Source organism: Sphingomonas sp. CCH15-F11, assembly GCF_001557005.1.
GTDB lineage: Bacteria > Pseudomonadota > Alphaproteobacteria > Sphingomonadales > Sphingomonadaceae > Sphingomonas.
Genome location: NZ_LSKG01000106.1, coordinates 1 through 102,556, shown reverse-complemented (window position 1 = coordinate 102,556; position 102,556 = coordinate 1). Strand labels below are relative to the sequence as shown.

Here is a 102,556-nt window from a genome sequence, read left to right as displayed (position 1 = left end):
CCCCGCCGTCGCTGCTGCGCGCCTATGCCGAGGCGCTGGCGCTGCGCGGCATCGACACCGATTTCCGCATCCTGCCCGGCAAGGGCCACGACCTGGCGGGCGACCCCGCGCTGGTCGACGCCGCCGTGCAGCTCGCCACCGGACAGGAACCGCCACGATGACCCCGCCCGCCCCGATCCGGATCGCCGTCCAGCGGCTCGCGCATGGCGCCGGCCTGCCGATGCCCGTCTATGCGACGTCGGGCGCCGCCGGGATGGATGTCGTCGCCGCCGAAAGCCTGACGCTCGCCCCCGGCGCGCGCCACGCGGTGGCGACCGGTTTCGCCTTCGCCATCCCGGAGGGCTATGAGGTCCAGGTGCGCCCGCGCTCGGGGCTGGCGCTCAAGCACGGCATTACCTGCCTCAACACCCCCGGCACGATTGACAGCGATTATCGCGGCGAGGTGAAGGTGATCCTCGCCAATCTGGGCGATGCGCCGTTCGAGGTGGTGCGCGGCGAGCGGATCGCCCAGCTCGTCCCCGCCCCCGTGCAGCGCGCCACCCTGGACGAAGTCGCCACGCTGGACGAAACCGCCCGCGGCAGCGGCGGTTTCGGCTCCACGGGCAGATGACGATCGTCCCCTCGGCGGGTCCCCTGCTCGCACTCATGCTTGCGATGCAGGGCGGCCAGGGCGATAGGCCCGCCGGGCGCATCCAGTGGGATGCGCTGCCCCAGCTCGACTTTCGCGTGCCGCTGACCATCGCGCCCGAAATGACCGCCTATGTCGCCGGGGAAAGCCGGTCGGGTCGATGCCCGCCACCCGCGATCGAAGGCGGGCGCAGCGTGGTGCGCGCCGATGTCGCGGTGCTGGTTCAGGACGGCATGGTCCGCGCCACCATCCCGCACGCGATCGACTGCGTGACGGTCGAGCAATATGCCGCCGGGATCGTCGTCAGCTATGCCCGCAACAACCTGACCCAGCGCATGGCGCGCACGACCGGCTGGTATCGCGCGACGCTCGTCTTCGAATGGTAGCGGCGATGGCGGCACCCTCACCCGGCCCCGAGCTCGCCGATGCCGAACTTGATCGCTATGCCCGTCACCTCATCCTTCGCGAAATCGGCGGCGTCGGGCAACGGCGCATCCGCGGCGCGACGGTGCTGGTGATCGGCGTCGGCGGCATCGGCACCCCGGCGATCCAGTATCTCGCCGCCGCGGGGATCGGACGGCTGCGTATCGTCGACGACGACCGCGTCGACCTGTCCAACCTGCAGCGCCAGATCCTGTTCGGCGACGCAGCGGTCGGCGCGCGCAAGGTCGATGCCGCCGCCGCCGCGATCGCGCGGCTCAACCCCGGCGTGGCGGTCGACGCCCACGCGATCCGGGCGGACGCGGCCACCCTGCCCGCACTGCTCGGCGGCGTCGACGCGGTCATCGACGGCAGCGACAATTTCGCCACCCGGCTGGCGGTCGCCGACGCCGCCCACGCCGCGCGCGTGCCGCTGGTCAGCGCGGCAATCGGCGGGTTCGAGGGGCAGGTCGCGCTCTATCGCGGCTGGGAAACGGGCCGCCCCTGCTATCGCTGCGTCGTCGGCAACGATCCCGCGCGCGCGGACACCAGTTGCGCGGATCAGGGCGTGCTGGGCGCCACGGCGGGCGTCGTCGGCACGCTCGCCGCGGTCGAGGCGTTGCGCGCGATCCACCCCTTCGGGGAGGACAGCGTGGGCAAACTGCTGCTCGTCGACCTGCTCGGCTGGCGCTTCCGCACACTCAGCGTGCCTGCGGATCCGGCATGCCCGACGTGCGCGGGCTGACCGTTATCGTCGCGGGCGCCGACCCGGCGCGCGCGCATGCCGCGATCACGCTGGCGAGCGCGGCGGCGGCGCTGGGCGGCCGGACCTGCCTCTACCTGCACGACGCGGCGGTAAAGGTGCTCGCCGATCCCGCGCTGCGCGAACTCCGCATCGCCGCGCACGAACTGGGCGTCCGGACGATCGCGTGCCAGTCCGGGCTGGCGGCGGCGGGCATCGACCTTCGCGGCGTCGTGCCGTCGGCCGAAGCGGGCGGCATGGTCGGGCTGCTTGCAACGCTTGGCGACGACCGGCTCGTCTTCGCCTGAACGCGTGCTATTTCGCCCGGGTATAGGGCGTGAAGCTGTCGAAGCGGCAATCCCCCGACGGGATGCCTACGCCCCGGTCGACCGTGCGGAAACGGTCGTTGCGACACAGCTGCGATCCGAACCGGTCGATCACCAGGATGACGTCGGGGCGTAGGCCGGGACAAGCGCCCACCGGCCCGGTGCGCCACAGCCGCGCGCCGTCGCGATAGATGATCGTGTCGTCACCATAAATGGTGCCCCCCGACGACGCGGTCGGAAAGATGCAGTTGACCGGTTCCCCCGCGACCCGACCGGCGAGCAGGCGCGCCAGCCGCGCCTTGTCGCGGGTGTAGCGCGCCTCGGGCGCGGCTTCGGTGCATGCGCCCGCCGTCAACGCGGCGAGCGGGATCAGCATCATCAACGGGCGCATCGGCATTTCTCCGCCTGGGGTCGCGCGCCGGCCGCGCCGGCCACCGCCCTATCCCCTGAAATTGTCCTTGCCCGCGCGGCGTTCCGCCAGCTCCGCAACACTGCCGGCACGCAGGAACGGGTTGGTCGCTCGCTCCAGCCCGATCGTCGTCGGCACCGTCGCCTGACCCGCCGCCCGCGCCGCGTCGACGTCGGCCATCCGCGCGACCAGCGCCGCGTTATCGCCGTCGATCGACAGCGCGAACCGGCCGTTCGACTGGGTGTACTCATGCGCGCAATAGACGGTCGTGTCGTCGGGCAACTCGGCCAGGCGCTGCATGTTGGCGAACATCTGCGCCGCCGTACCCTCGAACAGCCGGCCGCAGCCCATCGCGAACAGCGTGTCGCCGACGAAGATCGCGGCGTCCTCCGCGAAGTGATAGGCGATGTGCCCGGCGGTGTGCGCGGGCACTTCCCACACCGTGGCGACATGATCGCCCAGCCGCACCGTATCGCCCTCCGCGACCAACCGGTCGGCGGACGGGATGCGCGCGGCCTCGGCGGCAGGCGCGGTGACGATCGCGCCGGTCGCGTCCTTGATCCCGGCATTGCCGCCGATATGGTCAGGGTGCCAGTGGGTGTTCCAGATCGCCCCGATCCGCCAGCCGCGCGCCTGCGCCGCCGCCAGCACGGGTTCGGCGACCGCGGGGTCGATCACCACGGTGCCGTCCGACGCCGCGTCATGCACCAGCCAGACATAATTGTCGTTCAGCACCGGCACGCGGACGATCTCGAGCGCGGCTTCGGGCATCACCACGTCCCCGTGTTGGGCATCGATGCCCAGGGCTCGGCAGGCTCAAGCCGCCCCGCCTGAAGCAGTTCGATCGAAATGCCGTCGGGCGACTTCACGAACGCCATGTGCCCGTCGCGCGGCGGGCGGTTGATCGTGACGCCCGCATCCATCAGCCGCTGGCACGTCGCGTAGATATTGTCGACGCGATAGGCGAGGTGGCCGAAATTGCGGCCGCCGCCATAGCTTTCGGGCGCGCTGCCGTCGGCGGGTGGCCAGTTGTAGGTCAGCTCGACCTCCGCCACGCCTTCCTGACCGGGCGCGGCCATGAAGATCAGCGTGAACCGGCCGGCTTCGTTCTCCATCCGCCGCACTTCCTCCAGCCCCAGCAGCTTGAAGAACGTCACCGTCGCATCGGGATCGGCGACGCGGATCATGCTGTGGAGAAATTTCATGCACACCCTTTCAACTCGTCGACGATCATGCACGGTTCATCTATGATGCCGTAGCGCGGACTCCGCCAAGATAGGTGGCGGAACGACGGAAGGGAAGGACGGGACATGGCCGAGGGGTCTGGGTTTTCAGGGCGGATGATGGTGCTGGCGGCGGCGATCGTCGCGCTCGGACTGGTCGCGGGCGGCTTCCTGCTCGGCGACGGATTGCGTCGCGCGCGCAGCGCCGACCGGTCGGTGACGGTGCGCGGGCTGGCCGAACGCGATGTGACCGCCGATCTCGCCACCTGGGCGATCAGCTATTCGGCGACCGGCACCGACCTGGCCGCGGTCCAGGCCGATGTCGATGCCGATACGCGCGAGCTGGAGGCCTATTTCCGCCGGCTCGGTTTTCCCGCAAGCGCGATCACGCCGACCGGGGCGGGGGTGAACCAGTATTTCAGCAATGGCGTGCTGACGATCACGATCAACCAGCGGATGCTGTTGCGCACCAACGACATTCGCCGCGCGCGGGCTGCGGTTGCCCGCCAGTTCGAGCTGGTACGGCGCGGCGTCACGCTGCAGGAAGGCAGCGGCATGCGCTACAGCTTCACCCGGCTCAACGACGTGAAGCCCGCCATGGTTGCCGACGCGACGCGCGACGCGCGCAAGGCCGCCGAACAGTTCGCCCGCGACAGCGGCACCGGCGTCGGCGGCATCAAGAGCGCGACCCAGGGCTATTTCACCATCGACGAGCGCGACGGCGGCGGCGAAGGCGGCGACAGCCCGTTCAAGAAGGTGCGCGTGGTGACAACGGTCGACTTCTACCTGAACTGACCGCGGCCGGGCGCGCGTCGTGATCGATCCGCGCGGTTCAGCCCATCCACGCATGTTCGATGTGGCGCGGCACGCGACCCGGCACGATCAGGATGACGTCGATCCTCACATCCTCGCCATTGACCGCATAGCGCGGCAGCAGCAGCTCGGCTGCCGCCGCAACGCGCGCCAGTCGCCGCTCGTCGATCGCCAGGTCGAGCTCGGCATCGCTCGCGCGCGTCTTCACCTCGACGAACGCGATCAGCCCGCCGCGACGGGCGATCAGGTCGACCTCGCCCACCCGCGTCCGCACCCGCTGGTCGAGGATGCGCCAGCCCTTCAGGCGAAGATACCAGGCCGCGATCGTCTCGCCCCGCCGCCCCCGCGCCTCGGCCGCGTGGCGGTCCCTCACGCGCGCGGCTTCATCACCATCGCGCGAGCATAGAGCGCGCGGCGGTCTACGCCCAGTTTCCGGGCGACCTCGCTCGCCGCCTGGCCGGGCGACAGGCGGGTCATCGCCTCGGCGAGCGCGGCGTCGGCATCCTCGGCCGTCGCGGGCGGCGCATCGCCGGGCGGGGCGACGACGATCACGATCTCGCCCCTGGGCGGCGCATCGGCATAGCGCGCGGCAAGCCCGCTCAGCGTGCCGGTCACGCACTCCTCGAACTTCTTGGTGATCTCGCGCGCCACCCCTGCCTCGCGGTCGCCGAGTCCCTCGGCCAGCGCGGCCAGCGTCGCCGCCAGCCGCGGTCCCGATTCGTAGAAGACCAACGTCGCACGCACTCCCGCCACCTCGTCGATGGTTTCACTCCGCGCCCCGGCCTTGGCGGGCAGGAAGCCCATGAACAGGAAGCGATCGGTCGGCAGCCCTGCGAGCGTCAGTGCCGCGATCGCCGCGCACGGCCCCGGAATCGTCACCACGGCATGCCCCGCCGCACGCGCGTCGCGCACAAGTTTGTAGCCGGGATCGGAGATCAGCGGTGTGCCCGCATCCGACACCAGCGCCACGACCTCGCTGCCCATCCGCGCGATCAGCCCCGGCCGCACGGCTTCGGCATTGTGATCGTGATAGGGGGTCATCCGCGCCTTCGCGCCGATATGGCGCAGCAGGCCGGCGGTGACCCGGCTGTCCTCCACCGCGATCACGTCGGCACCGCACAGCACCTCGGCCGCGCGCGGGCTCAGATCACCGAGATTGCCGATCGGCGTCGCCACGATATAGAGGCCGGGAGTGAGAGGGGCGTTCATCCGGGAGTTGTCATGGCAGAGGGTATGGTGAAACCGCAACGTCGGATCGGGATCCTGCGCATCATCGCGGTCGCGGGCGCGATCATCCTGTCGGGCTGTCAGACGCTGGTGCCGCGCGGCGTGCCCGACCAGCCGCCGCCCCAGCCGACGCGCCCGACCGATCCGCGCCCAGTCGGCCCCGGCATCCCGGAGGATAGCCAGCGCCACCGCGTCGCGCTGCTCGTGCCACTGACCGGCACCAACGCGCGCGTCGGCCAGTCGATCGCCAACGCGACCCAGCTCGCCCTGCTCGACACCCGCAGCGAGATTGTGCGCATCACCAGCTATGACACCGCGGCCGCCGGCGGCGCGGTGGCGGCGGCGAACCGCGCGATCGCGGACGGCAACCGCCTGATCCTCGGGCCGCTCCTGTCCGAAGACGCGCGCGCGATCGCGCCGATCGCGAGGCGCGCCAACGTGCCGGTGCTCAGCTATTCCAACGACACCGGGGTGGCCGGCGATGGTACCTACATCATGGGCTATTCGCCCGCCCAGTCGATCGAGCGCGTCGTCGATTATGCGCGCGGCACCGGCATCACCAGCTTTGCCGGGCTGATGCCCAGCGGTCTCTATGGCGAACGCGCGTCGACCACCTTCCTGCGCGCGGTCGAGGATGCCGGCGGCCAGGTCGTCTCGCTCCAGACCTATGACCGCAGCCAGGGATCGATCACCGCCGCGGTCACCCGCCTGTCGCGGGCATCGCCCTATCAGGCGGTGCTGATCGCGGACGCAGCCGGCACTGCGGCGCTGGCGGTCCCCGCGATCCGCAAGTCGGGCAGCGCCAACGCCCGCGTCCTCGGCACCGAATTGTGGAACACCGACACCGGCATCGGCGGGCGCACCGCGCTCAACGGGTCGTGGTTCGCCAGCGTGTCCGACACGCTCTATCGCCAGTTCGCGACCAAATATCGCGCGCGCTTCAACGCCGCGCCCTATCGCCTCGCGAGCCTGGGCTATGATTCGGTCCTGCTGACCGTGCGGATCGCGCGCGACTGGCGCGTCGGCACGCCCTTCCCCGAAGCGCGGCTGCGCGAGGCGGACGGATTTGCCGGCCTCGACGGGGCGTTCCGCTTCGGCCGCGACGGCGTCGCCGAACGCGCGCTGGAGGTTCAGGAAGTGCGCGGCGGATCGATCGTGACCGTGTCGCCCGCGCCGAAGAGTTTCGGGAAGTAACGACGCGGCCATCGCCCTCGTCGCGTCACCCCGGCCTCGTGCCGGGGTCCACGGTGCCGCCAGCGCCGCGCCAATGGTCAAGCCGCACGGCCTCGCCGCCCGGTGGACCCCGGCACAAGGCCGGGGTGACGGCAGACCGCGACAGCAAGGCGTGCCGAGAAAGGTTGAAGACAGCCGGTGGCGATTGGGCAGGTAACGGCCGAGGTTGCGGCCGGCCGCTCTACCCCCGCACCACCTCGCGCAGGATCGCGTCGAGCACCGGCATTCCCGCTGGCGTGACGGCCAGCCGCTCGCTGTCGCGCGTGACCAGGCCCTGCGTCGCCAGCCGCGCCGCGGCGTCATCATCGACCCAATCCCGGCCGATGCGCGCGACATCGACGCCTTCGGCCAGCCTTAGGCCCATGACCAACGCTTCGGTCGCCTGCTCGCGCGGGGTCAGTGCCTGTTCGACCTCGATGCCATGGCCGTTGCGATCGACCGCATCCAGCCAGTTCTCCGGCTTCCGCCGCCGCGCCGTCGCAACCCCGCGGCGGCGCCCATGCGCGCCGGGACCGACGCCGGCATAGTCGCCATAGCGCCAATAGGTCAGGTTGTGGCGGCTCTGCGCACCCCGCCGCGCATGGTTCGACACCTCATAGGCGGGCAGGCCGGCAGCGCCGGTCAGGTCGCGGGTCAGCTCGAACAGGTCGGCGGCGGCCTCACCATCGGGAATCGTCAATTCCCCTTTGGCCGCCAGCGTCGCAAAGCGCGTACCCGGCTCGATCGTCAGCTGATAGAGCGAGAGATGCTCGGTCCCGAACGAGATCGCGCGGGCCAGTTCGGCGTGCCACGCATCGGGCGTCTGGCCCGGCCGGGCATAGATCAGGTCGAAGCTCACCCGCGCAAATGCCTGTTGCGCGGTCGCCAGCGCCGCCAGCCCCTCCGCCACATCATGCGCGCGGCCCAGGAAGCCGAGCGCCGCATCGTCCAGCGCCTGCAACCCCAGCGACACGCGATTGACCCCTGCTTGTGCCAGATCGGTGAAGCGCGCGGCCTCGACCGACGATGGATTGGCTTCCAGCGTGATCTCGATATCGGGCTCGGCTGGCCAGTGCACGGTCGCCGCGTCAATGAGCGCGGCGACGGTCGCCGGCGGCATCAGCGAGGGCGTGCCGCCACCGAAGAAGATCGAGCCCAGCCGCCGCCCCGGCAACAGCGCGGCCTCATGCGCCAGATCGGCGAGCAGCGCAGCGCGCCAGCGATCCTGGTCGACCTGGTCGCGGACATGGCTGTTGAAATCGCAATAGGGGCATTTGGAGACGCAGAACGGCCAGTGGATATAGAGCGCCAGCGGCGGGACAGGGGAAACGGAAGTCACCGGCGCGATATGGCGAGAGACGACGGCAAGGGAAAGGGACTCTCCCCTCCTGCCTGCGCGAGGGGCCGTAAACATTCAGCACCCGTTTCTCGTCACCCCGCCTTTGCCGGGGTCCACCGCGCAACCTGTACAGGATCATCATCGGCGTGCGTCCCTCGCCCCACGCACTGGCTCGGCTTCGACTGGCGTGCGACGGCGCTTTGCAGCACCGCGGACCCCGGCACCGGGCCCGGGGTGACGGGAAAATTCAGGCGTCGCGGCGATCAGATGCTTATTCCGAGATCGGGCGCTGGGGAGACAATCCGCTTCATCATTTTCTACCCCAAGCCCCTCCCGACATCGCGAAGGACATTGCTGTCCTACACGAACCAGATGGGCTAAATACCGCCGCCCGAACCGGAGGCACCCCTATGGACATCGACCAGCTCATCGACGACGTGATTTCGCGCGAGGGCGGCTATTCGGACCACCCCGACGATCGCGGCGGCGCGACCAAATTCGGAATCACCCAACGGGTGGCCCGCGAGCATGGCTATCACGGCGCGATGCGCGACATGCCGCGCACGGTGGCCGAACGGATCTACCGCGCCATCTACTGGCAGGCGCCGCGATTCGACGACGTCGCGACGCGCGCACCGGGCGTCGCCGCCGAACTTTTCGACACCGGCGTGAACATGGGGCCCGCGACCGCGACGATGTTCCTGCAACGCGCGCTCAACGTGCTCAACCGCGCGCGCCGCGACTATCCCGACATCGCGCGTGACGGGCGGATCGGCCCCGCGACGCTCGGCGCGCTCGACCGCTTCCTCGACCTGCGCGGCCCGGCGGGCGAAACCGTGCTGCTGCGCGCGCTCAACGCGCTGCAGGGTGCGCGCTACATCGAACTCGCCGAGCGTCGGCCGGCGAATGAGAGTTTCCTTTACGGCTGGCTCGCCAACCGTATCGGTTAATCAGCGCCTGTTCCGAACCCGTCGACAGAAGGAAAGACCATGGCCGTTCTCGACGCATTGCTCGGCCCGATCACCGGGCTGATCGACAAATTGATTCCCGATCCGAAGGCGCGCCAGGCGGCCAAGCTGGAGCTGATCCGGCTTCAGGGCACGCAAGAGCTCGAGCAGCTGAAGGCGCAATTGTCGGCGATCGTCGCCGAGGCGGGCTCGAACGACCCGTGGACCAGCCGCGCCCGCCCCAGCTTTCTCTACGTCATGTATGTGCTGCTGCTCTGGTCGATCCCGATGGGGCTGATCGGCGCAGTCCAGCCACGGCTCGCCGACGGCATCGTGCGTGCGATGAACGCCTATCTCTCGGGTATTCCCGAGCCCCTCTATGTCCTCTTCGGCACCGGCTATCTCGGCTACACCGCCGCGCGGCAATGGGGCAAGGCGAAGGGCGTGGACCGGTAGCGGCAACCAAGCGGGCGCGGTGATTGTTTTTTCATGGCCAAACGTTATCTTGGCGCGTGCAAGGAGACCGGTGACGATGCAGGTAAATTCGGAAACTGCGCTTCGCAACGGACGCCGATTGCTGGCGGAACACGATAACAGCTGGCTGAAGGTTCTGGAAAACACCCGTCGTGCGCGTAAGGACGGGCCGCACGCACCTGAAGCTGACATCCGCGAAGCCGCAGCGTCTTGACTGATGGCGCGCTGTCGGCCGCGATGGCGGCCCCTGCGCGCCCGGTAAGAAGGTAACAAGGCGAGGCCGGGGGGCGCGTGATCGATTTCCGACTGGGCGCTGTCCTGCTCCTGCTGCTGCCCGGCCTCGCTTCCTATTGTGCATTCTACGGGATTTTTGGCCGGTTCGGACATTTTGGTGTCGGGGATCGCGGCCGGGCGCAACGACGCGTCTTCGCACCGATCCCGCCAGCGCCGGGGTCGGTCCAGTCACTGACCGTCATCGTGGCGAGTTCGGTGGTCGCACATGTGCTCCTGATGATCGCTTCGATCGTGGTTTTTCCGCAGAAACTGGATCGGTTGCAGGTCGGGGGCTGGCCACGCGGTGCACACGACCTTGCCTTGTTCGCCGGGATCGAGCTGGCGCTCGCGCTGGCGATCTTCATCGCGATAACCGCGTATCTGCGCCGCCTGTCCTTTACCAACGCCCTGCCGCGCTGGCTGTACGGGTGGGCAACCGATCTGGCCAACAAGCTGGACGACGACAGCAAGATCGCGGTGGCGGTGGTGCTGACCCGATACGACCTTACGGACAAGAGCGCGTGGGCGCCCAATCTCTCGGTCACCTATATCGGTGCGATCCAGGATCTTTCGCTGGCCATCGATGGCTCGATCCGGCGCATCAACCTCGCCGATGCGCAGCGTTTTTTGATCGATCTGCGTCGGTCGATCGCGCAGCAGGATCAGCTGCCGCTGGCCACCTTCGACCTGTTGTCGATCGAGGCGGACCAAATCCGAAATGTCAGCTTCGAGATCGTGGATCGGCCGGTCGATCCAGTGCCGGACCTTCTGGCCAATGGCTTGCGCCGGATTTACGCCGGGCGCTGATCGTCGAACAACGCGCCCTATTGTTCATCCCTGATCGCGTGACCATTTGAAGCGCCATGAACGACAAATCCATGGTGTGGCACGGCACCACGATCCTTTCCGTGCGCAAATCCGGCAAGGTGGTGATCGCGGGCGACGGCCAGGTTTCGGCCGGCCAGACCGTGATGAAGCCCAATGCGCGCAAGGTCCGTCCGCTGGGGGATGGCAAGGTGATTGCCGGGTTCGCCGGCGCGACCGCCGACGCCTTCACCCTGTTCGAGCGGCTGGAGGCCAAGCTGGAGCGGCACCAGGGCCAGCTGCTGCGCGCCGCGGTCGAGCTCGCCAAGGACTGGCGGACCGACAAATATCTGCGCAACCTGGAGGCGATGCTGATCGTCGCCGACAAGGACGTGACGCTGGTCGTCACCGGCAATGGCGACGTGCTGGAGCCCGAAGGCGGCATCGCCGCGATCGGATCGGGCGGCAATTTCGCGCTCGCCGCAGCGCGCGCCCTGGCGGAATATGAGCCCGATGCCGAGGTGCTGGCGCGCAAGGCGATGGCGATCGCTGCCGAGCTTTGCGTCTACACCAACGATCGCCTGACCGTGGAGACGATGGACAGCGCCACCTGACGCTCGAACCTTTGTTCCCGTTCGTGTCGAGCGAAGTCGAGACACGCGACACCGGGACCAACGTTTCTCGACTTCGCTCGAAACGAACGGATTTCATCTGGAATGACCGACACCCTCACCCCCAAAGCCATCGTCCGCGCGCTCGACGCGCACATCATCGGCCAGGCCGACGCCAAGCGCGCGGTCGCGGTCGCGCTGCGCAATCGCTGGCGCCGGCAGCAGCTCGGCCCTGACCTGCGCGACGAGGTCAGCCCCAAGAACATCCTGATGATCGGCCCGACCGGCTGCGGCAAGACCGAGATCAGCAGGCGGCTGGCCAAGCTGGCCGACGCGCCCTTCGTCAAGGTCGAAGCGACCAAGTTCACCGAAGTCGGCTATGTCGGCCGCGATGTCGAACAGATCGCCCGCGACCTGGTCGAGGAAGCGATCCGGCTGGAAAAGGAGCGCCGCCGCGTCGCGGTGAAGGACAAGGCGGAGGAAGCGGCGATGACTCGCCTGCTCGACGCGCTGACCGGCAAGGATTCGAGCCAGGCGACGCGCGAGGCATTCCGCCAGCGCTTCCGCGACGGCCATCTCGACGACAAGGAAGTCGAGATCGAGGTCGATGCGGCCCCGACGATGCCGTTCGAAATCCCCGGTGCGCCCCAGATGGGCATGATCAACCTGAGCGAGATGATGGGCAAGGCGTTCGGCGGCGGCCAGCTGAAGCGCCGCAAGCTGCCGGTCCCCGCCGCCTGGGCCAAGCTGGTCGAGGAGGAAGCCGACAAGCGGCTGGACCAGGACGAGGTGAGCCGTGCCGCGCTGGCCGATGCGGAGGCCAACGGGATCGTTTTCCTGGACGAGATCGACAAGATCGCGGTCAGCGATGTTCGTGGCGGATCGGTCAGCCGCGAGGGCGTGCAGCGCGACCTGCTGCCGCTGATCGAGGGGACGACGGTGGCGACCAAATACGGGCCGATGAAGACCGACCATGTGCTGTTCATCGCATCCGGCGCATTCCACGTCGCCAAGCCGAGCGACCTGCTGCCCGAGCTTCAGGGCCGCCTGCCGATCCGCGTCGAGCTGAAGGGGCTGACCGAGGAGGATTTCGTCGCGATCCTGTCCGACACCAAGGCGAGCCTGCCCGAACAGTATAAGGCGCTGATCGGCACGGAGGATGTGACGATCGACTTCACCCCCGACGGCATTCGCGCGGTCGCGCGCATTGCCGCCGAAGTGAATGGCGAGGTCGAGAATATCGGCGCGCGCCGGCTTCAGACCGTGATGGAAAAGCTGCTCGAGGAAGTCAGCTTCGATGCAGAGGATCGTCGCGGCGAAACGCTGGTGATCGACGCGGCTTATGTCGATCGCCAGCTGGCCAGCATCGCCCGCAACACCGACCTCAGCCGTTACGTGCTGTAGCCGCTAGCGCGCGGCCAGGAACGCCTCGACCTGCGGGGCGAGCTCGGGACGGGCCAGCGCCAGCGCGATGTTGGCGCAGATGAAGCCCGCTTTGTCGCCGCAATCATAGCGGTCGCCGTCGAAGGTATAACCGTGGAAGGGCTGGACGCCGATCAGCTTGGCCATGGCATCAGTCAGCTGGATTTCGCCGCCCGCGCCGGTGACGGGATTGTCGAGGATCTTCATCACCTCGGGCTGCAGGATGTAGCGGCCCGGGATCATCAGGTTGGATGGCGCGGTGCCCGCCTTGGGCTTTTCGACCAGCGCGGTCACTTCGGTCAGTTTGCCGTCGCGTGTACCCGGCGTGATGATGCCGTACTTGTCGGTTTCGCTGTCCGGCACCTCCAGCGCGCCGATCACGTTGCCGCCGACTTGTTCATAGGCCGCGACCATCTGGGCGAGGAAATTGGGGGTGCCGACCATCAGCTCGTCGGGCAGCAGCACCGCAAAGGGTTCGTCGCCGACGATCTCGCGCGCGCACCACACCGCGTGGCCGAGCCCCAGCGGTTCCTGCTGGCGCACATAAACGGGCGATCCGGGGGTCATCCGCGTGCCCTCGATCAGCGCCATCGACTTGCCGCGTGCACGCATCGTCGTCTCGAGCTCGAACGCGATGTCGAAATGGTCCTCCAGCGCGCCCTTGCCGCGACCGGTGACGAAGATGATCTGCTCGATACCCGCCTCCAGCGCCTCTTCGACCGCATATTGAATCAGCGGCTTGTCGACGACGGTCAGCATCTCCTTCGGCATCGCCTTGGTGGCGGGCAGGAAGCGCGTGCCGAGACCGGCGACGGGAAAAACGGCCTTGCGGACGGGCTTGATCATCTTGGCAGAACCTCCGGTGACGCCGCTGTCGGATAGTGGGCCGTCCGGGGCAAGGCAAATCCTTTCGCGGGTGCAGCATGAAATGTGCCCGCGAACCGTCTCGTTTTAGCGACGAGTTAAGCCGCCACGGCTATGGGTCACGTCATGACCGCCGCCGCCGCTCAGAAAACCGTGCTCTTCGTCTTCGGCACCCGGCCGGAGGCGATCAAGCTGTTCCCCGTCATCCGCGCGCTGCGCGAAACACCCGGCCTGCGGGTCCGCACCTGCGTCACGGCGCAGCACCGCGGGCTGCTCGATCAGGTGCTGGCGATTGCCGGAATCTCGCCCGACATCGACCTGGACCTGATGGAGCCAGGCCAGACGCTCGACCGGCTGACCGCGCGGCTGCTGACCGGGCTCGGCGAAGTGATGGACGCCGAGCGCCCCGGCCGGGTGATCGTGCAGGGCGATACCGCCACCGCAATGGTCGGCGCACTGGCGGCCTATTATCGCCGCGTGCCCGTCGCGCATGTCGAGGCGGGGCTGCGTTCGGGCGACATCTGGCAACCCTGGCCCGAGGAAGTGAACCGGCGCATCGTCGCGCCCATCGCCGACCAGCATTTCGCGCCGACCGAGACCGCGGCCAATGCGCTGAGGGCCGAGAATATCGACCCGGCGACGATCCACGTCACCGGCAACACGGTGATCGACGCGCTGCTGGCGACGCGGGCAGCGATTACCGACGATCCGGCGATGGCGGCGGGGCTGGACGACATTGTCCGGCGCTTCGCCGGCAAGCGCATCGTGCTGGTCACGACGCATCGCCGCGAAAATTTCGGCGACGGCATGGAATCGATCGCGCGGGCGATTGGCCGCATTGCCGAGCGCCCCGACGTCGCGGTGCTGTTTCCCATGCACCCCAACCCCAATGTCGTCGCCGTCATGGACCGGCATCTGGGCACCCGCGACAATGTCGCGCGGATCGACCCGCTCGATTACCCGCACTTCATCCGCGCGCTCGACCTCGCCCACCTCGTCCTGTCCGATTCGGGCGGGGTGCAGGAGGAAGCCCCGGCGCTGGGCAAGCCGGTGTTGGTGATGCGCGAGACGACCGAGCGGCCCGAGGGCGTCGCGGCGGGCACCGCACGGCTGGTCGGCACCGATACCGACCGCATCGTTTCCGGAATCTTCACCCTCCTCGACGATAGCCATGCCTATTCGGCCATGGCGCGCGCCCACAATCCGTTCGGCGACGGCCATGCGTCCCAAAGGATCGCAAGGATCGTCGCTGATGGTTTCGGATGCTGAACTGAACGTCGTCATGATGGGGCTGGGCTATATCGGCCTGCCCACCGCCGCCGTCATCGCGCGCAGCGGCGCCCGCGTGCTGGGGATCGACGTCAACGCCCAAGTCGTCGAAACCGTCAATTCGGGCCGCGTCCATATCGAGGAAATCGATCTGGACGGGCTGGTTTCCGGCGTGGTCGCGCGCGGGATGCTGCGCGCTGCAACGCTGATCGAACCCGCCGACGTCTTCGTCATCGCCGTGCCGACGCCGTTCGATGCCGATCACGCGCCCAATATCGGTTATGTCCTGCAGGCCGCGACCAACATCGCCGCGGTGCTGAAGGCCGGGGACACGGTCATCCTCGAATCGACCTCGCCCGTCGGCACGACCGACAAGGTGGCGGAACTGCTCGCCCGGCTGCGCCCCGACCTGAAGGTGCCCGGCCATTGCACCGGCACCGCCGACATCGCGGTCGCCTATTGCCCCGAACGCGTGCTGCCCGGCCGCATCCTCGTCGAGTTGATCGACAATGACCGGGTGATCGGTGGCGTGACGCCGCGTTGCGCGCGCAAGGCGCTGCAATTCTATCGGCGGTTCGTGCGCGGCGCCTGCGTCACCACCAGCGCGCGCGCGGCGGAGATGACCAAGCTGACCGAAAACGCCTTCCGCGACGTCAACATCGCCTTCGCCAATGAATTGTCGGTGCTGGCCGACGGCATGGGCATCGATGTGTGGGAGGTGATCCGCCTGGCCAACCGCCACCCGCGCGTCAACATCCTCGCCCCCGGCCCCGGGGTCGGCGGGCATTGCATCGCGGTCGACCCCTGGTTCCTGGTGCATGGCGACCCCGCCAACAGCCGCCTGATTCGCACCGCGCGCACCGTCAACGACGACAAGATCGCCTATACGATCGGCCGTGCCGAGGGGCTGATCGACAGCCTGCCCGGCGCGCCCGTCGCCTGCCTGGGCCTGGCGTTCAAGGCGAATATCGACGATTTCCGCGAGAGCCCGGCGCTCAAGGTCGCCGCGCATCTGGCCCAGCGTTATGGCAGCCGGGTGCGGATCGTCGAACCCCATGCCGCCGAACTGCCCGGCGATTTCGCGGGCACGGCAGCGACGCTGATCGACATCGACGAAGCGATCGAAACGTGCCCGATCTTCATCGTCCTGGTCGACCACGACGTGTTCAAGTCCGTGCCGCTCGACGAGCGCGCGGGCAAGCTCGTCTACGACACGCGCGGAATCTGGCCCGACCAGCCGCGTGCGACGCTTGCAGTGGAGTTACGCAAAGCAGGGTGAGCGGGCGGGAAGATCGCCTCCAAAACCCTCTTAACCCGCACACCCTGGACACCCTTACCGTCGCCCCGGCCTTGTGCCGGGGTCCACCGTGCCGCCTGGCATGTCGCGTGGCAGTGTCGCTGAACCCTTAGTGATGGCCCAGCGTCGCGGAATGTCGGGGGTCAGCGCCTGTGGCGCGGTGGACCCCGGCACAAGGCCGGGGTGACGAAAATGAAGTCGTGCGACAAGGAAAGAATCCGGGGGTACGCTGACAGGCGGGCGGCCCCGCCCGTCACGCTTTGGCGAAATCCGCCATCAACTGTTCCAGCCGCTCGCGCTCGACCGGCTGCTTGGTCGCGATCAACCACAGGTCGAACGCCTTGGGCCGCCGCCGCACGCCGAGCGACGGGAAATGTACCTTGGCTGCCTCGGTCAGCGTCTTGGCGGTGAAGCCGGTCTTGTGCGCCATATAGGTCTGGCCCCGCGCGATCGCGTCCGAATGGCCATAGAAGATGTCGAGCGGCGTGATCGGCCCGGCGGGCGACTGATAGAGCGGATCGCCCAGCCGGTCGGCGACGATATGCTCGGCAACGCTCAACAGGTCGGGACAGGTGACGACGATGAAGCCGTCGGGCTTCAGCACGCGGCGAAACTCGGCGAGCACCGATGCGACCTCGTGCGCGAAGACATGCTCGATATTGTGCGAGGAGAAGACCGCATCGACGCTGTCGCTTTCGACATTGGTCATGTCGGTGATCGTGCCCACGATGTCCGGGCGTGCGCCGGGATCGATGTCGAAGCGGATCTCGCGCCAGCTGCCGTCCTGGAACCCCGCAGTCATGTTCTCCAGCGATGCCCAGCCACAGCCGACGTGAAGGACGGTTTTGGTCATTTGCCTCGACTCACTCCAATGCACCCCGTGTCCGAACGGGCGTGCCGGTTGCTCAAGCACATCGACGGCGATCGGCCAAGGCGCGCGCCGCCTGGCGCCGTTTACCCCTCACCATCGATGATCGCGATCAGCCGCCGGTTGATCTCACGCACGTCGAAGCGCGCTTCCGCCATCGCCCGGCTCGCCGCGCCCATCGCCGGGATCAGGCCGGGCTGGTCGACGAAGCGCATCATCGCCGCCGCCAGCGCCTCTGCATCGCGCGGCGGCACCATGAAGCCGTTGACGCCCTCCTCCACGGTTTCACGGCATCCGACCGCGCTGGTCGTGACGACGGGCCGCGCCATCGCCATCGCCTCCTGCGTGCTACGCGGCACCCCCTCGCGATAGGAGGGCAGGACGAAAACGCTCGCGTCGCGGATCCAGTCGGCGACGTTGTCGACATGACCATGCCATTCGACGATCCCGTCAGCGACCATCGCGTCGATCTCGTCCGCGCTCAGCCCGCCGGGATTGAGATCGCGGCCGCCGAGCAGGATGAACCGCGCGCCCGGCGCCTGCGCGCGGACACGGGCGGCGGCGCGGACATATTCACGCACCCCCTTTTCGCGCAGCAGTCGTGCGACCATGAGGAACACCGGCGGTCCCGCCGCTGGCGGCGGCGCGCTGAACCGATCGAGGTCGACGCCGATCCCGCCGAGCACCGTGACCTTGGCCGCGTCGACCATGCCGGCATCGATGAATTGCCGGGCGTCGTCGCGGTTGAGCATGACGACGCGGTGGGCGGCCCCCAGCCCGAGGCGATAGAGCGTCGTCGCGGCCGTCCGCAGCGCACGACGCCTCACCGTCATCGCCCCCTCGCCCTCGGTGAAGACGAAGCCGAGCCCCTCGATCATCGCGATCCGCCGCCGCACGCCAGCCGCGCGCGCCGCCAGCATCCCGTAGATCACCGGCTTCACGAAATAGCCGAACACGATGTCGGGCTTCAGCGCGTCGAGCTGTCGCCACAGCCGCGCGGTATCCCGCAGGTCGCGCAGCGGCCGCAGCCCGACGCGGTCGAGCGAGAAGTCGACCGGTTCCGCGCCGCAGGCCCGGGCAACCGCGCGCTGCGGCTCATCCCAATCGGGTGCAAGGGCGAGCACATGGTCGCCGCGCGCGGCAAGCTCGCGGATCAGGTCCCCGCGGAAATTGCCGACGGTCGAGCCGTTGTTGGTAATGAACGCGATCGTCTTCATGCCGGGCGTGCCGCGGCGATCGCATCGGCCAATGTCGCGACGACCGTCGGCGCGATGGCATCCACCGAATAATGCCGTTCGACGCGGGCCCGCGCGGCATTGCCCATGGCGAGCCGGCGCGCGCGGTCGGTGGCCAGTTCGGCGATCGCCGCGCTCCATTCCTCGACGGTGTCGGCGAGCAGCCCGACCGCGGGGTCGACGATCGTCGCGTTGACGCCGACGGGCGAGGCGATGACGGGGCGCGCGGCGGCCATATACTGGATGAGCTTGTAGCCGCACTTGCCGCGTTCCCACGGGCTGTCGCGCAGCGGCATCACGCCGATGTCGATCCCGGTCAGCAATTCGGCTTCCGTCGCTTCGGTCCACGGATGGCAATGCTGGGTGAACGGCAGGTCGGGGATCGGGTCGGCGCCGATCGTGACCAGTTCGAGCGGAACGGTTCCCGCCAGTTGCGCCATCGCCGCGATGACGGGGTCCAGATAGCGCGCATTGGCCGGCGTCCCGATCCAGCCGATCCGCACCGCGCCGGTTTCCGCAGGTGCCGTGACCGGATAGCGGCCCGGATCGACCACGGTCGGCACCTCGACCACCCGCCGTGCGCCATGACGCACGGCATAATCGGCGAGATAGGGGTTGCCCGCAGTGATCGCCGCCGCCCCCCGGATCAGCGGCGTCAGCTTCTCCGCCAGCACCCGGCGGACGAGTGCCGACCCGCTCAGATCGTAATTGTGGAAGATCGCGTCGTCATAGTCGACGACATAGGGAATGCCCCGCGCCGTCAACGCCCGCTCGGTCGCGCCGGGCAAATAGGGAAACAGCTCCTTCTCGATCCATACGACATCCGGGGCGGGACCCGCGAGACGCGCCGCGCGGCGGGCGATTGCGCGAACGGTTTCCACCTTGCTCTTCGCGCCATCGTTGAAATAGCCGTTCAGATAACGGTCACTGAAGAAGGGCGATACCTCCACCGATGCGCCTGCTTCGCGGAGCGCCGGGATGAACTGGCTCAGGCGCAGCCGGCTGCTCGGGCCCAGATCGGTATAGCGGGGCATCATCAGGATGGTGCGACCCTGAAGGGATGAAACGACGCGATGGATGATCGAAACTCCGGCTTTTGCGGCGCTGCCCCTAGCATCGCCGGCGTGTCGCCGCCAGTGCGCCGCCGGCCATGAAGGCGACACGTCGCGCAATCGTCGGCGGACTGGCCGGCGCCGGGATTGCGGCCGCGATCGCCCGCGCAACCGGCGCGGATGCGGTGCGCGTGACCGATTTTCGCCGCGCGGACGACGTCGACGACAGCGACGCCTTTCGCCGCGCCCTTGAGACCGGACGCCCCGTCCACGCCCCGGCGGCCGGCGGGTCAGGACCGGAAGGGCGCTATCTGGTCGCGACCGCTGAACCGAACCTGCCAACGGGCGCCATGCTGTTCGGCGACGGGCCGGGGCGCACGATCATCGCGCGGTCCTATGCGCGCCCGGCACCGTTCCTGTTCCATGCCGACAGCAAGTCACCCGACCCGGCCCGAAACCTTCAGGGCATCGCCTTTCGCGACCTCTCGCTCGAGGACGATGTGGTGCGCCGCGGGTTCAGCGAGTTCGACTATCTGGTCATGCTGAACGGCGTCACCGGCGCGCGCTTCGAGCGCGTGAACTTCACCGGCTTTCGCGGCGACGGGCTGCATCTCGGCTCGTCGACAATCTCCGCGGTGGAGCGCCACAATCGCGATGTCGTGGTCCGCGACTGTCGGTTCGACGGCATCAACGCCAATAATCGCAACGCCATTTCGGTCATCGACTGCGACGGGCTGCTGATCGAGGACAGCGTGTTCCTGAACTGCACCCGGCCGGGCGACGGGACGCCGCTTCGCGGCGATCCGATGAATCCGCGGACCGGGCTGGCGCAGCCGGGCGCCATCGACTGCGAGCCCAATGGCGACCGTTTCGCGATCATTCGCAACGTCGTCATCCGCCGCAACCTGTTCCAGGGGGGCGGCGGCAACGCGGTCGCCCTCAACCTGCGGCCCAACGACGCGGTCGACATCGCGCAACAGGGCTTTACCATCACCGAAAATCGCATCGTCGATCGTGCCGGCGGCTTCGCGATCTTCGGCTATGGCCCGGGCAAGTCGCTCACCGGAACCCCGCGCTACGAGCTGATGGTCGCGGAAAACGAGATACGCGGCTGCGCGACCCCGTTCATCGTCGATGGCGTCCGTGGCGTGCGGATCACGCGCAACCGGATCATCGAATGTTCAAAGATGGCGGAGATCGGCTATCGCGGCATGGTGGCCGAGGTCGAGGTCGACGAAAACCGCTTCGAGCGCGCCGGCAATCAAGCCCCCGGCCACGCGCTGTGGATACGGTCATCCGACCGGCTGGCGTTGACCGGCAACATGTTCGTCGACTGCGGCGCGGCAGGGGCACGCAACGGCGTTGCCATCGCCTTTGTCGACGGCGTCAACCGCAACCTGACGCTGTCCGGCAACCGCTTTGCGAGCCCCGATGGTCGAACCGCGCAGGCGATGACCGTGTTCGCGGCGGCAAGGATCGACGCGGGAAGCGCGCGGGTCAGCGCCAACCGGGTCGAATTCCGCGCAACCCCGGTTGAGGCAGTGCTCGGCCTGGGCCGCTGAGATCGGCTCAGGTGGCCGCCACGTTCGCTGCTGCCGCCCCGCCCGGATCGACGTTGCGACGGATGCCCAGGCTGAGCACCGGCAGGAAATACATCCACTGGAAGATGAAGGATTCGATGTACGGGTTGGTGAACATCGCCATCGCGCTCGCAGTGAAGCCGCCGGCCATGTAGATGTCCTCCGGCCGCAACAGCTTCTCGGCGACCCGGCGGAACAGCAAAGCCCCGTACACGACGAACACGCTGGCATAGACCAGCGTCCCGATGAAGCCGACGCGAAGCAGCGAGGCGAGCGGAATGACCTCGTAGCGCCAGGGGAACAGGTCGCTGCGCAGATAGCGAACGCCGATGCCGTGGCCGACGCCCAGTCCCCAGCTTTCCTCGACGCCGTCCCATAGCGCGACCACCTGTTCGGTGCGGAGCGCGCCCCCGCCAGACTGGAGCTCGTCGATGAATTCCCCGATGACGACCTGGAGGTCGACGGTGTCCAGGGCGACGTCGATCAGGACCACCGCCAGCAGCGACAGGACGCCCAGCAGGACGGTCGGCCAGAACACGGACTCGCTGTTGCCGTCCTCGTCCGTCAGGCCGACGCGCGCGCGCAGCACCACGCCTGTCACGAAGCCGACCGGCACCGCGAGGATCAGCGCGGAGCGACCCGAGGTCAGCGCGCAGACGACCAGCGCAAGCGGCAGCAGCATCCGCAGGAAGCGATTTCGCACCAGCGTCGGCTGCGCGAAAAATGCCCCCGACAGGAAAATGAGCGAGCCATAGACGAGGATGTTGGCACCCGAATATCCGCGCGCGACGTTGACGTTCACGTCCTCCGACAGGAACTGCACCGATTCCTTGCCGAAGGTCAGAAACGCATAGAAGAAGGCCGCCACCGAGAGCACTGCGACCCAGGTGAGGAGCACGAGCAGCCGGACAGGCCGGGTCGTTCCCATTTGCTGGAACATCGCGGTTCCGATCAGCAGCCAGATCAGCGGTGCGAGGATGTAGACGATCAGCGTCTGGTTGACCGCCTCACGCGGCGCGCCAGAGGAATAGCCGATCCATATGTAAAAGGCGGTCACGACGACGCCGCAGAAATACAGCATCAGCATGGTGTCGAGATATGCCGCCTTGCGAACGATCAGCAGCGACGCGATCGCCGTCAACAGCAGCAGCGCCGCGGTCGCCTCCTGAAAGGAGTGGGGTACGACCACACAAATGGCGAGCGTCGCGAAGATCAGCCAGCGGGTGATCCCGGACAGCAGGATCTCTCCGGCGGAACGGCCCATCACCGGCGGCTGGTACATCCCCGGGGTCAGTGCAGACGGCATGACGATCGCCTTATCGCCCGCGCGTCGGACGACAGCGCCGCGTGTCCGGTCCGCAGATCATCGCACAGCTTCACGCGCCGCCCTTCCCTTGTTCCGCGTCGATCCGGATCGCGGTGCGGTTCCGGTCAAGCGCGCTCGCAAGCGTGCGCGCCAGACGCGGGGTCGCGCCATATAGCATGGCAAAACCGTGCCAGGTGAAGCCCAATTCTTCCGGCGAGCGCCGCAGCACCGCGCGCGCGGAACGGGCCAGCGGTTCGGCGACATAGGTCGCCAGCGCGACCGCGAACGCGCCGGCCCGCGAGAAATGCTTGAAGGCGTAAATCAGATTGGCCTGGAGCGCATAGGACAGGCGGTGCGCCTTGACCTGTTCGGAGGTGCCGCCACGCTTGTGATAAACCTCGGGCTCGGCGAAATAATGGATGCGATGGCCCCGTGCGCGGATCCGTCGCGACAGATCGAGGTCTTCGAGGTACACGAAAAAGCGTTCGTCGAACCCGCCGATCGCGCGATAGATGTCCCGCCGGACCAGGTAGAACGCGCCGATGACATGGTCGACATCGCGGCTGCTGAGGTGATCGAAGTCGGCCATGATGATTGGCGGGAACCACCGTCGCGCCAGCGCCGAGACATGGCTGAGACCCAGGCTGGCGCCGACGAAACTTCGCCAGGTCGGAAAGCGGCCGCAATGGCGCTGGACCGCCCCGGCTTCGTCGACCAGACGCACGCCAAGCACGCCGATCTGCCCGCCATCGGCCTGTTCAAGACGGGCGACGCATTGATCGAGCGCACCCGGGTGAAGCTCCGTATCGGGGTTGAGCAACAGGATAAGGGGCGCGCTGCCGCGATCCGCCGCCAGGTTGCATGCCCGGCCGAAACCCAGATTGGCGCCCGCACGAATGACGACGAGGGGCAGGCCGGGCACGTCGACATCCGCCGATCCGTCGGTCGATCCGTTGTCGACGACATAGACGCAGCCGACACGGTCGCCGCCATGCGTGGCGATCGACGACAGGCAACGCCCCAGCAACGGCCCGGCGTTCCAGTTGACGATGACGATGTCGATGCACGCCCGCTCAGCCATGATCGAGCCCGGCATAGCCATATCGGGCCGCCATCGCGGCAACCCGGGCGCGGTCCTGAAGATGCGCGTTCCGGCCGAGCAGCGATTGCTTCAGGAACGGAAAGCCCATGTCGACCAGCGCGGTGGCCGAGGTCAGCGACGGATCGTTGACCGGCCCGCTGATCACCGGCGTGCCCGTTATCTTCCGCCACAGTCCCGTCGCCAGCCCCGGAACATCGGACCGCGAATCCGGATCGTACCACAGCGCCCCCACCGCCAGCGCCCGCGACGCGACCCGCGCCAGCCGCGTTTCCTGCAGCGTCACGACATCCTGCCAGCGGTCATAGGCGTGCGTCATGTCGATCACGGGCCGCAGTGCCGCGATCAGGTCGGGCGTCACCTGACGGAAGAACAGGGCATAGGACTGCACATGGTTTTCGGCATTCGCGCTGGCGAGAAAGCCGGTCAGCCGCCACGATGTCGTCGCGATCAACGCATCGACATCGCCCAACGGGCCGAGGACGGAATCGTTCTGAAGGTAAAGATGTGCACCCGGCGCGCCGTTCGCGACCGCGTGCAGCGCAATCGAATAGGCGGAGAAATCGAAGCCGCCGAGCGCCTTCCAGTAAAGCGCGTCGCACGTTTCGACGAGGCCATCGGGAATCTGGCCGGGATCGGGCGTCGCCACGACGACCATCAGCCTGCCCGACAGGCCCCGTACGAGGGCGAGCGTATGGCGCTGCGTCGCGCTGAGCGTGCCGTCGGGGGCGAACAGGAACAGGCAGTTCCAGCGATCCGCCGGACGCACGGGGACGACCGCGTGCCATTGCGGAAAGGCGCGCCGGCCGGCGAGCCGCCGTTTCAGCCTGGACAACCGCACCAGCAGCGACGGCGCGGAGGGCACGAAATCCCAGTTGTGGATCATCGACGCCATGCGGGTCAGCGTGATCCGAAGCCCGTTATCATCGTGCGGATCGTGCGCGCCACGATCAACAGGTCGATCCAGGGCGAGTAGTTCTTGATATAGTAGAAGTCGTAATGGAGCTTGGCCCGGACCTCGTCGACCTCGGCGACATGGCCCTGGCACACCTGTGCCCAGCCCGCGATTCCGGGGCGGACGACGTGGCGATAGCGGTAGAAGGGGATTTCGCGCTCGTACCAGCGCGACAGCACCTCCGCTTCGGGGCGCGGCCCGATCCAGCTCATTTCACCGCGAAGGACATTGATGATCTGCGGCAGCTCGTCGATGCGGCTGTGGCGCAGGAAGCGCCCCACCGGCGTGACCCGGTCGTCGCCTTCGCGCGTGATCGCGGCCTCGAGCGTCGAGGGCTGGGTCTCCAGCACCCGCATCGTGCGGAATTTGTAGACGGTGAACGGCTCGCCCCGGTAGCCGATCCGCGTCTGGCGAAACAGCGCGGGCCCCGATGAGGTCAGCCGGATGATCAGCGCGACCAGCAGCAGCGGCACCAGCAGCACCACCCCGGCGATCAGCGCCATGATCCAGTCGACCGCGTGCTTGATCGACATGTAGGCCGACAGCGGCACCAGCGAACCGAAACTGTTTTCCGACAGATGCTCGAGCTCGACGCGCCCCGTCAGCGATTCCAGCAGGTGCTTGACGTGATAGACGGGTACGCCCGCGAGCGCGAAGTCGGCCAGCCGCCGGTCCCATTCGGTCGGCAGATCGACCCGCAGATCGGTGGCCACGGCATCCAGCTGACCGAAATCCGCATCCGGCGACGATAGCGGGACCCATGTGACGCCGGTCACATGGTTGATCAGCTTGACGTCGTCGAACGGCAGATAGCCGATCCGAAGCATCCGGAACCGTTCGGTATGCACCTGGAAAAACAGGAACCAGCCGACACTGACCGCGAAGGCGGAGATCAGCATGATGCGGTTATAGTCGAGCCGCCCGAGCAGGTAGATCATCGTCAGCGTGAAGAACGAGATCGTGAACGCCGGAAGGATATAGACGCTCTTCTCGACGCCCGGAAAAATCGTCACGTTTCGCAGGAGCCACGCGCCCGCGACAATCGCCAGCGTCGCCCCGATCAACGTCTGGTTGAGGATTTCGATCGTGTCGACTTCAAGGGTAAGGGCACGGATGACATAGGGCAGCAGCACCGCAGCGCACAGGCAGCCGATGACCTGAACGTCGAAACGGATCCACAGGGATCTTTTGGGCTGAACGGAGACCATCACACTCTCAAATTCGGCGCCGGGCCGGGTCGGAAGGCGCAACGCTGCGGGGATCGGCCCGCCACGGCGCGGCGTTAGGGCGAAATGGGGTCGCTGGGCAAGCCGCTGAATGCGCCGCGTCGCCCGTCCGCGTCGCTATTTCGGTCCGTTGGGGCTCGGCAGGGTGGCGGTGCGCCTCACGCTCAGCGTACCCTCGGTCGCGCGCGTCGAGGGCAGGTCGCTCGGCCCGATGCGGTTCTGGACGCGGCTTTCGATCCGCCCCAGCACCCGCTGGTTCAATCGCTCGCCCGCCTGTCGATACTGGCGGCGCGCCACGCGCTGCTGCGGATCGCTGACCCGCTGGCCCAGTCGCGGCGTAGGACGCACGCTCGGATCCGGGGCGGATACACGATCCAGATCCGCGACATTCTCATCGGTGATCAGGAGGGGACGTTCGGACCGCTCGACGGGTTTGGCCACACGCTCGCCGGGCTTGCGCAGTCGCTTTGCCTCGCCGGCGACGCCGGGCGACGGAAAAAGCGCGATCAGGGCCCACGCCAATGCCAGGGCCGACAACTTGTTCATGGCGACCCTCTGCCACGATTGTGTGCAGAAGCGAAGAGCCTATATGGACGTCCGATTAGTACAGGCCCCCGAAGAATGTTCCAGTTCCTGCTTGGCAAGCGCAAAGGCGTTCCTGACGCACGCGTTCCCGACGAAAGACGCTTCTACGCGATCGGCGACATCCACGGTCGTCACGACTGTCTGGTCACGTTGCTTGCGGCGATCGACGACGATGCCGCGCGCGCGAGCCAGCCCTATCAACTGATCTTTCTGGGCGATCTGATCGATCGCGGCCCGGACAGCGCGCGCGTGGTCGAACACCTGATGTCGATCGCGGAGGCCCGCCCCGACACCATCCTGTTGATGGGAAACCACGAGGAGGTCCTGCTGCTCGCCGCCTCGGGCAATCGCAACGCGCTGTCGTTGTTCAACCGGATCGGCGGGCGCGAGACGCTGCTCAGCTACGGGGTCAGCCAGGCCGAATATGACGAGGCCGATCTGTCCGAGCTTCAAAAGCTGATCATCCGCAATGTCCCGGAAGCGCACCTGACGTTCATGGCGCAATTCGCGCAGTCAGTGACGATCGGCGACTATCACTTCGTCCATGCCGGCGTTCGCCCCGGCATCCCGCTGGACGAACAGCGCGACAGCGACCGGCGGTGGATCCGCGAGGAGTTTACCCGCTTCACCGGCGATCACGGCGCGGTGATCGTGCATGGCCACACCGTCACGAGCGAGGTCGAGATGCTACCCAACCGGATCGGCATCGATACCGGCGCCTATCAGAGCGGACGGCTCACCGCGCTGGGCCTGACGGGCAGCGAGCGGTGGATATTGCAAAGCTGATCGGTATCGCGACCGGCGGCGGCGGTCAGCGGCTCAGGCTGACATTGTCGATATAGCCTGCCGCCCCCCCGAGCGAGTCAGCGGCCTGCGCAACGACCTCGATCCACTGCGCCGGGCAATCGCGCGGAACGACCGCATCGAGCTTGAACGGCTGACCCTCGGGCCCGGCACTCGGGAACGCCTGTCGGCCGAGTTCGCGGCGGCCATCGGCGCAGGCGAGCCTCAGATACGGCAGATTGTCGCCGAGCCCCGCCGTATCGCTGGCCATCCCGCGGATCGAAACCGCACCCGGCGACAGCAGAAGCAGCTGACGCGCGGCGACGCCCCCTACGCCCATCGGCGTCTCGAAATACAGCGCTGGACCGTCAAAGGCGGGCCGTTGCTCGACGACGATTTCGCTTTCCGGTCCGCGCGACCAGTCAAAGGGGGTCGCGTCGGCCAGCGGCTGATCGAAGCTGCCGTTGCGCAGACCGCGACGGTCCGCACCGGGGCGATAGCTCTGGAACAGTGTCCACGCGCCGGCGACCTGGCCGCGTTCGACCATCCGCGTCGTCACGGTCGCCAGCGTCAGGTCGCTGACCGGCGCGCCGCGTTGCCGGAGCGCGCGATAGAGCTGGTTGATGCTGTCGAACGCGGTGCCGCTCTGGGCCAGTTGCTGGACGAACTGGGTCGACCAGGAGGGGCGACGCGCGAGGATGTCGGCAAGCGGTGCCCGGATCGCGGGATCATCGATCGCGCCGATCAGGATTGGGAACAGGATGCCCAGCGCATCGCGCGACGTGCGCATCGCGGTGTCATAACGGCGCAGCGCGCCCGGGATGTCATCGCGTGCGACCGCATCCTCGATCAGCCAGAGCTGAACCACGAGCTCGCGGCGCGAAAGCTGTTCGGAAAAGGCGATCTGCCGGCGGGCCAGCGCGGTCTGACCGCGCCGATCGTTTGCCAGGCCCAGCGCACCCGCCGCCACCGCTGACAGGGGCTCGCTTCGCAATGCCGACTGGGCCAGCCGGCGCGCGCGCGCAATGTCGCTGGCGGTCGCGGCCGCGGTCATGCTGCGAAGTGCAACCAGCCCCGCGGCCTCCGCATGTCCCGGCGCGATGCGCAGCGCCAGTTCGGGGTTTCGCTTCGCGACGACTGAGGCCAGGCTGTGCTGGCCCGCCAGAACCAGCAGGCCGAGCAGCAGGAGGACAAAAAGGATCGCGCGCCCGGTCGGCAGCTGGATGGCGCGTGACGGCATCAGCCGTTGCCGCCCCGGCCCTGCTCCGATCGGCCGTAACCATAGCCATAGTCATAGCCATAGCCGAAATGCGCCTTTTTCGGCTCGAATTTGGTCACGACCACGCCGATGATGCGCGCATTTGCGCTGGCGAGGCGGCTCAGTGCGGTGCGAACGATGCTGGCACGGATGCCGTGCGATTCGACGGCGTAGACGATGCCCTCCACGCGGCTGCCGATCAGCGGCGCATCGGCCAGGCCCATCACCGGGGGGGAATCGATCACGATATGGTCGAAATGCTTCGACAGTTCCTCGATCAGCGAGGCCAGCCGGTTGCCGGTCAGCAGTTCGGCGGCATTGGGCGGGATCGGCCCGGCGGTCATCGCGACGAAGCCGAAATCGTTCACCGGCACGAGCAGGCTGTCGATCACCGCGCCGCCCGACAGGTAATTGCTCAGCCCGCGATCGTTCTGGGCACCGATCAGGTGGTGAACCGAGGGCGACCGCATGTCGCCGTCGATCAGCACCACCTTGCGATCGGCGCGCGCCAGCATCGTCGCCAGCGCGAACGACGTCGTCGACTTGCCTTCGGCCGGCCGTGAGCTGGTGACTGCAAGCGATTGCGGCACGCCGTGATCGGTCGAGAACTGCAGGTTCGTCTGGACCGCAAGATAGGCGTCGACGATCGAGGACTTGCGATCGCGCAGCGCATCGATCGGCGAGTCCGACGACTTGGGCACGCTGCCGAGCAGCGGCAGGCCGAGCATGCGCTCGACCGCCCCCGGATCGGCGATCGCCTCGTCGCTCTGCTCAAGGATGAAGGCCGCGATGGCACCCAGCGACATGCCGACGAACAGCGCGAGAACCAGGTTGAGCACCAGGCGGGGGCTCGACGGTCGCGACGGCAGTTGTGCTTCGTCCACGACGGCGACGTTGTTGACGCCGACCCCGCCGGCGATGCCGATTTCCTTGTACCGCTGGAGCAGCGCATCATAAAGCTGACGATTGGTGTCAACTTCGCGCTGGAAGATGTTGTACTGGATGCTGCGACGACGCTGGTCGAGGAAGCTTTCCTTCAACGCGTCGACGCGTTCGCGCAACGATTCCTCGCGGTTCACCGCGGCCTGATATTCGGCGGCAAGGCTGCTGCCGATGCGCTGCTCTTCGCGCGCGATGCTCCGGTCGAGCTGCCGGATTTCGCCCGCCGCCGCGCGCAGCGGCGGATAATCGGGCTCAAACTGGACGAGCAGCTTCTCATATTCGGCGGCGCGCTCCGCCCGGCGTGCCCGCAGCGAATTGAGCGCGTTGTTGTCGAGCGCCTCCTCGACGTCACCCGACCGGCCGCGCGACGCCTTGTACTTGCCCTCGACCGCCAGCCGGTCCGCGGTGGCGGCGGACAGTACGCCGTTCAGCGCGACAAGGTCATACGCAATCGTCGACTGTTCGGAGCCTTCCTTGCCCTGCGGCAGCGTGATGATCCGCTCGTTCGAGGCGTAATTCTGCAGCGACCGCTCCGACGCATCGAGGCGCGTGCGCAGCTGCGCCAGCCGGCTTTCCAGGAAGCGCCGGGCGTAGGAGGTCGCCTCGTAGCGCCGCTCCAGCGTCGCGCTGATGAAATTTTCCGACCAGGCATTGGCGACGCGCTGCGACAGGGCCGGATCGGGGCTGGTAAAGCTGATCTCGACCAGGCGCGACTGGCGCGCCGGCGTGATGCGGATGTTGTCGAGCAGGATTTCGCCCGCCTTCTTCACGCGCTTCGACCGGCTGACCGCCGACAGCCGCCGGTCGCTGCTGTCGGTGAACAACCCTTCGCTGTCGGCCTCGCCGAACATCTCGAAAAAGGCGACGTCGTCGACCAGACGCAGACGCGTCGCGACCTGCTCGGCCAGCGAGCGCGCACGCAACAGGCCATATTGCGTCTGATAGAATTCCTGGTCGGCGTCGGTCGCTTCCTGCTCGACACCCTGAATGTTCACGATCTTGCCCGATTCACGCGAAATCTCGATCGTGTTGGTCGCGGTATATTGCGGCGTCATCAGCAGCGTGATGATCAGCCCCAGGACGAGGCACACGCCGATGATGCCCAGGATCACGCGACGCCAGCGCCACACGATCCGCCAATATTGGCGCAGCAACGGCGTCTGGGCCTCCGCCGTCATTTCGACCGGGACCAAGCCGACACTTCCCGAGCCAAGCCTGCGAACATTATTTGCTTTGTTCATGAACAGTGCTCGACTTCGTTATTGCAGCAGGACGATGAGGGGTGCCGAGATGATCGGCGATAGCGCGACGAGATCGCGGAACAGCCGGCGCTCCGGCGAATCCCCCACGATGATCACGTCATTGGCGAAGATCGGCGGGTCCTTGTAAACCCCGCGGCGGATCGCCGCGATGTTGTACAGCCCGGCCATGCGCTGGTTGTCGACCGTGCGCAGCACCACCACGTCCTCGAGCTTGCCGAATTCCGACACGCCCTTGGCCGACGCGATCGCGCGCATCAAGGTCATCTGGTTGGTCACGGGATACAGCCCCGGCTCCGTCACCGACCCGTCGACCGTGACGACCTGGCTGACCGAATTGAGGATGTTGACGGTGACGACCGGATCCTTGACGTAGCGGCGCAGCGCATTCTCGATATCGCGCGCAACCTCATATGCCGCCTTGCCCCGCACATCGATCGTGCCGGCCAGCGGCATCGAGATCCGCCCGCTCGCATCGATCTGGACCTCCAGGCTCAGGTCGGAAATGCCGTAGACGTCGATGCCGATCGTATCGAGCGGCCCCACCAGCGCCGGGCGGTCGGCGGCAACCAGGTCGCCGCGCGTCGGCTCCGGCAGCGCCTCGGTTTCGACCACCGTCAGCCCGGGGCGCGAAACCAGACGCTCCCTCGAGCAGCCCGAAACGAGCAGCGCGACCGCAAGAACAGATAAAATTAACCGCATATCGTCAAGTAATCCGCCAAAAATCCCGCGAGCTATAGTCAGCCGGCATGGACAGGTAAAGCATTGTCGGTCCGCGTCCGCCGTGCCGTCACAGCGGTCACGCCAGGAACCGGCAGCAGCATCCAGATCGCACCGATCGCGGTCACCACCATGATGATCGGTGTCCGTGCCGGATAATCGACCGCGCTGGCCAGCAGCACCATCAGCAGTATCGCCGATCCCGCGCGCGCCGGGCGGATGAACGCGGTGTCGGGCGCCATGCGCCAGACCCGGATCGAGCGGATCAGCCACCAGGCGATGAACGCCACGATCATCGCCACCCCCGGCACGCCGGCCTCGATCAGGACCTGAAGATAGTCATTGTGCGCTTCGTTCAGATAGCTCGTCGAAAGCAGGTCGAAAGGCTCATAATGCCGATAGAGCGGCTCGAAAGCGCCCAGCCCCGCCCCGAACGGCGCATAGTCCCGGGCGATTTCAAGCAACGTCGGCCAGGCGCGCAGGCGCAGGTCGTCGTCGACCGACAATGCAAACAGCCGCTGCACCGATGCCGCGCGACCGATGGTCAATGCGAGCGCGACGATCGCCACCGCGCCGAGCGCCACCCCGCCGGCAACTAGGCGCCGGGTGCGCCTGCGCATCCCGCGAAGAAGCGTCCCGAGGCGCGGCAGCACCAGCACGATCGCGGCCAGGAGGCCGATCGTGCTGACGACCAGCCCCGCGCGCGACCCGGTCACGGGCACCATGACGATCAGAAATGCCGCCGCACCCGCACCCAGCAGCGCGCGCAGCCGCGTGCGATCCGCCGCCATGCCGCGCGGCGTCGCCCACAGCGCCACCAGCGGCAGGCCGCAGCCGAGCAGCAGCGCCTGATGATTGCGGTTCGCGAGCAGGCCGACCGCAGCCTCGCGATTCGTCACGGCATACCAGCGCAGCGGCGAATCTTCGCCGCTCGACACCTGCGCCAGCCCGAGCACCGCGCTGGCAAGCACCAGGAACATGACCGGGGTGACGAGGTTGGCGATCCGCTGGCGTGACAGGAACTGCAGGCCGATCAGCGTCGCCGCCGCCGGCAGCAGCGCGAACAAGGCGTTGGCCGCGCGGTCGGGCGACAGGGCGAAGGGGCGCCAGGGCTGATCGAACTGCGCGACCGTCGCCGCCTGCTCGGCGAGGTCGCGACCCGGTAGCGCGGTCCAGATCATTGGCGGAAGCGGCACGAGCTGCGCGACGATCAGCGCGGCAATCAGCGCCAGGAAAATCGCGGGCAGGCGGGGCAAGCCGGGGCGCGCCGGCGGGATCAGCAGCACGAACAGGCCGATGACGACCACGCTGACGCAACGCACCACGGGCTGGGCGAGCGAATCCGCCCGCGATGCGCCGCCCAGCAGCGCTATGACCAGCAGGAAGCTCCAGAAAAGCCAGGTTTCGGTGCCGATCCGCCCCCCGCGAACGGCGTTTTCGTCAATCTCCGCCAGCTCTACCGTCAACACCCTGATCCAGTCTTCTGCCGTGCGCGCCGGCACCCTGTCACGTGCCATATCCGCGTCCGGGCGGGGGACTCAAATGAAAATCGCGCGGCGAGCGATGCGATGCCATCCAGTGCGCGGACCGCGAAACCGGGCCGCGCGATCGCGGCGCGCGCACAAATAAAAAGGGCGCTCCTTCCAGCGAAGGAGCGCCCTTTTCTATTCCGAGAGCCGAGGCTTACGGGCTGGTCGCTTCATCATCGTCGGCGATGATGATGATGCCGGCGATCACGGCAGCCGCCGCGACGACGCCGATGATGATCCCGCTGCTGCCTTCAGCCTTTTCCTTCTCAGCAACCACCTTGCCGGCGCGAACCGACGGCGCAAGCGACAGCTTGCTGGCGTCAGCGGCCGAGGCGATCGCCGGAACGCTGACCAGCGACATCGCTACCGCGGTAGCCATCGCCTTCTTCAACATGTTCATTTCCGACACTCCCTTCGCAATATACTCGTACTCGTGCGGTGCTATTGCACGAGGCTTACACGCATTCAACCCGTTTCCGTTCCCGATCGGCGGGCGCGGAACCAATCTCACGCGGGATGCAGCAAAAATGCAACGCAGTCGCCGCATTTTCCCGGGCCGTCGCCGCGCCTCGCAAGAGACCCGGCCCCAACCCGGACTGCTTCCCGTCCTTCGCTAACTTACAGTCATTAATCAAGTGTCACCTGTCGAACGCTTTCATTTTGGCGTCGAGCTGGCGCCTGCGGTCAACGAGTTGAGCGCGTAAGTCGTCCGGCGGCATGGCATCTTCGCGATTGGCGGCGATCGCGGCCGAAATCGCGTCGGCATCGCGCGCGCGCCTCCGCCAGCCGGGATGTGTACCGTCGCCGATCAATGGCGCCGCCGCCCTTCCGGCCCGGCGCCAGAATGCTGCAGCCGCGAACACATCATAGCCGGCCCGTGCGCTGAGGACGATGCCGAGCCGGTCGGCATCCGCCTCGGCGGCGCGAAGGATCGCGCCGTTTCGTCCAAATCCGGCGAACAGGCCTTTATCCACGCGCGCACGCGCGAAGCGCTCGCGGTGGCCCAGCATGATATGCGCCAGCTCGTGCCCGATCAGAAAGGCCAGTTCGTCGTCATTGGCGACCCGGTCGAGCAGTCCGGTCGAAACGCTGATCGTCCGCGCATCCGCCGACGCTTCCGATCGGGGATCGGGCAGCAGCTGGACGAACGCCGCGCAGACCGGCCGGGGGTCGAGCGCGATGTCGACCTCGCCGGCGCCGCGCACGACCCTTAGCTTGACCGGACGTGCACGCGCGGCTGCCTCGCCCGACGCGCGGTCGAGCAGCGCCAGGGCAGCTTCCACGCCGTCAAAGGTTGCCTGCGCAGCCGGCAGCTTGCGCGGCAGCGGTTCGCCGTCGATCGCGACGATCCCGTCGCCGGGCCGCAGCCCGGCCCGGTCGCCCGGCCCGTCAGGCACCACCACGCTCACCGCGACCGGCGCCGCCAGCCCGAACAGGTCACCGGCCACCGACCGCACCTCGGGCGCGAATTGCGCGGCATCATAGAGCATGATGCCAAGCTCGGGCCGGGTTTCGGGGCACAGGGCGACGTTGGCCGCCTTCAGCTGCCACCCGATCCGCGCCACGCGCGCGTCGGCCGCCTGAAGCAGGCGCAGCTGGGCCGCAAGCCCGTCGTCCGTGGCCGCGCGGGCCCGAGGATGTCCCGGCGACAGGATCGCGACAACGGCCAATGCCGCCGCGATCGAGAGGGTCGGGCCACCCCCGCGGCGGCGGCCGCGCCGACGGCGTTGACCGCGCTCGCGGGAAAAACCCCGGAACGGATTGAATACGGTCGTCGCAACGATGCTGCGGACCGTCTTGGCGTTAACCAGATATTTACCTGCGATCACCATCGCTTGGCCCCAAGTCCGATCCCATTGTTGCACCCGCGACAACACGGCAGAAAAATAGGGCTAGTCGCTTGCCATCGATTCCACGCTCGGTTAAGTCGTGCACGATTTGTGATCAAACGGGGGGGCACGCCGAGCATTTGCGGGACTATCCAACCGTTCGTCGGTCCGCAAGGCGCGGACGGTGCGGCGAACTGTTTTCACGTTTTTGAATTTTGGTTTCGCGCGGCCCCGCCGCGACAAGCATCCTGAAGGGAGTAGTTAAATGGCGACGTTTATCGGAACGGCAGGCGACGACAATATTGTCGGCACCGCCGAGAATAACACGATCATCGGCAATGCGGGCAACGACACGCTCGACGGTGCGGCGGGTGATGACAGCATCGACGGTGGTGCAGGCACCGACACGCTCATCGGCGGAACCGGCAACGACACCCTGAACGGTGGCGCGGACAACGACACGTACACGGTTGCCGACGCCGGCGACGTGATCGTGGAAAGCTCGACGGGCGGCGCGAACGACGTGGTCAACGCCAGCGTGTCGTATGTGCTGAACTCGGGTGCGTGGGTCGAAACGCTGAACCTGACCGGCACCGGCAACAACTTCGTCATCGGCAACCAGTTCGCGCAGACGCTGAATGGCAACGCGGGCAACAACGTGCTCGACGGCGGCCGCAACACCGCGCAGCCGACGCTCGGCGACACGCTGGTGGGCGGTGCTGGCGACGACGTCTACGCCATCCGCAACCCGGGTGACGTGGTGACCGAACTTGCGGGTGGCGGCACCGACATCGTGTACATCGACGCCGACGCGCTGCAGGCGGCGGGCCAGGCGATCGCGACCTACGCGCTCACCGCAGGCACTGCGGTCGAGACGCTCTCGGCTGCCAATCAGTCGGGCACGCAGGCGCTCGTCCTGACCGGCAACGCGCTCGACCAGACGGTCGTCGGCAACTTCGGTGCCAACACGCTCAGCGGCGGCGGCGGCAACGACACCCTGATCGGCCTCGGCGGCAACGACACCTATGTCCTGGGCGCGGGCACGATCACCTTTGTCGAGGCGGCTGACGGCGGCACCGACACGATCACCTTCGCGGCGGGTGCGGCGGCGACGTTCACCCTGAATGCGGATGCCTCGATCGAAGTCATCACCGCCAGCAACGGCGTGAACGTGATCACCGGCAACAACCTGTCGCAGCGCATCAACGGTGCCGCGGGTGCGGTCGGCGTCGCCGAAACGCTGAGCGGCGGTACGGCGGGCGCGGACACGCTGGCGGGTGCCGGCGGTGGCGACACCTACCTGGTCAACTCGACCGATGACGTGATCATCGAAACCGGCTTCGAGGCCGACGGTGTCACCGCGACGGCCGATGTCGTCCAGTTCACCGCGACCACGGGCGGTTACGCTCTGGCCGAAGGCGTCAATGTCGACAGCCTGACCGCGACCGCGGCGACCGGCAACGTCGTTCTGGTCGGCAACGCGCTGACCCAGACGCTCACCGGCAACGCCGGCAACAACGTCCTGAACGGCGGCACGTCGGCGACGGGTACCGGGGACACGCTGGTCGGCGGCGCGGGCAACGACACCTATCGCGTCTACACCGCGCTCGACGTCGTCACCGAAGCAGTCGGTGAAGGCACGGACTCGGTGTTCACCAGCGCGTCCTACACGCTGAGCGCCAATGTCGAGAACCTCTCGGCGGCGGACCAGAGTGCGACCACCGGTGAATATGTCCTGACCGGCAACGACCTCGCCAACCAGATTGTCGGCAACTTCGCCAACAACACGCTGGTCGGTGGCCTCGGCGTCGACACCCTGACCGGCCTGGGCGGCAACGACGCCTATGTCGTGAACGGCGCTGACGTGATCAGCGAAGCCGTCGGCGGCGGCACGGACTCGATCACCTTCGCGACCGAAGCCGGCTTCGTGGCCTACACCCTCACCGCGGGTGCGGAAGTCGAAACCATCACCCTCGGCGGCAACGTCGTCTCGGTGACCGGCAATGCGCTGGCGCAGCGCATCAACGGCGCGACCGGCAACGTCGCCGAGACGCTGATCGGTGGCGGCGGTGCCGACACGCTGGCGGGTGGCGCGGGCAATGACGCCTACACCGTCGACAGCACCGACGATGTCATCATCGAAACCGGCCTGGCCGCTGACGGTGTGACGGCGACGACCGACACGGTCACCTTCACGGCGACCACCGGCGGTTATGCGCTCGCGGACGGCGTGGCCATCGACTCGCTGACCGCCACGGGCACCGGCAACGTGTTCCTGGTCGGTAACAGCGGTGCGCAGACGCTCACCGGCAACTCGGGGAACAACATCCTCAACGGTGCCGGCGTGGCTGGCGGCGGCGGCGACACCCTCGTCGGTGGCGCGGGCGACGACATCTACCGCGTCTTCTCGTCGTCGGACGTCGTGACCGAACTGGCGAACGAAGGTAACGACACCGTGTTCGCGAGCGTCAACTACACGCTCGGTACCAATGTCGAGAGCCTGGTTGCGGCAGACGCCACCGCGGTCGACAACCTGGTGCTCCAGGGCAACGCGGCCAACAACACGATCGCGGGCAACTTTGGCCGCAACGTGCTGTCGGGTGGTGACGGTATCGACAACCTGTTCGGCCTGAGCGGTGCGGATACCTTCCACTTCGCCAACACCGGTGTGGGCAATGCCGACAACGTGCTCGACTTCAGCTCGGCGGAAGGCGATCGCATCTCGCTCGACCAGGGTGTGTTCGCCTTTGGCGGCCCGACCCTGACCGCGGCGCAGTTCGTGATCGGTGTCAGCGCCACGGCGGCTTCGGCGCAGATCCTGTACGATCAGGCGACCGGTCGCCTGTTCTACGACGCGGACGGCACCGGTGCCGGCGCGGCGGTGATCTTCGCCACGCTGGTTCCCGGCACGGCGCTGACCAACAACGACATCGTGATCACGGCGGCCGCGACCATCCCGACCCCGTAATCGCAATATCGCGAACCAAGGATCAGGGGGTCTCCACCACGGTGGAGGCCCCCTTTTCTTTTGGATGGAGCGGGAAAGTGCGGGCGGCGGGTCGTGCGCGCGTGTGCGGCGGAGAAGTGAATGGCTCTGGATCGAGCACCGGCCAGCGTTTCTGTAGACGCGACGCCTCAAATCACTTAACGCGCCACCGATGTTTCGATAGGCCAGCGGGTCGAGGACAGCGTTCCTTGCAAGGTTTCCAAACGTAAAGAATGACGTACGCTTCCAAGTCTGTTGCCGTGCCATCGCGTGCGCCGTTGATCGGCGCGCTTGTGTTGGCCGCGTCGCTGGCGATGCCTGGCGCCGCCGCCGCGCAATCGCTGACGCTGCCGGGGGCGAGCCCCCGCCCCCTCGTTGTCGACACCGCCGCCGACCCGATCCTGAAACTGGGTCAGGACGGTGCGGGCGATCCGCGTTTCCGCGAAACGGTGCTGACCGCGATCGCGCGCCACCCGGCCCTGGCCGAGGTGCAGGCGCAGCTTGAGGAAGCCAAGGCGGCGAAGCGCGAGGCCCGCGCGGCGTTGCTGCCCTCCGCCGAATATTCGGTGTCCGCCTATCAGATTATCGACCGGTCGTTCCGCAACAGCCTCGACAACATCATCCAGCGATCGGTGCTCGAACGGCGTACCGACCTGACCGGACAGGTGAGCCAGCTGTTGTGGGATTTCGGCGCGACCTCCTACCGCATCGGCGCCGCCGGCGACCGGCTGCGCGCCGCCAGCGCCTCGATCGACGGCACCGCAGACGAAATCGCGCTGCGCACGATCGCGGCGTGGTACGACATCTTCGCCGGCCGCACCCTGCTGGGTCTCGCGGAGGCGTATCGCCAGAGCGTCGTCGACAACCGCGATTCGGTCAAACAGCGGATCGATCAGGGAGCGTCGGCGGCATCCGACATCGCGCGCGTCGACACCGCGATCGCCTCGCTCGACACACGCCTGGCCCGCTACCGTCGCGAGCTCGCCAATGCCGAGGCGCGCTATCAGGAGCTGACCGGCGCGCCCCCGCCGCCCAACATGACGCGGGGACCGACGCTGGGCGTCGTGCCCGCCGGCGTCGAGGCCGCGCGCGACGCCGCGGCGAACATTCCGACGGTGACGATCGCACGCGCGCAGTCCGAAGCTGCGCGGCGCGAAGCCAAGGCCCTGCGCGCCGACACGCTGCCCCAGCTTTCCGCCAGCGTCGAGGGCGGACGCTATGGCGCGTTCGAGGTCACGCGCGATTATGACGTCCGTGCGCGCCTGACGCTGCGCCAGCGCCTGTTCGGCGGCATTTACGAGCGCGCCGAACAGGGCGAATCCCGCGCCGACGCCGCGCGTGCCCGCGCCGACCGCGTCCGCGAAGAAGCCGGGCGCGACGCCGCGACCGCCTATACCGACCTGATGGCGGTCGAGGCGGAACTGGCCAGCCTGGCCTCGGCCTATGTCGCCAGCCGCCAGACGCGCGATGCGCTCACCACCCGCTTCCTCGCGGCGCGGGGCAGCCTGCTCGACGTGCTAGCCGCCAACGACACCTATTTCGGCACCGCGGCAGCCTATATCCAGGCGATCGCGGGGCGCGACGCCGCGCGATATGTGCTATTGTCGCGTACCGGCAGGTTGCTGACCGCGCTGGAAATCCCCTCGGCCGCCGAAGAAAGACCGTTGCCATGAGCGATCCGCAGGAGCTGGTCGAAGCCCCCCGCAAGCGATTTGCCGAGTGGCTGATCGAGCCGATGATGCGCAATCGCGCGACCTATGCGAAGGTCGCGCTCGCCGCGCTGCTGATCAACATCTTCGGGCTCGTGTCGTCGCTGTTCTCGATGACGGTGTACGACCGCGTGCTGCCCAACAACGCGATTTCGTCGCTGGTCGGGCTCAGCATCGGGCTTGGCCTCGTCATCATCTTCGACTTCATCCTGCGTTCGCTGCGCGCCTATTTCGTCGACGTGGCGGGGGTGAATGTCGATCGCGAGATCGGTGAAAAGGCTTTCGAGCGCCTCGTCGCGATGCCGCTCAACGCGCGGCGGGGTTCGACCGGCGCGCTGGCCGGCACGATGCGCGAGCTTGAGACGCTGCGCGATTTCTTCACCTCGGCCACGCTGACCGCGATGATCGACGTCCCGTTCATCCTGCTGACCCTCGCGGTAATCGCGCTGATCGGCGGCTGGGTGGTGGCGGTGCCGCTGGCGATGGTCCCGCTGACCATCATCGCGGGCGTCGCGACGTTTCCGGCCATGGACCGCCTGGCGAGCGAGGCGATGCGCGAGGGTCTGAACAAGCAATCGGTGCTGGTCGAGGCGATCGGCGGCATCGAAACGGTCAAGTCGAGCGGCGCCGGCGACCTGCTCGGCCAGCGCTGGCTGCGCACGATCGACAGCTATTCGGACATGGCGACGCGCCAGCGCCTGCTCGCCAATATCAGCACCAATGTCGCCAATGCCGCCCAGACGATCTCGTTCGCGGGTGTCGTGATCGTGGGCGTGCTGCTCGTCGAAACGCGCGACCTGACGCTCGGCGGGCTGATCGCGTGCTCGCTGCTGTCCAGCCGTGCGGTCGCGCCGCTGGCCCAGATCGCCCAGCTGCTGTCGCGCATCACCGCGACGCGCACGGCCTACAGCGTCCTCAACCCGTTCATGAGCGAGGACCCCGGGCTGGTGACCGGCCTGAAGCCCGCGGTGATCGAGGGCGCGGTCGAGTTCCGCAACGTCAGCTTCCGCTATCCCGGCGCAAAGGAAGACGCGCTCGACAAGCTCAACCTCAAGATCAATGCCGGCGAGCGCATTGCGCTGCTCGGCCGGGTCGGGTCGGGCAAGTCGACGATCGCGCGCCTGGCGCTCGGCCTCTACACCGCCACCGATGGGCTGGTGATGGTCGACGGCACCGACATCCGCCAGATGGACCTGCCGACGCTGCGCCGCCATGTCGGCGCGTCGCTGCAGGAAAGCGTCCTGTTCACCGGGTCGATCCGCGACAACATCGCACTCGGCCGCCGCCAGGTCGATGACGAGGAGATGCTGCGCGTCGCCCGGTTGACCGGCGTGCACGATTTCATCGGCCGGGTCGCCAACGGCTATGACCTGACGCTCGCCGACCGGGGCGAAAGCCTGTCCGGCGGCCAGCGCCAGAGCATCGCGCTCGCGCGCGCGTTGGCGGGCAGGCCCAAATTCCTGGTGCTCGACGAACCGACGAGCGCGATGGATTCCGAAAGCGAGAACCAGTTGATCAGTCGGCTGGAAGAAGAGACCCGGGGCCGCACGCTGCTGGTCATCACCCACCGTATGCCGCTGCTTCGCCTGGTCGATCGCGTCGTCATCATCACCGACGGCAAGGTCGCGGCCGACGGCCCGCGCGATGAAATCCTGCGCCGCATCACCCGCCCGGTAGCCGCCTGACATGAACATGCAATCCACCGCCCTGGTCGTCGTCCCCCAGCCGTTGCACAAGACGCCGGCACGGTCGTCCAACCTGCTGCTCTGGGTCATCGTCGGCATGATCGTCGTGCTGGTCGGCTGGGCGGCGCTGACCCAGATCGACCGGACCGTGAACGCGTCCGCGCGCGTCGTGCCGACCGCGCAGCTCCAGCGCGTTTCCAATCTGGAGGGCGGCATCGTCGCCGCGATCCTGGTCAAGGCGGGGGACACGGTGGCGACGGGCACCCCCCTGGTCCAGCTCGACCAGACCGAAACGGGTGCGGCGCTGGGCAGCAACAGCTCGACGGTCAATGCGCTGTCGGTGAAGGTGGCGCGGCTCGAAGCCGAGATTGCAGGCCGCACGCCCGTTTTCCCGAACGCGGAGGATGCCGCGACGCGCGAGCAGATCGGCATCGAGCGGTCGCTCTACATCTCGCGCCAGGCGGATTATGCCAGCCTGACGTCGGCCGCCCGCGCACGGATCGCGCAGGCCGAGCGCGCGGTCGCGGAGGCCGAGGGCCGGCTGTCGGCACTGCGCGTGTCGCGCAATTCGGCGATCGAGCAGGCGGACCTGCTCCGCCCGCTGGTCGAAGCCGGGGTCGAGCCCCGCCTCAGCCTGATGCAGGCCGAACGTACCGCCAATGTCGCGTCCGAGGAAGCCGCCGCAGCGCAAGCGACGGTCTCTCGCGCGCGCGCCAGCGTCACCGAGGCGCGCGCCGCGCTCGCCCAGGCGCAGCAGGAGTGGCGATCGCAGGCCGCGGGCGAGCTTGCCGCCGCGCAGGCCGAACTGATCACCCGCCGCCGGACGCTGCCGGCGCTGCGCGACAAGGTCCAGCGCACGCTGGTCCGCTCGCCGCTGCAGGGCAAGGTCAACCGGGTTTTGGTCAACACCGTCGGCGGCACCATCCGCCCCGGCGAACCGCTGGTCGAAATCGTGCCGTCGGAAAGCGGCCTGACGGTCGAGGCGGCGGTACGGCCGCAGGATATCGCCTTCATCCGCCCGGGCCAGCGCGCGCTGGTCAAGCTGACCGCCTACAATTTCTCCACCTATGGCGGGCTCGATGGCGTGGTCGAGGGGATTTCGCCCGACGCGATCGTCAACGAACGCACCGGCGACACGCATTATCTGGTGCGCGTGCGCACCAAGGAAGCCGGGATCCGCGATGCGGCGGGCAACATGCTGCCGATCACGCCGGGCATGATCGCCGACGTCGCACTGATCGGCGACAAAAGGTCGGTGCTCAGCTATTTCCTGACGCCGTTCACGCGGCTGTCGGAATCCGCGTTCCGCGAATGATCCTTCGTCGCGCATGAAGATCCTGCTGGTTCACCAGAACTTCCCGGCACAGTTCGTCCATCTCGGCCCCGAACTGGCGCGGCGCGGGCACGAGGTCGCGGCGCTGTCGATGATCGACGTGCCGCCGATGCCGGGCGTCACCGGCTATCGCAGCATCGCCAAGGTCGGCACCAAGTCCGAGCACCAATGGGCGCTCGACACCGAAGCCAAGCTGATCCGCGCGCACGCCGCAACGGTGAAAGCGTCGGCGATGCGGCGCGACGGCTATGTGCCCGACGTGATCGTCGCGCATCCCGGCTGGGGCGATACCCTGTTCCTCAAGGATGTGTGGCCCGAGGCGCGGCTCGCGCTCTATTGCGAGTTCTTCTACGGCTACAAAGATTCCGACCACGATTTCGATCCCGAGTTTCCGCCGGTCAAGGACGAGATCGAGCATCGCTGCGGCGTGAAGGTGAAGCAGCTGCCCCAGCGGCTGATGTTCCCGATGGCCAATGCCGGGATTTCGCCCACCCATTTCCAGGCGTCGAGCTATCCCAGGCCCTTTGCCGACCGGATCACCGTCATCCACGACGGCATCGACACCGACAAATTGCGGCCGCGCGACGACGGCCATATCAAGTTCGCCAGCGGCACGTCGCTGACGCGCGCGGACGAAGTCGTGACCTTCGTCGGCCGCAATCTCGAGCCCTATCGCGGCTATCACATCTTCATGCGCGCCCTGCCCGAGCTTCAGCGGCTACGCCCCAGGGCGCATTTCGTCATCATCGGCGGCGACGGCGTCAGCTATGGCCGCGCGGCGGACAAGGGCACGACGTGGAAGGAAACATTCCTCAACGAAGTGCGCGCGCAACTCGACATGTCGCGCATCCATTTCGTCGGGCGGCTGAATTACGCGGTGTTCACCGAAGTGTTGAGCCTCAGCCGGCTGCACATCTACCTCACCTATCCCTTCGTCCTGTCGTGGAGCATGCTGGAGGCGATGGCGCTGGGCGCGCCGATCCTGGGCAGCGACACCGCGCCGGTCCGCGAACTGATCCGCGATGGCGAAAACGGGATGCTGACCCCCTTCTTCGATCCCAAGGCGCTGGCCGAACGCGCGGCGATGATGCTGGCCGACGACGCGCTGCGCACCCGGCTGAGCGCGAACGCGCGCCAGACGATCGTCGACGGCTACGACCTCAAGACCCGCTGCCTGCCCCGCCAGATCGAATGGGTCGAGGGGTTAGAGAAGCTGGACCCGCTGCCGCCGATGTTTGAGGGGTAAGCGCGTCAGCGGGGCGAGGTGGTTGGGGAGTTCGGGTCGTTCCGCCGCTTTGAGATCGCGGATGAAGCGTCGCAATCGTTTCCGCCTGTCGTACAATGCGGGAATTTTACTCCGTCTTACCGGCCGCCCGTGATCAAATACCCGCTTCATTGCGCTCCACATTATGATGCAGTCGCGCGCCTGTGGCGAACGACCACCTGATCGGCCGCCGCCATTGCCAGCATGGACAGGCCGGCAAGTGGAAACAGCAGGCCAAGGACCACAGCGATTGCAACCACAACCCCAGTCGCGCGGTAATCTTCCGGAAGCGATGGCGCTCCGATCTGCCCTGCCGGGCGCCGCATCCACCATGCGCACAACCCAAAAGCGATGATGGCCACGAACCCGGCGCAGATCGCGGCCAGCACCACCTGATTGGCACGCCCGAACTGCCGGCCAAGATGGACCATCACCCCGAACTCCACCACCTTGCCGAGCGGGCTGTACTGCGGCCAGCCAATGTCGGCGAGGACCGCGCCGCTGGCCGGATCGACATACAGGGTTCGCTGGCGCTGGGCCTGATCGGGGATGAAGCTGGCGGTGAACACCCCGCCTTGCCCCTGCGGAAAGAATATCCGCAGCCTCGGCTGCGCCATTCCGCGCATCGCGGCCAGTGTGCGCAGGGCATCGGCGTCAAAGCCCGGCGCGACCGATGCGCCGGATGCCGGCTGGGGCACCGAAGCATGGCGAACCGCCCAGGGCAGCTCATCTGCAAAGGGATGATGTCCCTCGTGCGACCCCGCATCGGCGGGTTCAGGCGGATGATGGGGTGGCGCATCGGGCGCGGCGGAGAAATTGGGTGTCGGTGCAAGCGCGGGAGCCAACGCCTCGACGGTGCCCAGCCTGGCCAGATTGTCCCCCCAAAAGCCCGACCAGGGCAGCCCGGTCAGGATCAGGAACGCGATCACCGGCGCGACCCAGAATGCCGGCACCGCATGAAGATCGCGCATCAGGCTGCGGCCGCGTCGCTGCAGGTCGGGTATCAGCACCCCCGCCCTTCGCGTGCGCCTGGGCCACCACAGGAAAAGTCCCGAAACCAGCAGGATGAAGCCCCACGACGCAGCGAGTTCGACGATCAGGTCGCCCACAAAGCCGATCATCAGTTCGCCGTGGAGTTTGCTGAGGATCGAGGTCAGTCGTTCGCTCTCCGGCACGCTTCCCGTAACCGCAGCACTTGCCGGATCGACAAATACGGCAAGATTCTTGCCCCGCGCGGTGGTGATGCCCCATTCCGCGGCCCGGCTCGGGCCGACCGGCTCGACATAGCGGCCGATACGCGCATTCGGATAGGCGGCCAGCACCGCTGCCTGCTGCACCGCCAGTGGCTTGGCAGGGCCGGTACCAGCTGCAGTCACGGCCTGAGGATGCAACAGGCCGTCAAGCTCGCGCTCGAACAGGTATAGCCCGCCAGTCACCGCCAGCATGATCAGGATCGGCGCGGCGAACAGCCCGGCATAGAAATGCCAGCGCCAGACGAAGCGGTAGAGCTTGGACGGCCCCTGCAATGCGGGGCGCTGGACATCGGTCATGGCTATGCTCGCCCCTTTCCTCAAAATGCCTGAGTGACGCGCAGGCTCGCCTGAAAGGGCTCACCCGGCAGCACCGAAAATTCGTTGAATTCTCGAGCGAAGTAGCGCGCGTCGAACAGGTTGGTCAGCGACATGTCAAAGCGGGTCTTGCCCCTGCTATAGGCCGCACCGAGATCGACCGTGACGTAATCAGGAAGACGCACTTCACTGGCCAGCAGGCCGGAAAAGATGGGGACCCGCACGTTGGAGAAGCGGCGCGGGCCGACATAGTTCCCGCCCCCGCGCAGCTCCAGGCCCTTCACCGGGGTCTTCCAGCGCGAGAAGAAATTGGCCTGATGGCGAGCGACATCGGCCAGATCATCGCCCTGATCGCCATTGTTGCTGGCCAGCACCTCACTGTCGAGAAAGGCATAGCCCCCCTGGAGGGTGAGGCCCGTGACCGGCTCCACCGTGCCTTCCAGCTCGATGCCGCGCACCCGAACCTCGCCGGTCTGGATCGAGAAGCCGTCATTCACCGGATCGGGCGTCGCGACGTTGGTGCGGCGGATATCGAAGGCGCTCAAGCTGGCGGAGAAGCCGGCACCGGCATAGCGGATGCCCGCTTCGACCTGCTCGGACTCCTCGGGATCGAGCGGATTGCCGGCCGCGTCGCGGGTCGCGGAGACGTTTTCGATGTCGAAGCCGGTCGCGTAGCCGCCGAACAGCGAAAACCCGCCGCCGACACGATAGGTCGTGCCGATCTGGAAGGTGGTGGTGTCGAATCGCGTTCCGCTGACCTCGTCTGGCGTGAACACACGGTCATTGGCGGAAAATCGGCTTTCGGTATCAAAGTCGCTCCACCGGACACCCGCGACCACGTTCCAGCGATCGGTCAGATCGATGCGGTCCTGAAGGTAAAGCGCCCACCCGTCGATCTCGCTTTCGAAATCGACGCCGAAGGCATAGGGCCGCACCGGCGTGATGCCATAGGCCGGATTCAGGGCATTGATCGGCGGCACGAGGCTGTTGCCGTCGCCATCGACGATGTCCTCCTGAAGGAAGGTCCCGCGCTCCCAGCTGCGCTCGACGCCCAGCAGCAGGTTATGACGGACGGGCCCGGTGGTGACGACCCCGTTCACATCGACCTGCGCGATGACATAGTCGTCATCCTCGAACCCGTATCGGCCGTTGCGGTTGACCGTCACACCGTCTGCGGCGACGTCGCGCACCCTGAGCTGGGTGAAGCCGGTGCGCAGGCGCGAATAGGACACGCGCGGCGCGACGTTCCAATTGTCGGCAAGCCCGATATCGACCCAGGCCTGGACCAGCGGCGATGCCGCAAACAGGCCCGACCGCCCCGGATCGCCCAGAAAGCGGCCGATCGGGATCGACGCCACGCCGTTGTCCACCACGGTTCCGACGATCGGCAAACCGGGGTTGCGCTGGGTGCGCCGCTCGTTCCATTCGGTGACGAGATGCGCCGCGACATTGGCCGCCGGGGTCCAGCGTGCGCTGAAGGCAAGGTTTTCGCGGTCGATGTCCTGGAAATCGACATAGGTGCCGGAACGCTCGATCTCGCCATTGAGGCGAAGGCTGAGGGTGCCCGATACCGGCCCGGTGACATCGAAGGAGGCCGCCGCGCGCTCATAGGACCCGCCGACCGCGCTGACATAGCCGCTAAACGTGTCTTCGGGCTGCTTGGTGATGATGCTGATGATCCCGCCCAGCGCCGACTGGCCGAACAGCACGCCCGAGGGGCCTTTCAGAACCTCGATCCGTTCGATGTTGGTGATGTTGGAGGCATCGACATCCTCGTAATAGCGCTGGCGCACGCCGTTGCGCATCTGGTCCGCGAGAAATCCGCGCACTTCGATCGAAAAACTTTGAAAGGCGCCGGTGCGCGGGGTGCCGATGTTGGCCGAAGGCACGCCGCGCAGTGCGTCGCCGATGCTGCAGGCGTCGCGGGCGAGGATGTCGTCGCGGTCCACGACCTGCACGCCCTGCGGGACCTGATCGAGCGGAACGCCCGATTTCCCGCCGAACGGATCGTTGGATTTGGTGCCGGTGACGATGATGTCGGATGGGGTGACGGTGTCACTGCGTTCGGCGTTTGCGGGAGTGCCCTGCGCGAGCGCGCCGGTCGGCGCAGCGAAAACGGTGCCGGCCAGCAGCACGGCGACGCGAGAAAAGGTCATTTAACATGTTCCTGGAAATCTGATGAACGCGGCCGCACGCGGCGGCGGGTGTCGCGGATCGTGCCGGGCAAGCCGCCTCAGACAGGCAGGCATCCGGCCCCGATCAGGCGGGTCAGATCGTCGCAGGTGGTCCGCGCAATTGCGGACGAAGATAGGGAAACTGCCTGGGGGCCAGCGGCACCAGCGGTGCCGTGCCGATCAGCAGGATGAACAGCAGCGCGCCGGCAAGCAGCACCGGATCGGCCGCGGCGATCACGCCCTGGCCCAGGCCGGAGAAGGCGCAGTGCTTAGCCTGGTCCGCCTGGTCGTCCTGCATTCCGCCATGATCGGCGTCAGCGGGCAGCGCGAGCTTCATCGTCTGCAGCGTGCCGGTTGCATCGGCGCAGATGGTCACTGTCAAGAACCGGTCGCCGGTGGTGCCGAGCATGAAGCCGGCCGGCACCAGCGCCTTGATCGCCAGCGCCAGCGCCACGAGCACCAACGTCAGCCGGCGATGGCCGTGAAACAGGGCGCGAAGGCGGCACATGCGACGTGGTCTAGCCACTTTGCCTTGGGCTGTCACGATGGCAGCGGTGCGGTATTTTTGGTGCGCGTTCGACCGATTTGGCTGCAATCCGACGACGTTGCCCCCCTACCCCACCAGCCAGCGGCGCAGCACGAACGCCACCGCGCCCAGCACCGCGACGCTCGCCCCCCAGATCGCCGCGAGCCACGCCAGCCGCCGCCACAGCGGCTGGCGGTCGGCGGGAAGCTCGGGCAGGCGGGGCATCTCAGTGATAGCCCTCGACGCCCACCTTGCCGCGGAACACCCAATAGGCCCAGCCGGTATAGGCCAGGATCAGCGGGATCAGCACGGCGGCGCCGACCAGCATGAACCACTGGCTGGCCGCGGGCGCGGCGGCGTCGACGATCGTGACGCTTTCGGGGATGATGTAGGGGAACATGCTGATGCCCAGCCCGATGAAGCTCATCAGGAACAGGGCGAGCGCGAGCAGAAAGGGCCGCACCTCACGCCGCTTCTTGAGCGAGCGATAGAGGGCGAAGGCGGTGATGCCGACCAGCAGCGGCACCTGCGACGTCGCCAGGATCGCCGGAAACTCCAGCCACTTGGCGCGATAGTCGTAATTGAGGCCCAGCGTCATCAGGCTGACCAGCGCGATCGCGACCAGCGTCAGCACGCCCGCCTGGCCCGCCAGACGAAACGCATGATCCTGCGTCCCGCCATCAGTTTTCCAGATCAGCCAGGTCGCGCCCAGCAACGCATAGCCGGCAACCAGGCTCAACCCCGTCAGCACGCTGAACGGGCTGAGCCAGTCGAGCCAGCCGCCGGCATAGGCGCGGTCGGCGACCTTGATCCCCTGAAGCAGCGCGCCCAATGCCACGCCCTGTGAGAACGCCGCCATAATCGACCCGCCGGTGAACGCCGCGTCCCACGCCTTGCGGTGGGCCGGGTCACGCCAGCGGAACTCGAACGCAACGCCGCGAAAAATGAGCGCGAGCAGCATCGCGATGATCGGCGGATAGAGCGCGGGCAGCACGATCGCATAGGCGAGCGGAAAGGCGGCGAACAGCCCGCCGCCGCCGAGCACCAGCCAGGTTTCGTTGCCGTCCCATACCGGCGCGATCGCGTTCATCGCCTTGTCGCGCTCGTCGCCGACCTCGAACACCGGGAACAGGATGCCGATGCCCAGGTCGAAGCCGTCCATGACGACATAAGCGAACACGGCAAAGGCGATCAGGAACGCCCACACCATCGCCAGCGTCGGATCGACGGTCATTCCGCCGGCTCCAGCTGGCCGACCTGGCGCCCCTGGGCCGGGCCGGGGGTGATGCCGGCGGTGCGGATCGGCCCCTCCTCGTCGATGCGCGGTTCGTGCAGCTGCACGCCCTTGCCCATCAGCTTCAGGATGTACCAGGTGCCGAAACCGAACACCGCGAAATAGACGATGACGAACGCGACCAGCGACGCCCCGACCGCCGGCGCGGCAAGCGGCGACGCGCTCTGCGCAGTCGTCAGGAAGCCATAGACGGTATAGGGCTGGCGGCCGACCTCGGTGGTGATCCACCCGGCGATCACCGCGACAAAGCCCGACGGGCCCATCACGATCGCCGCACGGTGCAGCAGCGGCCAGTCGAACAGCTTGCCGCGTGCGCGCGCCAGCAGGCTCCACAGCCCCAGCCCCAGCATCGCAAAGCCGATGCCGACCATGATGCGGAACGACCAGAACAGGATTGCCACCGGCGGCTCCTTGTCATCCGGCACCGTGTCCAGCCCGGCGAGCGGCGCATCGAGTTCGTGCTTGAGGATCAGCGACGATGCCTTGGGCACCTCGATCGCATAATCGATGCGCTTCTCGGCCGGATCGGGGATGCCGAACAGGATCAGCGGCGCGCCGTCGGGGTGGCTGTCATAATGCCCCTCCATCGCCATGACCTTGGCGGGCTGATGCTCCAGCGTGTTGAGGCCGTGCAGGTCGCCGGCGAAAATCTGGATCGGCGCGACGATCGCCGCCATCCACATCGCCATCGAGAACATGACCCGCGCCGCCTCGCGCGAACGCGGCAACTCGGGATGCTCGCGCACCTCGACGGGATCGTCGCCGTCGACATCGGGCGTGCGCTCGCCCTGGCGGAGCTTGAGCAGATGCCACGCGCCGACCGCGCCGACCACCAGCGCGGTGGTCAGATAGGCGGCGGTGACGGTGTGGACCAGGCGATAGGGAAAGCTGGGGTTGAAGATGATGGCCAGCCAGTCGCCGGCGGGCACGAACTGGCCGACATCGTTGATCGCAAAGCCGGTCGGCGTGTGCATCCAGCTGTTGACGCTCAGGATCCAGAAGGCCGAGATGAAGGTGCCGATCGCGACCATGCAGGTGGCCGCGAAGTGCAGCTTTCGCCCGACCCGCTCCATGCCGAACAGCATGACGCCGAGGAATCCCGCCTCGAGGAAGAAGGCGGTGAGCACCTCATACGCCATCAACGGCCCGATCACCGGCCCGGCCTTGTCGGAAAACACCGACCAGTTGGTGCCGAACTGGTAGGACATGACGATGCCGGACACGACGCCCATCGCGAACGCGACGGCAAAGATCTTCACCCAGAATTTGAACAGGTCGAAATAGACCTGCCTGCCGGTGCGCAGCCACAGCCCCTCCAGCACCATCAGATAGCTGGCAAGCCCGATCGAAAAGGCCGGGAAGATGAAGTGGAAACTGACCGTGAACGCGAACTGGATTCGCGCCAGCATCACGGGATCGAAACCGTCAAACATCGCGCACTCCGCACGTCCAAACGGCGTTTCCGGCTCCTCTGCCGATCGGGCGTGACGACGCTGTCGGCCGCATCACCATGAACGGCATATAGGCACGCGCGGCCCTGATTGCGACGCCGACTTTAGGCCATGGCGCGCAACCGCCGCCATCCTGCTGTCGGTGGCCACACCCCACGCGCCTGTCGCCGTCCGCTAGTCGCCGGCGCGCTCGATCATCGCCGTGATTGCCGCCGCGGCGGACCGGTCGATCACGCATTGCCGCGCTGCAGGCGCAGCCGCCCTCTCATCACGCGCAACGCATGGCCGATTTCCAGCAGCAGCGGATGGCGGACGATCCTGAGCGCCACGATCCACGCGAGCAGGGTCAAGAGCGCGATCTGGGCCAGTACCGCGAGCGGCACATCCGCGCGCCATCCGCTGATCGACATGATCGCGACCATGGGGATGAGCGTCCCGACTGCAATCAGGAGGTTGCGCCCGATCACCCGGCCGATCTCGGCTGCCGTCACGCCGGTCAGCCGGCACATGTGCGGCAGGTACAGCGCCGCCGCGACGGTGGATTCGATCGCACGCCCGAGCGCAGCAGCCTCCAGGCTGATCAGGCAACCCGCGGAAATCAGGACCAGCCCGAGCAGGGATCGAAACCCTTCATAGCGTGCCTGACGCGCGAGTTCGTCGCGAAGGGTGAACAGCTCATAGCTCATCGCGAACAACATCGTGACGGCCTGCGCGACCATCAGGATCGTCAGCACCGGTGCCGCGGCGAGCCAGCGCGGACCGAAGGCATGCTGGATGATGGGCCCCGCCAGCACCGCGACCGTCAGCAGAAAAGGCCACATGATCGCCAGCAGCATGTCGAGGCCGCGCAGATAGGTCGCGCGAAGCTCGCCGGTCGAGCGGTTGTCATGCGCCAGCTTCGCGAACAGCACGCGTGCGGCAACGCCGAAGATGTTGCTGTAGATCGCGGTGTAGAGCGTGCTGGCGCGCGTGAAGATGCCCAGCGCCGCCAGCCCCATGACCCGGCCCATGACCAGCTCGGTCATCCGCATCGACAGGACCGAGACGCCGCCGATCGACATGACGCGAAGGCCGAAGGGCACGATCCGTCGCCAGTCGTGAAGCCCCGGCCGCATCATCAGATGGCCCGGCAGCGCCAGGTTCATGCCGACCGCACCGATCAGCGCATAGGCGATCGCACCATAGGCCGCGCTCAGATAGCTGGCGCCGAGCAGCACCGAGACGATCGTGACCGTCGTCGACCCGATGGCGCGGAGCATCAGCACGATCGACACCGGCTTGAATCGCATTTCGCGCTGCAACAGGGCCGCTGGCAGGAATTCGAAGATGCCGATCAACGGCACGATCGCCAGCAGTTTGAGGACGTCGGCGACACCGGCCTCGGTGAACAGCGCCGCACCCGCGAAGCTGGCCAGATAGGTAACGACCGCCAGCAACAATGCGAGGAGCGCGTTGACCGTGAAGACCGACGACAGGGTCGGATCGGTCAGTTCGATCTCGCGGGTCACGAAATGGCCAAGACCAAAGGCGGCGACGATCTGAAGGATGCCGGTGGTCGCAAGTCCGACCGCATAAATCCCCATCTCACGCGGCGTCAGCGTCCGCGCGAGCACGACCATGGCCACGACCATCGCGATGACGGACAGCGACTGCCCGCACAGGGACCAGACCAGGGATCGTCGGACGGACATTGTCACCACTCAAAAAATGCGGGCGTCCAACCGGTGACGCTTTCGCCGCGACGGCATCGCGACCTGCCGTCGCGCATGACGGTCCTCGGGTCGCGGGCAAGTCGCCTCATCCGCCCTTAGATTGCGGGGGGTAAATGGACAAGGGCGCGTGGCCGATCGGCCCTGCGGTTGCCCGGCGCGGCACGCTCGTCTATGCGCCGCCCATCCCCGGCGCGCGGCCGCGCGCGCAGCACAGCCCCGGATCTCACCCGCGATGAATGCCGCCTCCCCCGCCCCCGCCGACCTGCCGAATGCAGGCGTCGACACGCCGTTTGCACGGTTGCTCGCGCGGTTGCCGCGACGGTTGCGCGGACCCGGCTATGCGCTGCTGCGTCGCCCGGCCCTGCGCGCGATCGCTGCCGACCGCTCGACCCGGCCCCTCGCGCTTCTCGCCACCCACGACCTGAGCCGCAGCGGCGCACCGCGCACCGTGCTGGAAATTGCCGCGCCGCTCCTCGAACAGGGATATCGCGTCATCGTGTTCAGCATGGCCGAAGGGCCGATGCGCGGCGCGTTCGAGGAACTGGGCATCCCGGTGCTGATCGATCCCACGCCGGGTGCGACATCGGCCTATCTGCGCGACCTGGCCGATCGCGCGACGATCGCACTGTGCAACACCGTCGTTACGGCGGGCTTCGTCGCCGCCTGGGGCGACCGCGTCCCGACGATCTGGTATCTGCACGAACTCAGCCTGCTCAAGGACCTGATCGATCGCGGCCGGCTGCGCCTGCCCTTCGCGCGTGCCGCGCGGGTCTGGTCCGGGAGCGAGATCAGCGCGGCGATCGCGCGTGCGGGCAGAGCCGATGTCAGCGTCTTCCCCTATGGCATGGCGCCGATCGGCGAAGCGCCGCCGCCGCGCACCGACGGACAGCTGAGGATCGGGGTGTTCGGATCGGTCGAAGCGCGCAAGGGCCAGGACCTGCTCGCCGACGGCCTCGAATTGCTGAACCCGGCGCAGCTTGCCGAGCTCGACGTCCGCGTCTTCGGCCGCGTGCTCGATCCCGCGTTCGCCCGGCCGGTGCTCGCGCGCGCCAAGGCACAGGGCCTGTTCGACTATGGTGGCGAGCTCGATGCCGCGAGCTGCCATCGCGCCATGCTCGACGTCGACGCGGTTCTGGTCTGCTCGCGTGAGGATACGCTGCCGCTCGTATCGCTCGATGCGCTGGGCTGCGGCCGCGTACTCATGCTGCTGCCCGGCGTCGGCACCCGCAACTGGATCACCGACAATGTCAGCGGATTGATCGCCGCGGATGCCAGCGGACCGGCGGTGGCCGAACTGCTTTCGCGCGCGCTCGCCACCCGCGCGCGGCTGCCCGAAATCGCCGCGGCCGGCCGCGACGTGTTCGACCGGCATTTTTCCCAGGCCGAGTTCCGGCAGCGGCTGCTCGCCGAGATCGCCGAGCTGACCGGCGGCGCCGGATCGGCCTAGCCGCCGATCAGGACGTCGCGGGGGTCAGCGCACGCCCGGGGGCGGGCCACCGGGGCCGCCGGGGCCGCCCGGAATGCCCTGTTGCTGGAGCTGCTGCTGCATCTGCATCTGACGAACGACCGCCTCGGGCACGAAGTCGATCATCTCGACATCGAAGATCAGCAGCGAGTTGGCCGGCATGGCCTCGCGCCCCGTTTGCGGGTCGGTACGCGCCTCCGCGCCATAGGCAAGCTCGGGCTTGATCCAGAAGCGGAACTTGGCGCCCTTCGGCATCAGCTTCAGCCCCTCGCCGAAACCGGGAACGACCTGCGCCGGCGACATCGGGGTCGGCTGGCGGCTGGCGTCAAAGGTCTCGCCGTTGCGAAACGTGCCGGTGTAGTTGATCAGCGTCAGGTCGGTGTCGGTCGGGGTCGGCCCCTCGCCCGGCTCGATCACGCGATATTGCAGGCCGCTCGCGGTCTCGACGACGCCCGGTTGGCCACGATTCCACGCCAGGAACTGTTCGTTGGTGCCGCGCGTCGCGACCACGCTCGCGGTCCCCTGCCACGCCAGCGCCACCCCCGACAGGATGGCGGCCGCGATGCCGATCCACAGCCAGACGAGATAGCGTCGCTTGGTCGGTGCGATGGGGACGGCAGTGATCGACATGGAGGTTTCCCGATTTGGTGACGGTGCGTCGCGGCGGGCAAATTGCGCGAATTGCCGCGAAGGGCAAGGGCGTCGACGCCCGACCGCATCAAAAACGCGCAAGAAAAAGGGAGCGACACGATGATCGTGCCCCTCCCCGTTTCGATACTCAGGTCATCGATCGATCGATTTGCGCGACATCTGTGCCGCGAAAACCGCAAATCCGATCAACGGACGCCGTCGCGCTCCGCACGCTTGCGGTCCATCTTGCGCGCCCGGCGGATCGCGGCCGCACGCTCGCGCGCGCGCTTCTCGCTCGGCTTCTCATAGTGACGACGGAGCTTCATCTCGCGATAAACGCCTTCACGCTGCAGCTTCTTCTTGAGCGCCCGCAGCGCCTGGTCGACGTTATTGTCGCGCACGATGATTTGCATAAAGCCGTCGGACTCCGAATTTGTTCTCAACAGAGAATCTGGTTCTCAATAGAATAGGGTTCGCCGGAACGCGAGTTCGCGACGTTATCGCTGCCCCTAACAGCGTTGCATGTCGATTTCAAGCGATTCCGCCCACAGGCGGCACGCCGATCAGCGGCGGCGCTCGACCACCCATTTCCGCTTGGCCAGACGGCGCATTGGCACCCCGCAATGGGCGCACCGGCTGACATACTGGTCGCCATCGGGGACGGCGCGCGCCGCATCGCGCTCATGACGGCCCTGAACGCAACCCACCAAACCGACAACGCGACTGATCATCACAACGACCGCTCGAACAATCTACAAGGTGGCGCCCGCTAGCCGATCGGCGCGCGCTTGCAAAGTGCATCGTTGCGCCGCCCGCCAAGTCGGGCCAGAAAGGGGCGCAATCCATGGTCACCCCCGTCGATCCCCCTGTCGCGCCGGCCGCACCTTCCGCCAGGCCGCGCTGGTGGCGACATCTTTACATCCAGGTATTGGTCGCGATCGCGGCCGGGGCGATCGTCGGCCATTTCTGGCCGGATTTCGGTACCGCGCTCAAGCCGCTGGGCGATGCGTTCATCAAGCTGGTCAAGATGATCATCGCACCCGTCATCTTCCTGACGCTGGTCACCGGCATCGCGGCGATCCGCGACCTGGCCGAAGTCGGGCGCGTCGCCGGCAAGGCATTTGCCTATTTCATCACCGTCTCGACGCTGGCGCTGGTCGTCGGGCTGATCGTCGCCAACACGGTCCGGCCCGGTGCCGGGCTGAACATCGATCCCGCGACGCTCGATCCCGCCGCGACCGCCGACTATTCGGCCAAGGCGCACGAGACCACGCTGACCGGATTTCTGCTCGACATCATTCCGACCACGCTGGTCAGCCCGTTCACGGGCGGCAACATCCTCCAGGTCCTGCTGGTATCGATCCTGTTCGGCGTCGCGTTTGTGCTGGTCGGCGATCGCGGCCAGCCTGTGCTCGACCTGCTCGAGCGGTTGAGCGCGGTCGTATTCCGGATCGTCGGGTTGTTGATGCGGCTGGCACCGATCGGCGCATTCGGGGCGATCGCCTTCACCATCGGCCAGTACGGCCTTGAAAGCCTGGTCGGCCTGGGCAAGCTGGTCGCTACCTTCTATGCGACGTCCCTTCTGTTCGTGCTGCTGGTGCTGGGCGCGATCGCGCGTGCGGCCGGTTTCTCGATCCTCCGGCTCATCCGCTATCTGCGCGCCGAGCTGCTGCTGGTGCTCGGAACCTCCTCGTCGGAGGCGGCGCTGCCGGCGCTGATCGGCAAGATGGAGGACGCCGGCTGCGCCAAGGCGGTCGTCGGCCTGGTCGTCCCGACCGGCTACTCCTTCAACCTCGACGGCACCAACATCTACATGACGCTGGCCGCGCTGTTCATCGCACAGGCGACCGGCGTCGACCTGAGCCTGGGCGACCAGCTGCTGCTGCTCGGCGTCGCGATGCTGAGTTCCAAGGGCGCGGCCGGCGTGACCGGGGCGGGCTTCATCACGCTCGCCGCCACGCTGTCGATCGTGCCGTCGGTGCCCGTCGCCGGCATGGCGCTGATCCTGGGCGTCGACCGCTTCATGAGCGAATGCCGCAGCCTGACCAACTTCATCGGCAACGCGGTTGCGACCGTCGTCGTCGCGCGCTGGGAGGGCCAGCTCGACCGGGCGCAGCTGGATCGCGCGCTTGCACGGTCGACATGAGCGGTGCGGCCCCGGCGCGGTCGACACGGCTGCGGTCGATCATCGGCGGATCGGCGGGCAACCTCGTCGAATGGTATGACTGGTACGCCTATGCGGCGTTCACCCTTTACTTCGCGCCGCATTTCTTTCCCGCCGCCGATCCGACGGTGGAGCTGCTCCAGGCGGCCGGGGTTTTCGCGCTCGGTTTCCTAATGCGGCCGATCGGCGGCTGGCTGATGGGCGTCTATTCCGACCGCCACGGCCGCAAGGCCGGGCTGACCCTGTCGGTCACGCTGATGTGCGCCGGATCGCTGTTGATCGCGCTGACGCCGGGCTATGCAACGATCGGCATCGCGGCGCCCGCTTTGCTGCTGCTCGCGCGGCTGATGCAGGGGCTGTCGGTCGGCGGCGAATATGGCGCGAGCGCGACCTATCTGTCCGAGATGGCGGGCGAGAGGCGACGGGGATTCTTCGCCAGCTTCCAGTATGTCACGTTGATCGCGGGGCAGCTGCTCGCTTTGGGCGTGCTCCTGATCCTGCAGCGCGTCATGGCCGCCGACGCGCTCGAAGCCTGGGGCTGGCGCATCCCGTTTGCGATCGGCGGGCTGCTCGCGATCAGCGTGTTCTGGCTGCGGCGCGGACTGGCCGAAACCGAAAGCTTTCGCAATGCCGACCGCGCAGCGACACGGCGCTCGGGTTTCGTCGCCCTGCTGCGCGAACATCCGCGTGAGACGTCGACGGTGATGCTGCTGACGGCGGGCGGCACGCTCGCCTTCTACGCCTATTCGATCTACATGCAGAAATTCCTGGTCAACACCTCGGGCCTCTCGAAACCGACCGCATCGGCGATCAGCGCGGGCAGCCTCTTCGGCTTCATGCTGCTCCAGCCGATCGTCGGCGCGCTGTCGGACCGGGTCGGGCGCAAGCCGCTGATGGTGGCCTTTGGGGTGCTCGGCGTCGCCTTCACCTGGCCGATCTTCACCACGCTGGAAACGGTCCGCGATCCCTGGCTCGCCTTTGCGATCGTGATGGGCGCGCTCGTCATCGTCAGCGGTTACAGCGCGATCAGCGGCGTGGTGAAGGCGGAGATGTACCCGGCGCACATCCGCACGCTCGGCGTGGCGCTGCCCTATGCCGTGGCCAACGCGGTGTTCGGCGGGACTGCGGAATATTTCGCGCTATGGCTGAAGAACGCCGGGTGGGAGCGCGGCTTCTACCTCTATGTCACGGTGATGATCGGCGTCTCGCTGATCGTCTATCTGCGCATGCGCGACACCCGCCGCCACAGCCTGATCGTCGAGGACTAGAGCAGCATCCCGTCGCCGCCGCGCGTCGCGATGATCCGGCCGATCGCCTCAAACAGCGCATCCATCGCGACCGGCTTGAACAGCACCTCGTCGGCGCCGACCTCCAGGCAGCGTTCGCGCAGGTCGACCGCCGCATCCGCGGTCACCACGATCACCGGCACATGTGCCTTGGCGTCGGCGCGGGCGCGGATGCGGCGGATCGCCTCCATCCCGTCCATGCCGGGCATGCGCAGGTCGACGAGCACGACGTCGAACGCCTCCTCGTCGATGCGCTGCAGTCCTTCTTCGGCCAGCGACGCCTCGACCATCGTCGCACCCGCGACGTCGAGCATGTCGCGGACGACCCGCCGATTCATCGGATCGTCCTCAATGAACAAAATGTTCACGACCCTTGCTCCGATCGTGACGGCCAGGCGGTTTTGCGCTTCATCTTGCCTCTCCCCCTACGCCTCACGCCGCCTGCGGCACAAGGGGAGAAGGGGTCGCGTCGGTCGCCGCGCGCTCAAACAGCGCCGCGACGAGCGCGCGCGCCGCGATCGGTTTGGCGAGGAAAAGGTCGATCCCTGCCGCGTCGGCGGCGACACGATCCGCCTCATCCGGTGCCGCCCACAGGATCGCCGTGCGTGCACCCTGTGTCGAGGCAACGGACGCAAGACGTTGCATTGCCGGAACAACCTCACCCGACTGTGCCAGCGTCGCCTGATCGATCAGCACGAGCGCGAGACGGCGTGAGGCGAGCATGGCGAGGGCTTCGTCTGGATCGCTCGCCAGGATGACCGACCCTGCATGGGGCTCGAGCAGCGCCTTGAGCGTGTTGCGCGCGATCGGGTTGCGATCGACGATCAGGAGGCCGGAATCGCCGTCCGGCACGCTTGCGGTCGGGGCGACCGCATCGATTCGCGGCAGCCGCACGATGAAGGTCGAGCCCACTCCGGGCGTGCTTTCGACGTGGATCGACCCGCCGAGCGCGACCGCCAGGTTGCGGCAGATCGCCAGCCCCAGCCCGGTGCCGCCGAACCGCCGGGTCGTGCCCGCGTCGACCTGTCGGAACGATTCGAAGATCATCGCCTGCTTTTCGGCTGGAATACCGATCCCGGTGTCGCTGACGCGAATCTCGATCCAGCGTGCGTCGTCGGTATCGAGCTGCGCCACCGCCAGGGTGATGCCGCCTGCCTCGGTAAACTTGATCGCATTGGACAGGAGGTTGAACGCGATCTGGCGCAGGCGCGCGGGATCGGATTCGATCCAGCCCGGCGCCTCGGCAAGCGCGAGCGTGAAGTCCAGCCCCCGCGCCTCGGCCTGTTCGCGCCACATGCGAGACACGTCGGTCAGCGTCGCGACCAGGTCGACGGGCATTTGTTCGACCGTCAGGTTGCCGGTCTCCATCTTGGCGACATCCAGGATGTCGTCGACCAGCGCGCGCATCGTCACGCCGGCGCCATGGACCACGCCGATCCGGTCGCGCATTTCGTGGCCCAGCCGCGGATCGGCCAGCATCACCTGGGTCATGCCGAGGATGCCGTTGAGCGGGGTGCGGATTTCGTGGCTGGTCGTCGCCAGGAACTCGGTCTTCGCCGCGAGGGCCTTTTCGAGCGCGAGATTGCTGGCAGCCAGCCCGGTGTTCGCGGCCCGGACCTCGTTGCGGCTGCGGCGAAGCTTGACGACGCCGAAGCTGAGCAACGCGATCACGACCGTGACGGCTGCGGCGATCGCGGCGAACAGGATCCATTGCAGCCGCGCGCGCGCACGCTCGAAATCGATGCTGCGCTTGAGTTCTTCCGCCTTGAGCTGAGCGATGCGCAGCTCCTGGTTCTGGAAATCGAAGCGTGCCGACATCAGCGCCGAGCCGGTCGATGCGGCGACGCGAGTCGCCTCGTCGTTCAGCCGCTTGGCGGCTTCGAGATGCTGGAGCGCCAAACGCGTCTCGCCCGCACGCGCAAAAATGTCATGCGCGAGCGCGTGCGCCTCCGCAAAGGGCGCGTCGGTCGCGGTGATGTCGACCCCGCTGAAGCTCTCCGCGATCAGGCGTCGCGCAACGCCGAGGTCGCCACGCGCCAGCGCGGCCTGGGCACGCAGCGCCAGCGAATTGTGGCTGGTCCCGCCGGTCAGGGCGACTTCTTCACGAATCACCTTTTCGGCGCGGGCGATGTCGCCCGATTCGAGCAGGTTGCGGGCAACGTTGCGCAATACCTGGGATTCGATGCCCACGCTGCCCAGCGTGCGCGCGAGCGCCAGTGCCGACTGATATTCGCGATCTGCTTCGGCGAACTTCTCGACCTGTCGCAGGACGTTGCCGCGATTATTATGTGCGGCAATGCGAACCGCCGGGTCGCCGGCATAGATTTCGGCCGATTGCTGATAGTAGCGCGCCGCCCGGTCGAAATCCCGCGCCTCGCGATACAGCCAGGCGATGCCCTGCAGGCTGATCGCCTGACTGCGCTTGTCGTCTATCGATCGGAAAACGGTGAAGGCCCGCTGATAGCTCTGCAAAGCTTCGGCCGGCTGCGAGCCGGCAATTTGAATGGCAGCGAGGGAAAGCAGCAGCTTGCCGCGAAGAGATAGGTCGAGGGGATTTTCATTGACCCTTTTCAAACCGCTCTCGATTCTAACGCGCGCCCTTTCCGTCTGGTCGAGGCGGATCAGGGCCTCGCCTTGCAGCCAATCGACAACGATCGCGATGCGCTCGTTCGACCCGCCCTTGCGTCCCAGGAACTTTCGCTCAATCCCACGCGCGATCTCAAGCGCTTTGGCCGGATCGGCAAACATCGCCGCTTCGGCCTCATGGACGGCGGCGTCGATTTCGGGAGGTGCTCCGCTGTGCTCCGCCGAGACTGGTGACGATAGCAGAGCGACCGACGCGCAAAGCCCCAGCCACCAGACCGGTTTGATAACTCGAAGGCTGAAAGCGTTCATCACCCCGGTGGTGCCAGAATGCGGTTAACCACTGGCTAAAATCGGCGGTATCAGGAACTGGAAAGCTTTCGGCGAAAGGTGGGTCGCGGGCGCTGGATCGGGGGCAGGTGGCGGTCCTCGCGCAGATAGGTGAGGAATGCCGCCATCTCGATCGGACGGCTGAGCAGATAGCCCTGGACCATGTCGCAACCCATCACCGACAGCAGTGCGAGCGTCGCCGACGTTTCGACCCCCTCGGCGGTGACTTCCATCTCGAGCGCATGCGCGAGGTCGATGGTCGAACGAACGATCAACGGGTCACGATTGCTGCTGGTCAGCTGCGTGATGAACAGCTTGTCGATCTTCAGCTCGCCTGCGGGCAGCCGCTTCAGATAGGCGAGCGACGACAATCCGGCCCCGTAATCGTCGATCGCCAGCGCCACGCCGATATCGGCAAAAAGCTTGAGGTGCGCGATCGCCGTGTCGGGATCGCGAATGACCGCCGTTTCGGTGATCTCGAAACCCAGCTTCGCATTCGACCCCCGGATCAGATCGCGGGCCTGATCGACGAAGCGACGGTCGCCCAGCAGCGTACCCGAGATGTTGACGAAGACCGGGATCGCGAATCCGGCGTCCGCCAGGACATGATACTCCCGGATTGCCTCTTCCAACGTCCACAAAGTCAACGCGGTGATCTGTCCGGCCTGCTCCGCGAGCGGAATGAAATCGCCCGGCAGGATCAGGCCCCGCAACGGATGGCGCCAGCGGATCAGCGCCTCGGCACTGACCACCTGCTCGCGCCGGACATTGATCTTCGGCTGGAATTGCAGGAACATTTCGCCGCGCCGGATTGCGGCGTTCAGATCATGGAGAAGCGCGAGCGGGTCCTCCTCCCCCTCCTGCCGGAGGTCGCGCAGCGCCACCATGCCGTCGCCCGCTTGCCGAATCGCAGCTTCGGCAAATTCGATCATTCGGATCGGATCGCTTGCGCCGCGTTCGGCCATCGCCGCGCCGACGCGCACCTGCACCGCACAGAGTTCATCGCCGACCAGGATCGGCGACGCCAGCTTCTGGCGAAGCCGGTCAAGCAGCGTCGCGACGTCCGCGTTGCTCGCCGCCGACCCCGTGACCTCGATGCAATCGCGCCCGAGCGTCCGGGCGCGCAGCGATGAACTGAACGCGGCGGCCTCCACCGCCAGCTGCTCGGCCACGCGTTCGGCGCGCATGACACCAATCGCGCGACGCAACATCGCGTAATCGGCAATGCGCACGATCGCATAGAATTGGATCGCCCCCTCGGGCGTGTCCGCACGGCTGTCCGCGCGCGCGATAGATTTCACCGACGCGGCGGAGCGCCGGGCGACGACGCGGTCGGCGCCGGGCGATGTCGACTTGCCAGGCTTCGGCTTTGCGCGGGCGTCGTTCGCCACGGCAAGGCTCTGGGCTTCGGCAGACGCCGTGCGCGCAAGGTCGGCAGCTTTGCTCATTCATCCTTGCCCTAGCGTCCCAGTCTTGAACGAACGGTTAAACTGGCCCGCATCCGTCCCGAAATCGGCCCGAATTACGTTTGTTCCATGCTTAATTTTTTGTTAAGAAAGACATGGCGCTTCACGCGCAAATCGGAGAATGACAATGTTCGCTTTCTTTTCACTCGCGTTCCGCGACACGTACGGCGAAGAAATTCGTCCGTTCTGACGAACGCAGTCCGGGTCGGGCTGACGAAGTGCCGACCCGGACGTTTCGGTGATGTTGACGGGGTGACGTCAAGGGCTCAAGCCTTTGAGCTACCGTTTCTTTTGCTTGAAAGCGGAGGCATGCGTCGGCGGCGGCTAAAGCAGATCTGCACGGCCGCGCAGCAATTCCTTCTTTCATGATCGGGGCGCCGGGGCCACCTGCTCGCATATGGCGCTTGTCGATCTCCAACTGGATTCCACGCCGGCGAATCGGCGCTTGACCCACCTCCAGCAGCTGGAGGCGGAGAGCATTCACATCCTGCGCGAAGTGGTTGCCGAGGCCGAACGGCCCGTGATGCTTTATTCGATCGGCAAGGATTCGGCGGTGATGCTGCATCTGGCGCGAAAGGCGTTCTATCCCGCGCCGCCGCCCTTCCCGCTCCTTCACGTCGACACCACCTGGAAATTCCGCGCGATGTACGCGCTGCGCGAAAAAGCGGCGGCGGACGCGGGGATGGAACTGCTCGTCCACCAGAATCCGGAGGCCAAGGCGCGCGGCATCAACCCGTTCGACCATGGCGGGCTGCACACCGACATGTGGAAGACGGAGGGGCTCAAACAGGCGCTGGTCAAATACGGCTTTGACGCGGCATTCGGCGGCGCGCGGCGCGACGAGGAGAAGAGCCGCGCCAAGGAGCGCGTCTTCAGCTTTCGCACCGCCAATCACCGCTGGGACCCCAAGGCGCAGCGTCCTGAACTGTGGCGCCTCTATAATGCCCGCAAGGCGCGCGGCGAATCGATCCGCGTCTTCCCGCTGTCCAACTGGACCGAACTCGACATCTGGCAGTACATCCTGGCCGAGAATATCGAGATCGTGCCGCTCTACTTTGCTGCGCCGCGCCCGACGGTGGTTCGCGACGGCATGATCCTGATGGTCGACGACGACCGCTTCCGCCTCGCCCCCGGGGAAGTGCCGGTCGAACGCTCGGTCCGCTTCCGCACGCTCGGCTGCTACCCGCTGACCGGCGCGGTCGAAAGCACCGCCGATACGCTGACCGCCGTGATCCGCGAAACGCTGCTCGCCACGACGTCGGAACGTCAGGGCCGTGCGATCGACCATGACCAGGCCGCCAGCATGGAGAAGAAGAAGCAGGAGGGGTATTTCTGATGGCGACGGCCCCCGCCTACGCCCCCGACGCGATGATCGCGGAGGACATCGACGCCTATCTGGCCGCGCATCAGCAAAAGTCGCTGCTGCGTTTCATCACCTGCGGGTCGGTCGATGACGGCAAGTCGACGCTGATCGGCCGCCTGCTCTATGACAGCAAGATGATCTTCGACGACCAGCTCGCCGCGCTGGAAGCTGATTCCGCCCGGGTGGGCACGCAGGGCGCGAACATCGATTTCGCGCTGCTCGTCGACGGGCTGGCCGCCGAGCGCGAACAGGGCATCACCATCGATGTCGCCTATCGCTTCTTCACCACCGAACGCCGCAAATTCATCGTCGCCGATACGCCGGGGCACGAACAATATACCCGCAACATGGTGACGGGTGCGTCGACCGCGGACCTCGCCGTCATCCTGATCGATGCGCGCAAGGGCGTGCTCACCCAGACGCGGCGGCACAGCTTCCTCGCGCACCTGATCGGCATCCGCCACATCGTGCTGGCGGTGAACAAGATGGATCTGGTCGGCTATGACCCGTCGCGCTTCGACGCGATCGTTGCCGATTATCGGGCATTCGCAGCCTCCATCGGCATCGCCGACTTCACCGCGATCCCGATTTCCGGGCTGGCGGGCGACAATATCGCGGCGGCGTCGGACGCCATGCCCTGGTATCGAGGGCCGACGCTGATCGAGCATCTCGAGCAGGTGGAGGTCGACAGCGACAGCGCCGCGGCCCGGCCGTTTCGGATGCCGGTGCAATGGGTCAATCGCCCCGATCTCGACTTTCGCGGCTTTGCCGGGATGATCGCCGGCGGCCGTGTGCGGCCCGGCGATCCGGTCCGCATCCTCCCCTCGGGACGCGAGACGCGGATCGCGCGCATCGTCGGCTTCGACGGCGACCTGAATGTCGCGGTCGCAGGCCAGTCGGTGACGCTGACGCTTGCCGACGAAGTCGATTGTTCGCGCGGCGACGTCATCGCCGCGGCCGATGATGCGCCCCAGCTGGCCGACCAGTTCATGACGCGGATCGTCTGGCTCGATGCCGAGCCGCTGCTGCCCGGGCGGTCCTATTGGATGAAGATCGGCACGCGGATGCTGAGCGCCACCGTCCAGCCGCCGCGTGCGGTCATCGACGTGAACACCATGGCCGAGCTGTCGGCGGCGACGCTCAGCCTCAACGACATCGGCATCGCGGAGGTCTTTGTCGACCGCAACATCGCATTCGAGACCTATCGCGACAATCGCGACCTGGGCGGGTTCATTCTGATCGACCGGATCACCAACGCGACCGTCGCCGCCGGGATGATCGACTTCGCGCTGCGCCGCAGCCAGAATATCCACTGGCAGTCGATCGAGGTGACGGGCGAGGCGCGCGCCGCGATGAAGCACCAAAGCGCGCGCGTGCTGTGGTTCACCGGGCTGTCGGGTTCGGGCAAATCGACCATCGCCAACCTGGTCGAAAAGAAGCTCCACGCGCTCGGCAAGCACAGCTACCTGCTCGACGGCGACAATATCCGCCATGGGCTCAACCGCGACCTGGGCTTCACCGACGCCGACCGGATCGAGAATATCCGCCGCGTCGGCGAAGTCGCCAAGCTGATGGCCGATGCCGGGCTGATCGTGCTGACCGCCTTCATCTCGCCCTTCCGGGCCGAACGCGACCTGGTGCGCGCGATGCTGCCGGCCGGCGCGTTCATCGAAATCTTCGTCGACACGCCGATCGAGGTGGCAGAGGGCCGCGATCCCAAGGGGCTCTATCGCAAGGCGCGCGCGGGCGAGATTGCCCATTTCACCGGGATCGACAGCCCCTATGAAAGGCCCGAAGCGGCGGAGATCGTCATCGATACCACCCGCCAGAGCGCGGAGGAGGCCGCCCAGCAGATCGTCGATTCGATCATCGGCATCTGGAGTCCGGTGATTTGACCGCTGGCGCGCAAAGCGACGTCGCCCTTGCACGGGATATCGCCGAACGGGCGGGCGCACTGCTGATGGACCTGCGGCGGACGTCGGGACTGGCGGGTCCGGCGCTCGGCGCGGCGGGTGACCGCGCCGCCGACGACCTGATCCACCAGCTGCTCGCCGGCGCGCGCCCCGACGACGCGATCCTGTCGGAAGAACGCGTTTGCGATCGGTCCCGGCTCGACCGCAGCCGGGTCTGGATCGTCGATCCGCTCGACGGAACCCGCGAATATGCGGAGGGGCGCGACGATTGGGCGGTGCACGTCGCACTGGCGATCGAGGGTCGCCCCGCAATCGGCGCGGTGGCGCTCCCCGCGCTCGGCCGCGTCTTCGCCAGCGATCCGCCGTTTCCCCTGCCCGAACCCGCCCCGCGCCGCCGCATGGTCGTCAGCCGCACGCGTCCGGCTGATGCATGCGGCCCGCTGTGCCAGGCGCTCGATGCGGAGACGATCCCGATGGGATCGGCGGGAGCGAAGGCGATGGCGATCCTGATGGGCTCCGCCGACATCTATTTCCATTCGGGCGGGCAGTATGAATGGGACAATTGCGCCCCTGCCGCGGTCGCAATGGCGGCGGGTCTGCACGTCTCGCGCATCGACGGGTCGCCGATCCGCTACAATCAGCCCGAGCCGTCGGTGCCCGACTTCCTGATCTGTCATCGCGCGGATGCCGACCGGATTCTTCGCCTGATCGCCGCGTGATTGCGCGATCGAACTCGACAGGCGGTTGATCCGTTCATATCGCGCACGCCAAGGTGCGAAACGTCGGAGACATGAGATGAGCACACGCGCGATGACGACCCGGCTGGTCGAAAAGCCATGGGGACGCCACCGGCTCTGGCCCGGCTTTGCCGATCCGGCGCCCGACCGCGAACCAGTCGGCGAGGCCTGGTTTCAGGACCCCGAAGGGGGGAATTTCGAGCTTCTGGTCAAATATCTCTTCACCAGCGAACGGCTGTCGGTCCAGGTCCATCCCGACGACGATCGCGCCCGCCGCGCCGGCTATCCGCGCGGCAAGGACGAAGCGTGGCTCATCCTGGCCGCCGAGCCCGGCTCGACGATCGCGCTCGGCACGCGCGAGCCGCTTTCGCATGATGAACTGCGCACCGCGTCGCTCGACGGATCGATCGAAGGGCTGCTCGACTGGAAGCCGGTGCGCGCGGGCGACTATTTCTATTCGGCGGCGGGCACCGTCCACGCGATCGGCGCCGGCATCACGCTGATCGAGGTCCAGCAGAATGTCGACCTGACCTATCGCCTCTACGACTATGGCCGCCCGCGCGAGCTGCATCTGGAGGACGGCGTCGCGGTTTCCGACGCGCGGCCCTTCGTCGCGCAGTCGACGCCGATCGCCCTCGGCGGGGGCCGTACCCTGCTCTCGCCCGGCCCCAAATTCGTGCTCGAACGCTGGTCGGCGGGCGACCGCACCCTCCACCTTCCGCCGGGACGTGAAGGATGGCTGGTCCCGATCACCGGTTCGGGCAAGGCGGACACGCTGGCTTGGCGGGCGGGCGAATGCCTGTTGCTTGAGGGGACGACGCGGATCGACGCCGCCGACGGTGCCGACCTGTTGATCGCGTGTCCTGGCGACGCGCCATTGCACGTGACCTGAAGCGACCGGCCGGGCAAAGAACTGGCCCGGCCGTCACGTGGCCCTTGGCCTTTTCTTCCGCATCTGCGAAGGCGACGTCATGCTGTTGCAGATCTTCAAATTCGCGTTTGTGCTGGCCCTGGCGGCAGTCCTTTTTCTCGCGCTGACCGTCACGCCATGGGCGGGCATGGTCGAATCGGACACGGTCCGCCACGGCTTCGCCTTTCTGGTGCTGCCCGTGCTCGCGACGATCGGCTGGCCCCGGCTGTCGCCATGGCGGCAATTTGCGATCTTTGCCGGGTTCGGGGCAGCGATCGAACTGGTCCAGGGCTATATGGCGATCGGCCGCGTCGCCAGCCTGGACGACTGGATCGTCGATCTGATCGCGCTTTCCGCCGCCCTGCTCGCGATGGAGGTCCTGGCGCTGCGTCACCGCGTGATCGCGGTCGCCGCCCCGCGCCCGCGACACGTTTGACCCTTTTCCCGACGCCGCCGAACGGGCATGTCGCGGGGTGAGCCACACCTTCCGCGGAGCCCCGATGTCGCAAGCCCTTACTGCCCGCTCGCTGTTGTTCGCGCCGGGCGACTCGGAGCGCAAGATCGCGCGCGCGGGCACGAGCGGCGCCGACCTGATCCTGATCGACCTGGAAGATTCGGTCGTCGAAGCCAACAAGCCCGCTGCGCGCGCCGCGGTGGCCGAACATCTTCGCGCCGGCCCCCGCCCCCAGCCGCAATGGGTGCGGATCAACCCGCTTGACGGCCCGCACGCGCTGGCGGACCTTGCGGCAGTGGTTGCGGCGCGGCCCGACGGCATCATGCTGCCCAAGGCGACGCGCGCCGACGCCGACCGGCTGCACCATTATCTCACCGCGCTCGAAGCTGCCGCCGGCCTGCCGCCGGGCGGCATCGCGGTGATTGCAATCGCGACGGAGACCGCACCCGCGTTGTTCGGCCTCGGCGACTATGCCGGCACGCCGCGGCTTGCCGCCCTCACCTGGGGCGCGGAGGACAGCGCGACCGCGCTCGGCGCGACGGGCAATCGTGACGAGACGGGCGAGTACGACTTTCCCTACCAGCTGTTCCGTGCGCTGTGCCTCGCGGGGGCGGCGGCGGCGGGCGTCGCCCCGATCGAGACGATCCACGCCGATTTTCGCGACCTCGACGGCCTGGCGCGGGTCGCCGCCCGGGCGCGCCGGGCCGGGTTTCGCGGCATGATGGCGATCCACCCCGACCAGGTGCCGGTGATCAATGCGGCATTCAGTCCCTCCCCCGCCGAAATCGAACAGGCGCAGCGGATCGTCGCCGCCTTTGCCGCCGCGCCGGGCGCGGGCACGATCGGGATCGACGGCGCGATGTTCGACCTGCCGCACCTGAAGCGCGCGCAGGCGGTGCTGGCCATGGCGTCGGTGCACGACACGCCGGCTGCTTGATCGGCGTGCATCCCGATGCGCCTGCCTAATTGCTAGGCAATGATGACGCCTGCCCGGCGCGACGGCACCGCACGAAACTGCGCCTCGCATGGCTGGCACGCTTGTTGTAACATGGCTGCGCAGTCACCGGGGCAAGCACATCACGAGGGGTCAGCGCGTGAAGAAGATCGAGGCCGTCATCAAGCCGTTCAAGCTCGATGAGGTGAAGGAAGCGCTGCACGAAGTCGGCGTCAGCGGCATCACCGTCACCGAAGCCAAGGGCTTCGGGCGACAAAAGGGACATACCGAACTGTATCGCGGTGCCGAATATGTCGTCGACTTCCTGCCCAAGGTGAAGCTTGAGGTGGTGATCGAGGACGGGCTGGCCGACCGCGTGGTCGAGGCGATCGCAAACTCGGCGCAGACCGGCCGCATCGGCGACGGCAAGATCTTCGTGATTCCCGTCGAGACCGCGTTGCGCATCCGCACCGGCGAACGGGACAACGACGCGATTTGACGCGGCGCAGCATTCTTGTGAGACATATCGCGTCGGCCGCAATTTCATTGTGCGATTCGCGGCAAGCGGTTTTCCAGACGAAAGGGATGAATTGAGATGGCCAATAACGCCGGCACGATCCTGAAGATGATCAAGGACCAGGAAATCGAGTGGATCGACCTGCGTTTTACCGATCCCAAGGGCAAGTGGCAGCACCTGACCATGGTGGCCGGCGTGCTCGGCGAGGATGAGCTGACCGATGGCCTGATGTTCGACGGGTCGTCGATCGAAGGGTGGAAGGCGATCAATGAGTCGGACATGATCCTTCGCCCCGATCTCGACGCGGTCTATGTCGACCCCTTCTCGGCCACGCCGATGCTGGTGCTGTTCTGCGACATTGTCGAGCCGTCGACCGGCGAGCTGTATGCCCGCGACCCGCGCTCGACCGCGAAGCGGGCCGAGGCGTATCTGAAGAACACCGGGATCGGCGACACCGTCTATGTCGGGCCCGAGGCCGAGTTCTTCATGTTCGACGACGTCCAGTTCGAAACCGCCTACAACACCAGCTACTTCAAGATCGACGACATCGAGCTGCCAACCAATTCGGGCAAGGCGTATGAAGCCGGCAACCTGGCGCACCGTCCGCGGGCCAAGGGCGGCTATTTCCCCGTTGCGCCGGTCGACAGCGCGGTCGACATCCGTGCCGAGATGGTCTCGACGATGATCGAGATGGGCCTGCCCTGCGACAAGCACCACCACGAGGTCGCCGCGGCGCAGCACGAGCTGGGCCTGACCTTCGGGACGCTCACCACCACCGCCGACCGGATGCAGATCTACAAATATGTCGTGCACCAGGTCGCACAGGCCTATGGCAAGACCGCGACCTTCATGCCCAAGCCGATCAAGGACGATAACGGGTCGGGCATGCACACCCATATGTCGATCTGGGACAAGGGCACGCCGCTGTTCGCGGGCAATGGCTATGCCGGTCTGTCGGACATGTGCCTGTATTTCATCGGCGGCGTAATCAAGCATGCGCGCGCATTGAACGCCTTCACCAACCCCACGACCAACAGCTACAAGCGGCTGGTGCCGGGGTTCGAGGCACCCGTGCTGCTCGCTTACTCCAGCCGCAACCGCTCGGCGTCGTGCCGTATCCCCTATGGCACCGGGGCCAAGGCCAAGCGCGTCGAATTCCGCTTCCCCGATGCGCTCGCCAACCCCTATCTCGCCTATTCGGCGCTGCTGATGGCCGGCCTGGACGGCATCCAGAACAAAATTCATCCCGGCGAGGCGATGGACAAGAATCTCTACGACCTGCCGCCCGCCGAGCTGGTCAACGTGCCGACCGTCTGCGGTTCGCTGCGCGAGGCGCTGATTGCGCTGCAGGAGGATCATGATTTCCTGCTGAAGGGCGATGTATTCAGCAAGGACCAGATCGAAGCCTACGCCGAATTGAAGTGGAACGACGTCATCCGCTTCGAAACCACGCCAAGCCCGGTCGAATACGACATGTATTATTCCGGCTGATCGACGGATCGATATCCCGATCGACGGGCGTCCGGGATACCGGGCGCCCGTTTCTTTTTTGGCGGGTCACGGCACTGCAGCTTGCTATTTTGCCCGATCGCGCCCATATCGCGGGCGCTACAGTCGCAAATCGACGGTCTTTTGGAGCTTTGCGGCCCCTCATTCCTTCTTTCCCTGCCCCTTGCAGCGCGAGGTCGCTCGACGTCCGGGCGGCCGACAACATGAAGGAAATGAACATGAGCACCGTCGGAACCGTCAAGTTTTTCAACAGCGACAAAGGTTATGGCTTCATCGCCCCTGACAATGGTGGCCAGGACGCCTTTGTCCACATCACCGCGGTCGAGCGCGCCGGCATGGCGACGCTGAACCAGAACCAGCGCGTTTCGTACGAGCTGGAGCAGGACAAGCGCGGTCGCACCAGCGCGGTCAATCTGCAGGCTGCGGACTGATCCGGTCCCGGGCGCGTCGTCCGCGGCGCGTCCGGCCCCTCCGATCGAACCATCCGGCCACTGGTGCGTTGTCACCATTGACCCTGCCCGCACTTTTCGCGCGCACCCAAGAAGGAGGGCCCGCATGACCGTTCTCACCTATCGCCAACAGGCCGAACGCGCGCGTACCGAAGCCGAGAACGCAACGCTCGCCAATGTCCGCGATCGCGCGCTGCGTGCCGAAGCCGCCTGGATCGGCATGGCCGAGCGCCAGGAACGCGTCGAAACCGCCCGCGCCGCGCGCGAAGCGCGCGATCAGGTCACCGCCTGACCCGCCTTTGCCGGTACCGGCATGCGGATAAGCGCTTGGGTTTGACCTGACAGCCCGGTAAAGCGGCGACATCGCCCTTTGCCGGAGCCTATGTCTTGATCCTGCCCCTGCTCGCCGCCAGCACCGGCCATCTCCAATTCACCGATCTCGGGCTGGATCCGGTGGCGCTCGACCTCGGCTTCTTCCAGCTCAAATGGTATTCGCTGGCCTATATCGCCGGCATCCTGATCGGCTGGTGGTATCTGCTCAAGCTGCTCGACCAGCCGGGCGCGCCGATGGCGCGGCGTCATGCCGACGACCTCGTCTTCTACGCGACGCTCGGCATCATCTTGGGCGGGCGGCTTGGCTATGTCCTGTTCTACGCGCCCGACCTGTTCGCCAATCCGATCCGAATTCTGCGGCTGTGGGATGGCGGAATGTCCTTTCACGGCGGCGTCATCGGCACCTCGATCGGGATCATGCTGCTGGCGCGCAAGCACGGGCTCAACTGGCTGCGCGTCCATGACTATGTCGCATGCGTCGTCCCGTTCGGCCTGTTTTTCGGTCGTATCGCCAATTTCGTGAATGGCGAGCTGTGGGGCAAGCCGACCGACGTCGCCTGGGCGATCGTCTTTCCGCGCACCGTCGCGGGCGGGCTCAATCCCGCGCGCCATCCGAGCCAGCTGTACGAGGCGGGGCTCGAGGGCATCGTGCTGTTTCTCGTCCTCGCCTTCTTCTTCTGGCGAACCCGTGCGCGCTACGAGCCCGGCCGGCTGGTCGGCATCTTTCTGCTCGGCTACGGCGTCGCCCGCTTCTTCGTCGAGTTCTTCCGCGAACCCGACCAGCAGTTCGAGGGCACGTTCTTCGCCACGACGATCCATATGGGCCAGCTGCTCTGTCTGCCGATGATCGCGGGCGGCGTGTTCCTGATCGCCACCGCCAGGTCGCGACGCCACCGCGTCGAGGCCGTCGCGGGCCAGGAAAGCATCGCCTGAAGGCGCGCGCGGCCGTGTCGTCCGACGCCGAAGGCACGTTGCCCGACCGCCTGGCCCGCGCGATCACGCTGGCCGGTCCGATCCCGCTGTCGCAGTTCATGCAGGCGGCGAACGCCGAATATTATGCGACGCGCGATCCGCTGGGTGCGCGGGGCGACTTCACCACTGCACCCGAAATCAGCCAGATGTTCGGCGAGCTGATCGGCCTTGCGCTCGCCGACCTGTGGGATCGCGCCGGGCGACCCGATCTGCGCTATGTTGAATATGGGCCCGGCCGCGGCACGCTCGCCGCCGACGCGCTGCGCGCGATGGCGACGGTCGGGCTGACCCCGCCGGTTCATTTCATCGAGACGAGCCCGGTCCTGCGCGCGGCACAGGCGGAACGCGTGCCCGGTGCCGAATGGCATATCGACCTGTTCAGCGTCCCCGACGACCTGCCGCTGATCGTCGTCGCCAACGAATTTTTCGACGCGCTCCCGATCCGCCAGCTGATCCGCACCGGCGATGGCTGGCGCGAACGGCTGGTCGCGTGCCAGGACACGCTCTTTCTGCCGATCACGGGCAGGGACAGCTTCGACGCGGTGGTGCCACCCGCCTTTGGCGATGCGCAGCCCGGCGATATCCTGGAAACCTCGCCCGCCGCGGTGGCGACGATGCGCGGGCTCGCCCGTCGGCTGGTGGCGGGCGGCGGCGCGGCGATCATCCTCGACTATGGCTATTCAGGTCCGGCGATCGGCGATACGCTTCAGGCCGTGTCCGGCCACGCCTTTGCAAATCCGTTCGAGCAGCCGGGCAGTCGCGACCTGACCGCGCATGTCGATTTCGCGACGCTGGCGGAGGCGGCACGGGCCGAAGACGCGCTCGCCTACGGCCCGGTCGATCAGGGGCAGCTGCTCGTCGCGCTCGGCATCGACACGCGCGCCGCAGGACTGGCCCGCACCGCGCCGGAGCGCGCGGACCAGATCGCCGCCGACCGCAATCGCCTGGTCGCGCCGGATCAGATGGGCGCGCTGTTCAAGGGGCTGGCGGTCACCGCGCCGGGCTGGCCCGCACCCGCGGGGTTTGCATGACGATCGTCTTTCGCGATGCGGTGGCCGAAGACGCCCCGGCGCTCGCCAGACTGGCGCGCGACAGCTTCACCGAAACCTTCGGCCACCTCTATCATCCCGACGACCTCGCGCTGTTCCTGGCCGGGCACAGCACGCCACGCTGGCATGACGAGCTGACCGACCCCGCATTTCGCGTTCGGGTCGGCGAGGCGGACGGTGCGGCGGTCGCCTATGCCAAGGTCGGCCCGCCCAGCCTGCCCTTCAAGCCGCGCGGTCCCTCGATCGAACTGCGCCAATTCTATATCCTCAAGCCCTGGCAGGGCTCGGGCGCTGCGGCCGAACTGATGGCGTGGGTGATCGATACCGCGCGGGCCGGCGGCGCGAGCGACCTCTATCTCTCGGTCTTCACCGACAATCACCGCGCCCGGCGCTTCTATGATCGCTACGGCTTCGAGGCAGTCGGCCCCTATGTCTTCAAGGTCGGCAACCATGAGGACGAGGACATCGTCATGCGGCTGGCGCTGTGAGTGTCGACGTGATCCGCGCGCCGGCGCTCGCGGGCATGCGCCACGGCTTTCTCGGCCGGCGGGGAGGCGTGTCGACCGGCATCGTCGCCGGGCTGAATGTCGGGCTGGGCAGCGCGGATGATCCGGAGGCGATTGCCGAGAACCGACGCCGCGCCTTGACCGCGGTCGCGCCGGGGGCGGCGCTGGTCACGGTGTATCAGGTTCATTCCGCCGATGTCGTCACCGTCGACGACGTGCCCGCCGAACGCCCGCGCGCCGACGCGCTGGTCACCGCGACGCCGGGCCTCGCCCTCGGCATCCTCACCGCCGATTGCGCGCCGGTGCTGTTCGCCGATGTTGACGCGGGTGTGATCGGCGCGGCGCATGCCGGGTGGAAAGGCGCGATTGCCGGCGTCACCGATGCGACGATCGCGGCGATGGAGGCGCTGGGCGCGGATCGCGGCCGCATCGTCGCCGCGATCGGCCCGTGCATTGCGCGGGCGAGCTATGAGGTCGACAACGGCTTCGTCGCGCGGTTTTGCGATCAGGACCCGGCGAATGATCGCTTCTTTTCCCCCGGGCGGCCGGACCACGCGCAGTTCGACCTGGAAGCCTATGTCGCGCACCGGCTCGCCACCGCCGGGTTGCGGCGGGTCGAGCTGCTTGGGCTCGACACCTATGTGGACGAAGACCGCTTCTACAGCTTTCGCCGCGCGACGCACCGGGGCGAGCCCGATTATGGGCGGCAGATCAGCCTGATCGCGTTGTGACCCCCCTCCCCCACCCGGCAATCATCGGGTAGAGCCGGCGCATTGGCCCGCATCAGACGGGCGACCTGCTGCCGGAGTTTCTTCCCGATGACCAAACCCACCGAAGCCGAGCTGACCGGCGTCACCCCGCGCCGCCGCCCCAAGCCCGACATCGTCGAACTGGGCGGGCGCAAGCTCAAGCCCTCGACGCTGATGATGGGGCACGGCTTCGATCCCGCATTGTCGGAGGGCGCGCTGAAGCCGCCGATCTTCGCCACCTCGACTTTCGTTTTTCCGAACGCTGCCGCCGGCAAGCGCCATTTCGAGGGCGTGACCGGCAAGCGGCCCGGCGGGGCCGAGGGCCTCGTCTATTCGCGCTTCAACGGACCCAATCAGGAAATCCTGGAGGACCGGCTGGGCGTGTGGGAAGAAGCCGAGGATGCGCTGGCCTTTTCGTCCGGCATGTCGGCGATCGCGACTTTGTTCCTGTCGATGGTCCGCCCCGGCGACACCATCGTCCATTCCGGGCCGCTCTATGCCGCGACCGAGACGCTGATCGCGCGTATCCTGGGCCGCTTCGGCGTGCACTGGCTCGACTTCCCCGCCGGGGCGACGCGCGAGGAAATCGACGCGGTGCTGGGCAAGGCAGCATCGGGCCGCGTCGCGCTGATCTACCTTGAAAGCCCGGCCAATCCGACCAACGCGCTGGTCGATGTCGAGGCGGTGGCCGCCAGCCGTGACGCGATCTTCGCCAATGCGGCCGAAAAGCCGCCGATCGCGATCGACAACACCTTCCTCGGCCCGCTGTGGCACCAGCCGCTGAAGCACGGCGCCGACATCGTCGTCTATTCGCTGACCAAATATGCCGGCGGCCATTCGGACCTCGTTGCGGGCGGCGTGCTGGGCAGCAAGGCGCACATCGACACCATCCGGCTGATGCGCAACACGATCGGCACGATCTGTGACCCCAACACCGCCTGGATGCTGCTGCGCAGCCTGGAGACGCTGGAACTGCGCATGAGCCGCGCGGGCGAGAATGCGGCAAAGGTCTGCGCGTTCCTGCGCGACCATCCGAAGGTCGAGCGCGTCGGCTATCTCGGTTTCCTCGAGGGCGGTGCGGATGCGCGCCAGGCCGACATCTATCGCCGCCACTGCACGGGCGCGGGCTCGACCTTTTCGCTCTACCTCAAGGGCGGCGAGGCGGAGGCGTTCGCGTTCCTCGACGCGCTCAAGATCGCCAAGCTGGCCGTGTCGCTGGGCGGGACGGAGACGCTGGCAAGCCACCCGGCCGGCATGACGCACCTGTCGGTGCCCGCCGAGCGCAAGCAGGCGCTGGGCATCACCGACAATCTCGTCCGCATCTCGATCGGGGTCGAGGACGCGGACGACCTGATCGCCGATTTCGACCAGGCGCTGACCGCGGTGTGAGCGGGCTGGGGGAGCCGCGCGGAGGCGTTTCGCGCGGAGCCGCGGCGAAGTAGCGTGGGAACAGGCACGTCGCCCCGGCGCAGGCCGGGGCCGCTGGCAATGTTCGCGCAACGAACGATCTACGCTCTGGCGCGACAGGTTCAATTCGGCCAGCGGCCCCGGTCTGCGCCGGGGCGACGGCTTGGCATCTGTCCTGCTCCACCGCCATTTGACGCCCCCGCCGCGATGCAGCACAGTCGCTGCATGTCCGATCTCGACGCTTTCATCGCCGGCCTTCCCAAGGCCGAACTGCACCTGCATATCGAGGGGAGCCTCGAGCCCGAGCTGATGTTCGAACTCGCCGCGCGCAACGGTGTGGCAATCCCGTTCGCCAGCGTGGAGGAGGTGCGCGCCGCCTATAGCTTCACCCGGCTCCAGGACTTTCTCGACATCTATTACCAGGGCGCGGGCGTGCTGATCACCGAGCGTGATTTCCACGACCTGGCGATGGCCTATTTCGACCGGGTGGCGCGCGACGGCGTGGTGCATGCCGAGCTGATGTTCGATCCCCAGACGCACACCGCGCGCGGCATCGCGTTCGACACGGTAATTCGCGGGCTATTGTCCGCCTGTGCCGAGGCGCAGGCAACGCACGGCATCACGTCACGCCTGATCCTGTGCTTCCTGCGCCATCTCGACGAGGCGGATGCGTTCGTGACGCTCGAACAGGCGAAGCCGTGGCTGTCGCACATCGCCGCCGTGGGCCTCGACTCGTCGGAGCTGGGTCACCCGCCGGAGAAGTTTGCGCGCGTCTTCGCCGCCGCCGCAGGACTCGGCCTCAAGCGCGTCGCCCATGCCGGCGAGGAAGGGCCGCCCGATTATGTCCGCCAGGCGCTCGACCTGCTCCACATCGACCGGCTGGACCATGGCAATCGCAGCCTCGAGGACGCTGAACTGGTCGAGCGGCTGGCGCGCGACGGCATGACGCTGACCGTCTGTCCCTTGTCCAACCACAAGCTCTGCGTCGTCGACCGGCTGGAGGATCATCCGATCGACCGGATGCTCGCCGCGGGCCTCCGCGCCACGATCAATTCGGACGATCCGGCCTATTTCGGCGGCTATGTCGCCGATAACTACCGCGCGGTGGCCGAAGCGCGCGGGCTCGACCGTGCCGCGCTCGTCCAGCTCGCCCGCAACAGCTTCACCGGCAGCTTCCTCGACCCCGCGGACGTCGACCGCCATCTCGCCGCGATCGACGCCTATGCATCGGCGCACGCCTGATGCCCGTATTTACGCCCATCCCGCATGACGAGTTCGCCGCGCTGGTCCGCACGCTGGCGAACGCGCTGATGGCGGGCGACTGGCGACCCGACTTCATCATCGGCATCGGCCGCGGCGGGCTCGCCCCCGGCGTCTATCTCAGCCACGCGACGGGCCTCGCCACGCTGTCAGTCGATTATTCGTCGAAGGTCGAGGATTTTTCCGAAGCCCCGCTCGACCGGCTGGCGGCACGCACCCGCGAGGGCGAGACGCTGCTGTTCCTCGACGACATCAATGACACGGGCGGGACGATCGCCCGGCTGCGCGCGCGGCTGGCCGCCAAGGGGGCGGTGATGGACCATGTGCGCTTCGCCACCCTGCTCGACAATATCCGCTCCGGCCAGCGCGTCGAATATGCCGCCCGCACCATCGACCGCGCGGTGACCAAGGACTGGTTCATCTTCCCGTGGGAAGCGATGGCCCCCGACAGCGTGATCGCCCAGGACGCCGCCGAAGTGCCGGAGCGGACGGCGTAGGCCAGAAGGTCAATCGCGCGAAGGCGCGAAGGCGCGAAGGGGAGGTTCACGCGGAGACGCGGAGGACGCGGAGACGGGGATCGCGCAAAGGCGTGGTCGAACGCATATCCATCTGCGTCGCCCCGGCGTAGGCCGGGGCCTCTGGGTCATCCGGGATCGAACCTCACTGCCCGCGGGCGGGCGCATAAATGGCTAAAGGCCCCGGCCTTCGCCGGGGCGACGCACGGAATTTCAGCGTATCGGCGTCCTCTGCGCCTCCGTGAGAAACCCCTTCGCGCGTTTGCGCCTTCGCGCGATTACCCTTATCCGCCGGCCGGGCGTTCACCCATCGCCAACCCGCTCGATGTCCGCACCGACCGCCTGGAGCTTTTCCTCCAGCCGCTCATAGCCGCGGTCGAGGTGATAGACGCGGCTGACCTGGGTCTCACCCTCCGCCGCCAATCCCGCAAGGATCAGGCTCATCGACGCGCGCAAATCCGTCGCCATCACCGGCGCACCCACCAGCCGGTCGACGCCGCGCACCACCGCCGAGCGTCCCTTGACCGTAATGTCCGCGCCCATCCGCGCCAGCTCGGGCACGTGCATGTAGCGGTTCTCGAAAATCGTTTCGGTCAGCACGCTGGCACCCTTGCCCTTGCAAAGCATCGCCATGAACTGCGCCTGCATGTCGGTGGCGAACCCCGGATAGGGCGCGGTCGACAGCGTCAGCGGCCCGATGCCGTTGCTGGCGGCGACATGCAACGCATCGCCGCGCGGCTCCACCGTCACGCCCGCCTCGACCAGCGCGGCGATGGTTGCGCGCATGTCCGCCGGCTCGGCGCCCACCAGGTCGAGCGCGCCGCCGGTGATTGCAGCGGCACAGGCATAGCTGCCCGCTTCGATCCGGTCGGGCATGACGCGATAGGTCGCACCGTGCAGCCGGTCGCGCCCCTCGATCTCCAGCGTCTCCGTCCCGATGCCGCTGATCGACGCGCCCATCGCGACCAGGCAGCGGCACAGGTCGACGATTTCGGGTTCGCGCGCCGCATTCTCGATCACCGACCCGCCATGCGCGGTCACGGCGGCCATCAGCGCATTCTCGGTCGCGCCGACCGACACGATCGGAAAGGTCACCCGCCCGCCCGGCAGTCGCCCGCCCGGCGCGGTCGCCTTCACATAGCCCGCGGCCAGCTCGATTTCCGCGCCCAGCGCCTCCAGCGCCTTCAGGTGCAGGTCGATCGGACGGTTGCCGATCGCGCAGCCGCCGGGCAGCGACACCGTCGCCTCCCCCGCACGTCCGACCAGCGGCCCCAGCACCAGGATCGACGCGCGCATCTTGCGCACGATGTCATAGGGCGCGACGGTCGATGTCAGCCGCGCCGCGCGCATCGTCATCACCCGCCCGAAATCGGTCGGGTGCGCGCCCTCGACCATGGTCGACACGCCCAGCTGGTTGAGCAGGTGGCCGAAACCGTCGACGTCGGCGAGCCGCGGCAGGTTGCGCAGCGTCAGGGGCTCGTCGGTCAGCAGCGCGCACGGCATCAGCGTGAGCGCCGCGTTCTTTGCGCCCGAAATGGCGATTCGGCCGGTCAGGCGGTTGCCGCCGCGGATGAGGATACGGTCCATCGCGGGGTTACTAAAGAATGTGCGGGACGACACAAGAGCACGGTCGATCTTGTCACATTCGCGACGGGCGTCTGGCGATTAACCCACTTTAATGCGACGATCGCGAACCAATGCTTTTGCGAAGCGAGAAGAGGGGGCGTTTGTGACGGCTTCGGGGAGTTGTTTCGCGGAAGTGCTGGGAAATCTCGTCGCACTCACGCCGGGCGAGCGCACCGCGCTCGAGCGGCTGGAGGAGCATCGTCGCGACATCCGGCGCGGCGCGTTCGTGCAGCGCGAGAACGAGCCGAGCGCCGAGATGTTCGTGCTGCGCAAGGGGCTGATGATGAGCTACGCCCTGATGTCGGACGGCAGCCGCCAGATCCTGCGCTTCTTCTTTCCGGGCGACGTGCTCGGCGTGTCGGCGATGATCTATGACACCGCGCCGGAAAGCATCTGTGCGCTGTCCGACTGCGTCGTCTGCCCGTTCGAGCGGGCGGCGCTGTCGGCCTTGGTCGCCTCGCATCCCCGGCTCGCCGCGCTCCTGCTCGTCGTCAACCAGGTCGAGCGCGTCGCGCTGACCGACCGACTGGCGATGCTCGGCCGCACCTCGGCCAAGGCACGGGTCGGCGCGCTCCTGCTCGAATGGCGCAATCGGATGCGCACGACCGATTCGTCGATCGGCGACAGCTTCACGCTCGCCTTGACCCAGGAGGAGATCGGCGACGCGACCGGGCTGACCTCGGTTCACGTCAACCGGATGCTGCGTCAGCTGGAGCGCGAGGGGTTGATCGCGCGCGAGGGCAGTCGCGTCACCTTGCGCGATGCCGCCGCGCTGGCCGATGCGTCGGATTATGTCGACCGCTACCAGGGCCTGCGGCTCGACTGGCTGCCCGACCCGAACTGAAGGTCAGCCGATCAGGCCTTTTCGAGCGTGCACTGCAGCGGGTGCTGGTTCTGTCGGGCGAAATCGATCACCTGGCTGACCTTGGTCTCGGCGACTTCGTAGCTGAACACGCCGCACACCCCCACGCCGCGCTGGTGAACGTGGAGCATCACGCGGGTCGCCTCCTCCATGTCCATGCGGAAGAACCGCTGGAGGACGAGGACGACGAACTCCATCGGCGTATAATCGTCGTTGAGCATCAGGACGCGATAGGGTGTCGGCTTCTTGGTCTTGGCGCGCGTACGCGTGGCGACACCCAATGAGTTGCCGCCGCCCTCATCGTCCTTGTCTTCGGCCATCGAAATGGGGGTCGGGAGATGCTCTGCCATCGTTGGCACAAAATATGGCATCGACCGGGCCAAGGGCAAGGGGCAAGCGCCGCCGAAAAAGGCCGGCCGGGGCAAGAAACGGGCATGCGCGCCGGGATTCGTCCAATGCCAGGCCCGCCGTGCAGCACCTAAATCATCGCCGCCTCGAAATCGCCGCCTCGAAACTGCGGATATCTGCCTGGCCCGCATCCAGAGCACCGCGGTTCGCATCCAGACCGATTCGTCCGCCTCTACGCGCGACTTTGCGCGGAGGCGGCCAGCGCGATGGCGCGAACCATCGCTGAGGCGTGACGGAGCCGGCGATCGAACAAAATGCCACCCGCAAGGCTTTGGACAAAGGGTCGAGCCTGTGCGCGGTGCCGACAATCACCGCGCCATTCTAAAAGAATGCCGGCTCGCGCCTCAGCTATGGCCGCGCCATGATGCGAACGCGCCTTCTGACCCTCGCGGCCCTCGCCACCCTGTCCTGCGCCACCTCGCCCCGGCCGGCGGCGGCTCAGGCGCGCGTCGTCGATGATGCGGGCCGGCATCACCTGTCGGTCATTGTGGGCGCGACGATCCTCGACGAAGACGAAAGCGACAGCGCCTTCACGCTGGGGCTCGATTACGAATATCGGGTAAGCGAGCGCATCGGGCTGGGTGCGGTGGCGGAGCGTGCCTTCGGGCCACTCGATTCGACCACATTGCTCGCGACCGCCGACATCCATCTGTGGCGGGGGCTGGCCATCCAGACTGGCCCCGGCGTCGAATTCGCCGAGGGCGCGACGGCGTTCGTCGTCCGGCTCGGCGCGCTCTACGAATTCGAACTGGGCGGCGGTTTCACCCTGTCACCGCAGGCGCATTATGACTTTTCGGACGCCGAGGATGCGGTGGTGCTGGGGGTCGCATTCGGACACGCCTTTTAGGGCGATCCGCCCGGCCGGGCGCGGGATGCCGCGCATCACGCACGCCGCCAAAAAAGGGGCGGCCGCATCGCGCGACCGCCCCTCAATTTACGCCACGCTTTCGCGCGAAAGATCAGGCCGCGACCTTGATCTTCTCGGCGGCGACCGCAACGCGGCTCGAGATCGGCTGGGCGGCGTCGCCGGCCAGCTTCAGCATCGCTTCGGTGTGCTTCGACGCTTCGGCGACATAGGTGTCGAACGAGGTGCGGAAGAAGTCGCTCTGGACCTTCATGAACTCGGTCGGCGACTTGGCGGCGGCCAGCGACTTCATCATCGCGCTCGCCTGCTCGAACGACTTGCGGCTGAACTCGGCGGCTTCCTGGCCCAGCGTTTCCATGCCCTTGGCGGCAATGCGGGTCGATTCGACGACCGCTTCGACATTGCCCTTGGCCAGCTCGTTCATTTCCTCGACCAGCTTGGCGTTCTTTTCCATCGCCTGCTTGGCGCGGTCGTTCATGTCGGTGAACATGGTCTGGGTCTTGTGCATGGTGTTTTCGATGGTGGTCATGATGGTGCGTTCCTTCTCAACGGACTTTTCGGGGGTGGCGGTTTCCGCCGGATGATCTGATGTGCCGACCGCAATCGCCGGAATCGACGCCGAGGCCGCGGCCTCGACCGGCGGGGTGACGACCGGAGCCGGCGACGCTGCCTTGGGCAGCGCCGTCGGGGTGACGGGCTTCGCGGACACGGGCGCCTTGACCGGCGCCTCGATCTTGGCCGCGGCGACCGGCGGCACCGGCTTGGCGGCAACAGGCGCAGGCTTGGCGACCTTGGCCATCGGCGCGGGCGCCGGAGCCTTCGGCGCCGCGGGCGCGACCGGCGTTGACGCGACCGCGGGCGGGGCCTTTGCCGGGTTAGCCGGCGCCGTCGTCTTCACCGCGCTCGCCACCGGCTTGCCGGCACCGGCAGCCGGCTTCTGACTGGCGGACTTCTTGCCACCCTGGTCTGGACCCTTGCTCGCCATCTCGACTCCTGAAAGTTACGGACACACGTCGCTGCGGCGCAGCATATAGCGTGGCACTTCCAGCTTCGCAAGGGTTTATTGTGCAGTGCAACAATGTTAAATTGCTGCAATCTAACCTGTTGGGATCATCTAGCTTTCACGTACATCCCCGGCGCGTCGTCGAGTGCGGGCAGGCGTCCCTTGCCGGGTATGCGCGCCTTTGCCACCGCAACATGATTCGGCGCTTGGGCGGCGATCCATTCGATCCAGTCGGGCCACCAGCTCCCCTTGGTCTCGACCGCGCCGGCGACGAAATCTTCGAGCGTTTCGGTCGGGTTCGGGTTGAGCCAGTACTGGTATTTGCCCGAAGCAGGCGGGTTGACCACGCCGGCGATGTGCCCCGATCCCGCCAGCACGAAACGGACCGGACCCTTCAGGTGCGTCTGCAGCTTCCACACGCTGGCGGCGGGTGCGATATGGTCCTCGCGACCCGCCTGGATATAGGTCGGTGTCGCGATCCGCGATAGGTCGATCGGCGTGCCGTTGATCTCCAGCGCGCCCGGCACCACCAGCCGGTTGTCGCGATACAGGTCGGTCAGATAGCTCAGGTGCCAGCGCGCCGGCAGGTTGGTGACGTCGGCGTTCCAGTGCAGCAGGTCGAAGGGCGGATAGTCGTCGCCGAGCAGGTAATTGTTGGTGACATAGTTCCAGATCAACTCGCGCCCGCGCAGCAGGTTGAACGTCGCGGCCAGATAGCGCCCGTCCAGATAGCCGTCGGTTGCCGCGGACTGGATCATCCGCAATTGCTCGTCATCGACGAACAGGCTCAGCTCGCCGGCTTCGCTGAAATCGACCTGCGCGGTGAAATAGGTTGCGGACCTGACCTTCTCCGCCTCGCCGCGCGCGGCCAGCACCGCGAGCGTCGCCGCCAGCGTCGTGCCCGCCACGCAATAACCGATGGTGTGGACGCCCGGCACGCCCAGCAGTTCGCGCACCGTGTCGATCGCGTCGATCTGCCCCTGCTCGACATAATCGGCCCAGGTCACATCCTTCATCGACGCGTCGGCCGACTTCCACGACACGACGAACACCGTCAGCCCCTGGTCGACAGCCCATTTGATGAAGCTTTTCTCGGGCGTGAGGTCGAGGATGTAGTAGCGGTTAATCCACGGCGGAAAGATGACGAGCGGCGTCTCGAACACCGTTTCGGTGGTGGGCGAATACTGGATGAGCTCATAGAGCGGCGTGCGCTTGACGACCTTGCCCGGGGTGACCGCGATGTTGCGGCCAAGCTCGAACGCGGTCGCGTCGGTATGCGTCACCTGCCCGCGCGCCAGGTCGGCGAGCATGTTGCCGAGCCCCTTCAAAAGGTTCTCGCCGCGCGTCTCGATGATCCGCTCGATCACCACCGGGTTGGTCGCGGGAAAGTTGGTCGGGCTGATCGCGTCGATCAGGCCCTTGGTGGCAAAACGCACCTGCTCCTTCTGCTTCCCCTCGATGCCCGGCAGCGCCTCGACATTCTTGAGCAGGTGGTCGGCGATCAGGAAATAGCTCTGGCGCAGAAAGTCGAACAGCGGGTCCTCGCGCCATTGCGGTGCCTTGAACCGCTTGTCGCGCGCCTGTTCCGGCGTCTCCTCGAACGCGGGCGCGCGACCGGGGTCGAGGAAACGTTGCCACAGCCGCATCGAATCCGCCCAGAAATCGGCGCTGGCGCGCGCGAACGCGGTCGGATCGGTCATCGCGGACAGCGGCGTCGTGCTCATCGTGTAATGCCCATGCTCCAGCATCATCTGCTGCGCGCGGCCGAGCACATAGGTCCAGTGCTGCAGGTCCTCCAGCGTGGTGCTGGTCTTGGGTTCGTTGTCCGCCATCGGCCTTGCCTCTCACGCTTTTTTTGCCACCTTACCCCGTCGGATCCGTTTCGTCAGCCATTGCGCGCGTCAGGATATTTCGCATTTCCGGCCAATTGCGTTCAAAGATGATTCCACGCGCCGGCACGATCGCGTAAAGCGACGATCCGTATCCCGAAGCAGAGCAGGATGATGTCCGACGAATTCTACCGCATGAAGCGCCTTCCGCCCTATGTCATCGCCGAAGTGAATGCGATGCGGGCAGCGGCGCGCGCAGGCGGTGAGGACATTATCGACCTGGGCATGGGCAACCCCGACCTGCCGCCGCCCGCGCACGTCATCGACAAGCTGATCGAGGTCGCGCAGAAGCCCGACGCGCACGGCTATTCGCAATCGAAGGGCATCCCCGGACTTCGCCGTGCCCAGGCCAATTATTACGGCCGCCGCTTCGGGGTCGAGCTCGACCCCGAGCGCGAGGTCGTGGTGACGATGGGGTCGAAGGAGGGGCTGGCGAGCCTCGCCACCGCGATCACCGCGCCGGGCGACGTCGTGCTGGCGCCCAACCCCAGCTATCCCATCCATACCTTCGGCTTCATCCTGGCCGGTGCCACGATCCGCGCGGTGCCGACCACGCCCGACGAACGCTATTTTGAAAGCCTGGAACGCGCGATGGCGTTCACCGTGCCGCGGCCGAGCGTGCTGGTGGTCAATTATCCTTCCAACCCGACCGCCGAAACGGTCGACCTCGCCTTTTACGAGCGGCTGGTCGCGTTCGCGAAGGACCAGGGGCTGTGGATCCTCTCCGACCTGGCCTATTCCGAGCTTTACTATGACGGCCATCCAACCCCGTCGATCCTGCAGGTCAAGGGCGGCAAGGATGTCGCGGTCGAATTCACCTCGCTCAGCAAGACCTACAGCATGGCCGGCTGGCGGATCGGATTTGCGGTCGGCAATGCCCGGCTGATCGCGGCGATGACGCGGGTAAAATCCTATCTCGACTATGGCGCGTTCACGCCCATCCAGGCGGCGGCGTGCGCGGCGCTCAACGGGCCGCAGGACATCGTCGAGGCCAATCGCCTGCTCTATCACAAGCGCCGCGACGTGCTGGTCGAAAGCTTCGGGCGCGCCGGCTGGGACATCCCGCCGCCGCGCGCGTCGATGTTCGCCTGGGCCCCCCTGCCCCCGGCACTTGCGCATCTGGGCAGCCTGGAGTTCTCCAAGCAGCTGCTCACCCACGCCAAGGTCGCGGTTGCGCCGGGCGTCGGCTATGGCGAGAATGGTGAGGGTTACGTTCGCATCGCGATGGTCGAGAACGAACAGCGGCTGCGCCAGGCGGCGCGCAACGTGCGCAAATATCTCCAGTCGATGGGGGTCAACACCCCGGCCGCCAACGCGGGATGAGACGCGGCGCGTAATCGGCCAAAGGTCCCGGCCTTCGCCGGGACGACGGGGCTTGGCGTCGCCCCGGCGCAGGCCGGGGCCTCTCACCATTCTGGGTGCCCCTTGCCTCCCCGGCCAAGCTGCGCCACTGCCGCGCACCATGACCCGTACCGGCTTCGCCTTCTCCACCCGCTTTCGCGTCCGTTATGCCGAGATCGACGGGCAGAGGATCGTCTTCAACTCGCGCTACCTCGAATATGCCGATGTCGCGGTCACCGAGTTCTGGCGCTGGAGCGGCATGGACGCGCTCGGGCCGGTCTGGACCGAGGCCGAGTTCAACGTCGTGCAGGCGACCGTCCAGTACAAAGCGCCCTTCCGCTACGACGACATGATCGAGGCGTGGGTGCGCATCGACCGCATCGGCAACTCCAGCATGACGACGCGCGTCGAGCTGGTCCACGCCGATACGGGTGCGCTGCATACGGTGATCGAGATCGTCAGCGCGCATGTCGATCTGGCCGCCGGCCGCGCAACGCCGATCCCGGACGAAGTGCGTGCGGCGCTGATGGCGTTGGACACCCGGGTGGCTTGAGCGATCTGCGTTTCTCGACTTCGCTCGAAACGAGCGGGGGAGTGCACCTAAAGGCTTGTAACGGCTCACTCGCCACCGACCGTTCGTTTCGAGCGAAGTCGAGAAACGGAGCTCCTAAAGCCCGCCCCGCCCGTTCACGTCGTCGGGAAGCGCCCAGAGCAGGTCTTCCTTGCTGAGCACCCGGCCGTCATGCGCGTGGACTGCGACCGGTGCGATCGGCTTCATGTCCCGGCTGTCGACCAGGATCGGCGTCGCGGGCGTGCCGGTTTCCCACCGCTCGCCCCATTGCCGCAGCGCGACCATGGTCGGCAGCAGCGCAAAGCCCTTTTCGGTCAGGCAATAGGCGATCTTGCGCCGGTCCTCGGGCAGCGCGTGGCGCTCGAGAATGCCGTGACCGACCAGCCGGGCCAGCCGGTTGGCCAGGATGTTGCGGGCGATGCCCAGTTCCGACTGATATTCCTCGAAATGATGCAGGCCGTTGAAGGCCGCGCGCAGGATCAGGAACGACCAGCGTTCACCCATCGCTTCAAGCGCCGCCGGCAGGCTGCAGTTATTGGCGAGCTCGCGGAGCGGCTCGCGCAATCCGGAATGACCCATAGCCCTCTATTCTATCCGCTTTTGGCGCGGAATGAAAACAACAAAGACACTGCATCGCAGCAAAAGTTTCTACTTGCAACTTATATCGCGAGGCTTTAACGACATCGTTGTAAGTAGCGAATCGAAACTTTCTTCCCCAGCCGTCGATGGAGGTCCTCATGCGTCATCTGCTCGCTCTCACGCTTGCCGGTTCGGCCCTGGTGCTCGGCGCCACCCCGGCGCTCGCCAAGTCCTATTACACCGCCACTCCCGCCGTCGCGCCGACGGAGGCGAGCTTCGTCACCCGCTCGGTTGTGTGGAAGTGCGACGGTGCGACCTGCGCCGCGCCGAAGGCCGGCAATCGTGACCAGGTCATGTGCGAACTGGCGGCCAAGGAAATGGGCCAGCTCGCCAGCTTCACCGCCAACGGCTCGGCGTTCGACGCCGCCGCGATGGAAAAGTGCAACGCGCGCGCCAAGTAATTCGCGCGGCAGCCACGCAACCGCAAAAACAAATATTGCAAAGCAGCGGCACCCGGCCAATCTTGGCCGGGTGTTGCGCCAATATGAACTGGTCGAACGGGTAAAGGGCTATGATCCGTCTGCGGACGAGGCCCTGCTCAACCGCGCCTATGTCTTTTCGATGCAGGCGCATGGCAGCCAGAAGCGCGCCAGCGGCGATCCCTATTTCAGCCATCCGATCGAGGTGGCGGGCATCCTGACCGATCTTCATCTCGATGACGAGACGATCGCGACCGCGATCCTGCACGACACCATCGAGGACACGGTCGCCACGCCGGAAGAGATCCTGAGCAAGTTCGGCCCCGCCGTCGCGCGCATGGTCGACGGCGTCACCAAGCTCAGCAAGATCGAGGCGCAGACCGAAAGCGAGCGCGCGGCCGAGAATCTGCGCAAGTTCCTGCTCGCCATGTCGGACGACATCCGCGTGCTGCTGGTCAAGCTTGCCGACCGGCTGCACAACATGCGCACGCTCCATCACATCAAGAACGAGGAAAAGCGCCGCCGCATCGCGCGTGAGACGATGGACATCTATGCCCCGCTCGCCGAGCGGATCGGCATGTATGAGTTCATGAAGGAGATGCAGACGCTCGCCTTTCAGCAGCTCGAACCCGAAGCGTATGAATCGGTCACCCGCCGGCTCGAATCGCTCAAGCAGGACGGCGGCGACAAGATCGCGAAGATCGCGAGCGGCCTCGGGTCGCTGCTGTCGCGCGGCGGCATCGACGCGGAGGTGTCGGGACGCGAGAAGCACCCCTATTCGATCTGGCGCAAGATGTCCGAGCGTCACATCAGCCTCGAGCAGCTGTCCGATATCATGGCGTTCCGCGCGATCGTGGCGACCGAGGAGGAATGCTATCGCGCGCTCGGCGTCATCCACCGCCGCTGGCCGATGGTGCCCGGCCGGTTCAAGGACTATATCTCGACGCCCAAGCGAAACGGCTACCGGTCACTCCATTCCAGCATCATCCATGCCGGCGACACGCGGATCGAGGTGCAGATCCGCACGCGCGAGATGCACGCCCAGGCCGAATACGGGCTGGCCGCGCACTGGGCGTACAAGCAGGACGCGGTCCGCCCCGATACCCAGGTCCGCTGGATCCGCGACCTCATCGAGATTCTTGAGAATGCCGAAAGCCCGGAAGAGCTGATCGAGCATACCAAGATGGCGATGTACCAGGATCGCATCTTCGCCTTCACGCCGAAGGGCGAGCTGATCCAGCTGCCCAAGGGCGCGACCCCGATCGATTTCGCCTATGCCGTCCATACCGACCTTGGCGACCAGGCGGTGGGGGCCAAGATCAACGGCCGCGTCGTGCCGCTGCGCGAGGAGATCGCCAATGGCGACCAGGTCCAGATCCTGCGGTCGAAGGCGCAGCGCCCGCGGGAGAACTGGCTGAACTTCGCGATCACCGGCAAGGCGCGCGCCGCGATCCGCCGGCACCTGCGGCACAAGGAACGCGACGAGCGGGTCGCGCTCGGCCGCAAGCTCTACGACGACATCGTCGACCGCCTGCCCGCCAAGCTCGGCGACGATGCGCTGGCGGATGCGCTCAGGCGGCTCAAGGTCGCCGACGACACCGCGTTGATGGAGGCCATCGCCCGCCAGAAATGGGATGACGCGACCATCATGGAGGCGCTGATGCCCGGTTCGGCGAGCGGTGCCGATGCCGGTGTCCCGCCGCAGCGCCACGCAATCATCATCAAGGGGCTGACGCCGGGCGTCGCCTTCAACCTTGCCGACTGCTGCCGCCCGGTGCCCGGCGACCGCATCGTCGGCATCCGCCGCCCCGGCGAGGGGATCGAGGTCCATGCCATCGACTGCCATGTGCTGAGCGACATGAGCGACGCCGACTGGGTCGACCTGAACTGGGGCGACAAGGCGGAAGGCGGCGTGGCGCGGATCAACGTCACGCTGAAGAACGAACCCGGCGCGCTGGGGACGGTGGCGACCATTATCGGCCAGCACAAGGCCAATATCCTCGGCCTGCGCATGGACAATCGCGATACCACCTTCCACACCAACACGATCGACGTGGAGGTCCGCGATTCGACGCATCTGATGCGGCTGATCGCCGGGCTGCGCGCGGTCGACGCGGTCAGCGAGGTCGAACGGAGCTGATTTCCCGCTAACCCGATTGACACCTTTGTCCGGCAGGGTCATGCCATGGACATGCCCGAAATTGCGGTTCCCCACCGGCACAGCGTCTCGATCGCCCCCGGCGACATCGACCATATGGGTCATGTCAACAACGCGGTGTATCTGAGCTGGGTGCAGGACGCGGTCGTCGCCTATTGGGAAAAGGTCGCGCCGGCGGAGGAAGTGGCTCGCCACCTCTGGGTCGCGCTCAAGCACGAAATCACCTATCGCCGCCCGGCCTTCCTCGAAGACGACGTGATCGCCACCGTGATCGCCGAGCGGGTCGAGGGCGCACGCGCCTTCTTCACCACGGTCATTCGCCGCGGCGAGGAGGTGCTCGCCGAAGTGCAGAGCAGCTGGTGCGCGCTCGACGCCTCGACCCGCCGTCCGATCCGCGTCGCCAAGGACATCGTCCGCCGCTTCATCGCGGAGTGACGGGCCCCGTGCGGGCGCATGCCCGGCCGGACGAGGACGCGAACGCCCGATATGCCCCTGCGACCGCTTGAACCGCGGCGCGCTTTGCCCGAAAGCGGCGACGGGGACGGGTCGGAGGATCGAATGTCGCGCTGCTATGCCTGGATCGTTGCGGGGGCATTATGCCTGGCGGGGCTGTTCGCCGCGCCGCCGGCGCGCGCCGACGACATCTCCGCGGCCGGGCGCGGGGTGGTGCGCATCGTCACGATCGCGGTCATGGACGACGAAGTCGTCGGCTTCGGTCACGGCAGCGGCTTCGCCGTCGCGCCCAATCGCATCGTCACCAACGCCCATGTCGTGGAGGCCGCCGCGCGCTATCCCGGCAATGTCGTCATCGGCGTGGTGCCGTCGGAAGGCGACAAGTCGTTCCAGGGCCGGCTGATCGCGGTCGATCCGGAGCGCGACCTGGCACTGATCGAATTCGACGGTCCCGGACTGCCCCCGCTCACCCTGTTCACCGGCCCGCCCGGCGACGGCAGCGAGGCGGTGGCGCTCGGCTATCCGGGCAATGTCGACCTTGCCACCGCCCGGTCGGCGGCCGACTTCATCACGCCGGTCAGTCCGGTGCGGACCCAGGGCAATTTTTCCGGGCTGCGCACGCTCGCGGGGACGATGGTGATCCTGCACACCGCGAACATCGCGCGCGGCAATTCGGGGGGCCCGCTGCTCGACCGCTGCGGCCGGGTGCTGGGCGTCAACTCGGCGCTGACCCGAGCCGACGATGGCGATGCCGGTTTCGGCTTCGCCGTCGCCAACAGCGAGCTTACCGGGTTCCTGCGCGGCGCGGGGCAGAAGGTGGCGACCGTGGCGAGCACGTGCGTCGGCATCGAGGAGCAGCTGGCCCAGACCCGCGACGCCGATGCGCGCGCCGCCGCCGAGGCGATTGCGGCCGAGCGCGCGCGCCTGTCGCGCGCCGCGTCGGAGCGCGAGGCGGCCATCGAGGAAGCGCGCGCCAGCAACGAGGAAGTGCGCGAGAACTTCATCGCGGGCGCGGCGGTGCTGCTCGTGCTGGGCGCGATGGCGGTCGGCGGTGCCGGCCTGCTCGAGACGCGCGGCCGCCGCCGCCCGGCGATCTGGAGCGCGGCGGGCGGCGGCGTGCTGATGATCGGCGCGGTCGCGCTGTTCCTGCTTCGCCCCGATTTCGACGCGTCGGCCGCGGTGCCCGAGCCGGCGGAACCCGCGCCGGCACCCGTCGCGGCGACGCCGCAGGGACGGCTGGTCTGCACGCTCCAGCCCGAACGCAGCCGGGTGACCGTCTCGACCAGCGGCGACGTCGAGCTCGACTGGCGCGAGGATGGCTGCGTCAACGGCCGCACCCAGTATGTCCGCGCCGGCACCGGCTGGCAGCGGGTGCTGGTACCCGATGAGGAGCAGACCGTCTCGGTGCTCGATTTCACCCCGGCAAGCGGCGTCTATGTCAACACCCGCTACCTGCTGAGCGCGGCACAGATGGCGGAGGCGCGCCGGCTGCGCGGCGCACGCGACGGCCGGCAATGCGACGGCGATGCCGGTGCGCAGTCCGCGCTCGCCGATTCACAAAACGCGATCCGCGCCGCGCTGCCGCCGTTGCCCAACGAAAAACTGGTCTATGCCTGCAAGCCTGCACCGGCAGGGGCGCGCTGAACCCGGGCGTCAGCCGCGCTCGCGTTCGAGCAGCGTTTCCTTACGCTTGAGGCCATAGGCATAGCCGCCCAGCGTCCCGTCGCTGCGCAGCGCGCGATGGCACGGGATGAGCACCGCGACCTGATTGGCCCCACAGGCCGATCCTGCGGCACGCACCGCGTTGGGATTGCCGGCGGCGGCGGCGATCTGGGCATAGGTGCGCGTCTCGCCCGGCGGCACGTCGCGCAGCGCCTGCCACACCGCTTCCTGAAACGCGGTGCCGCGAACGTCGATCGGCAGGTCGACGTGCCGGCCGGGCTGTTCGACCATCGCGACCACGCGAGTGACCAGCTCCGCCAGCGCCTGACCGCCGGGCACCAGTTCGGCATTCGGGAAACGCGCGGCGAGTGCGGTGCCGTCCTCGTCGAACGACACGCGACAGATGCCGCGATCGGTCGCAGCGACCAGCAACGGCCCCAGACTCGTCGGCGCCACCGTCCAGCGGATGGTGACGCCCGCGCCGCCGCGCTTCCATGCGCTCGGCGTCATGCCCAGCCGCGCCTGCGCGGTCTCGTAGAAGCGGCTGGGCGCGGAATAGCCCGCCTCGTAGATGGCGTCGGTCACGCGGTCCTCCTCGGCAAGTGCGGCGGTCATGCGGCGCGCGCGAAGCCCGCGGGCATAGGCCGCGGGCGTCACGCCGGTCGCGCGTTTGAACACGCGGTGGAAATGGTGGGGCGCATAGCCGACCCGCCCCGCCAGCGCGTCGAGCGACAGCGCGTCCTCCGCCGCCTCGATCAGGTCGATGGCGCGGGCGACCGCGACGCGCTCGCGCCCGACCTCGTCGGGTTTGCAGCGCAGACAGGCACGGAAACCGGCGGCTCGCGCGGCATCGGCATCGGGATACAGCCGGACATGCTCGCGGCGCGGGTGGCGCGCCGGGCAACTCGGCTTGCAATAGATGCCGGTCGTGGTGACCGCGATGATGACGCGGCCGTCCCAGGCGCGGTCGCGCCGTTCGAACGCGGCCATCGCCTGATCGGAATCGGGAAGGATCGTGGACATGCAAGCCTGATATAGCGCCGCACCCGCCCCGCCGTCCCGCCAATTGCGATCAAAGCGATTTGGCGCGCAGCGATGCCGCGTCGCGCCGCCCGGGACGGCGTCGGCACGCCGCCAGCGCCCCGCTTGCATCGCGGCGAACCCGATGCTAACCGCGCCGCGACCCATTAGAGGGCGCCCGACCGGCGCCCCCTTTCCCCATGGGACCAACCCGATCCCTTAAGAGGAACCCGCGACCCGTGGATATTTCCGGCGGTATTCAGGCAACGATCAGCGGACGTTACGCCATCGCACTGTTCGAGCTCGCGCGCGAGGCGAAGGCGATCGACGCGGTCGAATCCGACCTGGATCGGGTGCGTCAGGGGCTGCGCGAATCGGATATGCTGCGCCGGCTGGTCACCAGCCCGGTGGTCGGACGCACCGAAGCCGGCCGCGCGATCGCGGCGGCCGCCGACGCGCTGGCGCTCGGCGAGATCACGCGCAACCTGCTGGGCGTGCTCGCCCAGAACCGCCGCCTCGGCGAGCTGGAGCGGGTCGTGCGCGACTTCCGCATGCTGGCCGCGCGCCATCGCGGCGAGACGACGGCCGAAGTCGTCTCCGCCCACCCCCTTGCCCCGGCCCAGGTCGACGCGCTGAAGCAGCAGCTGCGCGCCCGCACCGGCCGCGACGTCACCGTCGACCTGTCGGTCGACCCCGCGCTGCTCGGCGGCCTGGTCGTCCGCATCGGCAGCCAGATGATCGACAGCTCGATCCGCACCCGTTTGAACGCACTCGCGCACGCGATGAAAGGTTAAGGCACTCGCAATGGATATCCGCGCCGCAGAAATCTCGAAGGTCATCAAGGACCAGATCGCCAGCTTCGGCACCGAAGCCCAGGTTTCCGAAACCGGTCAGGTGCTGTCGGTCGGCGACGGCATCGCCCGCATCCACGGCCTGGACAATGTCCAGGCCGGCGAGATGGTCGAGTTCGCCAACGGCATCCAGGGCATGGCGCTCAACCTCGAAGCCGACAATGTCGGCGTCGTGATCTTCGGCTCGGACAGCGAGATCAAGGAAGGCGACGTCGTCAAGCGTACCGGAACGATCGTCGACGTGCCGGTCGGTCGCGGCCTGCTCGGCCGCGTCGTCGACGCGCTCGGCAACCCGATCGACGGCAAGGGCCCGATCGTCGCCGACCAGCGCAGCCGCGTCGAGGTCAAGGCGCCCGGCATCATCCCGCGCACCTCGGTGCACGAGCCGATGCAGACCGGCCTCAAGGCGCTGGATGCGCTCGTCCCCGTCGGCCGCGGCCAGCGCGAGCTGATCATCGGCGACCGCCAGACCGGCAAGACCGCCGTCGCCATCGACACTTTCATCAACCAGAAGGAAGCGAACAAGGGCGACGACGAATCCAAGAAGCTCTACTGCATCTATGTCGCGATCGGCCAGAAGCGTTCGACCGTCGCGCAGATCGTCCGCCAGCTCGAGGAATCGGGCGCGATGGAATATTCGATCGTTGTCGCCGCGACCGCGTCGGAACCCGCGCCGCTCCAGTTCCTCGCGCCCTATACCGGCTGCGCGATGGGCGAGTTCTTCCGCGACAACGGCATGCACGCGGTCATCGTCTATGACGATCTGTCCAAGCAGGCGGTCGCCTATCGCCAGATGTCGCTGCTGCTGCGCCGCCCGCCGGGCCGCGAAGCCTATCCGGGCGACGTGTTCTACCTGCACAGCCGCCTGCTCGAGCGCGCGGCCAAGATGGGCAAGGACCATGGCTCGGGTTCGCTGACCGCGCTGCCGATCATCGAAACCCAGGCGGGTGACGTGTCGGCGTACATTCCGACCAACGTGATCTCGATCACCGACGGCCAGATCTTCCTCGAAACCGACCTGTTCTTCGCGGGCATCCGCCCCGCGATCAACGTCGGCCTGTCGGTCAGCCGGGTGGGATCGGCCGCGCAGACCAAGGCGATGAAGAAGGTCGCCGGCTCGATCAAGCTGGAGCTCGCCCAGTATCGCGAAATGGCGGCGTTCGCCCAGTTCGGCTCCGACCTCGACGCCTCGACCCAGAAGCTGCTCAACCGCGGGGCGCGCCTGACCGAGCTGCTCAAGCAGGCGCAGTTCAACCCGATGCCGTTCGAGGAACAGGTCGTGTCGATCTTCGCGGGCACCCAGGGCTATCTGGACGCGGTCGCGGTGCAGGACGTCGTCCGCTACGAAGCCGCGATGCTGAGCGCGATGCGCTCGCAATACGCCGACGTGCTCGGCGCGATCCGCGACAGCAAGGACCTGTCGGACGACACCAAGGCAAAGCTGAAGGACGCGCTGACTGCGTTCGGCAAGACGTTCGCGTGATTTGAAAGCCCTCTCCCCCACGGGGAGAGGGTTGGGAGAGGGGCCGCCACAGGCACCACCCTCTCCAACTTCGACTAGCCGGCACGCCGGCAAGTCTTTGTATCCTCCCCCTCCAGGGGGAGGGAGGAAAAGGGTAACATGGCCTCGCTCAAGGCACTGAAAATGCGGATCGGGTCGGTCAAGTCGACCCAGAAGATCACCAAGGCGATGAAGATGGTCGCCGCCGCCAAGCTGCGCCGTGCGCAGGACGCGGCCGAGGCCGGGCGTCCCTATGCCCAGCGGCTGGAAGCCGTCGTCGCCTCGCTCGCCGCCCGCGTCGGCCGCAAGGATGGCGGGCCGCTGCTGCTGTCGGGCACCGGGCGTGACCAGGTGCACCTGTTCGTCGTCGCGACCAGCGACAAGGGGCTGGCGGGTGCATTCAACACCAACATCGCGCGCCTCGCCCGCCGCCGTGCCGAAGAGCTGGTCGCCCAAGGCAAGACGGTCAAGTTCTACACCATCGGCCGCAAGGGCCGCGCGGTGCTGGCGCGCAGCTTCCGCGACCAGATGGTGCATTCGATCGAGCCGGGCGATCTCGGCAAGCTGCGCTTCGCCGATGCCAAAGGCTATGCCGACGACCTGATCGCGCGTTTCCACGCCGGCGAGTTCGACGTCGCGCACCTGTTCTATTCGACCTTCAAGTCGGTGCTGACCCAGGAACCGACCGAGCAGCAGATCCTGCCCGTCGCGATCCCCGCAGCGGCCGAGGGCGCGCCGGCGACCGATGGCGGCGCAGTGGTCGAATATGAGCCCGACGAGGAATCGATCCTCGCCGACCTGCTGCCGCGCAACGTCGCGATCCAGCTGTTCCGCGCGATGCGCGAGAATGCGGCGTCCGAGCAGGGCAGCAAGATGACCGCGATGGACAATGCGACCCGCAACGCCGGCGACCTGATCAAGCGGCTCAACATCGAATATAACCGCACGCGCCAGGCGGCGATCACCACCGAGCTGGTCGAGATCATTTCGGGAGCGGAGGCGCTCTGATGCGGCCGGCGCTGGCGATCCTGCTGGTGGCGACGGTGCTGGGCGGCTGCAATTCGCAGCCGGCCGAGCCGACCGTGCGCGAGCAGGAAGCCGAGCTGGTCAATTCGACCGCCGACCTCAAGCAATGGGACCGCGTGTTCGGCGTGCCGTCGGACACCGTCGCCGCGCTCAACCAGTTCGGCTTCCGCCTCGCCGACTATGGCCAGGCCGGCGAGGGTGCCGCGACCCGGGGCGAGCCGATCATCCTGTCGCAATCGGATCGCCCGGCCCCGAACGAAGGCACGGTCGAGGTGAGCGGCGCGGCGGCGGCGCGGATCGACCGCATCGACTTCACCCTCGCGCTGACCGATCCCGACTATGCCGACACCGCCAAGGGCCGCTTTGCCAAGGTGATCGGCGATTTCCTGTTCCAGTTCGACCTCGAACCCGGCGACGCGCTGGCCGCCGTCGCTGGCGAAGCCGATGCCGAAACCCGCATCGCCGGCACGCCGGTGCGGATCGATACGACCGAAGGTGAGGACGGCGTGCGCCGCATCACCGTGACTTTCACGCGTCCGGACGCTAAGGCGCCGGACAATCAGCCAGACCAAGGACAAGCAGATGGCAACCGCGCCTGAAATGACCCGCGCCGCCGGGACCACCAACAATGTCGGCCGTATCGCCCAGGTGATCGGCGCCGTCGTCGACGTGCAGTTCGACGGCACGCTGCCCGCGATCCTGTCGGCGCTCGAAACCGACAATAACGGCAACCGGCTGGTGCTCGAAGTCGCGCAGCATCTGGGCGAGAACACCGTTCGCACGATCGCGATGGATTCGACCGAGGGCCTGACCCGCGGCCAGACCGTCACCGACACCGGTGCGCAGATCCGCGTGCCCGTCGGCCCCAAGACGCTGGGCCGCATCATGAACGTCGTCGGCGAACCGATCGACGAGCGTGGCCCGATCGGCGCGGAAACCACCGCCCCCATCCATGCCAAGGCGCCCGAGTTCGTCGACCAGTCGACCGAAGCCAGCATCCTCGTCACCGGCATCAAGGTGATCGACCTGCTCGCGCCCTATGCCAAGGGCGGCAAGATCGGCCTGTTCGGCGGCGCGGGCGTGGGCAAGACCGTGCTCATCCAGGAACTGATCAACAACATCGCCAAGGGGCATGGCGGCACGTCGGTGTTCGCGGGCGTGGGTGAGCGCACCCGCGAGGGCAACGACCTCTATCACGAATTCCTCGACGCGGGCGTCATCGCCAAGAACGAGGCGGGCGAGGCGATCAGCGAAGGATCGAAGGTCGCGCTGGTCTATGGCCAGATGAACGAGCCCCCCGGGGCACGCGCGCGCGTGGCCCTTTCCGGCCTGACCATCGCCGAATATTTCCGCGATGTCGAAGGCCAGGACGTGCTGTTCTTCGTCGACAACATCTTCCGCTTTACCCAGGCCGGTTCGGAAGTGTCGGCGCTGCTCGGCCGCATCCCGTCGGCGGTGGGTTACCAGCCGACGCTGTCGACCGACATGGGCGCGCTGCAGGAGCGCATCACCTCGACCAACAAGGGGTCGATCACCTCGGTGCAGGCGATCTACGTGCCCGCCGACGACTTGACCGACCCCGCGCCGGCCACCTCGTTCGCCCACTTGGATGCGACGACCGTGCTCAACCGCGCGATTTCGGAGCTGGGCATCTACCCGGCGGTCGATCCGCTCGACTCCACCTCGCGCGTGCTCGAGCCGCGCGTCGTCGGCCAGGAGCATTACGAAACCGCGCGCGCCGTCCAGTCGACGCTGCAGAAGTACAAGTCGCTTCAGGACATCATTGCCATCCTGGGCATGGACGAGCTGTCGGAAGAGGACAAGCTGACGGTCAGCCGCGCGCGCAAGATCCAGCGCTTCCTCAGCCAGCCGTTCCACGTCGCGGAAGTCTTCACCGGCATCCCGGGCAAGTTCGTCCAGCTGGAAGACACCATCAAGTCGTTCAAGGCGGTGGTGAACGGCGAATATGACCACCTGCCCGAAAGCGCGTTCTACATGGTCGGCGGCATCGACGAAGCGATCGCCAAGGCCGCCAAGATGGCCAGCGAGGCTTAAAGCCCTTCTCCCCTTGTGGGAGAAGGATACGAAGGCTTGGCAGCTTGCTGCCTAGCCGTAGTTGGATGAGGGGATCGCCGCCGGGCTTCACCCCTCACCCAGCTTCGACTAACCCCGACATATGTCGGGGAAGTCTGCGCAACCCTCTCCCACAAGGGGAGAGGGAGACAGGATACGGACATGCTCCACTTCGAACTCGTCACGCCCGAAAAGCTCGTTCGCTCCGAATCGGTGCATATGGTCGTCGTGCCGGGCACTGACGGCGATTTCGGTGTGCTGGAAGGACACGCACCGCTGATGTCGACGATCCGCGACGGCGCGCTCGCCATCTATCGTACCGAGCGTGGCGAACCCGAAACGATCCGCATCGAAGGCGGCTTTGCGGAGGTTAACGCGCGCGGCCTGACCGTGCTCGCCGAGCGCGCCGAGGCCTGATCCGCGCCGCCGGACCGACGGTTTCGCGACGTGGTTAGGCAATTGTAAAAGGTTCGCGCCTATCGCTGGGGTCAATAGTTTTGGCCGGGCGAGAGACAGACGTGAACGCATTCGGGCGACGCAGTGGCGTAAATGGTTCGGGCGGCGGGCGCCCTTCGTTCGGCGTGGCGCGCCCGATGCAGGGCGGTCCGGCCCGTCCCGGCGAACCCGATGTCGCAACGCAGTTCCCGCAGATCCCCGTCCCCGGTGCCAGCCCCAGCGAAGAGATCAGCCCGCTGGTCAGCGCCCAGGGGCTCGACGCGATGGCGCGTCTCGACGAACGCCAGCAGGCGTCGGGCGACGCCGCGAACAGCCGGGTCGAGGGCTTTGAGAGCTCGATCCACCGCATCAAGGAACAGGTGCTGCCGCGCCTGCTCGAACGCGTCGATCCCGAAGCCGCCGCCACGCTCAACAAGGACGAGCTGGCTGAGGAGTTTCGCCCGATCATCGGCGAGGTGCTCGCCGAGCTGAAGCTCACCCTCAACCGCCGCGAACAGTTCGCGCTGGAAAAGGTGCTGGTCGACGAGCTGCTCGGGCTGGGGCCGCTCGAGGAATTGCTCTCCGACCCCGCGATCAGCGACATCATGGTCAACGGGCCGGACCAGACCTTTGTCGAGCGCAAGGGCAAGCTCGAGATCGCCAACATCCAGTTCCGCGACGAGGAGCATCTGTTCCAGATCGCCCAGCGTATCGTCAACCAGGTCGGCCGCCGCGTCGACCAGACGACGCCGCTCGCCGACGCCCGCCTGAAGGACGGCAGCCGCGTCAACGTGATCGTGCCGCCCTTGAGCCTCAAGGGCACCGCGATCTCGATCCGTAAGTTTTCCGCCAAGCCGATCACGCTCGACATGATGGCCAAGGGCGGATCGATGTCGGAGAAGATGGCGACCGCGCTCAAGGTCGCGGGCGCGAGCCGCTTCAACATCGTCATCTCGGGCGGTACCGGCTCGGGCAAGACGACGATGCTCAACGCCTTGTCCAAGATGATCGACCCGGGCGAGCGCGTGCTGACGATCGAGGACGCGGCCGAACTCCGGCTGCAGCAGCCGCACTGGCTGCCGCTCGAAACCCGCCCGCCAAATCTGGAGGGCCAGGGCGAGATCACGATCCGCGATCTGGTCAAGAACGCGCTGCGTATGCGTCCCGACCGCATCATCCTGGGCGAAATTCGTGGCAGCGAGTGTTTCGACCTGCTCGCCGCGATGAACACCGGCCACGACGGCTCGATGGCGACGCTCCACTCCAATTCGCCACGCGAATGCCTGGCGCGTATGGAGAACATGGTGATGATGTCGGACATCAAGGTGCCCAAGGAAGCGATCAGCCGCCAGATCGCCGACTCGGTCGACCTGATCGTCCAGGTCAAGCGCCTGCGCGACGGCTCGCGCCGCGTGACCAACATCACCGAAGTGATCGGCATGGAAGGTCCCGTGATCGTGACGCAGGAGCTCTTCAAGTTCGAGTATCTGGACGAAAGCGCCGACGGCAAGATCATCGGCGAATATCGCGCGATGGGCCTGCGTCCCTACACGCTCGAAAAGGCCAAGCAGTTCGGCTTCGACCAGGCACTGCTCGAAGCCTGCCTCTGATCCTCGCGGGTAATTCGGAAGTGGCGAGCGGCGTTCACGCGCGCTAGGCTGTGCCGCGAATGCGGTGCTGCGTCCTGATGATTCCCGCCACGCTGCTGGCGTCGGCGGTTCCGGCGAGCCGGGCCGAACCGGTCCAGCGCCGGGCGAGGGCGGTCGAGGCCGCCACGCCTGTTCCCGTCGCCGTCACGCTCGCTCCCGATGCGGAGGCGCGCTGGGTGGCGTTTCAGACGACACCGGGCAACCAGCTGCTGTTCGACGTCGAGATCAACGGTGTCGCCGGCCGCGCGATCCTCGACACCGGGGTCAGTCACACCGTCGTGTCGACCGAATTCGCCGGCCGTGCGGGTCTGGCCCCCGCCGGGGAAGGTCGCGCCATCGCGATCGGCGGCCAGATCAACCTGCGCTGGGGCCAGGCGCGGCAGGTCCGCATCGGCGGACTGACGCGAACCGGCGGGCGGGTCGGCATCCTGCCGCTCGCCGCGGCCGCCACCGCGACCGCGTCGCCGATCGACGCGCTGGTCGGGGCGGACATCCTGTCCTGCTGCGCGCTGGACATCGATTATGATGCGCGCCGCTTTCGCCTGCTGCCCAGCGGTCGCCTGCCCTATACCGGCGCGCGCGCGCCGCTGCGGCTGTCCGCCGACCGCCAGGTCTATGTCAGCGAGCTGATGCTGGGCGCACAAACCGTGCGACCGGTGCTGATCGATACCGGCGACGGCTCGTCGGTCACCGTCACCCGGCCCGTCTGGCAGCGCGCGCGGGTTGCCACGCCCGGCCTCACCACCACGCTCGCCTACGGGCTGGGCGGCCCCGTGGTGTCCCAGATGGCGATCGTCCCCGAGTTGCGCGTCGCCACGCTTGCTGCGCACAATGTCGAGGTCCGCATCGAACCGCAGAGCGGCTTTGCGGCGAGCACGGGCACGACCGGGCGGATCGGCTCGGGCTTTCTGATGCGCTACCGCGTGCTGCTCGACCCCATGGCGGGCCACATGATCTTCGTGCCCGGCGCTCGTGCGCTCGACGTACCCAAACGCTCGACCAGCGGCTTGCTGCTCGGCCAGCAGACCGGGCGGCTGAAGGTGCTGCACGTCATGGCGAACAGCCCGGCCGCGAAGGCGGGGTGGCAGGTCGACGACCTGATCTGCGCGGTCGACGGCAAGGACGTGACCCCCGGCCCGACGGGCAGCACCGACGTGACCTGGCTGACCGACACGCCCGGCCGGGTGGTGACGCTCGCCCTGTGCGACGGCCGCGTCCGCGAGCTGACGCTCCGTCGCTTCTATTAGGCTCGATTTCCGGTCGCCCGCCCCCGGCGCGGCACGATCATCGCGGCCGGCTGGTGTAATCGATGCGGATGGCGACCCATTCGCCATATTTCAGCCGCCCGCCCAGACGCGGCGGGCGCACGCGGAATTGCCACGCGGCCGCCAGCACCGCGCGCGCGATGTTCGATCCCTCCGGCCCCTCGCCCAGCGCATAGCAGTCCTCGACGCGATAGTCGGGGACGGTGCGGCACGCGATCAGCCCCCAGCCCGGCCCCTTGGCCGTCGACAGGTATCCGCTCAGTTCGTCGTCATAGGGCTCGCGATACCAGGACGCGGCATAGAGCGGCTCGCCATTGGGGCCGCTGCCCGCGACGCGCGGCGTGTCGTTGGAGGGCGGTCGATTGTCGGGCGGGCCATAGACGCGGCGCGGTGCCGGTGGTCCGGCCGTCGGGGGCGCGGCGGGGGCGCGCGCGATGTCGGCCGCGGCGAGCTGGTCGCGCGGCAGCAGGATGATCGGCGGCGCGGGTGTGGCAGGCGCGGGCGCGACGCTGGGTTGGGTGGCCGGCACGGGCGGCGATTGCGTTTCCGGAAGCGGAGACGGCGGGGGTGCCGCCGTGGGCGGTGCCGATGCTGGTGCCTCGGCCTTCGGCGCAGCTTGCGCCGCCTCGCTCGCCTCCGGTGTCGAATCGGGCGTGGTGTCGATGGTGAAGGTCGCCATCGGCACCAGCTTGGGCGGCACCAGCGGCGGGGCCAGGCCCAGCAGAACCAGCAGCAGCAACACCTCGACCGCCAGTGCGAACAGGATCGCGATGGCGCGCGGGCCGAGCCGCGATCGCCAGCGTCCGCGCCAACCCCGATCGGGCGGTGCGGCGGTCAGGCGATGAACTGGATCGACCGGCTGAAACACGCGAAACGAGCCCTGGGGTGAAGCGGATGCGCGCGGCGCGGCGCATTGCCGTCCTTTTCGCCGAAATCCGCGGGCATTGCGACCGAAACCTTGCCACCGCCGCTCACGGCAGCCCGCCGGTGATCGCCAGCGCCGCCAGCACCACGGCGGCGAGGAGCGCCATCACCTGGATCAGGTTCCACGGCATGAAACCGGCGCGGTCGGGATCGCGGCGGTTTCATGCCGTGGAACCTGATCCAGGTG

98 protein-coding genes are annotated in these 102,556 nt (G+C 67.2%); 58 read left to right on the top strand and 40 right to left on the bottom strand.

Features of this window, described 5'->3' with window-relative positions:
- The first annotated feature begins 157 nt into the window (after positions 1-157).
- The 4 genes from dut to AX709_RS09895 are packed head-to-tail and all read left to right on the top strand — an operon-like array spanning position 158 to position 2,098.
- Positions 158-610, top strand: a complete 453-nt coding sequence (dut, locus tag AX709_RS09910; protein WP_066480579.1) for a dUTP diphosphatase — start codon at positions 158-160, stop codon at positions 608-610.
- Positions 607-1,014, top strand: coding sequence for a hypothetical protein (locus AX709_RS09905; RefSeq protein ID WP_066480578.1), 408 nt, complete (start codon positions 607-609; stop codon positions 1,012-1,014). Before dut ends, AX709_RS09905 begins: the two co-directional genes overlap by 4 nt.
- Before the next feature lie 5 nt (positions 1,015-1,019).
- A complete protein-coding gene (locus AX709_RS09900; RefSeq protein ID WP_066549180.1) occupies positions 1,020-1,793 on the top strand; it encodes a HesA/MoeB/ThiF family protein in 774 nt (257 codons plus the stop codon).
- Complete coding sequence (locus AX709_RS09895) at positions 1,772-2,098, top strand: DsrE family protein (RefSeq protein WP_066549163.1); 327 nt, start codon at positions 1,772-1,774, stop codon at positions 2,096-2,098. The genes AX709_RS09900 and AX709_RS09895 overlap by 22 nt, the downstream gene beginning before the upstream one ends.
- A gap of 7 nt (positions 2,099-2,105) precedes the next feature.
- On the opposite strand, the gene AX709_RS09890 is transcribed toward AX709_RS09895, so the two are convergent.
- From AX709_RS09890 to AX709_RS09880, 3 genes are read right to left on the bottom strand one after another with little or no spacing between them, the layout of a single operon-like run.
- The gene (locus tag AX709_RS09890; RefSeq protein WP_231726508.1) at positions 2,106-2,507 is read right to left on the bottom strand and encodes a hypothetical protein; all 402 of its coding nucleotides are present in this window, start codon (positions 2,505-2,507) and stop codon (positions 2,106-2,108) included.
- Positions 2,508-2,555: 48 nt separating this feature from the next.
- Positions 2,556-3,296, bottom strand: a complete 741-nt coding sequence (gene gloB / locus AX709_RS09885; protein WP_066549161.1) for a hydroxyacylglutathione hydrolase — start codon at positions 3,294-3,296, stop codon at positions 2,556-2,558.
- On the bottom strand, positions 3,296-3,730 hold the full coding sequence (locus AX709_RS09880) for a VOC family protein (RefSeq protein ID WP_066480574.1): 435 nt from the start codon (positions 3,728-3,730) through the stop codon (positions 3,296-3,298). The genes gloB and AX709_RS09880 overlap by 1 nt, the downstream gene beginning before the upstream one ends.
- A 105-nt stretch (positions 3,731-3,835) precedes the next feature.
- Here AX709_RS09880 and AX709_RS09875 point away from each other — a divergent pair, with 105 nt between their 5' ends.
- The gene (locus tag AX709_RS09875) at positions 3,836-4,543 is read left to right on the top strand and encodes an SIMPL domain-containing protein (RefSeq protein WP_066480572.1); all 708 of its coding nucleotides are present in this window, start codon (positions 3,836-3,838) and stop codon (positions 4,541-4,543) included.
- 37 nt (positions 4,544-4,580) lie between these two features.
- On the opposite strand, the gene AX709_RS09870 is transcribed toward AX709_RS09875, so the two are convergent.
- A complete protein-coding gene (locus AX709_RS09870) occupies positions 4,581-4,934 on the bottom strand; it encodes a YraN family protein (RefSeq protein ID WP_066549160.1) in 354 nt (117 codons plus the stop codon).
- On the bottom strand, positions 4,931-5,770 hold the full coding sequence (gene rsmI / locus AX709_RS09865; RefSeq protein ID WP_066549158.1) for a 16S rRNA (cytidine(1402)-2'-O)-methyltransferase: 840 nt from the start codon (positions 5,768-5,770) through the stop codon (positions 4,931-4,933). Before rsmI ends, AX709_RS09870 begins: the two co-directional genes overlap by 4 nt.
- Positions 5,771-5,782: 12 nt before the next feature.
- On the opposite strand from rsmI, the gene AX709_RS09860 reads away from it, so the two are divergent.
- Positions 5,783-6,982, top strand: coding sequence for a penicillin-binding protein activator (locus tag AX709_RS09860; RefSeq protein WP_066549156.1), 1,200 nt, complete (start codon positions 5,783-5,785; stop codon positions 6,980-6,982).
- A gap of 220 nt (positions 6,983-7,202) precedes the next feature.
- On the opposite strand, the gene hemW is transcribed toward AX709_RS09860, so the two are convergent.
- Positions 7,203-8,339 (bottom strand): radical SAM family heme chaperone HemW, encoded by a 1,137-nt coding sequence (gene hemW / locus AX709_RS09855; protein WP_443026196.1) that lies wholly within the window; start codon positions 8,337-8,339, stop codon positions 7,203-7,205.
- Between the two features lie 410 nt (positions 8,340-8,749).
- Here hemW and AX709_RS09850 point away from each other — a divergent pair, with 410 nt between their 5' ends.
- The 6 genes from AX709_RS09850 to hslU all read left to right on the top strand — a co-directional run bounded on the left by AX709_RS09850 (position 8,750) and on the right by hslU (position 12,852).
- Positions 8,750-9,289 (top strand): glycoside hydrolase family 108 protein, encoded by a 540-nt coding sequence (locus AX709_RS09850; protein ID WP_066549154.1) that lies wholly within the window; start codon positions 8,750-8,752, stop codon positions 9,287-9,289.
- A gap of 39 nt (positions 9,290-9,328) precedes the next feature.
- Entirely contained in the window at positions 9,329-9,742 is a 414-nt protein-coding gene (locus AX709_RS09845) for a holin family protein (RefSeq protein ID WP_066549152.1), read from the top strand.
- 70 nt (positions 9,743-9,812) lie between these two features.
- Positions 9,813-9,974 carry a hypothetical protein gene (locus AX709_RS18620; protein ID WP_156437763.1) on the top strand — a complete coding sequence of 54 codons (162 nt, stop codon included), beginning with the start codon at positions 9,813-9,815 and terminating at the stop codon, positions 9,972-9,974.
- A 77-nt stretch (positions 9,975-10,051) separates the two neighbouring features.
- Positions 10,052-10,840 (top strand): hypothetical protein, encoded by a 789-nt coding sequence (locus AX709_RS09840; protein WP_066549151.1) that lies wholly within the window; start codon positions 10,052-10,054, stop codon positions 10,838-10,840.
- 56 nt (positions 10,841-10,896) lie between these two features.
- Positions 10,897-11,451, top strand: a complete 555-nt coding sequence (hslV, locus tag AX709_RS09835) for an ATP-dependent protease subunit HslV (protein ID WP_066480554.1) — start codon at positions 10,897-10,899, stop codon at positions 11,449-11,451.
- Between the two features lie 102 nt (positions 11,452-11,553).
- A complete protein-coding gene (hslU, locus tag AX709_RS09830) occupies positions 11,554-12,852 on the top strand; it encodes an ATP-dependent protease ATPase subunit HslU (RefSeq protein WP_066480552.1) in 1,299 nt (432 codons plus the stop codon).
- A 3-nt stretch (positions 12,853-12,855) separates the two neighbouring features.
- On the opposite strand, the gene galU is transcribed toward hslU, so the two are convergent.
- Positions 12,856-13,716 carry a UTP--glucose-1-phosphate uridylyltransferase GalU gene (galU, locus tag AX709_RS09825; RefSeq protein ID WP_066549149.1) on the bottom strand — a complete coding sequence of 287 codons (861 nt, stop codon included), beginning with the start codon at positions 13,714-13,716 and terminating at the stop codon, positions 12,856-12,858.
- Positions 13,717-13,860: 144 nt separating this feature from the next.
- Between galU and wecB the strand changes: the two genes are divergently transcribed.
- On the top strand, positions 13,861-15,003 hold the full coding sequence (gene wecB / locus AX709_RS09820) for a non-hydrolyzing UDP-N-acetylglucosamine 2-epimerase (protein WP_066549177.1): 1,143 nt from the start codon (positions 13,861-13,863) through the stop codon (positions 15,001-15,003).
- On the top strand, positions 14,987-16,282 hold the full coding sequence (gene wecC / locus AX709_RS09815) for a UDP-N-acetyl-D-mannosamine dehydrogenase (protein WP_066549148.1): 1,296 nt from the start codon (positions 14,987-14,989) through the stop codon (positions 16,280-16,282). The genes wecB and wecC overlap by 17 nt, the downstream gene beginning before the upstream one ends.
- Positions 16,283-16,553: 271 nt before the next feature.
- Here wecC and AX709_RS09810 read toward each other — a convergent pair whose 3' ends face one another.
- The 3 genes from AX709_RS09810 to AX709_RS09800 form a co-directional block, all read right to left on the bottom strand.
- On the bottom strand, positions 16,554-17,153 hold the full coding sequence (locus AX709_RS09810; RefSeq protein WP_066549147.1) for a class I SAM-dependent methyltransferase: 600 nt from the start codon (positions 17,151-17,153) through the stop codon (positions 16,554-16,556).
- A 101-nt stretch (positions 17,154-17,254) separates the two neighbouring features.
- The gene (locus AX709_RS09805) at positions 17,255-18,385 is read right to left on the bottom strand and encodes a glycosyltransferase family 4 protein (protein WP_066549142.1); all 1,131 of its coding nucleotides are present in this window, start codon (positions 18,383-18,385) and stop codon (positions 17,255-17,257) included.
- Positions 18,382-19,437, bottom strand: a complete 1,056-nt coding sequence (locus AX709_RS09800) for a glycosyltransferase (protein WP_197419103.1) — start codon at positions 19,435-19,437, stop codon at positions 18,382-18,384. The genes AX709_RS09805 and AX709_RS09800 overlap by 4 nt, the downstream gene beginning before the upstream one ends.
- 116 nt (positions 19,438-19,553) lie before the next feature.
- Between AX709_RS09800 and AX709_RS09795 the strand changes: the two genes are divergently transcribed.
- Positions 19,554-21,017 carry a right-handed parallel beta-helix repeat-containing protein gene (locus AX709_RS09795; RefSeq protein ID WP_066549140.1) on the top strand — a complete coding sequence of 488 codons (1,464 nt, stop codon included), beginning with the start codon at positions 19,554-19,556 and terminating at the stop codon, positions 21,015-21,017.
- 7 nt (positions 21,018-21,024) lie between these two features.
- Here AX709_RS09795 and AX709_RS09790 read toward each other — a convergent pair whose 3' ends face one another.
- From AX709_RS09790 to AX709_RS09770, 5 genes are all read right to left on the bottom strand, one after another.
- Positions 21,025-22,341, bottom strand: a complete 1,317-nt coding sequence (locus tag AX709_RS09790) for a hypothetical protein (protein WP_156454240.1) — start codon at positions 22,339-22,341, stop codon at positions 21,025-21,027.
- Between the two features lie 70 nt (positions 22,342-22,411).
- Positions 22,412-23,443 (bottom strand): glycosyltransferase family 2 protein, encoded by a 1,032-nt coding sequence (locus AX709_RS09785; protein ID WP_156454239.1) that lies wholly within the window; start codon positions 23,441-23,443, stop codon positions 22,412-22,414.
- On the bottom strand, positions 23,415-24,335 hold the full coding sequence (locus tag AX709_RS09780; protein WP_066549136.1) for a hypothetical protein: 921 nt from the start codon (positions 24,333-24,335) through the stop codon (positions 23,415-23,417). The genes AX709_RS09785 and AX709_RS09780 overlap by 29 nt, the downstream gene beginning before the upstream one ends.
- Before the next feature lie 5 nt (positions 24,336-24,340).
- Entirely contained in the window at positions 24,341-25,603 is a 1,263-nt protein-coding gene (locus AX709_RS09775) for a sugar transferase (RefSeq protein WP_066549134.1), read from the bottom strand.
- Between the two features lie 135 nt (positions 25,604-25,738).
- Complete coding sequence (locus AX709_RS09770) at positions 25,739-26,167, bottom strand: hypothetical protein (RefSeq protein WP_066549133.1); 429 nt, start codon at positions 26,165-26,167, stop codon at positions 25,739-25,741.
- Between the two features lie 75 nt (positions 26,168-26,242).
- On the opposite strand from AX709_RS09770, the gene AX709_RS09765 reads away from it, so the two are divergent.
- The gene (locus AX709_RS09765; protein ID WP_066549132.1) at positions 26,243-26,992 is read left to right on the top strand and encodes a metallophosphoesterase family protein; all 750 of its coding nucleotides are present in this window, start codon (positions 26,243-26,245) and stop codon (positions 26,990-26,992) included.
- A gap of 25 nt (positions 26,993-27,017) precedes the next feature.
- On the opposite strand, the gene AX709_RS09760 is transcribed toward AX709_RS09765, so the two are convergent.
- The 6 genes from AX709_RS09760 to AX709_RS09735 form a co-directional block, all read right to left on the bottom strand.
- Entirely contained in the window at positions 27,018-28,229 is a 1,212-nt protein-coding gene (locus AX709_RS09760) for a hypothetical protein (protein ID WP_066549129.1), read from the bottom strand.
- On the bottom strand, positions 28,229-30,382 hold the full coding sequence (locus AX709_RS09755) for a GumC family protein (RefSeq protein ID WP_197417133.1): 2,154 nt from the start codon (positions 30,380-30,382) through the stop codon (positions 28,229-28,231). The genes AX709_RS09760 and AX709_RS09755 overlap by 1 nt, the downstream gene beginning before the upstream one ends.
- Before the next feature lie 66 nt (positions 30,383-30,448).
- A complete protein-coding gene (locus tag AX709_RS09750) occupies positions 30,449-31,063 on the bottom strand; it encodes a polysaccharide biosynthesis/export family protein (RefSeq protein WP_231726097.1) in 615 nt (204 codons plus the stop codon).
- Positions 31,064-31,188: 125 nt separating this feature from the next.
- Positions 31,189-32,685, bottom strand: a complete 1,497-nt coding sequence (locus tag AX709_RS09745; protein ID WP_066549128.1) for an O-antigen ligase family protein — start codon at positions 32,683-32,685, stop codon at positions 31,189-31,191.
- A gap of 166 nt (positions 32,686-32,851) precedes the next feature.
- Positions 32,852-33,091, bottom strand: a complete 240-nt coding sequence (locus tag AX709_RS09740) for a hypothetical protein (protein ID WP_066480638.1) — start codon at positions 33,089-33,091, stop codon at positions 32,852-32,854.
- A 244-nt stretch (positions 33,092-33,335) separates the two neighbouring features.
- The gene (locus AX709_RS09735) at positions 33,336-34,529 is read right to left on the bottom strand and encodes a M48 family metalloprotease (protein WP_066549127.1); all 1,194 of its coding nucleotides are present in this window, start codon (positions 34,527-34,529) and stop codon (positions 33,336-33,338) included.
- Positions 34,530-34,791: 262 nt separating this feature from the next.
- On the opposite strand from AX709_RS09735, the gene AX709_RS09730 reads away from it, so the two are divergent.
- The 5 genes from AX709_RS09730 to AX709_RS09710 all read left to right on the top strand — a co-directional run bounded on the left by AX709_RS09730 (position 34,792) and on the right by AX709_RS09710 (position 43,485).
- Positions 34,792-37,494 (top strand): beta strand repeat-containing protein, encoded by a 2,703-nt coding sequence (locus AX709_RS09730; RefSeq protein ID WP_066549125.1) that lies wholly within the window; start codon positions 34,792-34,794, stop codon positions 37,492-37,494.
- 296 nt (positions 37,495-37,790) lie between these two features.
- Entirely contained in the window at positions 37,791-39,185 is a 1,395-nt protein-coding gene (locus tag AX709_RS09725; protein ID WP_066480529.1) for a TolC family protein, read from the top strand.
- Positions 39,182-40,906 (top strand): type I secretion system permease/ATPase, encoded by a 1,725-nt coding sequence (locus AX709_RS09720; RefSeq protein ID WP_066549124.1) that lies wholly within the window; start codon positions 39,182-39,184, stop codon positions 40,904-40,906. The genes AX709_RS09725 and AX709_RS09720 overlap by 4 nt, the downstream gene beginning before the upstream one ends.
- 1 nt (position 40,907) lies before the next feature.
- A complete protein-coding gene (locus AX709_RS09715; protein WP_231727486.1) occupies positions 40,908-42,221 on the top strand; it encodes an HlyD family type I secretion periplasmic adaptor subunit in 1,314 nt (437 codons plus the stop codon).
- Positions 42,222-42,234: 13 nt separating this feature from the next.
- Complete coding sequence (locus AX709_RS09710; protein ID WP_066549123.1) at positions 42,235-43,485, top strand: glycosyltransferase; 1,251 nt, start codon at positions 42,235-42,237, stop codon at positions 43,483-43,485.
- 161 nt (positions 43,486-43,646) lie between these two features.
- On the opposite strand, the gene AX709_RS09705 is transcribed toward AX709_RS09710, so the two are convergent.
- From AX709_RS09705 to AX709_RS09680, 7 genes are all read right to left on the bottom strand, one after another.
- Positions 43,647-45,053 carry a PepSY-associated TM helix domain-containing protein gene (locus tag AX709_RS09705; protein ID WP_066549121.1) on the bottom strand — a complete coding sequence of 469 codons (1,407 nt, stop codon included), beginning with the start codon at positions 45,051-45,053 and terminating at the stop codon, positions 43,647-43,649.
- Between the two features lie 20 nt (positions 45,054-45,073).
- The gene (locus tag AX709_RS09700; RefSeq protein ID WP_066549120.1) at positions 45,074-47,227 is read right to left on the bottom strand and encodes a TonB-dependent receptor; all 2,154 of its coding nucleotides are present in this window, start codon (positions 47,225-47,227) and stop codon (positions 45,074-45,076) included.
- Positions 47,228-47,339: 112 nt separating this feature from the next.
- Positions 47,340-47,753, bottom strand: a complete 414-nt coding sequence (locus AX709_RS09695) for a DUF2946 family protein (protein ID WP_066549119.1) — start codon at positions 47,751-47,753, stop codon at positions 47,340-47,342.
- Positions 47,754-47,858: 105 nt separating this feature from the next.
- Positions 47,859-47,996: a DUF2474 domain-containing protein gene (locus AX709_RS18240; protein ID WP_082731729.1), complete on the bottom strand. Its 138-nt coding sequence runs from the start codon at positions 47,994-47,996 to the stop codon at positions 47,859-47,861.
- A 1-nt stretch (position 47,997) separates the two neighbouring features.
- Positions 47,998-49,005, bottom strand: coding sequence for a cytochrome d ubiquinol oxidase subunit II (gene cydB / locus AX709_RS09690; protein WP_066549118.1), 1,008 nt, complete (start codon positions 49,003-49,005; stop codon positions 47,998-48,000).
- Complete coding sequence (locus AX709_RS09685) at positions 49,002-50,498, bottom strand: cytochrome ubiquinol oxidase subunit I (protein WP_066549116.1); 1,497 nt, start codon at positions 50,496-50,498, stop codon at positions 49,002-49,004. Before AX709_RS09685 ends, cydB begins: the two co-directional genes overlap by 4 nt.
- Before the next feature lie 248 nt (positions 50,499-50,746).
- On the bottom strand, positions 50,747-52,207 hold the full coding sequence (locus tag AX709_RS09680; protein WP_066549115.1) for an oligosaccharide flippase family protein: 1,461 nt from the start codon (positions 52,205-52,207) through the stop codon (positions 50,747-50,749).
- A 253-nt stretch (positions 52,208-52,460) separates the two neighbouring features.
- Here AX709_RS09680 and AX709_RS09675 point away from each other — a divergent pair, with 253 nt between their 5' ends.
- Entirely contained in the window at positions 52,461-53,675 is a 1,215-nt protein-coding gene (locus AX709_RS09675) for a glycosyltransferase family 4 protein (RefSeq protein ID WP_066549113.1), read from the top strand.
- 24 nt (positions 53,676-53,699) lie between these two features.
- Here the strand turns inward: AX709_RS09675 and AX709_RS09670 are convergent, their stop codons facing one another.
- Positions 53,700-54,323, bottom strand: coding sequence for an FKBP-type peptidyl-prolyl cis-trans isomerase (locus AX709_RS09670; protein WP_066549111.1), 624 nt, complete (start codon positions 54,321-54,323; stop codon positions 53,700-53,702).
- 206 nt (positions 54,324-54,529) lie between these two features.
- Positions 54,530-54,736 (bottom strand): 30S ribosomal protein S21, encoded by a 207-nt coding sequence (gene rpsU / locus AX709_RS09665; protein WP_066480517.1) that lies wholly within the window; start codon positions 54,734-54,736, stop codon positions 54,530-54,532.
- Positions 54,737-55,167: 431 nt separating this feature from the next.
- Between rpsU and AX709_RS09655 the strand changes: the two genes are divergently transcribed.
- A complete protein-coding gene (locus tag AX709_RS09655) occupies positions 55,168-56,469 on the top strand; it encodes a dicarboxylate/amino acid:cation symporter (RefSeq protein ID WP_066549107.1) in 1,302 nt (433 codons plus the stop codon).
- Positions 56,466-57,755 carry an MFS transporter gene (locus AX709_RS09650; protein ID WP_066549106.1) on the top strand — a complete coding sequence of 430 codons (1,290 nt, stop codon included), beginning with the start codon at positions 56,466-56,468 and terminating at the stop codon, positions 57,753-57,755. The genes AX709_RS09655 and AX709_RS09650 overlap by 4 nt, the downstream gene beginning before the upstream one ends.
- On the opposite strand, the gene AX709_RS09645 is transcribed toward AX709_RS09650, so the two are convergent.
- The 3 genes from AX709_RS09645 to AX709_RS09635 all read right to left on the bottom strand — a co-directional run bounded on the left by AX709_RS09645 (position 57,752) and on the right by AX709_RS09635 (position 62,134).
- Positions 57,752-58,141, bottom strand: a complete 390-nt coding sequence (locus AX709_RS09645; protein WP_066480513.1) for a response regulator — start codon at positions 58,139-58,141, stop codon at positions 57,752-57,754. The genes AX709_RS09650 and AX709_RS09645 overlap by 4 nt on opposite strands.
- Before the next feature lie 64 nt (positions 58,142-58,205).
- Positions 58,206-60,668, bottom strand: a complete 2,463-nt coding sequence (locus tag AX709_RS09640; RefSeq protein WP_082731728.1) for an ATP-binding response regulator — start codon at positions 60,666-60,668, stop codon at positions 58,206-58,208.
- 50 nt (positions 60,669-60,718) lie between these two features.
- Positions 60,719-62,134, bottom strand: coding sequence for a GGDEF domain-containing phosphodiesterase (locus AX709_RS09635; protein ID WP_231727485.1), 1,416 nt, complete (start codon positions 62,132-62,134; stop codon positions 60,719-60,721).
- A gap of 415 nt (positions 62,135-62,549) precedes the next feature.
- Between AX709_RS09635 and cysD the strand changes: the two genes are divergently transcribed.
- The 17 genes from cysD (at position 62,550) to AX709_RS09550 (ending at position 77,711) form a co-directional block, all read left to right on the top strand.
- Positions 62,550-63,488 (top strand): sulfate adenylyltransferase subunit CysD, encoded by a 939-nt coding sequence (cysD, locus tag AX709_RS09630; RefSeq protein ID WP_066549105.1) that lies wholly within the window; start codon positions 62,550-62,552, stop codon positions 63,486-63,488.
- On the top strand, positions 63,488-65,410 hold the full coding sequence (cysN, locus tag AX709_RS09625) for a sulfate adenylyltransferase subunit CysN (RefSeq protein ID WP_066549101.1): 1,923 nt from the start codon (positions 63,488-63,490) through the stop codon (positions 65,408-65,410). Before cysD ends, cysN begins: the two co-directional genes overlap by 1 nt.
- Positions 65,407-66,147 (top strand): 3'(2'),5'-bisphosphate nucleotidase CysQ, encoded by a 741-nt coding sequence (locus tag AX709_RS09620; RefSeq protein ID WP_066549099.1) that lies wholly within the window; start codon positions 65,407-65,409, stop codon positions 66,145-66,147. The genes cysN and AX709_RS09620 overlap by 4 nt, the downstream gene beginning before the upstream one ends.
- Before the next feature lie 76 nt (positions 66,148-66,223).
- On the top strand, positions 66,224-67,057 hold the full coding sequence (locus AX709_RS09615; protein WP_066549098.1) for a class I mannose-6-phosphate isomerase: 834 nt from the start codon (positions 66,224-66,226) through the stop codon (positions 67,055-67,057).
- A 79-nt stretch (positions 67,058-67,136) separates the two neighbouring features.
- Positions 67,137-67,511, top strand: coding sequence for a hypothetical protein (locus tag AX709_RS09610; RefSeq protein ID WP_066549097.1), 375 nt, complete (start codon positions 67,137-67,139; stop codon positions 67,509-67,511).
- Positions 67,512-67,575: 64 nt separating this feature from the next.
- Positions 67,576-68,466: an HpcH/HpaI aldolase/citrate lyase family protein gene (locus AX709_RS09605; RefSeq protein ID WP_066480506.1), complete on the top strand. Its 891-nt coding sequence runs from the start codon at positions 67,576-67,578 to the stop codon at positions 68,464-68,466.
- Positions 68,467-68,623: 157 nt separating this feature from the next.
- Positions 68,624-68,962, top strand: a complete 339-nt coding sequence (locus tag AX709_RS09600) for a P-II family nitrogen regulator (RefSeq protein WP_066480505.1) — start codon at positions 68,624-68,626, stop codon at positions 68,960-68,962.
- Between the two features lie 96 nt (positions 68,963-69,058).
- A complete protein-coding gene (gene glnA / locus AX709_RS09595) occupies positions 69,059-70,471 on the top strand; it encodes a type I glutamate--ammonia ligase (RefSeq protein WP_066480503.1) in 1,413 nt (470 codons plus the stop codon).
- A gap of 236 nt (positions 70,472-70,707) precedes the next feature.
- On the top strand, positions 70,708-70,920 hold the full coding sequence (locus tag AX709_RS09590) for a cold-shock protein (RefSeq protein WP_066480633.1): 213 nt from the start codon (positions 70,708-70,710) through the stop codon (positions 70,918-70,920).
- A gap of 124 nt (positions 70,921-71,044) precedes the next feature.
- Positions 71,045-71,230: a hypothetical protein gene (locus AX709_RS09585; RefSeq protein WP_066480502.1), complete on the top strand. Its 186-nt coding sequence runs from the start codon at positions 71,045-71,047 to the stop codon at positions 71,228-71,230.
- A gap of 95 nt (positions 71,231-71,325) precedes the next feature.
- On the top strand, positions 71,326-72,204 hold the full coding sequence (lgt, locus tag AX709_RS09580; protein WP_066549096.1) for a prolipoprotein diacylglyceryl transferase: 879 nt from the start codon (positions 71,326-71,328) through the stop codon (positions 72,202-72,204).
- A 98-nt stretch (positions 72,205-72,302) separates the two neighbouring features.
- Positions 72,303-73,274: a class I SAM-dependent methyltransferase gene (locus AX709_RS09575; RefSeq protein WP_082731733.1), complete on the top strand. Its 972-nt coding sequence runs from the start codon at positions 72,303-72,305 to the stop codon at positions 73,272-73,274.
- Complete coding sequence (locus AX709_RS09570; RefSeq protein WP_066549093.1) at positions 73,271-73,780, top strand: GNAT family N-acetyltransferase; 510 nt, start codon at positions 73,271-73,273, stop codon at positions 73,778-73,780. Before AX709_RS09575 ends, AX709_RS09570 begins: the two co-directional genes overlap by 4 nt.
- 35 nt (positions 73,781-73,815) lie before the next feature.
- Positions 73,816-74,529 carry a peptidoglycan editing factor PgeF gene (pgeF, locus tag AX709_RS09565; RefSeq protein ID WP_066549171.1) on the top strand — a complete coding sequence of 238 codons (714 nt, stop codon included), beginning with the start codon at positions 73,816-73,818 and terminating at the stop codon, positions 74,527-74,529.
- An 87-nt stretch (positions 74,530-74,616) separates the two neighbouring features.
- Complete coding sequence (locus AX709_RS09560) at positions 74,617-75,936, top strand: cystathionine gamma-synthase family protein (RefSeq protein ID WP_066480496.1); 1,320 nt, start codon at positions 74,617-74,619, stop codon at positions 75,934-75,936.
- A gap of 243 nt (positions 75,937-76,179) precedes the next feature.
- Positions 76,180-77,196 (top strand): adenosine deaminase, encoded by a 1,017-nt coding sequence (locus AX709_RS09555; RefSeq protein ID WP_066480493.1) that lies wholly within the window; start codon positions 76,180-76,182, stop codon positions 77,194-77,196.
- Entirely contained in the window at positions 77,196-77,711 is a 516-nt protein-coding gene (locus AX709_RS09550; RefSeq protein WP_066549092.1) for a phosphoribosyltransferase, read from the top strand. The genes AX709_RS09555 and AX709_RS09550 overlap by 1 nt, the downstream gene beginning before the upstream one ends.
- A gap of 321 nt (positions 77,712-78,032) precedes the next feature.
- Here the strand turns inward: AX709_RS09550 and murA are convergent, their stop codons facing one another.
- Positions 78,033-79,316 carry a UDP-N-acetylglucosamine 1-carboxyvinyltransferase gene (gene murA, locus AX709_RS09545; RefSeq protein WP_066549091.1) on the bottom strand — a complete coding sequence of 428 codons (1,284 nt, stop codon included), beginning with the start codon at positions 79,314-79,316 and terminating at the stop codon, positions 78,033-78,035.
- A gap of 175 nt (positions 79,317-79,491) precedes the next feature.
- On the opposite strand from murA, the gene AX709_RS09540 reads away from it, so the two are divergent.
- Positions 79,492-80,199, top strand: a complete 708-nt coding sequence (locus AX709_RS09540; RefSeq protein ID WP_231726513.1) for a Crp/Fnr family transcriptional regulator — start codon at positions 79,492-79,494, stop codon at positions 80,197-80,199.
- 11 nt (positions 80,200-80,210) lie between these two features.
- On the opposite strand, the gene clpS is transcribed toward AX709_RS09540, so the two are convergent.
- On the bottom strand, positions 80,211-80,567 hold the full coding sequence (gene clpS, locus AX709_RS09535; protein ID WP_066480632.1) for an ATP-dependent Clp protease adapter ClpS: 357 nt from the start codon (positions 80,565-80,567) through the stop codon (positions 80,211-80,213).
- 422 nt (positions 80,568-80,989) lie between these two features.
- On the opposite strand from clpS, the gene AX709_RS09530 reads away from it, so the two are divergent.
- A complete protein-coding gene (locus AX709_RS09530; RefSeq protein ID WP_156454238.1) occupies positions 80,990-81,472 on the top strand; it encodes a hypothetical protein in 483 nt (160 codons plus the stop codon).
- Between the two features lie 112 nt (positions 81,473-81,584).
- Here the strand turns inward: AX709_RS09530 and phaP are convergent, their stop codons facing one another.
- Together phaP and AX709_RS09520 are read right to left on the bottom strand one after the other, a co-directional pair.
- On the bottom strand, positions 81,585-82,475 hold the full coding sequence (gene phaP / locus AX709_RS09525; protein WP_082731727.1) for a phasin family protein: 891 nt from the start codon (positions 82,473-82,475) through the stop codon (positions 81,585-81,587).
- 125 nt (positions 82,476-82,600) lie between these two features.
- Complete coding sequence (locus AX709_RS09520) at positions 82,601-84,325, bottom strand: PHA/PHB synthase family protein (RefSeq protein ID WP_066549088.1); 1,725 nt, start codon at positions 84,323-84,325, stop codon at positions 82,601-82,603.
- A 171-nt stretch (positions 84,326-84,496) separates the two neighbouring features.
- Between AX709_RS09520 and AX709_RS09515 the strand changes: the two genes are divergently transcribed.
- Both AX709_RS09515 and AX709_RS09510 read left to right on the top strand, forming a co-directional pair.
- A complete protein-coding gene (locus tag AX709_RS09515) occupies positions 84,497-85,705 on the top strand; it encodes an LL-diaminopimelate aminotransferase (RefSeq protein WP_066480630.1) in 1,209 nt (402 codons plus the stop codon).
- Positions 85,706-85,844: 139 nt separating this feature from the next.
- Positions 85,845-86,276: an acyl-CoA thioesterase gene (locus tag AX709_RS09510; protein WP_066549087.1), complete on the top strand. Its 432-nt coding sequence runs from the start codon at positions 85,845-85,847 to the stop codon at positions 86,274-86,276.
- A 114-nt stretch (positions 86,277-86,390) separates the two neighbouring features.
- On the opposite strand, the gene AX709_RS09505 is transcribed toward AX709_RS09510, so the two are convergent.
- Positions 86,391-86,873 (bottom strand): winged helix-turn-helix transcriptional regulator, encoded by a 483-nt coding sequence (locus AX709_RS09505; RefSeq protein ID WP_066480483.1) that lies wholly within the window; start codon positions 86,871-86,873, stop codon positions 86,391-86,393.
- Positions 86,874-87,031: 158 nt separating this feature from the next.
- On the opposite strand from AX709_RS09505, the gene AX709_RS09500 reads away from it, so the two are divergent.
- The 4 genes from AX709_RS09500 to AX709_RS09485 all read left to right on the top strand — a co-directional run bounded on the left by AX709_RS09500 (position 87,032) and on the right by AX709_RS09485 (position 91,607).
- The gene (locus AX709_RS09500; protein WP_082730969.1) at positions 87,032-87,334 is read left to right on the top strand and encodes a CC_3452 family protein; all 303 of its coding nucleotides are present in this window, start codon (positions 87,032-87,034) and stop codon (positions 87,332-87,334) included.
- Positions 87,335-87,404: 70 nt separating this feature from the next.
- Positions 87,405-89,492: a RelA/SpoT family protein gene (locus AX709_RS09495; RefSeq protein WP_066549086.1), complete on the top strand. Its 2,088-nt coding sequence runs from the start codon at positions 87,405-87,407 to the stop codon at positions 89,490-89,492.
- A gap of 51 nt (positions 89,493-89,543) precedes the next feature.
- A complete protein-coding gene (locus tag AX709_RS09490; protein WP_066480628.1) occupies positions 89,544-89,945 on the top strand; it encodes an acyl-CoA thioesterase in 402 nt (133 codons plus the stop codon).
- A gap of 123 nt (positions 89,946-90,068) precedes the next feature.
- The gene (locus AX709_RS09485) at positions 90,069-91,607 is read left to right on the top strand and encodes a S1C family serine protease (protein ID WP_082730966.1); all 1,539 of its coding nucleotides are present in this window, start codon (positions 90,069-90,071) and stop codon (positions 91,605-91,607) included.
- A gap of 9 nt (positions 91,608-91,616) precedes the next feature.
- On the opposite strand, the gene ada is transcribed toward AX709_RS09485, so the two are convergent.
- Positions 91,617-92,648, bottom strand: coding sequence for a bifunctional DNA-binding transcriptional regulator/O6-methylguanine-DNA methyltransferase Ada (gene ada / locus AX709_RS09480; RefSeq protein WP_066549167.1), 1,032 nt, complete (start codon positions 92,646-92,648; stop codon positions 91,617-91,619).
- A gap of 236 nt (positions 92,649-92,884) precedes the next feature.
- Between ada and AX709_RS09475 the strand changes: the two genes are divergently transcribed.
- The 8 genes from AX709_RS09475 to AX709_RS09440 all read left to right on the top strand — a co-directional run bounded on the left by AX709_RS09475 (position 92,885) and on the right by AX709_RS09440 (position 101,427).
- On the top strand, positions 92,885-93,439 hold the full coding sequence (locus AX709_RS09475) for a F0F1 ATP synthase subunit delta (RefSeq protein ID WP_066480479.1): 555 nt from the start codon (positions 92,885-92,887) through the stop codon (positions 93,437-93,439).
- A 10-nt stretch (positions 93,440-93,449) separates the two neighbouring features.
- Positions 93,450-94,979 carry a F0F1 ATP synthase subunit alpha gene (atpA, locus tag AX709_RS09470; RefSeq protein ID WP_066480477.1) on the top strand — a complete coding sequence of 510 codons (1,530 nt, stop codon included), beginning with the start codon at positions 93,450-93,452 and terminating at the stop codon, positions 94,977-94,979.
- A 138-nt stretch (positions 94,980-95,117) separates the two neighbouring features.
- Positions 95,118-96,005: a F0F1 ATP synthase subunit gamma gene (locus AX709_RS09465; protein WP_066480476.1), complete on the top strand. Its 888-nt coding sequence runs from the start codon at positions 95,118-95,120 to the stop codon at positions 96,003-96,005.
- Complete coding sequence (locus AX709_RS09460) at positions 96,005-96,622, top strand: hypothetical protein (protein ID WP_066549084.1); 618 nt, start codon at positions 96,005-96,007, stop codon at positions 96,620-96,622. The genes AX709_RS09465 and AX709_RS09460 overlap by 1 nt, the downstream gene beginning before the upstream one ends.
- Before the next feature lies 1 nt (position 96,623).
- Complete coding sequence (atpD, locus tag AX709_RS09455) at positions 96,624-98,078, top strand: F0F1 ATP synthase subunit beta (RefSeq protein WP_197417144.1); 1,455 nt, start codon at positions 96,624-96,626, stop codon at positions 98,076-98,078.
- A 180-nt stretch (positions 98,079-98,258) separates the two neighbouring features.
- Positions 98,259-98,513: an ATP synthase F1 subunit epsilon gene (locus tag AX709_RS09450; RefSeq protein ID WP_066480473.1), complete on the top strand. Its 255-nt coding sequence runs from the start codon at positions 98,259-98,261 to the stop codon at positions 98,511-98,513.
- 101 nt (positions 98,514-98,614) lie between these two features.
- Entirely contained in the window at positions 98,615-100,141 is a 1,527-nt protein-coding gene (locus AX709_RS09445; protein ID WP_197418988.1) for a CpaF family protein, read from the top strand.
- A gap of 59 nt (positions 100,142-100,200) precedes the next feature.
- Positions 100,201-101,427, top strand: a complete 1,227-nt coding sequence (locus AX709_RS09440) for an aspartyl protease family protein (protein WP_082731726.1) — start codon at positions 100,201-100,203, stop codon at positions 101,425-101,427.
- Between the two features lie 37 nt (positions 101,428-101,464).
- On the opposite strand, the gene AX709_RS09435 is transcribed toward AX709_RS09440, so the two are convergent.
- Positions 101,465-102,313, bottom strand: coding sequence for a hypothetical protein (locus tag AX709_RS09435; protein ID WP_231727484.1), 849 nt, complete (start codon positions 102,311-102,313; stop codon positions 101,465-101,467).
- A gap of 26 nt (positions 102,314-102,339) precedes the next feature.
- Here AX709_RS09435 and AX709_RS19185 point away from each other — a divergent pair.
- The coding region (locus AX709_RS19185) for a hypothetical protein (protein ID WP_231727483.1) at positions 102,340-102,556 on the top strand (217 nt) is incomplete at its 3' end.

Coding starts and splice junctions, on each gene's coding strand:
- atpA (WP_066480477.1), top strand. CDS start 93,450: ATGGATATCCGCGCCGCAGAAATCTCGAAGGTCATCAAGGACCAGATC.
- AX709_RS09695 (WP_066549119.1), bottom strand. CDS start 47,753: ATGTGCCGCCTTCGCGCCCTGTTTCACGGCCATCGCCGGCTGACGTTG.
- wecC (WP_066549148.1), top strand. CDS start 14,987: ATGGTTTCGGATGCTGAACTGAACGTCGTCATGATGGGGCTGGGCTAT.
- hslV (WP_066480554.1), top strand. CDS start 10,897: ATGAACGACAAATCCATGGTGTGGCACGGCACCACGATCCTTTCCGTG.
- rpsU (WP_066480517.1), bottom strand. CDS start 54,736: ATGCAAATCATCGTGCGCGACAATAACGTCGACCAGGCGCTGCGGGCG.
- AX709_RS09570 (WP_066549093.1), top strand. CDS start 73,271: ATGACGATCGTCTTTCGCGATGCGGTGGCCGAAGACGCCCCGGCGCTC.
- AX709_RS09550 (WP_066549092.1), top strand. CDS start 77,196: ATGCCCGTATTTACGCCCATCCCGCATGACGAGTTCGCCGCGCTGGTC.
- AX709_RS09490 (WP_066480628.1), top strand. CDS start 89,544: ATGCCCGAAATTGCGGTTCCCCACCGGCACAGCGTCTCGATCGCCCCC.
- clpS (WP_066480632.1), bottom strand. CDS start 80,567: ATGGCAGAGCATCTCCCGACCCCCATTTCGATGGCCGAAGACAAGGAC.
- wecB (WP_066549177.1), top strand. CDS start 13,861: ATGACCGCCGCCGCCGCTCAGAAAACCGTGCTCTTCGTCTTCGGCACC.
- AX709_RS09760 (WP_066549129.1), bottom strand. CDS start 28,229: ATGCCGTCACGCGCCATCCAGCTGCCGACCGGGCGCGCGATCCTTTTT.
- AX709_RS09515 (WP_066480630.1), top strand. CDS start 84,497: ATGTCCGACGAATTCTACCGCATGAAGCGCCTTCCGCCCTATGTCATC.
- AX709_RS09720 (WP_066549124.1), top strand. CDS start 39,182: ATGAGCGATCCGCAGGAGCTGGTCGAAGCCCCCCGCAAGCGATTTGCC.
- AX709_RS09500 (WP_082730969.1), top strand. CDS start 87,032: ATGCGTCATCTGCTCGCTCTCACGCTTGCCGGTTCGGCCCTGGTGCTC.
- AX709_RS09615 (WP_066549098.1), top strand. CDS start 66,224: ATGAGCACACGCGCGATGACGACCCGGCTGGTCGAAAAGCCATGGGGA.
- AX709_RS09790 (WP_156454240.1), bottom strand. CDS start 22,341: ATGCCGTCTGCACTGACCCCGGGGATGTACCAGCCGCCGGTGATGGGC.
- AX709_RS09850 (WP_066549154.1), top strand. CDS start 8,750: ATGGACATCGACCAGCTCATCGACGACGTGATTTCGCGCGAGGGCGGC.
- gloB (WP_066549161.1), bottom strand. CDS start 3,296: ATGCCCGAAGCCGCGCTCGAGATCGTCCGCGTGCCGGTGCTGAACGAC.
- AX709_RS09530 (WP_156454238.1), top strand. CDS start 80,990: ATGCGAACGCGCCTTCTGACCCTCGCGGCCCTCGCCACCCTGTCCTGC.
- AX709_RS09675 (WP_066549113.1), top strand. CDS start 52,461: ATGAATGCCGCCTCCCCCGCCCCCGCCGACCTGCCGAATGCAGGCGTC.
- pgeF (WP_066549171.1), top strand. CDS start 73,816: ATGCGCCACGGCTTTCTCGGCCGGCGGGGAGGCGTGTCGACCGGCATC.
- AX709_RS09810 (WP_066549147.1), bottom strand. CDS start 17,153: ATGACCAAAACCGTCCTTCACGTCGGCTGTGGCTGGGCATCGCTGGAG.
- AX709_RS09875 (WP_066480572.1), top strand. CDS start 3,836: ATGGCCGAGGGGTCTGGGTTTTCAGGGCGGATGATGGTGCTGGCGGCG.
- AX709_RS09860 (WP_066549156.1), top strand. CDS start 5,783: ATGGCAGAGGGTATGGTGAAACCGCAACGTCGGATCGGGATCCTGCGC.
- AX709_RS09715 (WP_231727486.1), top strand. CDS start 40,908: ATGAACATGCAATCCACCGCCCTGGTCGTCGTCCCCCAGCCGTTGCAC.
- AX709_RS09575 (WP_082731733.1), top strand. CDS start 72,303: ATGCAGGCGGCGAACGCCGAATATTATGCGACGCGCGATCCGCTGGGT.
- AX709_RS09520 (WP_066549088.1), bottom strand. CDS start 84,325: ATGGCGGACAACGAACCCAAGACCAGCACCACGCTGGAGGACCTGCAG.
- AX709_RS09685 (WP_066549116.1), bottom strand. CDS start 50,498: ATGTTTGACGGTTTCGATCCCGTGATGCTGGCGCGAATCCAGTTCGCG.
- dut (WP_066480579.1), top strand. CDS start 158: ATGACCCCGCCCGCCCCGATCCGGATCGCCGTCCAGCGGCTCGCGCAT.
- AX709_RS09640 (WP_082731728.1), bottom strand. CDS start 60,668: ATGAACGCTTTCAGCCTTCGAGTTATCAAACCGGTCTGGTGGCTGGGG.
- AX709_RS09590 (WP_066480633.1), top strand. CDS start 70,708: ATGAGCACCGTCGGAACCGTCAAGTTTTTCAACAGCGACAAAGGTTAT.
- AX709_RS09770 (WP_066549133.1), bottom strand. CDS start 26,167: ATGAACAAGTTGTCGGCCCTGGCATTGGCGTGGGCCCTGATCGCGCTT.
- AX709_RS09735 (WP_066549127.1), bottom strand. CDS start 34,529: ATGGTGATCGCAGGTAAATATCTGGTTAACGCCAAGACGGTCCGCAGC.
- AX709_RS09555 (WP_066480493.1), top strand. CDS start 76,180: ATGTCCGATCTCGACGCTTTCATCGCCGGCCTTCCCAAGGCCGAACTG.
- AX709_RS09700 (WP_066549120.1), bottom strand. CDS start 47,227: ATGACCTTTTCTCGCGTCGCCGTGCTGCTGGCCGGCACCGTTTTCGCT.
- galU (WP_066549149.1), bottom strand. CDS start 13,716: ATGATCAAGCCCGTCCGCAAGGCCGTTTTTCCCGTCGCCGGTCTCGGC.
- AX709_RS09670 (WP_066549111.1), bottom strand. CDS start 54,323: ATGTCGATCACTGCCGTCCCCATCGCACCGACCAAGCGACGCTATCTC.
- AX709_RS09800 (WP_197419103.1), bottom strand. CDS start 19,437: ATGCCCCGCTATACCGATCTGGGCCCGAGCAGCCGGCTGCGCCTGAGC.
- AX709_RS09710 (WP_066549123.1), top strand. CDS start 42,235: ATGAAGATCCTGCTGGTTCACCAGAACTTCCCGGCACAGTTCGTCCAT.
- AX709_RS09585 (WP_066480502.1), top strand. CDS start 71,045: ATGACCGTTCTCACCTATCGCCAACAGGCCGAACGCGCGCGTACCGAA.
- AX709_RS09740 (WP_066480638.1), bottom strand. CDS start 33,091: ATGTTGAAGAAGGCGATGGCTACCGCGGTAGCGATGTCGCTGGTCAGC.
- AX709_RS09705 (WP_066549121.1), bottom strand. CDS start 45,053: ATGACCGATGTCCAGCGCCCCGCATTGCAGGGGCCGTCCAAGCTCTAC.
- AX709_RS09655 (WP_066549107.1), top strand. CDS start 55,168: ATGGTCACCCCCGTCGATCCCCCTGTCGCGCCGGCCGCACCTTCCGCC.
- AX709_RS09450 (WP_066480473.1), top strand. CDS start 98,259: ATGCTCCACTTCGAACTCGTCACGCCCGAAAAGCTCGTTCGCTCCGAA.
- cydB (WP_066549118.1), bottom strand. CDS start 49,005: ATGACCGTCGATCCGACGCTGGCGATGGTGTGGGCGTTCCTGATCGCC.
- AX709_RS09900 (WP_066549180.1), top strand. CDS start 1,020: ATGGCGGCACCCTCACCCGGCCCCGAGCTCGCCGATGCCGAACTTGAT.
- AX709_RS09880 (WP_066480574.1), bottom strand. CDS start 3,730: ATGAAATTTCTCCACAGCATGATCCGCGTCGCCGATCCCGATGCGACG.
- AX709_RS09775 (WP_066549134.1), bottom strand. CDS start 25,603: ATGGTCTCCGTTCAGCCCAAAAGATCCCTGTGGATCCGTTTCGACGTT.
- AX709_RS09785 (WP_156454239.1), bottom strand. CDS start 23,443: ATGGCTATGCCGGGCTCGATCATGGCTGAGCGGGCGTGCATCGACATC.
- AX709_RS09560 (WP_066480496.1), top strand. CDS start 74,617: ATGACCAAACCCACCGAAGCCGAGCTGACCGGCGTCACCCCGCGCCGC.
- atpD (WP_197417144.1), top strand. CDS start 96,624: ATGACCCGCGCCGCCGGGACCACCAACAATGTCGGCCGTATCGCCCAG.
- AX709_RS09795 (WP_066549140.1), top strand. CDS start 19,554: ATGAAGGCGACACGTCGCGCAATCGTCGGCGGACTGGCCGGCGCCGGG.
- AX709_RS09905 (WP_066480578.1), top strand. CDS start 607: ATGACGATCGTCCCCTCGGCGGGTCCCCTGCTCGCACTCATGCTTGCG.
- AX709_RS09780 (WP_066549136.1), bottom strand. CDS start 24,335: ATGGCGTCGATGATCCACAACTGGGATTTCGTGCCCTCCGCGCCGTCG.
- AX709_RS09510 (WP_066549087.1), top strand. CDS start 85,845: ATGACCCGTACCGGCTTCGCCTTCTCCACCCGCTTTCGCGTCCGTTAT.
- AX709_RS09610 (WP_066549097.1), top strand. CDS start 67,137: ATGCTGTTGCAGATCTTCAAATTCGCGTTTGTGCTGGCCCTGGCGGCA.
- AX709_RS09635 (WP_231727485.1), bottom strand. CDS start 62,134: ATGAGCAAAGCTGCCGACCTTGCGCGCACGGCGTCTGCCGAAGCCCAG.
- AX709_RS09460 (WP_066549084.1), top strand. CDS start 96,005: ATGCGGCCGGCGCTGGCGATCCTGCTGGTGGCGACGGTGCTGGGCGGC.
- murA (WP_066549091.1), bottom strand. CDS start 79,316: ATGGACCGTATCCTCATCCGCGGCGGCAACCGCCTGACCGGCCGAATC.
- AX709_RS09845 (WP_066549152.1), top strand. CDS start 9,329: ATGGCCGTTCTCGACGCATTGCTCGGCCCGATCACCGGGCTGATCGAC.
- cysD (WP_066549105.1), top strand. CDS start 62,550: ATGGCGCTTGTCGATCTCCAACTGGATTCCACGCCGGCGAATCGGCGC.
- AX709_RS09505 (WP_066480483.1), bottom strand. CDS start 86,873: ATGGGTCATTCCGGATTGCGCGAGCCGCTCCGCGAGCTCGCCAATAAC.
- hslU (WP_066480552.1), top strand. CDS start 11,554: ATGACCGACACCCTCACCCCCAAAGCCATCGTCCGCGCGCTCGACGCG.
- AX709_RS09485 (WP_082730966.1), top strand. CDS start 90,069: ATGTCGCGCTGCTATGCCTGGATCGTTGCGGGGGCATTATGCCTGGCG.
- glnA (WP_066480503.1), top strand. CDS start 69,059: ATGGCCAATAACGCCGGCACGATCCTGAAGATGATCAAGGACCAGGAA.
- AX709_RS09730 (WP_066549125.1), top strand. CDS start 34,792: ATGGCGACGTTTATCGGAACGGCAGGCGACGACAATATTGTCGGCACC.
- AX709_RS09650 (WP_066549106.1), top strand. CDS start 56,466: ATGAGCGGTGCGGCCCCGGCGCGGTCGACACGGCTGCGGTCGATCATC.
- rsmI (WP_066549158.1), bottom strand. CDS start 5,770: ATGAACGCCCCTCTCACTCCCGGCCTCTATATCGTGGCGACGCCGATC.
- phaP (WP_082731727.1), bottom strand. CDS start 82,475: ATGGCGAGCAAGGGTCCAGACCAGGGTGGCAAGAAGTCCGCCAGTCAG.
- cysN (WP_066549101.1), top strand. CDS start 63,488: ATGGCGACGGCCCCCGCCTACGCCCCCGACGCGATGATCGCGGAGGAC.
- AX709_RS09605 (WP_066480506.1), top strand. CDS start 67,576: ATGTCGCAAGCCCTTACTGCCCGCTCGCTGTTGTTCGCGCCGGGCGAC.
- AX709_RS09895 (WP_066549163.1), top strand. CDS start 1,772: ATGCCCGACGTGCGCGGGCTGACCGTTATCGTCGCGGGCGCCGACCCG.
- AX709_RS09440 (WP_082731726.1), top strand. CDS start 100,201: ATGCGGTGCTGCGTCCTGATGATTCCCGCCACGCTGCTGGCGTCGGCG.
- ada (WP_066549167.1), bottom strand. CDS start 92,648: ATGTCCACGATCCTTCCCGATTCCGATCAGGCGATGGCCGCGTTCGAA.
- AX709_RS09890 (WP_231726508.1), bottom strand. CDS start 2,507: ATGCGCCCGTTGATGATGCTGATCCCGCTCGCCGCGTTGACGGCGGGC.
- AX709_RS09465 (WP_066480476.1), top strand. CDS start 95,118: ATGGCCTCGCTCAAGGCACTGAAAATGCGGATCGGGTCGGTCAAGTCG.
- AX709_RS09765 (WP_066549132.1), top strand. CDS start 26,243: ATGTTCCAGTTCCTGCTTGGCAAGCGCAAAGGCGTTCCTGACGCACGC.
- AX709_RS09805 (WP_066549142.1), bottom strand. CDS start 18,385: ATGAAGACGATCGCGTTCATTACCAACAACGGCTCGACCGTCGGCAAT.
- AX709_RS09745 (WP_066549128.1), bottom strand. CDS start 32,685: ATGGCACGTGACAGGGTGCCGGCGCGCACGGCAGAAGACTGGATCAGG.
- AX709_RS09680 (WP_066549115.1), bottom strand. CDS start 52,207: ATGTCCGTCCGACGATCCCTGGTCTGGTCCCTGTGCGGGCAGTCGCTG.
- AX709_RS18240 (WP_082731729.1), bottom strand. CDS start 47,996: ATGCCCCGCCTGCCCGAGCTTCCCGCCGACCGCCAGCCGCTGTGGCGG.